This window comes from Massilia sp. Mn16-1_5, assembly GCF_004798585.1.
Classification (GTDB): domain Bacteria; phylum Pseudomonadota; class Gammaproteobacteria; order Burkholderiales; family Burkholderiaceae_D; genus Telluria.
On record NZ_PPXQ01000008.1, the window covers coordinates 1 to 115343 of the forward strand.

A 115343-nucleotide genomic window follows, 5' to 3' on the forward strand; every position below is an offset into this window, starting at 1 on the left:
GGGCTCTTCCAAGTGTTTTTCTGCGACCGCGAGGTCACCCAAATCAACCTTAGAACCAGCTAGAATCTAACCCGGCAGTGTCACCTATGTGTCTAGACACCTGTTACCTATGTGTCTGTGCTATACAAAGTGCCCACCCTACGTCACTGCGGGCTCTGCGCGGTCGCCAAGGCGGTAGGTTCGAAGGCCTCGCCCCTACTGGGGCGTGCCTCTTCGAATCGTCCATCTGCCGTCGCCGCAGGGCGAGGGCGCCGCGAGCCGAGGGCGCGCGCTGTAACACCAGCTCACACGCCTCCTTTGCTCAATCGATGAGACCGCGTGGGCACAAGTGCCCACCCTACGTCACGCCACGGCAAGCAAGCTCAGTTCAACAACCTGTTGAACCCTCTACCTATTTAATGGCAAACTGATACCTCCTAGCGCAGTCAACCAGGAGCCCCCCATGACCACCCTGACCGGCGGCAACCTCCCAGCAGCCAAATTCTCCGCCAAACGCCTGCTCCGCATCGCCCTGATCACCGCCGCCATCCTGATGGCGCCCCTCATCGCCATGCAGTTCACCCGCGAAGTCAACTGGACCTTGAGCGATTTCGTGGTCATGGGCGTCCTGCTGATGGGCACCGGCCTCCTCTTCGACCTCGCCGCGCGCAAGATCCAGACGCGCAAGGCCCGACTGATCACGATCGGCGTCATCGCCTTCGGCTTCCTCTTCATCTGGGCCGAACTGGCCGTCGGCCTGGTGGGCAGCCCCTTCGCCGGCTCCTGAACCAGGCAGGCACCATGACAAAGGCCGCTCGAGAGCGGCCTTCCTTATTGATTACAAGTCGTACTTCACCTCCGCCAGCCAGGTCCTCTGCGGATACGGATGGAAGTTCCAGTACTTGTAATTGTTCAGGTTATCGACCCCGACCGCCACGCTCCACTGCTTGTTCAGGCGGTAGGTCGCCCGCAAATCCGCCGTGAAGTACTTGCTCGCACCCTGGTAGGCAAACCCGTTCGGATCCGAGTTGTCCAGCGTCGAAAACTGATCGCCGCTGTAGCGCGCCGCCAGCGTCAGCGCCAGCCGGTCATTGAAGCGATACGTCGCCACCCCGGTCGCCCGCCACTCGGGAATGCGTGGCTGGCGCTTGCCTACACTTGCAGGGAACTTGTCATTGCGCTCGATCGTCGAATCGGTCCAGGTCAGGCTGCCATTCAGGTCGAGTCCGGGCTTGAACACGTCCGTTGCGCCATAGGCCAATTCAAACCCTTGCGTATCGATGCGCCCGACGTTCTGCACGTTGGTCACATTCGGCGTCACCAGCACATTGGTCTGCGAATACAGCGCATCCTTGGTGCGCTCGCCGAAGGCGGTCAGACGCAGCGAACCGGTCTCGAGCTTGCGTTCGGCCGTCAGCTCGCCGGTCCAGGAGCGCTCCGGCTGTAGATCGGGATCGTTGTTGATCAGGACGCCCGCGCCGTTCACGCCGCCCTGGTAGAGCTCGGAAACGGTCGGCATGCGCACCGCGCGGCCGAGCGAGGCTTTCAGCGTCCAGTCCGGCGTGGCCTGCCAGGCCAGCGCCGCTTTGGGCGAAGCAACATTCTCGCGCCGCTCGCCGTGCGCCACCGTGACGGTCGCATTCGCCGTGCGGCCATCGCTGGCTTCCCAGCGCTCCAGGCGCAGGCCGAGCACGGCTTTCCAGCTTGGCGCGAAGCGCCAAGTGTCCTGGCCATATAAGGCCTGGGTCCGGGTGCGGCCGCCGAAGGCCGCATTGCGCGCGCCCGGGGCGCCGTCGATCCAGTTAACGGTCGCGCGTTCGATGCTGGACAGTTTGTAGGCTTCGCGCTGGTAACCGAACTCGACGACGTGACCGGCGCCCGGTCGCCAGATGCCTTTGGCGGCAAAGGTGTTCCAGCCGGTGCCGCTCCCGTCGACAATACGCCCTGCCCCGCCGTTCAGGGCGCCGGGCACGGAGGTGGTACCGGCGCGCAGCTCATCCTGGTCGTAATCGTAGAGGCTGGCCGCCAGCTCCCAGTCGAACACGCCTTTCGTGTTGCTCTTCACCGACAGGCCATGCATCAGGTGGCGCAGTTCCTCGTTGGAGACGTTGAAGTCGGTCTGCCCGAGCGTATAGCTGCGGCCTCCAATCGTGACGGGGCCGCTGTAGACGGGCTGGCCCGTGCCGTTCCTCAGGTAGCTGGCGGGCCGCCCTTCCGATTCGTTCTGCCACACGCCCAGCACATAGGTCGCGCGCACGGTGGGAGAAAAATCGTAGGCCAGCTTGGCTTTCAGGTGGTCCTGCACCGTGTGGTATTGGGTGGCGGTGCCGAGGATCAGCCAGTCGCGGTAGCTGCGGTCCTGGCCCGGTACGGCGCCGGTGACACTGTCTGCAGCACTGGTGACCGTGCCGGCTGAAGGGAGCCGGGTCACAAAAGTCTGCGGCTGGCCGTCGCTGTCGTTGCGGCTGAGGTCGATGAACCAGGACCAGGCGCCCTGCCTGTTGCCGAGCGAGATGCTGCCCTGGCGGCCATTGAAATCCTCATGCGTGTTGTAGAGCCGGAAAGGCTGGTACGACAGCGAGAACTTGGCGTGCGCCTCGAAGCGGCGCGGCATGCGTGTGACGTAGTCGACGACGGCGCCGACGGAATTGCCGCCATAGGCCGCCGAGAAAGGTCCGTAGAGCACATCGACGCGCTCGATCTCGCTGGGCGTGACCATGCCCCAGCGCGGCGCGAAGGTGGCGCCATTGCCGAGGTAGTTCGAGAGCAGGATGCCGTCGGCGTAGACGGCCGAGCGCGCACTGTTGCCGGTACCCGAGGCGCGCGTGGAAAGCACGGCGTGGTTGTAGTCGCCGATGTAGCGCTTGCGCACCAGCAGGCTGGGCAGATATTTCAGTGCGTCTTCGGCATCGGTGGCGTTAATGGTGCGCGCGATCTCGGCCGCGGTGATGCCTTCGATCGTGGTCGGGATCTGGGTCGGCAGCGAGGTCGGACGGTTGCCGGTGACGACGACCGTGCCCATCTGTTTTTCGGGTGCGGTGTTTTCCTGGGCCTGGGTGGCGCCGGCGCATGCGGCAGCGATGGCCACAGCCAAGGCGGATTTCGTTGGTTTCATGTTGTTCCTGTTCGTTTCGGTCGCTGCAAGCCGGCGTCCAGCCATTGGATGCCGCGACATGGGCGTGCGTGCCCGACGGCCGCGCGAATACGGCGATCCTCAGGCAGCTCGGCGAAGAATCAGGAAAGGACGGGCGGTGCGCGCGATTGCGGCGCGGCCCAGTGAAACAGCGGCGCGGGCGCCGCGTAGAACAGGGAGGGAAGAAGCTGAGCGCCGGCATCGAACAGCACGCTCGAGGTCGTCGACAACAAGCCCGGCGTGTGATGCTGGTCCACGCAATACGGGCAATGTTTTAATGGGTCAGGCCCGAGATCGGGCAGCCCCGGCGCTTTGACCTCGACGGCATGGGCGCTACAAATCGGGAAGTCGACCGGCTGCGCCGCGCGCACGAAAGCGTGCGAGAGCGTGGGTGCGAGCGCACCGAACAGGATCGCGAAAACGGCGATCCAGCTGGTCAGCGTATGTCGAATGAGCCGCTTCATGCACCAAGTATAACGAAGGCGGCGCGCGTGCGACATGCGGGCCGCCTACAAACAACGATTACGCCGATTCCTTGAGCTGCTCCAGAATCGCCGGATTTTCCAGCGTCGACACGTCCTGGGTGATGGTCTCGCCCTTGGCCAGCACGCGCAGCAGGCGGCGCATGATCTTGCCCGAACGCGTCTTCGGCAGGTTGTCGCCGAAGCGGATTTCCTTTGGCTTGGCGATCGGACCGATCTCCTTGCCGACCCAGTTGCGCAATTCGGCAGCCAGCTTCTTGGCATCCTCGCCGGTTGGACGCGCGCCCTTGAGCACCACGAAGGCGCAGATGGCTTCGCCCGTGGTGTCGTCCGGCTTACCGACCACGGCCGCCTCGGCCACGTTCGGGTTGGCGACCAGCGCCGACTCGATCTCCATCGTGCCCATGCGGTGGCCCGAGACGTTCAGCACGTCGTCGATGCGGCCGGTGATGGTGAAGTAACCCGTGTCCTTGTTGCGGATCGCGCCGTCGCCGGCCAGGTAGTATTTGCCGCCCAGCTCTTCAGGGAAGTAGCTGGTTTTAAAACGCTCCGGATTGTTCCAGATGGTGCGGATCATCGACGGCCATGGGCGTTTGACCACCAGGATGCCGCCCTGCCCGTTCGGCACGTCGGCACCGGCTTCGTCGACGATCGCCGCCATGATGCCAGGCAGCGGCAGCGTGCAGGAACCCGGCACCATCGGCGTCGCGCCCGGCAGCGGCGTGATCATGTGGCCGCCCGTCTCCGTCTGCCAGAAGGTATCGACGATCGGGCAGCGTTCCCCGCCGACGTTCTTGTAGTACCACATCCAGGCTTCCGGATTGATCGGCTCGCCGACCGAGCCCAGCAGGCGCAGCGAGGACAGGTCGTATTTCTGCGGGTGGAATTCCGGATTCACGTCCGAGGCCTTGATCAGCGATCGGATCGCGGTCGGCGCCGTGTAGAAAATGCTGACCTTGTGCTTGGCGATGGTTTCCCAGAAGCGGCCGGCGTTCGGGAACGTAGGCACGCCTTCGAAGACGATCTCGGTGGCGCCGACGGCCAGCGGACCGTAGGCGATGTAGCTGTGGCCGGTGACCCAGCCGATGTCGGCCGTGCACCAGAACACGTCGTCAGGCTTGATGTCGAAGGTCCATTTCATCGTCAGCGCCGCCCACAGCAGGAAGCCGCCCGTCGAATGCTGGACGCCCTTCGGCGTGCCGGTCGAACCCGAGGTGTAGAGGATGAAGAGCGGATGCTCGGCATCGACCCATTCCGGTTCGCAGTCGGCGGACTGGTTGTCGACCAGTTCGTTCAGCCAGATGTCGCGGCCTTTATTCCAGGCGATGTCGCCACCGGTGCGCTTGTAGACAATCACGTCCTTGATCGTGTCGCAGCCGCCCAGCGCCAGCGCTTCGTCGACGATGGCCTTCAAAGGCAGCGACTTGCCGCCGCGCTGTTGCTCGTCGGCCGTAATGACGGCCACGGCGCCGGCGTCGATGATGCGTTCCTGCAGGGATTTCGCCGAGAAGCCGCCGAAGACGACCGAATGGGTCGCACCGATACGGGCGCAGGCTTGCATCGCGGCCACGCCTTCGATCGACATCGACATGTAGATGATGACGCGGTCACCCTTCTTGATGCCGCGGGATTTCAGGCCGTTGGCGAACTTGCAGACGCGCTGGTGCAGCTCGCGGTAGGTGACGTTGGTCACGGCGCCGTTATCGGCTTCGAAGATGATGGCCGTCTTCTCGGCGTTACCGTTCAGCAGATTGCGATCGAGGCAATTGTAGGAGGCGTTCAACTGCCCATCGTTGAACCATTGGTAGAACGGTGCGTTCGATTCGTCGAGGGTCTTGGTAAAAGGCTTTTGCCAGTCGAGGTGTTCCGTGGCCAGGCGGCCCCAGAAGCCTTCGTAGTCGCCAGCGGCTTCCGCGCACAGCTTGTCGTAGGCTTCCATGCCGGCAATGGCGGCGTTCGCGGTGAATTCCTTTGGCGGCTGGAACACGCGGTTCTCTTGCAAGCCATGGTTCTCGTCGGTGATCTCGTTCTCGGCCATGCTAGTCTCCATCATGTAGTAGTTTTGCCAGACACCTTAGGCGTGCTCGCTTACTGAGCGCTTACAGGCTCGGAAACGGCACACCTCCCTGTTCCGGTGCGATTTTACCAAGCTTGCCACAAAGCGGCGCTATTCGAGATGGTGGTCTGCAAGCGTGCGCCAGAGGTGTAAAATGATGGGCTGAATTTTGTCGGAACCCTGGAGCCGTACTCGATGTCGCAAAATCTCCCCGCAAACGAACAACGCAAGCTCACCCCGCTCAACAACCTGATTTTCGCCAGCCGCTGGCTGCAGTTGCCGCTCTACCTGGGCCTGATCCTGGCGCAGTGCGTCTACGTGTTCCATTTCTGGGTCGAACTCAAGGACCTGATCGGCGCCGCATTCGGCAATGCCGATTCGCTGCAGCACATCCTCGAAGCCGTGGGCATGACGAACGGTCCGAAGAAGCTGACGGAAACGACCATCATGCTGGTCGTGCTCGGCCTGATCGACGTGGTCATGATCTCGAATCTCCTGATCATGGTGATCGTCGGCGGCTACGAGACCTTCGTCTCGCGCATGAACCTGGAAGGCCATCCGGACCAGCCGGAGTGGCTGTCGCACGTGAACGCCTCGGTCCTGAAGACCAAGCTGGCCATGGCGATCATCGGCATCTCCTCGATCCACCTGCTGAAAACCTTCATCAACGCAGCGAACTACGAAGACAGGGTACTGATCGCCCAGACCGTGATTCACTGCGCATTCCTGCTGTCGGCCCTGGCCATTTCCTGGACCGACCGTATTACCACTCACACGCATCACCAGTCCAAGCATCACTAACACCTCTACCCTACCTCGAGAATAGTCATGACAGTCATCAAACAGGAAGACCTGATCGAATCGGTCGCCGCCGCGCTCCAGTACATCAGCTACTACCACCCGGCTGACTACATCCAGCACCTGGCGCGCGCCTACGAGGCCGAGCAAAGCCCGGCGGCGAAAGACGCCATCGCCCAGATCCTGACCAACTCGCGCATGTGCGCCGAAGGCAAGCGCCCGATCTGCCAGGACACCGGCATCGTCAACGTCTTCCTGAAGATCGGCATGGGCGTGCGCTTTGAAGGCTTCAGCGGCTCCGTCACCGACGCCGTCAACGAAGGCGTGCGCCGCGCGTACAACTTCGCCGACAACAAGCTGCGCGCCTCGATCGTCGCCGACCCGCACTTCGAGCGCAAGAACACCAAGGACAACACCCCGGCCGTCGTTCACATGGAACTGGTCGAAGGTGACACCGTCGACGTAAAGGTCGCGGCCAAGGGCGGCGGCTCGGAAAACAAGACCAAGTTCGTGATGCTGAACCCGTCCGACTCGCTGGTCGACTGGGTCCTCAAGACGGTGCCGCTGATGGGCGCCGGCTGGTGCCCGCCGGGCATGCTCGGCATCGGTATCGGCGGCTCGGCCGAGAAAGCCATGCTGATGGCGAAAGAGTCGCTGATGGAAGACATCGACATGTACGAACTGAAGCAGCGCGGCCCGCAGAACAAGCTGGAAGAACTGCGTATCGAACTGTGCGACAAGATCAACGCGCTCGGCATCGGCGCCCAGGGCCTCGGCGGCCTGACCACCGTGCTCGACGTGAAGATCAACATGTACCCGACCCACGCGGCATCGAAGCCGGTCGCCATGATCCCGAACTGCGCGGCCACCCGCCACGCCCACTTCGTGCTGGACGGCTCGGGCCCTTCGTACATCGAACCGCCTTCGCTCTCGACCTGGCCTGAAGTGCACTGGACCCCGGACACCGAGAAATCGAAGCGCGTCGACCTCGACACGCTGACGAAAGAGGAAGTCGCTTCCTGGAAGCCGGGCCAGACCCTGCTCCTGAACGGCAAGATGCTGACCGGCCGCGATGCCGCGCACAAGCGCATCCAGGACATGCTGGCCAAGGGCGAATCGCTGCCGGTGGACTTCACCAACCGCGTGATCTACTACGTCGGCCCGGTCGATCCGGTGCGTGACGAAGTCGTGGGCCCGGCCGGTCCGACCACCGCGACCCGCATGGACAAGTTCACCGACATGATGCTGGAGAAGACCGGCCTGATCTCGATGATCGGCAAGGCCGAACGCGGCCCGGCCGCGATCGAATCGATCCAGAAGCACAAGTCGGCCTACCTGATGGCGGTCGGCGGCTCGGCCTACCTGGTCTCGAAGGCGATCAAGTCGGCCAAGGTCGTCGGCTTCGAAGACCTGGGCATGGAAGCGATCTACGAGTTCGACGTCCAGGACATGCCGGTCACCGTCGCCGTCGATTCGACCGGCACCTCGGTGCACCAGACCGGTCCGAAGGAATGGGCGGCGAAGATCGAATCGCTGAAGGGCATTCCGGTCAACGCAATCTAAACGAAAGGTGGGCGGGTCTCCCGCCCACGCGTTCAACCTGCGTTTGCATACCACCATGCTCCCTACCGCCCCCGACGCCCCCATCGGCATCTTCGATTCCGGCGTCGGCGGCTTGTCCGTCCTGCGCCACATCCGCGCGCAGCTCCCGCACGAACACCTCATTTACTTCGCCGACTCCGGCTTCGCCCCCTACGGCGACAAGCCCGAACACGTCGTCACCGCACGCGTGCTGGCAATCGGCGCCTTCCTGGTCGACCAGGGCGCGAAAGCCATCGTCGTCGCCTGCAACACTGCCACCGTCGCCGCGATCGCCGCCCTGCGCGCACGCTATCCCGGCATGCCCATCGTCGGCGTCGAACCCGGCCTGAAGCCGGCCGCCGCCTCCAGCCGCAACGGTTTAGTGGGCGTGCTGGCCACCGAACGTACCCTCAGCGGCGCCAAGTTCCTGCTGCTGCGCGACCAGGTCGCCGAGAACACCGGCGCGCGCTTCCTGCTGCAGCCCTGCATCGGGCTGGCCGACCAGATCGAGTTCGGCACCCTGGAATCGAACGAGACCGACGCCCTGCTGCGCCGCTTCATCCTGCCCCTGCTGGATGAAGGCGCCGACACCCTGGTGCTCGGCTGCACCCACTATCCGCTGGTGCAAGCCTCGATCGAACGCGTGATCGCCACCTGCACGGATCGCCCGGTCACCCTGATCGACACCGGCGAGGCCGTGGCGCGCCAGCTGGCGCGGCTGCTCTCGGCGGATGGCATCGCACGCGCAGCCGGCGCTGTGCCCGCCCGCCTCGACGGCTACACCAGCGCCAGCGGCACCGCCTTGTCCGCCGCCTTCAACGGCCTGCTCGGCCTCGATCCGCCTGTGCACGAGGTCGCAGGCAGTGCTGCCGACGGCATCGTGATCGGACCGAACAATTAGATTTGCCAGTTTGCTTCGGAGTTTGTATAATCTTGTTCTGTCTCGGCAGTGCTGAGATAGAAAGCAAGACAATGGTGGCTGTAGCTCAGTTGGTAGAGTCCAGGATTGTGATTCCTGTTGTCGTGGGTTCGAGTCCCATCAGCCACCCCAAAGATTCAAGCGAAAAGCCCGGTCGATGACTGGGCTTTTTGCATTTCAGCCCCTGGGGCCTCTTCTTACACCCCAGCCGTCTGCACCCGCGCGATCGTCTCGATCAGCTCATCCGCCGCCACCGGCTTCACCAGGTGCGCGGCAAACCCCGCCTCCTCCGACATGCGCCTATCCTGCGCCTGCCCATAGCCGCTGACCGCCACCAGGGCGCTGTCGCCGCAGCACGGCAAGCCCCGCAAGGCGCGCGCCAGTTCGTGCCCGCTCATGTCGGGTAAGCCGATGTCGAGCAGGACGACGTCGAACTCGCCGTGCGACGCGGCCGCCAGCGCGCCCTGGGCCGAATGCTCGACCCGCACGCTGTGTCCCGCGGTTTCGAGCAGCATGCCGAGCGTGGCGGCGGCGTCGACATTGTCGTCGACCACCAGGATGCGCCGCCCGGCTGCCGGCATGGGAACAGTCGCGGCGCGCGCAGCCGGCGCCGCGCCGACGGCCTCCGTCAGCACCGGCAGGCGCACCGTGAACACGCTGCCCTTGCCCTGCCCTTCGCTCTGCGCTTCCACGCTGCCCTCGTGCAGCTCGACCAGCTTCTTGACCAGGGCCAGGCCCAGCCCGAGGCCGCCCTGGGCGCGGTCGGGCGTGCGCTCGGCCTGGGTGAACAGGTCGAACACGACCGGCAGCAGCTCAACCCCAATGCCGATGCCGTTGTCGCGCACCTGCAGGACCGCCTGGCCGTCCTGCTCTTGCAGCGACACCTGCAGCGCCCCGCCGTCGGGCGTGTATTTCGCCGCGTTGTTGAGGAGGTTGACCGCCACCTGGATCAGGCGCGTGCGGTCGCCGCTGACGAACAGCGGCTGCGGCGCGATCTCGAGCGCCAGGCGGTGGTGCCTGGCCTCGACCACCGGCATGATCTGCTCGACCGCTTCGCGCACGACGGCGCCGAGTTCGACCTGCGTCTTGTTGATCGTGACCAGGCCGCGCGTGACGCGCGAGACGTCCAGCAGGTCGTCGACCAGGTGGGTCATGTGGGCGACCTGGCGGCTGATCACTTCGCTGGTCTGCCTGATGCGCGGTTCGCCGGCGAACAGCACGCGCAGCAGCTGGGCGGCGCTGCTGATCGGCGCCAGCGGATTGCGCAGTTCGTGCGCGAGCATGGCGAGGAACTCGTCCTTGCGTTCGTGCTCGCGCTGCAAATCGGCCTGCTGGCGCTGCAGGTGGTCGAGCATGCGGTTAATCGATCGGGCGAGGGTGACCGTTTCGCTGCTGCCGGCCAGTTGGGCGCGGCGTTCGCTGATGCCCTCCTCGCCCAGTTTGGCGGCGAACTGTCCGAGCCTGCGCAGGTCGCGCGTCAGGTTGAGCGAGAGGCGCGAACCGAGCAGGAACACGACCAGGGCCAGCAGCGCGGCGGTGGCGATGATCAGGCTGTACTGCGACCAGGGCGTTCCCAGGTCGTCGTCGAACGCGGAGACGTCGAGGCGCAGCTTTAGGCCCAGGTGGGCGAATTCTCCCGGCACCTTCACCGGCTGCTCGAGGCTGTTCCCCTTCGGCGTCACGCGCGTCTGGCCCGCCCAGGTCAGGACCGAGGTCGGCACCGGCCGCAAGTCGCGCAGGCCGATCTTGTAGGCGAGCGCGCCCTCCGGCGTATTCGTGCGCGAATAGCGCAGCAGGCTGACACCGACCAGTTCCGCACCCTGCGGACCATCGAAGATGGCGGCGGTGTCGCGGCCACGGTCGATCTGCGCGCGCAGCCAGTCCATCTGCTGCGCGTCGAAGCGCTCCTGGCCGTTGCCGGCGATCGGCTTGCCTTCGAAATCGGTGAACAGGACCTGGACCGGGATGCCGTTAATCTGGCGCAGGCTGCCCAGGAAAGGCGTCAGGTAGGTCTCGCGCCCGGCGCTGTCGACCAGGGCAGTGGCCAGGATGGGACTGTTCGCGACGTCGGTCATGCGCGAGGCCAAGGTCGCGAGCGTGGTGCCCACCATGTTCGCGTTATAGGCCGTCTCGCGCTGCTGCAGCACGGCGAGCGCGGCCGCATGCTGGCGGTTTACCAGCCAGAACGAGGCCGCGGCCACCAGCAGCACTGCCGCCGCGGTCAGGACGGCCGCCGCGATCGCGAAGCGCCGCGTGAGGCTGCCGGGCCGCAGCGTGGACCACATGATCATCGGTCGTCGGTCGGCACCAGCGTACCGTCCGGACGATAGCGTGCGATCAGGAGTTCGCGTTCGCCCAGCGCCTCATGGCGCCGGGGAGTGAACGGCGGCGCATAGGTCTTGACCAGGCCGCGGTGCACTTTCAGCTTTTCCAGGGCGTCGCGCACCGCCTTGCGGTCGGTGCTGCCGGCCAGGTCGATTGCCTTGGCCAGAATGTGCATCAGGTCGTAGCTGTGCGCCACACCAACCGGTCCCTGGATGTCTTCAATGCGGCGGATCTTTGACACCGCCGCCAGGCTCTTCATGAAGCGCGCCAGCTGCTGCTTGTCGGCCCTGAAGAAGGAGAAGGTCTGGATCACGGAGAAGTCGACCTGCTGCAGCGCCGGGCCGGCCTGCTTGGTGAACTCGCCGCCGGTCACGCCCCAGTGGCTGAGGATGGGCAGGTGCTGCGCCTTCGGCAGTGCCGCGACTTCACGCACCAGCACGGCCGCCTCGTCGTCGTTGGCGACCAGCACGACGGCCTGGGCGCCGGCGCGGCGCAAGGATTCGTAGCGCGCGACCAGGGTCTGGTCGCGCCAGTTGTACCAGGCCGTCTGCACGATGCGCAGGTCCTTGCTGGCGGCGACGTACTCCTCGGCCGCCGCCAGATTGCTGCGTCCCCAGGAGGTATTCGTCAGCAGCAGGCCGACGCGGCGCAGGCCGCGCTTGCGCGCCGTCTCCAGCAGTTTGGGCATGGCCAGGCTGTCGCGCAGCGACAGGCGGTAGACGTAGTTCGGCTGCATGCCGTTATCGACGATCATGTCGGCCGAAGACCAGGGCGCCATGAACAGGGTCCTGGTCGCCTTCAGGGTCGGCAATTCTTCGATGACGACCGGGCTGAAGCGGCCGCCGAAGACGGCGACCAGGTCCGGCATGCGCGCGAATTCCTCGATGTTGCGGATGCCGCGCGCCGGCAGCGAGCGATGGTCCTTGGTGACCAGCTCGAGCGGCCGTCCACCCAGCACGCCGCCGGCGCGGTTGATCTCGCCGATGGCGGTGCGCAGGCCCAGTTCCACGGCCTGGGCCGAGGTGCTGTTGTCGAGACCGAATTCGGCATCGAGTCCGATGCGGACAGGTGCCGGCCCGGCCACGGCGCCCGTGCAGGACAGGACCAACAGCGTGCCCAGCGCCAGCAGGCGGACGAGGGCGGAACGGCGGCGGACGGCGGTGAAAATCGGCATAGGCGGGACAAAAGTGAAGTCCGGTATTGTAATCGCTAAGCTCGAAACCCCTACGCACGGCCCGGCGGCATGGACGGGTCAGCCGTGCGCAAATGGAAAAAGCCACCTGCGAGGGCCGCAGGTGGCTTTTCCTGTAAGGCGCCGGCTTGGCCGGCCCTGCTTGATCAGTAACGGTTCGGGTTGTTCGGACGCGCATCGGCGCGGTTCGGCACGCCGTCGTTGTCGCGGTCGCGGTCCATGCGGTTCGGGATGCCGTCACGGTCGCGGTCGCCTCGCTGCCAGCCGCCGCGCTCCATCACCCAACCGTTGTCGCGCTGGCGCCATTCAGGACGGGCATAGACGTAGCCGGCGCGGACGCGCTCGTAATGGCCTTTGGTCCAGACATAGCGGCGGCCGTTCCAGTTCCAGTAACCCGGGATCCATTCATAGCCGCGGCGTGCCGCCGGAACCGCTTCGCGACGCAGTGGCGGTGGCGCCTTCTGCACGACGATCACTTCGGTTCGTGGGTGATGCTGTGCTTGCGCCACCGGCGTGAAGGCAGCGGTACTGATCACGGCAGCTGCAACAGTGAAGAGGATTCGTTTCATGGTAGTGCTCCTTTCGGTTCGGTGTGAGATCACTATAGCCAAACGTTCTGGTACACAGTAGAACTGATGCAAGTGCTTACAATCGATACATTTGGCGGGAATCCATTAACAGACTGGAAACCTTATGCTACTCCGCCGCGGCTTTTTCCCGCGCACGGACGAGTTCGCCAACCCGCAAAATGAAACAGCCGGCGCGAGGCCGGCTGTTCGTCATGCGGAAATACGTCAGGAAATTAGTCGAGCTTCCATGCGTAGTCGACCTTGGCCCAGGTCTGGGCTGGCGCGCCATCCTTGGTGCCCGGCTTGAACTTGCAAGCCGACAGGCCTTTCTGGGCTGCCTTGTCGAGGCCTTTGAAACCGCTCGACTTGTCCAGCTTCGAATCGGCGACGCTGCCGTCGGCGTTGACCAGGAACGACATCGAGGTCGTGCCCTGCTCTTCATTCATCAGCGATGCTTTCGGGTATTCGACCTTGCACTTCGACGGATCGAAGGAAGCTGGGGTTTCAGCGGCGAAGGCCGAGCCGGCAACGGCGGCGAAAGCGATGGTGGCGATGAGGTTCAGGCTGGTTTTTTTCATGATTATCGTTCCTAAGTTGAGTTGGTCTGCCGCTGACTGCTGCGGTCTTTCAGTGTCTCCGGCGGGATGCCGTCAATTAAAAAAATTTAAAATTCTTCCCATTCGTCGCTGCCTGCGGCAACCGGGGCCTTGCTTGGCTTGGCTGCGGCCGGAGCGGGCTTCTTGAGTGCCGGGCGGGCCGGACGTGCTGCCGGGGTCCGGACAGCCGGCAGGGTCGCTGCCGGCTTGGCTGCCGGTGCCGCCTGTGCCGCGACGACCGGCTCCAGGCTGTGCTCCTCGCCTTCGACCAGCTTGAAGATGCTGACCACGCGGCTCAGTTCACCGGCCTGGTCCTGCAGGCTCTGGGCGGCTGCGGCGGCCTCTTCCACCAGGGCCGCATTCTGCTGGGTCATGCTGTCCATCTCGATGATCGACATGTTGACCTGTTCGATGCCGGCGCTCTGCTCGGCGCTGGCGTTGGCGATCTCGCCCATGATGTCGGTCACGCGCTTCACGCTCGCCACCACTTCGTCCATCGTCACGCCGGCCTGGCCGACCAGCTTGCTGCCGCGCTCGACCTTCTCGACGGAGTCGCCGATCAGGGTCTTGATCTCTTTTGCCGCCGCAGCCGAACGCTGGGCCAGGTTGCGCACTTCCGAGGCCACGACCGCGAAGCCGCGGCCCTGCTCGCCGGCACGTGCCGCTTCGACGGCCGCGTTCAGCGCCAGGATGTTGGTCTGGAAAGCGATGCCGTCGATGACGCCGATGATGTCGGCGATCTTGCTGGCCGAGCTGTTGATCTCGCCCATGGTGCCGACCACTTGCGAGACCACGTCGCCACCCTTGCGGGCAACGTCCGAGGCGCTTGCCGCCAACTGGTTGGCCTCGCGGGCATGCTCGGCGTTCTGGCGCACGGTGGTGGTCAGGGTTTCCATCGCCGAGGCGGTCTTTTCCAGCGAGCTGGCCTGCAGTTCGGTACGCGAGGACAGGTCGATGTTGCCGGCGGCGATTTCACGCGAGGCGGTGCCGATGGTTTCGGTGCCGCGGCGCACCTGGCCGACGATGTCGACGAGGCTGTTGCGCATGCCGCTCATTTCGGCCAGCAGGCTGCCCTTCTCGGCGGTACGGGTGTCGATGGCGATGGCCAGGTTGCCGTGGGCGATGCTGCCGGCAATGCGGGTGGTGTAGTCCGGCTCGCCGCCCAGCTGCTTGATCAGGCCGCGGGTGATGACCCAGGCGGCGGCCACGCCCATGGCGACGGCGGCGATCAGCATGGCGATCATGAAGTTACGGGCGTTCACGAAGGCACTGGCCGCTTGCTCCTGGCTTTCGGCGCTCTGCTTGTCTTCCAGCACAACCAGCTTGTCCAGCGCTTCGGTCCACTTCTTCTGGACCGGACGCACTTCCTTGATCATGACGCGGGTCGCGCTCATGGCGTCGTTGGCCAGATAGAGCTCGGAAGCCTTGGCGATGGCCGGCATCGCGGTCGCCTCATGGCCCTTGATCTCAGCCAGCAGCGCCTTTTCGGCATCGGTGCCTTCGGCGGCGAAGATCTTGGCGACCTTGTCCTGGGCTGCGGTGTACAGGGCGGTCTGTTCCTTGAACTTCTTGAGCTCCGGTTCCATTTCGGTGGCGTCGGTCATCAGGGTCAGGACGCGCAGCGAAGCGAGGCGGTCTTGCACGTTGTTGCGCATCTCGATGACGGCACGGCTCGACACATTATTGACGCTGACCACGTGATCGAGGCGGTCCTGGATCTGTGCCATGCGCAGGACGCCGACCACGGTCACTGCAACGAGCAGCACCAGCACCAGGGCAAAGCCCAGTCCCAGACGCATGCCGACTTTCATCTTCGATAAATTCATTTCGCTTTCCTGTCTGTTGATCAGATTTGCTTCGCTGGTGCCGTCGTGGAAGCTGCATTCCTTCTCGGCAAGTTGCCGGTAGGATAAATCAAAAGCTGTCCGCCGAGGCTCCATAAAAGTGCATTTCCACATATTTATGAATTCGGCGGATCACATCTGTTGCAAATCTTCAATCCCGTGCTCGAAATTATGGATGGGGTCTTGCCCTAGGGCAAGCAGACGTTTGACCTGTCTACACAAATCGGCGTTTCCGTGTAGTAAATTTCCTACACGCAAGCAAAAGAGAACGGGTGTTCTTGTCGAGCTCGCCACACTACATGACGTGCGGCAAGCGAAATGAATTTCAAGGCAATGATTTACTTGCAATACGACGCGCATCGGGCGTGTACAGGGGCGCGTCGATGGCGTGCAGGGAGGAATGAGGCAGCAGGCGGACGGTTTTGCGGCCGCCTGCAGAGTAGGACGAGACTTACAGGGAACGAATCTGCGCAGCCGCTTCGAGGAGGAGTTGCGGGTCGGCGCCAGCCAGTTTCTTCGGATCCGAGAGCATCTGGCGGAATGCCCGCGCGCCCGGCAGGCCAGCCGTCAGGCCCAGCATGTGGCGCGTGATGCTGTTGAGCTTCAGGCCATGGCCGCCGTATTGCGCCAGCTGGGCCGTGATATACGGCACCATCGCCGCCAGCACCTCGGCGCGCGTCTTCGGTGGCGTATCGTCGCCGTAGAAGCGGGCGTCCCAGTTCGCCATCAGGTAGGGGTTGTGATAGGCCTCGCGTCCGAGCATGACGCCGTCCACGTGCTGCAAGTGCAGCGCGATCTCGTCGTCGGTCTTGATGCCGCCGTTGATGATGATCTCCAGCTCGGGGAACTCGCGCTTGAGCTGGTAGGCCACTTCGTAGCGCAGCGGCGGAATCTCGCGGTTTTCCTTGGGCGACAGGCCCTTCAGGATGGCATTCCGGGCATGGACGATGAAGGTACGGCAGCCGGCCTCGGCGATCGTGCCGATAAAGTCGCGCACGAAGCCGTATTCCTCGTTCTTGTCGATGCCGATGCGGTGCTTGACCGTGACGTCGATCGTGACCGCGTCGCGCATCGCCTTGACGCAGTCGGCCACCAATTGCGGCTCGTTCATCAGGCAAGCCCCGAAGGCGCCGCGCTGCACGCGCTCGGACGGGCAGCCGCAGTTCAGGTTGATCTCGTCGTAGCCCCACTCCTGCCCCAGCTTCGCGCTCTTCGCCAGGTCGGCCGGCTCGCTGCCGCCCAGCTGCAGCGCGACCGGGTGCTCGATCCCGTCATAGCGCAAGTGGCGCTCGACGTCGCCGTAGACGAGCGCGCCGGTGGTCACCATCTCGGTGTAGAGCCAGGTGTGGCGGGTGATCTGGCGGTGGAAGACGCGGCAGTGGCGGTCGGTCCAGTCCATCATCGGGGCGACCGACAGACGGCGGCCCGGCACCTGCGAGGGAGTTGTTTCGAGAGTCATGTGAACAGAAGATTTCGGCGGCGCCGCACAGGGGCGCCGCGCATGCGGGACCGGTATTGTACCGCAGCGGCCGCCCGCGAGCGCGGGCGCCCTCTTCTCAGCCGCCGAACAGCCGCTGGCAGGCCAGCCCGAGCTGGTTGCGCTCCTCGTCGGCCGTCATGCCGTTACTGAAGCGCATCTGCGAGGACTCCACCGGCTTCGTGTGCAGCGCGGTGACGGCGTGCACGATGGCCTGCGGGCGCAGGTTCAGGCGGTCGACGATGATCTGGAACAGGAACTGGTCCACGCCCCAGCCGCTAATGGTCCACAGGTCCAGGCGGACCAGTTCGTCGATCACGGCGCGCGACAGGCAGGGCATCATGCCTTCGACGAAAGGAATCGGCTCGACCTCGATGCTGGTCTTTTTCAAGGTGAAAGGCAGCGAATAAAAACTGTTCAGCGACAGCGCCGGCTGGGCGATGTCGAGCGCGAACATGTCGACGTAGTCGAAGAACTTGTTGATGTCGGCGTAGCTGATGAAGATGTCGCTGTTCAGGAACTGGACCACCTCGTACTCGGGCGGGATCAGCGGGAACAGCTTGTGCAGCGACTCGCCCCACATCTCCGAGACGAAGCTGAAATGGCCCTTCCAGCCGGGCAGGCTGGTGCACAGCTCGGTCGCCTCGGAGCCGTCGAAGGAATAAGTCATCAAGTCGAAATTCGGCGCCGCGTCCTGGGACAGCAGCGAACCCCAGGCCGCGCTGGGCGAGATGACGACGAGGCGCTTGCGGCGCCAGTTGGCGCGCAGGACCGGTTTCAGAGGTTGCAGTTCGGTGTACGTGAAGTCCATGGGTGTCCTGTTTACGGTTGAACGGGCGCTGCGGAAGCGTCCTGCGTGGGAAATCCGGGCGGCGCGCTGCGGCGCAGGCCTTCCGCGAGCGGCATGCGCGGCTGCCAGCCAGGCGGCGCCGTGAAATCGGTCCAGGCCTGCATGGTCTCGCGTGGGCGATAGGGGCGCTCGCCCCAGCCGACGTTCACGCGCGCGCCGAGCGCGGCCTCGAAGGCGGCGACCAGGTCCTTGAGGCGCAGCGGCGCGCCGGAGGAGACGCCGTAGTGCAGCTGCACCGGACCGGCATCGCGCAAGAAGCGTTCGGTGGCGAGATAGGCCTCGACCACGTCGTCGATGTAGACCATGTCGAGCAGCTGCTCGCCGCCCGACATCGACAGGGCCTGGCCGCTCGCCGCCGCCTTCCACAGGGCGCTCATCAGCTTCGGGCGCGGATCGTCGGGGCCATAGGTGTCGAACAGCGCCAGCGTCGCCACCGAGAAGCCGAGCGCATTCACGTAATAAGCCAGCAGCGTCTCGAAGGCCTGCTTGGTGGCGGCGTACAGGTTCACCGGATCGTAGGCGCGGTTCTCGAAGTGCTGCCAGGCCGTGCCAGTGTTCACCAGCAGGCGCACGCCGTTGGCGGCCATCGCTTCCAGCAGCCGGGTCGGGAACAGGATGTTCGCCTCGATCAGGTTTTCGATCTCCTCTGGCTTGTGCTGGGCGAGGAAGACGGCGGCCAGGTGGAACACGGCGTCGGGCGCGGCGGCGCGGACGATTTCGGTCAGTTCGGCCGTCGCGCCGCTTGACCGGTGTAAGGTCAGCCGGTCGAGGATGGGCGCCAGCGGCGCGAGGCTGGAGCCTGCGCGCAGCAGCACGTGCACCTCCCAGCCCTCCTCCACCAGGCGGCGCGCCAGGTGCGAACCGACGAAGCCGCTGGCGCCGGTGACGAGTGCGCGGCGCTTAGTCATACGTAAATGGGCTGTCGAAATCGGCCAGCGCGGCAAAGGCGGCGTCGCGCGGCGAGACTAGCGGGTTCGCCGCCGGCCACTGGACGCCGATCGAATCCCAGCGCACGCCCTCGTCCTGCTCGGGCGCGTAGACGCTGGTGACGTTGTAGACCAGGGTCGCCAGCTCGCTGGTCGCGCAGAAGCCGTGCGCCATCCCGGCGGCGATGTAGAGCGCGTTGCCCTGGCTGGCGCTGAGCGTGAAGCTGCGCGTCTGGCCATAGGTCGGCGAGCCCCTGCGCAGGTCGAGCACGACGTCGAACACCTCGCCGTGCACGCAGTAGACCAGCTTCGCGTGCTGGGCCGGCGGCTTTTGGAAATGCATGCCGCGCACCACGCCGCGATGCGAGTGCGAATAGTACTGCTCGACGAATCCGGCCTCGAGGCCGAGCGCGCGGAAGGCGCCCTCGTGGAAGGTCTTCACGAAGCGCCCGCGCGCGTCTTCCAGCACGCGCGGCTGCAGCAGCAGGCAGCCCGGCAGGCCGGTGTCCTGCGTCTCGAACATCAGAAATTCACCCCGAAGAATTCCTCGAGCTTCTCGACCATGTAATCGATGTGCGCGTGGGTCAGGCCGGGCCAGGTGCCGAGCCAGAAGGTCTGGTTCATGACGATGTCGGTGTTCGTCAGGTCGCCGCTGACGCGGAAGTGTTGGCCGATCATGTAGGGCTGGCGCGTCAGGTTACCGGCAAACAGCAGGCGGGTGGCGATCTTGTGCTGGTCGAGGTAGTTCAGCAGGTCGACACGGGCGACGCCGCTGCCTTCCTTGAGCACCAGCGGGAAACCGAACCAGGATGGATCGGAGTTCGGGGTCGCCTGCGGCAGGTGCAGGAACTGCGCGCAGCCGGCCAGGCGTTCGCGCAGGTAGGCGAAGTTGGCCTTGCGCGCCTGGACGAAATCGTCGAGGCGGTCGAGCTGGGCCAGCGCGCAGGCCGCCTGCATGTCGGTGATCTTCAGGTTGTAGCCGAGGTGGCTGTAGGTGTACTTGTGATCGTAGCCTTCCGGCAGGTCGCCCAGCTTCCAGCAGAAGCGCTTGTTGCAGGTGTTGTCCTTGCCCGGCGGGCAGTAGCAGTCGCGGCCCCAGTCGCGGAAGGATTCGGCGATCAGCTTCAGTTCCGGATTATTCGTGAACACGGCGCCGCCCTCGCCCATCGTGATGTGGTGCGCCGGGTAGAAACTCAGGGTGGCGATGTCGCCGAAGGTGCCGACCAGCTGGCCGTTGTAGGTCGAGCCGAGCGCGTCGCAGCAATCCTCGATCAGCCACAAGTTGTACTTGCGGCACAGCGCCACCACGACCTCCAGGTTGAAGGGGTTGCCGAGCGAGTGGGCCAGCATGATGGCTTTCGTCTTCGGCGAGATCGCCGCTTCGATCTTCGATGCATCGATGTTGTGGGTGTCGAGGTCGACGTCGACGAACACGGGCACGGCGCCGAACTGCAGGATCGGATTCACCGTCGTCGGGAAGCCGGCCGCCACGCCGATGACCTCGTCGCCCTTCTTGATGGCGCGTTCGCCGAGGCGGCTCGAGGTCAGGGTTGAGAAGGCGACCAGGTTGGCGGACGAGCCCGAATTCACCGTGATCAGGTATTGGACGCCGAGATAGCGCGCCAGGCGCTGCTCGAACTCGGCGTTGAAGCGGCCGGTGGTCAGCCAGCCGTCCAGGCTCGCCTCGACCATGTTCTTCAGTTCGGCCGCGCCGAGCACCTTGCCCGACACCGGCACCGGCGTCTGGCCCGGCACGAAAGGCTGGGGCGCGAAGGCGATGGCGGCATACTCTTCCACCAGGGCGGCGATCTGGCTGCGCAGTGCGGCGGGCGACTTGTCGGCGAAATGGATCGGGGCGGTACTCATGTCAGTCCTTGTTCATATTCTGTTGCGTATAGCTTGCAATCTGCTCCAAACAGACGGCGCGCATGTCGGCGCCCTGCAGCCAGGCGCGCTGCCACTCGAGCACGCGTGCCAGGGCCTGCGCCAAATCCCAGCGCGGGCGCCAGCCGAGGCGTGCCCCGGCTTTCGAAATATCCAGTTTAAGGTAATGCGCTTCGTGGGGATGTTCGCCAGCGTCGCGCCGCCAGCTGGCGCCCTCGCCCCAGCCTTCCACCAGGCGTTCGACGATCCACTGCACGGGTTGGGCATCAAGCTCCTGCGGCCCGAAGTTCCAGCCTTCGGCCAGCGCCGCGCCGTCCTCGACCAGGCGCTGCGCCAGCACCAGGTAGCCGGCCAGCGGTTCCAGCACGTGCTGCCAGGGGCGGATCGCGGACGGGTTGCGGATCGCGACCGGCTCGCCCGCCGCGAGCGCGCGCAGGATGTCGGGTACCAGGCGATCCAGCGCCCAGTCGCCGCCACCGATGACGTTGCCGGCGCGAGCCGAGGCCAGCGCCACGCCGCCGCCTGCGAGGAAGGAGCGGCGGTAGGCGCTGGTCACCAGTTCGGCGCAACCCTTGCTGCTGCTGTAGGGATCGAAGCCGCCCATGGCTTCGTTCTCGCGGTAGCCCCAGACCCACTCGCGGTTTTCATAGCACTTGTCGGTGGTGACGTTCACGATGGCGCGCACGCCGGGCGTATGCCGTGCAGCCTCCAGCACGTGCACCGTGCCCATCACGTTGGTCGCATAGGTCGCGACCGGTTCCGCATACGAGAGGCGTACCAGCGGCTGGGCCGCCAGGTGCAGCACGATCTCGGGACGCACGGCAGCGAAGACGGCGCGCACGGCGGCTTCATCGCGGATGTCGGCGCGGGTGTCGCTGGCCATGCCGGCGGCCACGTTGGCCACGGCGTACAGCGCCGGTTCGGTCGGCGGATCGAGCGCCAGGCCGTGCACCTCGGCGCCGAGCGACTGCAGCCACAAGGCCAGCCAGCTGCCCTTGAAGCCGGTGTGGCCGGTGAGCAGGACGCGCTTGCCCTGCCAGAAGGCCGGTTCAAAGGGAGGAGCAGATGCGGCCATCATCGGGTCCACATCTTCCAGGGTGCGCGGCCGGAGCTCCACAGCTCCTCTAACATGTGCTTGTCGCGCAGGGTGTCCATCGGCTGCCAGAAGCCGTGGTGTTCCCAGGCCATCAGCTCGCCCGCCTGCGCGAGTTTCATGAGCGGCTCCTGCTCCCAGATCGTCTGGTCGCTCTCGATGGTCGACAGCACCTTCGGCGAGAGGACAAAAAAGCCGCCGTTGATCATGCCGCCGTCGCCTTTCGGCTTTTCCATGAAGTCGACCACCTGTCCGGCGCGGATGTCGAGCGCGCCGAAACGGCCGGGCGGCCAGGTCGCGGTCACCGTGGCGGCCTTGCCGTGGCTCTGGTGGAAGGCCACCAGGGCCGTGATGTCGATGTCGCCGACGCCGTCGCCGTAGGTGAAGCAGAAGGCTTCCTCTTCCTGCACGTAGTCCGCCACGCGGCGCAGGCGCCCGCCCGTCATCGAATCGTCGCCGGTATCGACCAGGGTCACCTTCCAGGGCTCGGTGCGGCGCTCGTGCACGTGCATCTTCTTTTCGCGCAGGTCGAAAGTGACGTCCGAGGTATGCAGGAAGTAGTTGGCGAAGTACTCCTTGATCACATAGCCCTTGTAGCCGCAGCAGATCACGAAGTCGTTGATGCCGTGCGCCGAGTACATCTTCATGATGTGCCACAGGATCGGCTTACCGCCCAGTTCCACCATCGGCTTCGGGCGCAGGCTCGTTTCTTCGCTGAGGCGGGTGCCGAGACCACCGGCGAGAATGACTGCTTTCATGGGTTCCTCATCCAGGTCAGGCCGCTCATGCATCCGATGCCACGAAGGCATCGGAACGGAAGCGCCGCGGCGGCAGGCCGGCCGCGCTCAGTGCCGTCTCGGCTGCGCGCACCATCGCCTCGTTGCCGCAGGCGTAGACGACGGCGCGGGCGAGATTCGGGGCTTCGGCCAGGTACACGTCCTGCACGTGGCCGCGCGCGCCCTGCCAGTCCTCGCCGGCGCGCGAGAGCACCGGCACGTAGCGCTGGCCGGCATCGACCGCGTTCACGTCCCAGTACAGGTCGGGCTGCGTGCGCCCGCCCCAGAAGACCGCGACGCTGGCCGGACGCGCGTCAAGCGCCAGCTGCGCGATTTCTTCCAGCATGGCTTTCACGGGCGCGATACCGGTGCCGGTCGCCAGGAAGACCAGGTCCATGCCGGCGACCTCGCGCAGGACGAAGGTGCCGAGCGGACCGTTCAGGCGCAGCAGGTCGTTCTGTTTCGCCGCGCCGAACCAGTAGGCGCTCAGGACGCCGTCTTCCACCTGGCGGATGTGCAGCTCGACGCGCGGGCCCTGCGCGTTCGCCAGCGAATAGCTGCGCCGCACGTTGCCGGCCGCGAGGATGTCGACGTATTGGCCGGGCCGGTAGTTGAACACGGCGTTCGGCGGCAGGCGCAGGACCACTTTCATGACGTCGGGCGCCAGCGGCGCGATGGCCTCGATCCGGCAAGGCACGATGCGCGCCGGCGCCAGGTCCAGGCCGCCCAGCACGTTGGCTTCGACCGTCAGGTCGCTGGTGGCGCTGCGCACGCAGGCCAGCACCCAGCCGTTTGCGCGCTCGCGTTCGGTGAGGCCCGTTTCCGGATGCAGCGCGCTACTGTCGCCGCTGGTGATGCGGCAGGCGCAGGTGCTGCAGCGGCCGCTGCGGCAGCTGTAGGGCAGCGTCACGCCGGCGCGCGCCGCCGCGTCGAGCAGGGTCTCGCCCGGCTCGCTGTCGAATTCCCTGCCCTCTCCCAGTGCGATACGAAACGCCATGCTCCGCTCCCTCAAAAGCCCAGCAACAGCCGGAAGGCGTCGCGGTAGATGGTCGGGATGCCGTAGTCGACATACAGCTGGTTGCAGTACAGCTGGAACATGTCGCTGCGATAGGCGATCGCGGTGCGGCCATCGTTGAAGGAGACGTACTCGCGTTTCAGCATGTCGTCCAGGATGGCGATCTCGTGCGGCGCCAGCACGTCCAGCGGGTAGCGCAGGATGAAGGGACGGATGCCGTGGGCCAGCATCTGCACCATGAAGTGGAACTCGCCGCCGTTCATGTCGGCCACCACGATGCCGGGATGGGTATCGTTGTTCAGGGCCAGCAGGCCGGCGATGTCGAGCGCATCGACGCGGTAGCCCGTCATCGCGGCCTCCACGGCGAGCCGGGTCGCGCTGTCGAAACGGGCCAGGCGCGGATGCACGCGTTCCGGCATGGTGCTGGCCAGGCTGGCCTTGGCCGCCTGCGCGCCGGCCGGCCCCAGCTTCTGCAGCTCGGGCAGGTAGAGGTGGGTGTGACCAGGATCGAGCGCGAAGGCGCAGTGGTACAGGCCGGCGCGCGCGTTGTTGCGGTAGTTCTGCTGCAGGGCGGTGAAGCGCTGCGGATCGGGTTCGATCAGCACCGCGTGCGGATCGAAGTTGACCAACAGCGCGCGCAGCGGGTCCTCGGTGACGCCGTCGCCCGCACCGAGCTGCCAGACCAGCAGGTCGGGCACTTCGGTGAGCACGAAAAATGCGACTTTCAGCAGCGCCAGCGGAACCACGTCGTCAATGCGCACGCGGCTGGCCGCGACCTTGTCCTGGGCCGCTTCCAGCAGCGCGCTGCGCTGGGCGCGCGCCGTCTCGGCCAGCGTGCGCAGCGGGCGGGTCAGGTAGCTGTCGCGTTCACCGAGGGCGTCGACGGTGGCGCGCAGGTCGCCGCGTTCGGCCAGCAGCAGCGCGCGCCGCAATTGCGCCTGTCCCGGCAGCGGCGGATTGGCCCAGGCGCGGATGCCACGCGTGTTCGAGAGGTCGCGCGTGTACAGGCTCGATACCGGTTCGTCCTGCTGGTAAGGGTAGAACGTCTGCGGCGGCAGCATGCGGTGCGGACCGTGCGCCAGCGCGCGTCCCAGCAGCCAGGGGCCGGTTTCGAGATTGGCCGGCTTGCGCTTCAGTTCCATGCCGGCCAGGGTCTCGAGCGCCCAGCCGAGCGCGGTGGCGCCCGGCGCGGCGGCGATGAAGCCCATGGAGCAGAAGTCCTGCGCCTCGACCTCGTTGCAGACCACAAGTTCTTCGTCTTCCCAGCCGGGATCGAAGGCGTGATAGGGAATGATCTCGGGATCGAGCCAGAGGCCGCCGTGCGCGTGCAGGATGGCGTAGCAGGCGATGTGGGCGCGGCGCTGCGGGTCCTCGGCGCGTTCGAGCAGCGCCGCGGCGGGCAGCGAGGCCAGGTCGGAGGCATTCCAGGTGATGAACGCCCAGTCCGGCAACTGGCGCTGCCAGGCCTGCCAGTGGCCCTCGTGCGCCGGGTTGGGCGCGGCATCGGCAAGCTGGAGGCGGTGCACGATGCGGGTGATGCGTGCTCGGTCTCGGGTATCGTTACTGGCCATGCGTCTCCTTGCGGCGGAGTGGATTCGGGCCGCGCCGGCCATGCACCCGGCCCTGTTGTTGAGCTTACTTTTCAGTGTAGGTCTTCGTCATCATCCCTGCGAACAGGACGCCCAGCAGGCGCGACTCGTCGTCGCACAGCTCGCGGTCGATCTGTTCGATCGAAGGCCAGACCTTCTTCAGGTCGCGGTCCACCCACATCAGCCTGCGGAACCCGTTCCAGATGACGTCGGCCGACACGCTCTGCTGGATCTGGGAGACGTTGGACTCGTCGCTCAGCGAGGTCACGAAGGGGAAGAACACGAGGCCCTTCAGCTTGCGCTCGTAGATCAGCCGGCGCAGCACCAGGTCGTAGGGATAATTCAGCTCTTCCTCCTGCGCCAGCAGGCCGGCCAGCTTGTCGAGCGAGCGGTGGTTGACGAGATAGGCGGTGGAGCCGGCGAACGGAAAGTCCTTGACGTCGAGCAGGCGCACCTCGCCCGAGTCGGTCAGCTCGTGCCGCAGCTTCACCAGGTCGAGCATCGTTTGCGGCAGCGGAATGCAGACGTCGGTATAGGCGATGTCCCAGTCGTAGCTGTCGCAGACGCCGAGGAAGTTGTTAATCGTGGCAGCGGTGCTTTGACCGAGCACCATGTCGTCTTCGACGATGAAGATCGGCGCGGTCGCGCCGCGGTTCATTTCGATGACGGCGCTGTGGCTGAAGAAGCAGCCCTTTTCGCCCGGCTTCAGGCTGCCGGGCACATTGGTTTCCTCGATGTAGCGCGCATCCACCGCGGGGAAGCGTTCCAGCTGCCAGTCGCTGCCGCCGTACTCCGCCCAGTTCGCTTCGAGCTGGGCGCGCCGGCCGGTGGCACGCTCCAGGTTAATGTATATGCACTTCATCGGTTTCCATGGGACTGATCATCGACACTTCCCGGCGGCGGGAAGACCAGGCAAGCCAGCTGCGGCGGCGGCCCGGCCCATTATAGGTGGCACCTTCTTCTTTAACAAGAATCGTGCCCTCCCCCTTCCGGCCCGCGTTTCAGGCCTGCGTGGCCAGCGCGCCCTCGAGCTCGGCGCGCACGCGCTCCAGCACCGGGCCCCATTCGCCCAGGCGTTCCTGGCGCACCAGGCGCGCGCTGGCATACCAGGGGCTGTCGCTGCGTTCCAGCTGCCAGCGCCAGTCGGGCAAGGCGCCGCCCGGCAGCAGGATCCAGACCGGCTTGCCCAGGGCGCCGGCCAGGTGGGCGACGCTGGTGTCGACGGTGACGACCAGGTCGACCTGGGCGATCAGGGCCGCCGTTTCTTCGAAATCGGTCAGGCGTTCGCCGGCGTGGCGCACGTTCTTGTTCATTTGCAGCAGCACGCGGTCGATCGGACGCACATCCTTTTGCAGCGAGACCAGCTCGATCCGCTCCGAGGCCAGGCCGGCGATCGCCGAGAACGGCAGGCTGCGGAAGCGGTCGAGGCGGTGGTGCGGGTTGCCGCTCCAGACCACGCCGACACGCGCACGCGTCCTCTGTCCGAGCAGCTCGCCCCAGGCCGCCACGCGCTGCGGGTCGGCCGCCAGGTAGGCGCCGGGGGTCGGGATGCTGTCGTTGCGGGTGCCGAAGGCAAGCGGAAGGCTCATCAGCGGGCAATGCAGGTCGAACGGCGGCAAGTCCGCGCCCTTCGCCAGCACCTGGTCGACGCCCGGCAGGCGTCCCAGCAGGCCGGCCAGCGCCGGCTGCACTTCCAGGATCACGCGGGCGCCGCGCGCGGCCAGCAGCGGCGCGTAGCGGCAGAACTGCAGGGTATCGCCCAGGCCCTGCTCGGCGTGCAGCAGGATGGTCTTGCCTTCGACCGGCTCTTGTCCCAGCCACAGCGGCGCGGCGAAGTCACGCTTCTCGTGGAAGACGCCGAGCTCCTCGACGCTCCAGCGCGCCTCGTAATCCGGCAGGCCGCGTTCGAAGTCGCCCAGCAGCAGGTTCAGCAGCGCGCGGTTCCAGCGCGCCGGCGCGAGCTCGGGCATCAGCTCCAGGGAATGATCGAGGCTGGCACGGGCTTCGTCGAAGCGGCCGAGGTCGCTCAGCACCATGCCGCGGTTGGCGTGCGCCGCCGGCCCTTGCGGGCGCTGCGCGAGCGCCAGCTCGAAACTGGCCAGCGCCTCGTCGTAGCGCAGCAGCGCGCGCAGCAAGGCGCCGCGCAGCAGCAGGTAATCGTAGTTGTCCGGCGCCAGCGCCAGGGCGCGCTCGATGCTGGCCAGGGCGGCGTCGATCTGGCCCAGCTCGCGCAGGGTCTGGGCGCGCAGGTGCAGGGTCTTCGGATCGTCGGCCTGCTGGGCGCCGAGCTGGTCGAGGCTGCCGAGGGCGGCGTCGTGCATGTTCAGCTGGGCCAGCAGGCGGCCGCGATGGCGCAGGATTTCCGGGTTCTCGGGCTGCAGCGCCAGCGCGCGCTCGCAGCTGGCCAGCGCTTCGCGGTAGCGCCGCAGCAGTTGCAGCGCCAAGGCGCGGTTATGCCAGGCCGCGGCCGATTCGGAGTTCAGCTGCAGCGTATTCTCGTAGCTGGACAGCGCATCTTCAGGACGGCCCAGCACGTGCAGGACGATGCCGCGGTTGTACCAGGCGTCGCCGAACTGCGGGAACAGGCTCAGGGCGGCTTCGTAGCTCGCCAAGGCTTCCTCGGCGCGGCCCAGGTCCTTCAAGACGTTGCCGCGATTGTTATGGGCGTGCGCGAACTGCGGATGCAGGGCCAGCGCACGGTCGAGGCTGGCAAGCGCCTCTTCGTTGCGGCGCAGCTCGTGCAGGACCACGGCCTGGTTGTTCAGGGCATCGACGTCGTTCGGATTGAGCGCCAGCGCGCGCCCGAAGCCGGCCAGGGCCTCATCAAAGCGGCCCAGGGCCTGCAGCGCGGTACCGCGGTTGTAATGGGTGTCGGCGTCGTCGCCCGCCAGGGCCAGCGCGCGGTCGTAGCTCGCGAGCGCTTCCTCGAAGCGGCCCAGCTCCTTCAAGGCATTGCCGAGATTGCCATGCGCCGCCCCGACGTTCGGGCTGATCGCCAGCGCCGAGCGGATGAAGGTGGCCGCAATCTGGTACTTACCGCCCTGGAAGGCGGCGATACCGGTGTGGTGCAGCGCCTCGAAGTGTTTCGGCATCAGGCGCAGCACCTGCTCGTACGCAGCCAGTGCGCGGTCGAGCTGGCCGTTCTGGTGGAAGCCCACGCCTTCAGCAAACAATGTCGCCACTTTCGCCGCGGTCGGATTGGCGGGCGTGAAGGCCGGTGCGCCTTTGCTGTGTTTTCGCATGCTGGGAAGCCTTTGGTGATGGAAGGAAGCGGGACTGCGAAAGACACACTATAGAGAGAGAGGCGCAGGCCGTGCCTCATTATAGGTGGAGGTGTTTACGTACAGCAAGAAACGCGGCAGCGGATGTCACAATCGTCGGGATTCGCGCCACACTTGGGGCCACATCCGGGGTCGAAAGAATATTTAAAAAAATTTCCGTACGGCACTTAATGGATCTACGGAAACTGTCGCCTTGTACTTGTGAGAGCAGATGAGCTGCTCCTTGAACCCCTAGATAACTGGAGCCCAACATGCTGAGCCTTCACACCAACGCCGCCTCGCTGTCGGCACAAAATTCCGTCTCGTCGACCCAGAACAAACTGTCGACCTCGATGACCCGCCTGAGCACCGGCTTCCGCATCAACTCGGCAATGGACGACGCAGCCGGCCTGCAGATCGCCACCCGCCTGAAAGCACAGACCAGCGGTATGTCGGTCGCCATGCGCAACACCCAGAATTCGATCTCGATGCTCCAGACCGCCGAAGGCGCCCTGGACGAAACCGGCAACATCCTGCTGCGCATGAAGGACCTGGCAACTCAGGCCGCCGACGGTTCGTCGTCGAAGGATGACCAGACCGCGATGCAGGCCGAGTACGACTCGCTGGCGGACGAACTGACCAACATCATGAAGAACACCAAGTTCGGCGGCACCTCGCTGCTGAACCAGAACACCGGCAAGCTGTCGACCTCGATCACCTTCCAGATCGGTGCCGACAAGGCCGAGACCATGGCTGGTAACTTCACGACCGAACTGGGCGACGTGCACACCAAGCTGGCCGCCACCAGCACCCGCTACGCCGGCGGCACCGCAGCAGCTGCAACCGCTGCCGGTACCGACGTCAGCGGCACGACCGAAGCGATCGGCGCAACCAACGCCAACACCACCATCGACGACCTGTCGCAGGCCATCAACTCGGTCAGCGCCCTGCGTTCGAAGATCGGTGCCGTGTCGAACCGTCTGGACCACGTGTACAACAACCTGTCGAACATCAGCACCAACACCCAGAACGCGACCGGCCGTATCATGGACGTCGACTTCGCGACCGAAAGCGCGAAGATGACTTCGAGCCAGATGCTGATGCAAGCGGGTACCGCGATGCTGAAGCAAACGAACCAGATGTCGTCGATGGTCATGTCGCTCCTGCAGTAATCATGATTTTCTCCGGCTGAACAGCGCCGGATTCCGAAAGGCCAGCCGCATTCCGGCTGGCCTTTTTTGTTTCGGATGCATTGTGTAAAAGACAAGAAAAAAATAATTCAAAAAATTTCCATGCGGCACTTAATGGATCTACGGAAACTGTCGCCTTGTACTTGTGAGAGCAGATGAGCTGCTCCATCAACCCACCAACTGGAGCCCAACATGCTGAGCCTTCACACCAACGCCGCCTCGCTGTCGGCACAAAATTCCGTCTCGTCGACCCAGAACAAGCTGTCGACCTCGATGACCCGCCTGAGCACCGGCTTCCGCATCAACTCGGCAATGGACGACGCAGCCGGCCTGCAGATCGCCACCCGCCTGAAAGCACAGACCAGCGGTATGTCGGTTGCCATGCGCAACACCCAGAATTCGATCTCGATGCTCCAGACCGCCGAAGGCGCCCTGGACGAAACCGGCAACATCCTGCTGCGCATGAAAGACCTGGCAACTCAGGCCGCCGACGGTTCGTCGTCGAAGGATGACCAGACCGCGATGCAGGCCGAGTACGACTCGCTGGCGGACGAACTGACCAACATCATGAAGAACACCAAGTTCGGCGGCACCTCGCTGCTGAACCAGAACACCGGCAAGCTGTCCTCGTCGATCACCTTCCAGATCGGTGCCGACAAGGCCGAGACCATGGCTGGTAACTTCACGACCGAACTGACCAGCGTGCACACCAAGCTGACCGCCACCAGCGCCCGTTACCAGGGTGGCACGGCTGCTGCCGGTACCGCAGTCGGCACCGACATCAGCGGCGCGACCGAAGCTGCCGGCGCCACCAACGCCAACACCACCATCGACGACCTGTCGCAGGCGATCGACTCGGTCAGCGCCCTGCGTTCGAAGATCGGTGCCGTGTCGAACCGTCTGGACCACGTCTACAACAACCTGTCGAACATCAGCACCAACACCCAGAACGCCACCGGCCGTATCATGGACGTCGACTTCGCGACCGAAAGCGCGAAGATGACTTCGAGCCAGATGCTGATGCAAGCGGGTACCGCGATGCTGAAGCAAACGAACCAGATGTCGTCGATGGTCATGTCGCTCCTGCAGTAATCACGGCGACCTCCGGCTGATCCCAGCCGGACGATTCATCAAGGCCAGCCGACTTCCGGCTGGCCTTTTTTATTAGGACCGCGCCATGAATCCTCTCTCGCTCTCCGCACCCCTGGTGCCCCCGACGACGCCCCCGCTGCAGGTCGGCGCCGTGCTGCCGGTCGGGTCGGTGGCCGCCGTTGCCTATGCTGTCGCCGAAGCCGAACTGCCCTTGCCGGCATCGCAGCCCCTCCCCGCCTCCCAGACCGCCCCCGGCGCCGCCGAGCATGCCGACGGCGCGGCGATGCGTCCGGACCAGGTATTCATGTCGCGCCAGATGGTGTTCGGACCGCTCGACGCCCGTACCCTGGCCGGCAACTGGCGCGCCATGGTCGGCAACTATGGCGCCAGCCTGCTCGAGCGCGCGCTGCGCGAGCGTACTGGCGCGCTGGCGCCGGCCCTGCTCCTGGCCGGCCAGGAAAGCCGGGCGCAGAACCGCGGGCCGGAGGGCCAGTTGCCGCTCGACGCCTGGCGTTTCACCGTCCACGCCGGCAGCGCCCAGGCCCAGCACCTGCAGGTGCTGCGCAAGGGTCCCGATGGCGGCAACGGCCGCCGGCGCCAGCCGCGCGCGGCCCTGCGCCTCGAACTCGAACTGCTGGACGGCACCCACGTCGTGGTGCAAGTCGAGCCGGTGCCGGGCGGCGTCGCGATCGAACTGGCGGCACCAAGCGCCGCGGCACTGGCGCGGCTGCGCGCGCTGCAGCCGCAGCTCGATGCGGCGGTGGAGCGCGCGGGGCTGGTGGTGGTGCGCTGGAGTTTCAGGACGGGTATCGTCGCGGCCGGGTCGGCGCATGCGCTGCTGGCGGCGGAGGATGTGGGGGATGTGCTGACGCTGCCGGTGTTCCGGGCGGTGGCGGAGCTGGCCTTGATGTTGCCGGCGCAGGGGTGAAATATTATTTCAGCATGACGTCTGCGCTGAAAGGATATTTCATTTTTTTTCGCTACGTTTGATGGTGATGGTATGACGCCGTAACGCGTGGAGTCGGGACTCCACCCTACGAATAGCAACGAATTGTAGGGTGGAGTCCTGACTCCACGCGTTTACACGGCATGCACCGCCGCGAAATTATCCCACCGTCCCGACGATCGACACTTCCCGGTTCTCGGGAATCTCGTTATACGACAGCACATTCAGCCCCGGCGCAAACAGCTTGGCATAACGCGCCAGCAGCGGCCGCACCTGCGGCAGCACCAGCAGCAGCGGCGGCGTGTGCTGGCCCTTCATCTGCTCGCGCGCGACCGGCATGTTGATCTGCAGTTGCGACAGCAGCTGCGGGTCGATCGGATAGTTGTCCAGCGCGACCTTGCCGCCGCCGCTCTGGCGCGCCTGGTTCAGGGAACCGAGCAGCATGTTCTCCAGTTCCGCGGACAGGTTAAAGGCCGGCATGTCCTTCTTCTTCCCGAACAGGTTCGAGACGATCTGGCGCCGCAGCGCGCAGCGAACTTCGGCTGCCAGCAGGATCGGATCCTTGGTCGTCTCCGACGCATCCAGCAGGGTCGTGCCGATGACGACGATGTCCTTCAGCGACACGCCTTCGGCCAGCAGCACCCGGAACACGCGCAGCAGCTGGGTGTGATTCAGGGCCTTGCCCAGCGCGTCGGCCAGCTTCGGCGACAGGGCCATCAGGCGTTCCATCAGCGCCGGCACGTCTTCGTGGCGGAACAGTTCGTGCAGGTGGTCGCGCACCACCTTCGAGCAGTGGGTCGCGATCACGCTGGGCACCTCGACCACCTGGTAGCCCAGGCCCAGCGCGTGGCCCTTCTGGTCCGGCGTGATCCAGGTCACGGCCATGCCGAAGGCCGGTTCCAGCCCCGGGATGCCATCGAGTTCGCCGTACACGTTGGGCGACGGGATCGCCATCAGGTGCTCGGGGTGGACCTCGCCCTCGGCCACGACCACGCCCGACAGGCTGACCGAATACTGCGCCGGGCGCAGGGCCAGGTCGTCGCGCACGCCGATCGCGGGCAGCACCACGCCCATCGATTCGGACAGGCTCTGGCGAATGCCCTTGATGCGCTTGGTGAGCTGCTCGCCCTGCGCCTTGTCGACCATGTTCACCAGCTTATAGCCGACCGCCACCGAGATCGGCTGCACCACCGGCAGCTGTTCCCAGTCGAGGTCCGGTGCGCGGTCGTCGCGCAGGGCCGCTTCGATCGCGGCCACGCCGGCATTGTCGGCCGGCTGCACGCGATTCGCCAGGCGCCAGCCGGCATAGCCGAGCGCCGCTGCGAAGATGAAGAAGACCAGTTTCGGCATGCCCGGCACCAGGGCCAGGATCACCATCACGCCGGCGGCGGCGAACAGGGTGGTCGGCTGGGCCAGCAGCTGGTTGCCGACCTGTTTATCGAGGTCCCCTGCTTCGCCGATGCGGGTCACCAGGATGGCGGCGGCGGCCGACAGCAGCAGCGCCGGGATCTGCGCGACCAGGCCGTCGCCGATGGTCAGCAGCGCGTAGACGCGGAAAGCTTCGGCCAGCGGCAGGTCGTACATCAAGGCGCCGATCGCGATACCGCCGATCAGGTTGATGATCAGGATCAGGATCGAGGCGATCGCGTCGCCGCGCACGAATTTCGAGGCGCCGTCCATCGCGCCATAGAAGTCCGCTTCGGCAGCGACGTCCTTGCGGCGCTGGGTCGCCTTTTCCTGGTTGATCAGGCCCGCGTTCAGGTCGGCGTCGATCGCCATCTGCTTGCCCGGCAGCGCGTCCAGGGTAAAGCGCGCCGACACTTCCGAGATACGTTCCGAACCCTTCGTCACGACCACGAAGTTGATGATCATCAGGATGATGAACACCACCAGGCCGACCACGAAATTCCCGCCGATGACGACGTTACCGAAACTCTCGATGACGTTACCGGCGGCGTGCGTGCCCTCGTGGCCATGCAGCAGGACCACGCGGGTCGAGGCCACGTTCAGGGCCAGCCGCATCAGCGTGGTACCGAGGATCACGGTCGGGAAGACCGAGAAGTCCAGCGGCCGCTTGGCACTGACCGCGACCAGGATCACGATCAGCGCCAGCACGATGTTGAAGGTGAACAGGACGTCGAGCAGCACCGGCGGCAGCGGCAGCATGATCATCCCCAGCAGCATCAGGAGGAAGACCGGGGCGGCGTACTTCTGGCGCCGCAGCTCGGCGACAAAGGCGTTCATCGAATTCATGAAGGTGTTACCTCGCTCAAATGGTGTGGCACGGCCACGTCATTAGGGAACCGCGGGGGCGCCTGGCGCCGGCCGTCACGGAAAGCATTCAATTGCAGCACATAGTTCAGCACCTGCGACACGGCCTGGTAAAGCTGGGCCGGGATCTGCTGCTGCACCTGGCTGGTGTTGTAGATCGCGCGCGCCAGCGGCGGCAGCGTCACGGTCTCGATCTTGTGTTTCGCGGCGACGCTCTTGATGTAGAGCGCCATCTCGTCCACGCCCTTGGCCACCACGAAGGGGGCTTCGGCGCGGTTGGTATCGTACTTCAGGGCCACCGCGTAGTGCTCGGGGTTGACGATCACCACGTCGGCGGTCGGCACCGTCTTGTTGACGTTGCGCTGGGCCAGCTGGCGTTGCAGCTGGCGGATGCGGCCCTTCACTTCCGGGCTGCCCTCGCTGGTCTTGTGCTCTTCCTTCTGGTCCTGCTTGCTCATGCGCTGGTTCTTCGCGAACTGGAAGGCCTGGATCGGCACGTCGAGCACGGCGAAGATCACGAACACCGCCACCAGCGCGAACAGCGCGTCGAACATCATCGAGCCGCCGTGCACGATGGCGTCGCCCAGCGGCAGGCGCTGCAGGTCGACGTAGCCGGAGATGCCGGAGCGGGTCACGTGCACCAGCACGAAGCCCAGCACCACGGCCTTGGCCACCGACGTCGCAAAGCCGATCAAATGCTTCTGGCTGACCAGGTTGCCCAGGTTTTTCATGGGGCTGAGGCGGTCGAACTTCGGCGCCAGGTTTTTACCGGACATGATCCAGCCGCCCGGCACCAGGCCGCCGATCACGATCGCGGCCGGCACCACCGCCAGCGGCAGCACCATCTTCACGAACAGCATGGCGGCGGCCATGAAGACCACCGACATCGCATTTTCCATCGCGCCCGTCTCGCCCAAAGGCACGAACACCAGCCGAAAAATGGCTCTGAACGACTCAAGGTAGGTCGGCAGCAGCAGCGCGAACATCTTGAGGCTGGCCAGGATGCCGATCGCGGTCGCCAGGTCGCGCGAGCGGACGACTTGCCCTTCCTCGCGCGCCTTTTTCAGCTTCTGGGCTGAGGCCTTTTCGGTTTTATCGCCGTTGTCAGCCATGGGCCGCCCTCATCTGCTGTTGCAGCATCTCGAGTACCGCGTTCGTGATCTGGATGTAGTGTTCCGGGATGAAGCGCACGAGCTGCACCAGCATCAGCAGGCCGAACACCGTCACCAGCGAAAAGCCCAGCGAGAACAGGTTCAGCGAGGGCGCCACGCGGTTCAGGAAGCCGAAACCGATCTGCACCACCATGGTCGAAAACACGATCGGGATCGCCAGCAGCATCGCCGCGGCGAACACCCAGCCCACGTTCAGGGCCACCGTCTGCAGCACGATCGATCCGAGCCCCTCCCCCACCGGCCAGGCGCGGAAGCTCTGGCCCAGGATGGTGGTCAGCACCAGGTGGCCGTCGATCGCGAAGAAGACGAAGATCGCCACCAGCGCCAGCAGGCTCGAGATCACGTCGGACTGCTGGCCGTTCACCGGGTCGTTCATCTGCGCCATCGAGAAGCCGATCTGGCTCGAGGCCAGGAAGCCGAGCATCGAGATGGCCGAGGTGGCGAACTGCAGCGCGAAGCCCATCACGCCGCCAATCACGGCCTGCTCGAACATGGCGACCACGCCGGCGAGCGAGAACGGATCGGGCATTGGCATCCCTTTGGTCATCGGCAGCATCAGGAAGGCGATCACCAGCGACAGCAGCGCGCGCACGGGAATCGGCACCATGCCGTCGCCGATCGCCGGAGCGCTCGACAGCATCGCCATGATGCGGCAGAAAGGCCACCACAGCGCGCCGATCAGCGGCAGCAGATAGCTGACGAAATCCATCGGCTAGCGTCCCGAATTGCTGGTTCGTTGAGTCATCAATATGACGAAATCGGCATGAGACAAGGAGCAAAGCGCAGCAAGGCTGGAGCCTTGCGAGCATTTGAGACGCGGTATCAGGTCGATTCTCGTCATATTGATTCAATGAACCAGCTGTTCGGGGCGCTTAACTGGCGATGGTCGCCGCGCGCTGGAACACCGACACGCAGTAATCCATCAGGTAGCCGGTCATCCAGTGGCCGGCCAGGATCAGCGCCACCAGCGTCACCAGGAGGCGCGGCAGGAAGCTCAGGGTTTGTTCGTTGATCTGGGTAGCTGCCTGCACCAGCGCCACCACCAGGCCCATGATCAGGCCCGGCACCACCAGCACCAGCACCAGCAGCATCACCACGCGCAGCGCTTCGGCGACCAGGTCGACCGCGATGTCAGGACTCATAAGCGGGACTCATTCGAGAATTCGGGGTTTAGTAACCGTGGATACTGCCCACGAGCGTGTTGACGGTCAGCGTCCAGCCGTCGACCAGCACGAACAGCAGCAGCTTGAACGGCAGCGAGATGACCAGCGGCGACAGCATCATCATGCCCATCGCCATCAGCACCGACGAGACGACCAGGTCGATAATCAGGAAGGGAATGAAGAGCATGGCGCCGATCTGGAAGGCGGTCTTCAGCTCGGACAGGACAAAGGCGGCCAGTTTCACCGTGAAGGCGCGTTCCTCCGGCTTCATCGCGGCCGGTTCGCCGGCCAGGTGGGCCACTTGCGCCAGCGCGCTCTTGCTGGTCTGGGCCAGCATGAAGCGCGACAGCGGCACCTCGGCGGTTTTCAGGGCCTGCTCCAGGCCGATCTTGTTCTGGTCGTAGGGCAGGAAAGCCTCGTTCCAGACCTGGACGCCGATCGGGCGCATCACCAACAGGGTCAGGATCAGCGCGATGCCGGTGACGACACGGCTCGGCAGGCCCTGCTGCAGGCCGAGGGCCTGGCGCAGCAGCGACAGCACGATCACGAAGCGCGTGAAGCTGGTCGTCATCATGACGAACACGGGCAGCAGCCCGAGCAGGGTCATGAGGACCAGGATCTGCGACTTGACGCTCATGCCGGTCTTGGCGCCGGGGATCACGCCGGCCATCAGGTCCTGGGCGCTTGCAGGTGCGGTAAACAATAGGAGAGCGGCGCCCGCCAGCATCAACGCTGGGGCACCGCGGCGCAGGGCTGCGCCGCTCTTGAAGAACGTCATGCCTTGATCAGGTCCAGGTTCAGGCCGTCGAGATCGATCACCTTCAGGCCGTACTGCTCGCCCGCCACCACGACTTCGGCGCGGCCGATCGGGGCGCCGTTGACCTTGATGACCAGCGGCTCGCCGGCCACCGCGTCCAGCGGCAGCACGCTGGCGGGACCGAGGTCCATCAGGTCCTGCAGCGAGATACGGGCCGAGCCGACTTCCAGCGTCAGCGTGACCGGGATGCGGCGCATCATTTGCGGCAGGCGCGGATTGCGTGCCGGCGCGCCGACTTCCACGTTCTCATCCAGGAGGACGTCGACAGACAGTTCATCGTTGAGGTTCATATCCATTTATTCAGCGTCTTCAAAAGAGGTTAAACACAGCTTGCCTTTGTGCTCGGCCACGGCCGCCGTGAACAGGCGCGCTTCGTCGAGCAGGACGTCGGCGCGGCCGACGGATACCGGAATCACATCGCCCACCTTCAGTCCGAACAGGGCTTCCAGGGTGATTTCGTGGCTGACCAGGCGTCCTTCCAGCTTGACCTTCAGGCCGGTGCCGATCGATTCGGCGTTGCGGGCCGCACGTTGCGGACGCTCGGGCTGCAGCGCCTGCAGAATCAGACCCATCATGCGTGCGTCCGGCGCGATGAAGCAGCGCGCGGTACTGCCACCCTGCGGCTCGCGCAGCGTGACGGCGAGCACCCAGGCGTTCTTGCCGGGCACCGGCGCCGGCACCGGGGCGCTGGCGCCGGAGGCCGCGGCGCGGCGTTCGACTTCCACCCCGGCGGCGCTGGCGGCGACGCGCACGCGCATCGCCAGCACTTCGAACAACTGCTGCGTCAGCGTCAGCGCCAGGCGTTCTTCAGTAGCGGTCACGCGCTCGCCGGCGGGATCGCGCAGCGGCTTGGGGGCGCCCTTGCCACTGTAGCGGGCTTCCAGCAGGCCCACCAGCAGCGCACGCTCGAAGGCGACGGCGGCGACGCCATGCGGGCCGCTCATCGACAGCCAGCGCAGTGCGCCGCTTTCCGGTGCACGCTCGAACGCGACGTCGGCCAGTTCGAAGCTGCCCCAATAGCGGCGCCAGCCCGGCGCCGACAGCATTGCCGTCAGGTCTTCGGAAAAGGCGCCGGCAAAGGTCGGCAATAAATGCACAGGCCGGCCTAATAAGGTCGGGTCGAGTACCTGATGCGGACGCGCCTGAGCGGTTGAATTGTTAAACGGCATAAATGTCGTATTAGATATATTTGGAAGGAAGTGCTTTTATTTCATTCCCCTAGGCAACAATTATACCTGCTTCGATGTTTCGGATCACTTGATATTCCTCTTTGAATTCCGCATTGCCCTACGGTAAGATCGTATCTTGATTTGCAGCGCTCCCTAGGACAACAAGCCGTCTCACGAGGGAAAACGTCAAATTCACGGGGTTATGAATCACGTTTCCATGCAAGTCTTACATGCGCAAGATTTAACATTTGACGATACGAAGACCCCGCAACAATCGTTGAATGTCGCAAAAAAGCGACTCAGCCTGTCACTCATACGCCACAACGAACGCATAGGATTTAACAAATGGGAATTGAATTAGCCGGTCAAATCAAAGCTGACCTTGCCGCACTGACAAACGAAGCGCAGCGTCTTGCAATTGCTCCATCTGTCGAATTGGCAACGCCGAGCGGTCAAACCGACTTCTCTTTCGCCCAAACGATGAAGAATGCGATCCAGAGCGTCGACGCCCAGGACCAGGCCGCCAGCGCCAAGATGGCCGATGTCGACAGCGGCAAGAGCGACGACCTGGTCGGCGCCATGCTGGCTAGCCAGGAAGCCAGCCTCTCTTTCTCGATGCTGATGCAGGTACGTAACAAGGTCATGGGCGCGGTCGACGAACTGATCAAGCTGCCGGTTTGATGCCCTTGGAATAAACGGAAACTCTCAACGTGATTTCGAAACTCAAGAATGCTTTCGGTGCCGGCAAGCTCGGCGCCCTGCCCGGCCTGCCGCCGGCGCTGCGCAACAACCTGACGCCCCTGCTGGTGCTGGCGATCGTGATTACGGCCGCCGTCATGATGTTCATGTGGCAGGACCAGGCCAACTACAAGCCGGTCTTCGGTGCGCGCGAAAAAGTCGCGGCCAGCGACATGATGACCGTGCTGGAAGCCGAACATATCCCTTACCGCATCCACCCGGACAGCGGCCAGGTGATGGTGCCGTCGAACGAACTGGGCAAGGTGCGCATGCTGCTTGCCGCCAAGGGCGTGACGGCGCAGCTGCCGGCCGGCCTGGAACTGATGGACAAGAACGACCCGCTGGGCGTGTCGCAGTTCGTGCAGGACGTGCGCTTCCGGCGCGGCCTGGAAGGCGAGCTGGCACAGAGCATCCTGACGCTGGACGCCATCGCGTCGGCGCGCGTGCACCTGGCCATCGCCAAGACCAATTCGTTTGTCGCCGGCGCCTCGGACCAGAGCTCGGCCTCGGTCGTGATCGCGACCAAGCCTGGCCGCACCCTCGGCAACGAGCAGATCGCCGCCATCGTGAACATGGTCTCGGGCAGCGTCGCCAGCTTGAGCCCGGCGCGCGTGTCGCTGGTCGACCAGAACGGTAACTACCTGTCCTCGCGCGTGGACCTGACCGAAGGCTTCGACGGCGCTGCCCAGGGCGATGCCGCCGCGCTGCGCGTGTCGAACGAAGTGCGCGCCAACGTCATGGAACTGCTTGGCCCGGTGCTGGGCGCGAACAACTTCAAGGTCAGCGTCACCGCCGACATCGACAACGACAAGATCGAGGAAACCCAGGAAAAATACGGCGAAGCCCCGAAGGTCACCAGCGAAGCGATGCGCGAAGAGCTGGAAAAGAGCCGCCTCGCGATGGGCGTGCCGGGCACCCTGTCGAACCGTCCGCCGGAGCCGGCCGCACCGGCAGCGCCGGCCGCCGATGGCACTCCGGCTGCCGACAAGCCTGCCGACAACGCCAACTCGCGCAAGAACGCGACCACCCGCCAGTATGCGTATGACCGCGCGATCACCCAGATCAAGCGTTCGCGCGGCCGCCTGCGCAAGCTGTCCGTTGCCGTGGTGCTGAACAACGCCAGCGCGGCCAACGCCAAGGCCGGCTTCACCCCGGCGGAACTGGCGAACATCGACAAGATCCTGCGCGGCGGCCTCGGTATCGACCAGGCGCGCGGCGACGTCCTCGCCGTCTCCGCCCTGAGCTTCCCGGCAGCGGCGCCGGTCGAGCCGTGGTACCAGGAGCGCGACACCATCGTCGACGCCACGCGCTACGGCCTGTGGATCATCGGCGCCCTGCTCGGCTACCTGCTGCTGGCGCGTCCGATGCTGCGCACGATCACCGCCCGCATGGCTCCGGCCCTGCCGGCACCAAGCACTGCCGGTGCAGCGGCCGGCGCGGCTGCCGCCCTGCCGAATGCAGCCGCCGCGCCTGCGCTGGCGAATGCCGCCGCCGACGTCGCCGTCCCTGCCGGTGCAGGCGTGGCCGCCGTCGTGCCGCTGCTGGAAAACTATGATCTGCCGCCTGCGGGTTCCGCCGTGGATGTGATGGTCGATCACCTCAAAGTGCTTGCCGGTAAAGAGCCGGAGCGCGTTGCCGAAGTCGTCAAACAATGGGTGCAGAAGAAACATGGCCGAACTGAACAATAACGCCGAGGGCGTCGTCCTGACCCCGGTGGAGCAAGCTGCGATCGTCCTGCTGTCGATCGGCGAAGAGCCGGCGGCCGCCGTGCTGCGCTGCCTCGAGCGCGACGAACTGATCGAACTGACGCAAGTCATGTCGCGCATGAGCGGCATCAAGGTCGATTCCGTGAAATACGCGGTCCAGAACTTCTTCGACGACTACCGCGAGCAAAGTGGCCTGCACGGCGCCTCGCGTACCTACCTGAAGCGCTCGCTCGACCTGGCGCTCGGCAGCGACATCGCCAACAGCGTGCTGAACACGATCTACGGCGACGCGATCCGCCCGATGATGGCGCGCCTGCAGTACGCCTCGCCGAAGTGGCTGGCCGAGTTCATCTCGCACGAGCACGTGCAGATGCAGGCCGTGTTTCTCGCCTTCCTGGCCCCGGCGCTGGCCGGCCAGATCATCGAAGGCCTGCCGGAACAGAGCCGCGACCTGGTGCTGCTGAACCTGGCGCGCCTGGACGAGATCGACCGCGACCTGCTGCAGGAACTCGAAGACCTGGTCACGCGCTGCCTGTCCGCGCTCGACACCCAGAGTGCGAGCGTCGAAGGCGTGCGCCAGGTCGCCGAGATCCTGAACCGCCTGCCGAACAACCGCGCCGGCATGGTCGAACTGCTGCGCGCCCATGATCCGGAAGTGGTGTCGCAGATCGAGATGTCGATGTACGACTTCTTCATCCTGTCGCGCCAGACCGAACAGGTCATCACGCGCCTGCTCGACGACATCCCGCTGGAGCAGTGGGCGATCGCCCTGAAGGGCGCCGAGCCGGCCCTGCGCGACGCCATCCTGTCGGCGATGCCGAAGCGCCAGGCGCAATCCTTCGAAGACCTGATGCGCCGTTCGGGTCCGGTGCCGATGTCGCGCATCGAGCAGACGCGCAAGGACATCATGGTCGCCGTGAAGGCGCTGGCCGACGCCGGCGAGATCGACGTGCAGCTGTTCGCCGAGGCTACTGCCGAATGAAGCAGTTCCGCCCCTTTCACTTCCCGCCACTGCACCAGGTTCGCGCTGCCAGCGGCACCCTGCCCGCCAGCGGCGAGGGCGCGCCCTCGCAGGAAGACTGGGACAGCGCGCTGGCCGCCGGCTACCGCCAGGGCCAGCAGGACGGCTATGACGCCGGCTATGAAGCCGCGCAGGCCGAAGGCTTTGCGCGCGGCCACGCCGAGGGACTCGAACGCGGCCTCGAAGAAGGCCGCGCCCAGGCGCTCGCCCATCTGGAGCAGATCGGCAAACCGGTCGACAACGCACTGAAAGCCCTGAAAAAGCTCAAAAGCGATTTCAAGGCCGCCCAGCGCAAGGAAGTCGTGGACCTGGTCGGCAAGATCGCGCGCCAGGTGATCCGCGCCGAACTGGCCCTGCAGCCGACCCAGCTGCTGGCCCTGGTCGACGAAGCCCTGGCCGCCATGCCGCCTGCACGCGACACGGTCGAAGTGCTGATGAATCCCGAAGAACTCAAGCGCGTCTCGGAACTCGATCCGAAGCGCGCCAAGAAATGGAACCTGCTGGCCGATCCGTCGCTGGAAGCAGGCGAGATCCGCGTCAAGGCGGGCGACCATGAAGTCGACGCCGGCTGCCAGGGCCGCCTGTCCGCCTGCATGGACCAGGTGCGCGATGCGGTCGAAGCGACCGAAGGGAGCAAGGAATGACGGCCCTGCTCGATACCCTGCGCTCGCTCGACATCGACGCGGTGCCGGTCGCCACGCCGACCGGCCGCCTGGTCGGTGCCCAGGGCCTGCTGCTGGAAAGCGTCGGCTGCAAGCTGCACACGGGCCAGCGCTGCCGCGTCGAACTGAACGACGGCGGCTGGCTCGACGCCCAGGTCGTGGGCTTCCGCGACAAGGTGTCCTACCTGATGCCGTTCAAGAAGGCCAATGGCCTGGCGACCGGCGCACGCGTGCTGCCGGAGAAGAATGCCGCGAGCCTGATGGTCGGCCCGTCCTGGCTGGGCCGCATGGTCAACGGCCTGGGCGAAGAAATCGACGGCCTCGGGAAACTGGGCGGCGACCAGCCCCTGAATTTCACGCCGCCGAAGGTCAACCCGCTGAGGAAGACCCCGGTGGACGAGCCGCTCGACGTCGGCGTGCGCGCCATTAACTCGATGCTGACGCTGGGTAAAGGCCAGCGCGTCGGCCTGATGGCAGGTTCCGGCGTCGGTAAATCGGTGCTGCTCGGCCTGATCACGCGCCAGACCGTGGCCGACGTGATCGTGGTCGGCCTGATCGGCGAGCGTAACCGCGAGGTGCGCGAATTCGTCGAAAAGTCGCTGGGGCCAGAAGGCCTGAAGCGCGCGGTGCTGGTCGTGGCCCCGGCCGACGAGTCGCCGATGATGCGCGTGATGGCCACTGAACTGTGCCACTCGGTCGCGGCCCACTTCCGCGACCGCGGCCAGAACGTGCTGCTGCTGTGCGACTCGCTGACCCGCTACGCGATGGCGCTGCGCGAAGTCGCGCTGTCGCTGGGCGAACCGCCGGCCACGCGCGGCTATCCGCCGTCGGTGTTCTCGAACCTGCCGCAGCTGGTCGAATCGGCCGGCAACGGCGAGAACCCGAACGGCAGCATGAGCGCGATCTATACCGTGCTGGCAGAAGGCGACGACCAGCAGGACCCGGTGGTCGACACGGCGCGCGCGATCCTGGACGGCCACATCGTGCTGACGCGCGAGCTGGCCGAACGCGGCCACTATCCGGCGATCGACGTCGCCCAGTCGATCAGCCGTTGCATGGCGCAGGTGGTCACGCCCGAACACGCGAACGCGGCGCGCAAGCTCAAGGCAACCATGGCCAAGCATGCGCGCGTGCGCGACCTGATTCCGCTGGGCGCCTACACGCCGGGCGCGGATCCGGAAACCGACCGCGCGGTGAAGCTGCATCCGCATATCGAAAACTTCCTGTGCCAGGGCACGCGCGAAGGCGCGCCGCTCGACACCTGCGTGACGCAGCTGCAGGGGATGATGCAATGAACCGGCGCGACCAGATCAACAGCCTGGGCACGCTGGTCCAGTTGCGCAGCACGGAAGTCGACAAGCTGCAGACGGAACTGGCGCGCCAGGAAGCGACGCGCGCCCGCTACGCGGCCAACCTCGAACGCCTGCATTCGCTGGCCGAAGGCAGCGGCGCGTCGGGCCACCTGCCGCCGGCCCTGGCGCTGAACTGCGGCCAGTACAAGCAGGCCGTGTTCGCGCTGGCCGACACCCACCGCACCGACCTCCAGCTGCACGAGGCGAACATGGCGGTCTCGCAACGCAATCTGGCGCAGGCATGGACGCGCCGCGAACTGCTCGGCAAGGTGCTCGAGCAGCAGCAGGACGCGCTGGCCCGCGAGCAGGATCGTGCCGCCCGCAAGCGCGAAGATGAAATCGCCACCCAGTCGTGGCTGGCCGGCCGGGCATAAGCCCGGTCCTCAAGGAGAATAATATGGCAGGCATTACCAACACCTATGATCCGACGACCACCGCGCAAGCCCTGGCCGAAGCCTTCACGTCCGGCCGCCAGACCATCCTGACGCGCCAGACCACGCAGGCGTCGGCCACCGAAAAAGGCTTGTCCACGCTGGGCACCGCGCTGAGCACCTTCCAGAGCGCCCTCGCCTCGCTGACGGGCCTGAACAAGACGATTTCCGCCAACAGCGCGGTCTTCAGCGATACGGGCATCGCCAGCGCCACCGCGACGGCGACCGCCGCGGCCGGCACCTACAGCTTCTTCGTCGAGCAGGTGGCCAGCGCGCACAAGGTCTCGTACGGCGGCATGACCGACTTTGCCGGCGGCGGTTCGCTGACCCTGGGCGCAGGCACGAACTCGTTCAGCATCGACCTCAGTACCAAGGCTACCTGGACCGTGCGCGACCTCGCGGCGGCCATCAACGGCGCCAGCACCAACACCAGCGTCTCGGCGGCGGTCGTCACCACCGGTTCCACGTCGGAACTGGTGCTGACTTCGAAAGCCACCGGGGTGGCCAACAAGATCACGCTCAGCACCACCGGCGCGGACGCCGGCCTGACGGCCAAGCTGGGCGCGGCGCCGACCGAACTGGCGCAGGCGCTCGACGCCGTCGTGCGCGTCGGTTCCAGTACCGGCACGGCCATCACCCAGCCGAGCAACACCTTCAACGTGATCGACGGCGTCACCATGACGGTGTCGAAAGCGCAGACCGCAGGCAGCGCCCCGGTCACGCTGACGGTGGCGTCGGATGCCTCGAAGACGACGGCCAACGCCCAGGCTTTCGTGGATGCCTACAACAAGCTGAAGTCGGCGATCGATGGCCTGGTCAGCCCGGGCGATCCGGAAAGCGGCGGCGCGGCCGGCGCCTTTGCCGGCGACAGCGGCGTGCGCGCCCTGCGCGACCGCCTGGTCAACCTGCTGCGCAACACCGGCACCACCACCCTGGCCAACTTCGGCATCACCGCCAACCGCCAGGGCACGCTGAGCCTGGACAGCACGCGCCTGACCAAAGCGTTGGCGGCCGATCCGACCGGCCTCGACACCCTGATCGGCAGCAGCGCCGCGACCGCGCCGAGCGGCATCGCCGGCCAGCTCGACAGCTACCTGAAACTCTGGACCAACAGCACCAACGGCCAGATCGGCACCCGCAAGGATGCGGTCAGCAAGCTGCAGGACGAGTTGGCGGATCGGCAAACCGCGCTCGACAAACAGTACGACGGCGCCTATGCGCGCTACCTGAAGCAGTTCACCCAACTGCAGTCCGTTCAAAGCAATATGTCCTATAACACCTCGCTGTTCGACGCTTTGTTCAGCAGCTCTAAAGACTAAACTCATAGCCATGTCCTATCAAGAAGCCTACGGCAATTATCATGCCGTCAACCTCGATTCGCAGACCTCGCGCGCGACCCCGGTCGAGCTGGTCCTGCTGCTGACCGACGGCCTGCTCGACGAGCTGGCCCGCGTGCGCGGCCACATCATCGGCAAGCGTTACGAACAAAAGGCGGCCGGCATCGACAAATGCTGCGAAATCATCAACGGTCTGTCGAGCTCGCTCGACTTCGAGCAGGGCGGCGAAGTCGTCGCCAACCTGGCCAACCTGTATGACTTCTGCTCGTCGCGCCTGCAAGGCGCCGGCATCAAGATGGACCCGGCCATGGTCGACGAAGTGGTCGGCGTGCTGACCACGATCCGCCAGGGCTGGCAAGGCGTGCAGGAACGTAATGCCTAGGAGCGCGGCGATCGGCAAGCTGGCCGCCGGCATCAAGGATGCGGCCTTCGCGCGCGACTGGGAACGCCTCGGCGCCCTCGCCCGCTCGCTGGCGCCGCAGTTATCGAGCCTGCGCGAGCGCGGTGCCTGGACCAGCAGCGAACTGGCTGCGCTGGCGCAGCTGCGCGCGGTCCACGACGGCGCCGCGGCCGCCTGCGGCGAAGCGCTCGACACGCTCGCCCTGCGGCTTGCCGACATGCGTAACAACAAGGATGGCTGGATGGCGTATGCGCTCGCCAGCGACACGGAACCTGCCGGACACCAAGAATGAATCTGACCCTGACTCAACTGAACCAGCCTGCAGCGTCGGCCAAGAGCGCCGCGCCTGCCGCCGCCAACGACACTGCAACTCCGGCCGCTTCCGCAGCGGCAGGCGCGGCGCCGGCGCCCGTGGCGGACGCCGCCCAGCCGGCGGCAAGCCAGCCGGCACGCGGCTTCGCCCAGTGGCTCGGGCTGGACCCGGTGGCGGCCCCGATCGCCGACGCGCCTGTCGCCACGACCGAGGCCGCGCCGCTCGACACCGAGACCCCGGCCGACGAGCAGGCTGCCGCCGACACGCCCCTGCTGGGCGCGATGGCCATGGCCATGCCATTGATGCCGGTCGCACAGGCCACGCTGGCGGCCGTCGTCGCCGCGCTGCCGGGCGTGCCCGCCCCTAAAGAATCGGCAGCCGCTGCCGATACCGGAACTTCGCAGCCGGCCGCCCAGGCGGGTCAGGGCCGCGAAGGCCGCATCGAACTGGCCGCGCTGCCGACCGCCCTGCCGCTGGCGCGCGCGTCCGCCGAAACGGCACCGGCAGCCTCGGCACAGCCGGCAGCCGCCGCGCTGCCGGCCGAAGCGCTGGCCGCCAACGCCGACGCAGGGCCGGAGCAAGCCGCTCCCGCACTCGACCGCACTGCGGCGAACAGCTTCGGCGTGGCCGCACCGGCGCCGGGCGCGGCCCAGCGCGGCGGCGATACGGTCACGCTGTCGGGGCCGCCGACCGCATGGCGCCAGACCCTGCAGGAAGCGCTCGGCGAGCGTCTCCAGCTACAGGTCGGCAAGAACGCCGAGCAGGCCGTGATCCGCCTCGAGCCGCCGATGCTGGGCCGTGTCGAGATCGCGATCCGCCATAGCGCCGGTTCGCTCGAGGTGCACATCTCGGCGACCCACGGCGAAGTGCTGCGCCAGCTGCAGACCGTCAGCGAAGGCCTGCGCAACGACCTGGCCCAGCGCCAGTTCAGCGACGTGTCGGTCAATATCGCGCCGGCGCCGCGCGGCGCGGCGGGCGCCAACAACACGCCGATGTTCGCCGGCGGCGATGGCCGTGGCCGCCAGCAGGATGGACGCCAGCAGGAACAAGGTCCGGGCGAAGCCCTGGCCGAAGCGAATACCGGATCTTCCCCGTTCTCGCTGAACGGACGCGGCCAAGGCCGCGCGTAAACCTTTACAACGAACGATGAACAGCAAGCTCAAAATCATTCTCGGCGTTTTCGCCGTCGTGCTCGTCGCTGCGGGTGCCGCCGGCGGCGCCATGATGTACATGAAGTCGCAGGAAGCCGCGCCTGGCGCGGAAAAAGTCGCGCACGCCGAACCGAAGAAGGAAAAGTCGGACAAGCCGGTCAAGTACGTCACGCTCGACAAGGTGATCGTGATGCTCAAGCGCAGCCCGAACGAAACCGTCAACCACTACCTGTCGACCGACCTGGTGCTGGCTACCGACGAAAAGGGCGAGAAGGAAACCAAGGAACACCTGCCGCTGCTGCGCGCCGTCGCCGTGCGCGCTTTGTCGGCCCACACGCTGGCCGAAGCCTCGACCATGACCGTCGAGCAGTACGCCGCCCAGTTGAACAAGACCTTCGATGCCAGTTATGCCAGCGACGATCGGGAAAAGCCGTTCGGCGAAGTCATGATCGGCAAGCTGATCGTCGAATAAGGCTCGGGGACCGAATGGCCTATTCAGCCGACTATCTCGACGCTTCCTGCGGCAGCGAATACCAGGAGGCAGCCGCCGGCGCCGGCATGAGCCCGCGCGAAGAGCAGCAGCACCTGGTGGCCTACACGCCGCTGGTGAAGCGCATCGTGCGCCAGTTGAATTCGCAGGTGGGCGCGATGTCGCGCGAGGACATGGAGCAGATCGGCCTGATGGGCCTGTTGGAGGCGCTGCGCCGCTACGGCACGCCCGACACCGGCTTCGGCAGCTTCGCCTCGCTGCGCATCCGCGGCGCCATCCTCGATGAGCTGCGGCGCCAGGACTGGCGCCCGCGCGCCGTGCGCCAGGATGCGCACCGCGTGCGCGACGGCCTGCGCGCCCTCACCCGCACGCTCGGCCGCGAGCCGAGCCCGCAGGAAGCGGCCGACGCGCTCGGCATCACCCAGGAAGCGTATTGGCAGCACCTGCTGGACGACGGCGCCGAAGAGATGCTGAGCTTCGACGAAGTACTGCAGGAAGCGACCGAGCAGGCGCACAGTGCCCCGGGTCCGGAAGATTCCTTCATGCTGCGGCGCAGCCTGGAACAGGCGCTTTCCAGCCTGTCCGAGCGCGAGCAGCGTGTGATCCAGATGATTTACGAGTTCGAGCTCAGCTACAAGGAAATCGCCGCCGTGCTCGACCTGTCCGACGCCCGCGTCTGCCAGCTCAACAAGAGCGCGCTGGCGAAGATGAAAGCCGCCATCGGCGCGCGTTAAGAAAAAAACGAGAAACAACCATGATCCTCATCCAGAAAGGCCTGTCATGCAGCAATTCCTAGGTATCTTCATCGTGCTCGGCTGCGTGTTCGGCGGTTTTGCGCTGATGGGCGGCACGGCCACCGCCATCTGGCACCCGGTCGAGATCCTGATCATCGTCGGCGCCGCCTTTGGCGCACTGGTGATCGGCAACGAGAAGCACGTGCTGTCCGAAATGGCGCACCAGCTCAAGAAAATCGCGTCGCGTAAGAAACACGACTCGGAATTCCAGCGCCAGCTGCTGCTGCTGATGTATGAACTGCTGCAACTGGCCGCCGGCGGCCTGAAGGCGCTCGACGCCCACGTCGAGGCGCCGAAAGACAGTGCGATCTTCCAGCGCTATCCGCGTATCCTGGACGAGCCGAAACTGCTGGCTTTCATCGTCGACAACTTCCGCCTGATGGCGATGGGCAAGATCAACGCCCACGAGCTGGAAGGCGTGCTCGAGCAGGAACTGGACGCGATCCACGAAGAGCTGACCCAGCCTTCGAAGTCGCTGCACAAGATCGCCGAAGGCATGCCGGGCTTCGGCATCCTGGCCGCCGTTCTCGGCATCGTGATGGCGATGTATTCGGTGGCCGAAGGCGCGGATTCGGGCGCGATCGCGGAAAAGGTCGGCGCGGCGATGGTCGGTACCTTCATCGGCATCTTCTTCTGCTACGGCCTGCTCGACCCGCTGTCGAACATGATGAAGCAGCTGGTCAACGGCGAAGCCTCGACCATGGAAACCGTGAAGGTCGTGCTGTGCACCCACGTGGCCGGCAAGCCCGCCCTGCTGGCGATCGACGCCGGCCGGCGCCTGATCCAGCTGAACACGAAGCCGAGCTTCGCCCAGCTGGAACAATGGATCAACGCGATGGGCGGCGACGACGAATCGCAGAACAAGCGGCGCCGCTCGAGCGACCGCATGACGGGGTAAGCTGTGTCCAAGCTGAACGACAAGCATCACGAGCAGACCATCATCAAGCGTGGTGGCGGCAAGCACGACCACGACGAGCATGGCGGCGCCTGGAAAGTCGCGTTCGCGGACTTCTGCCTGGCCCTGCTGTCGCTGTTCCTGGTGCTGTGGCTGATGGCCGCGCGCGAAAAGGAAGCGGTCCAGAACATGACCAAGGACGCCGCCGCCGGCCAGCTCGAAGGTCCCGGCAAGCGTCCGGAAATCGCCAACGCGCCCAGCGGCAGCCTGATCGAGCGCTTCCCGACCATGCGCGACGGCACGGGCCCCGCCCAAAGCAATGGTGCGACTGCGGATGCGCGCGTGTCCTATGATTCCCCTGCGGACCTCAAAGCCTTGTCGAAGAAGCTGGAAAAGATGAGCGAAGACGCCGGCCTGGCTGCCAACCTGCAGTCGGAAGTGACGCCCTACGGCCTGCGCGTGATGCTGCACGATACCGACCGCCAGGGCATGTTCATGCGCGGCAGCGCCCTGCCGACCGGCCGCTTCGCGCGCCTGCTGCAGAAAATGGGCCCGCTGTTCGCGCAGATGGAAAACCAGATGCTGATCGTGGGTCACACCGACTCGGTGCAGTACCAGTTCGCCGAGAAGACCGGCATGTCGAACTGGGCGCTGTCCTCGAACCGCGCGATGGCCGCGCGCGCCCAGCTGCTCCAGGGCGGCATGCGCACCGACAGCGTGCTGCAGGTGGTCGGCATGGCCGACCGCGCGCCGCTCGACGCGAAGCAGACCGACGCCGGCATCAACCGCCGCATCGAACTGATGATCCTGACGCGCGCCCAATCGCGCTCGGTCGCTGCGATGTTCGGCGCACCCGGCGCCACCGAAACCCTGCTCGACGGCGTGTCGGTGAGCGCACCCGCAAAAGCCGGCGACAAGAACGACGACACTGCGTCGCTGCGCGGCCAATTGGCGAAGTAAGCATGACTATTCAATCCAAATCCCGAGGTAACCGCATGAAAATCACTGGAACCGGCGCGCCGTCCATGGCGCCTGCAATCGGCGGCGCCGCCAACGCGCCTGCTCCGGCGGCTGCGGCCCCGGCCCCGGCGGCGGAAACCGGCGCTGTCCTGCAATCGGAAGTCCTCAAGCCGGCCGCCAAGGCCCTCGCCGCCCTGCCCGATTTCGATGCGGCGCGCGTGGCCGAACTGCGCGACGCGCTGGCCAAGGGCGAGCTGCCTTTCGACGCCTCGCGCCTGGCGGGCCTGATCCAGCGCTTCCACGGGGGGCGTTGATGAGCAAGATGACGCGCCAGCAGGCCGTCGCCGCCCTGGTCGAGGGCGTCGAACAGGACCTGCAGGCCACGCAAGCCATCCACGCGCTGCTGGAACGCCAGTTCCAGGCCGCGCTGCGCCACCGGGGCGCGGAGCTTGGCGCGCTGGCCGAAGAGCTGACGCCGGCCCTGGATGCCATGGATGCGCGCCGCAAGCAGCGCGTGGCCCTGGTGCGCGCCCTGCACGGCCCTGAAGGCACGATGAGCGGCTTCATCGCCGCCCAGCCGGAACCGGGCCGCGCCAAGCTGGCCGCCGCCTGGAGCGAGCTGGAACGCCTGGTGGTCGCCTGCAAGAGCGCGACCACGCGCAACGGCAACCTGCTGGCCGAGCAGTTCACGACCATGCAGCGCGTGCTGCACAATTCGGACGGCACCTATGCGCCACGCTGAGTTCTCGACCACGTCGATCGCGGCCACGCTGCCGACCGCCCCGACCCGTCCGGCCGAAGCGCTCGGCGGCGGCGGCGGCTTCGGCAAGGCCTTCGCCGCCGTGCAGGGCGAAGTCGCGGATTTCATCCAGAACGGCGGCGGCACCTCGGCGCCGGAACTGACGCCCGAAGGCAGCCTGTGGCGCAACCGCAGCGCGGCGTCGGTGCTGGCGGCCCCGGAAACCGATGAGAGCTCGACCAGCGAAGACCAGCAGGCCTTCCTGGACAGCATCGCACCCTGGGCGAAGGAAGCGGCGGATAAACTCGGCGTCGCGCCGGAACTGGTGCAGGCCCACGCCGCCCTCGAATCGGGCTGGGGCAAGCGCCCCATCATGAACACCGGCAGCGGCGACGGCGCCAGCAGCCACAACCTGTTCGGCATCAAGGCCAGCGGCAAGTGGGATGGCGCGGTGGCCGAATCGGCCACCACCGAGTACGTCGGCGGCGCCGCCGTGAAGACGAAGGAGCGTTTCCGCTCGTATCCGGACGGCGCCAGCGCCTTCCGCGACTACGCCAGGATGCTGCTCGATAACCCGCGCTACAAGGGCGCGATCGGCGCCGGCAACGACGCCCATGCCTTTGCCCAGGGCCTGGCGAAAGGCGGCTACGCCACCGATCCGGCTTACGCGTCCAAGCTGGCGCGCCTGGCCGGCAAGCTGCAGGGAATTAACGGTTGATCGCTTGGCAAAGCCGTTTCACCGGCTGACGCGGGGCATGTCGACCGGTTCGACGGTTCCCGCGCCGGTCACCCGCATGCGCACGGTCTGCCCGCTGGTGCTGTTGCGCACCCGGACCGTCGCGCCGCGCGCCCCGGCATCGAGCGCCTCTCCGGCCGTGCTGACTTCGATCCCTTCGATCCGCGCAACCATCACAACCGCGTCGCCGCGTTTGACCAAAACAGGTGCCGATAGCGAATTGTTACGCAGAACGTCGCCGGCGCGCAACATTCTGCGGCTGGTTTGGCCAACTGCGTCATTTGGATCAATCACCGGGTCCGGAATGCTGGTAATCTCCCGTTGCTCTACGGTAACATGTGTATCCGTGAGAATTTCATTTGCAGCGACCGGCGCGGCCAGTACCACGACCGATGCCGAAATGCGGGCCCGCACGATGTATTCGAGACGGCTGGCGCCAGCCCCCGGGCAGCGCACCGCGAAACGCATCCGGGTCGGCTGCCGGGTATCGACGGTTTCGACCTCGACCGGGCCGCTGCAGGTGGCGGCCACGCGCGGCGGCACCACGGTCAGCTCGAAGCGGGCGTCGCGCAGGTTGGAAGCGGCGGCCTGTTTTTCCAGCTGGGCGCGGGCGGCTTCCTCGACCTGGGAAGCAACCGTAGGTGCAGCGAAGACCGGCGCGGCAGCCAGCGCAAGGGGCAAGACGAGAAGACAAGCAGCACGAAGAATCATTGCAACAACCCCGGCAATCAAAGATTTAACCATTCTAACGAAACACACTGCAGTTCACCGACGAAGGATCGACCATGACGATTAATTTTAAGGACGCACTGGGATTACACGCCGACGCGCTGCACGTGCGCGCCGAACGTACCAAGGTGCTGGCCGCGAACATCGCCAACGAAAGCACGCCCGGCTACACGGCGCGCGATGTCGATTTCGGCGCGGTGATGCAGGAGCGCGCCGCAGAGGAAGCCGGCGAGCTGTCGCTGGGCGACGGCGCCGAAGCGCTGTACCGCGTGCCCTTCCACCCTAGCGCCGACGGCAACACGGTCGAAATCGGCGTCGAACAGGCGGCGTTCTCGCAGAACGCCTCGGACTTCCAGACCAGCCTCACCTTCATCAACATGAAGCTGCGCGGTCTGCAAAAAGCCATCAACGGTCAATAAACATGGGTTTTAAAGACATCTCCACTATCGCCGGTTCGGCCATGGCTGCCCAGTCGGTACGCCTGAACACGATCGCATCGAACCTGGCCAACGCCGACACCGCTGCCCCTTCGGAAGCCGAAGCCTACCGCGCCCGCAAACCCGTCTTCGCCGCCGTCATGGAAAACGACGCAGGCGGCCGCGTGCAGGTGCTCGACGTGGTGCAGAGCGCCGACCCGGTGCGCAAGGTCTATGAGCCGGGCAACCCGCTGGCCGACGCCGAAGGCATGGTCGTCTACTCGAACGTCAACTCGGTCGCCGAAATGGCCGACATGATGTCCGCCTCGCGCGCCTTCGAGACCAATGTCGAAGTGCTGGGCCGGATCAAGAACATGCAGCAGTCGCTGCTGAAACTGGGCGAAGGCTGAGGTTAAGACAATGAGCATGCTGACCAATAACTCCCTCGCGGCCTCGAACAACACGGCCGCCACTGGCACCGACGCCATCGCGACCAGTGCCGACGTCTCCGCCAACAAGGATATGTTCACCAAGCTGCTGGTGGCCCAGATCCGCAACCAGGATCCGCTGGCGCCGTCGGACCCGAGCCAGTTCGTCAACCAGCTGTCGCAGCTGTCGCAAACCGAAGCCCTGCAAAACCTGAGCAAGACCACCAGCGCCAGCGCCAGTGTCCTGCAAAGCCTGCAAGTGCTGGCGATGGGCGGCCAGGTCGGCTCGCAAGTGTCGGTCGCCACCGACCGCGTGCGCGTCGACGGTTCCGCCATCAACGGCACCATTAGCCTTCCTTCGGCTTCCGGCGCCACCAACCTGGTGCTGACCGGCGTCGACGGCCAGCCGCACACCATGACGCTGCCCTTCCATTCGGCCGGCAGCCAGGCATTCACGATCGACCCGAGCGCCCTGGGCCTCGCACCGGGCAGCTACTCGATCGCCGCCCAGACCGCCGACGGCGCATCCGTGCCCGTCGAAATCGCCGGCACCGTAAACAGCGTGCGCCTGTCTGGCACCGGCTCCGTCGTATTGCAGGTGGCTGGCGTCGGCGACGTCGACCCGTCCGCCATTACTGGTTTCAACGGCAAGGCCTCGCAGGTCGCCGCTAACTAATATCCAAGGATCTAGCCATGAGCTTCAACATCGCCCTCTCCGGTATCCAGGCCATCAACGAACAGCTGGAAGCCGTCTCGAACAACATCGCCAACTCGAGCACCTACGGTTTTAAAAGCAGCCGCGCCAACTTCTCCGCCATGTACGCGGGCGAGCAGGCGAACGGCGTCTCGGTCGGCTCGCTGACCCAGAACATCGGCACCAACGGCTCCGTCGAATCGACCGGCCGCTCGCTCGACGCCGCCATCGAAGGCCGCGGCTTCTTCGTCACCCGCGATTCGCAGGGCACCATGTCGTACAGCCGCGTCGGCATCTTCGCGGCCGACAATGCCGGCAACCTGGTCGACGCCGCCGGCCGCAAGGTGCAGGGCTACGGCCCGGCCGTTAACGGCACCCTGGGCGTGATGGGCGACATCAAGATCCCGACCGGCCAGATCGCGGCCAAGGCCTCGACCGGCGTCAAGTACGTCGGCAACATGTCGGCCGACTGGCAAGTCCCGACCAACACGACCTTCGACGCCACCAAGCCTGACAGCTACAACATGGTCAAGCAATCGGTCCTGTACGATTCGCTCGGCATGCAGCACACCGTGTCGCAGTACTTCGTCAAGACCGGCAGCAATGCCGTCACCGTGCACTACGGCTTCGACGGCGCCGCTCCGAGCGCCACCAAAGCCCTCGCCTTCGACGCGCAAGGCCAGCTCCCGGCGGCGACCAACAGCGGCAACCTGACCCTGACCCCGACCAACGGCGCCGCCCCGATCACCTTCTCGATCGACTACACCGGCACCACCCAGTTCGCCGGCGAAGCGACCAGCACCACCAACAGCACCGACGGCTACGCCTCGGGCAACTACGTCGGCGTCGAGCTGGCGGCCGACGGTTCGGTCGTGGCGCGCTACAGCAACGAGCAGAAGCAGACCGTGGGCACCATCGCCCTGGCCACCTTCGGCAACGAAGGCGCCCTGACCGCCACGAGCGACACCAGCTGGCAAGCCAACGCCGCCTCGGGCCTGGCCCTGTACGGCACCCCGGGCGCAGGCCTGGCCGGCAAGCTGAACACCGGCTCGCTGGAAGGCTCGAACGTCGACATCACCTCGGAACTGGTCGGCCTGATGACCTCGCAGCGCAACTACCAGGCGAACTCGAAGGTCATCACGACCGAGAACCAGATGATGCAAGCCCTGATGCAAGCCCTCTAATAAAGGGATTACCGCTCCATGGATAAACTGATCTTCACCGCCGTCTCCGGCGCCGAGCACACGCTGCGCGCCCAGCAGGTCCACGCCAACAACCTGGCCAACATGGACACGCCGGGCTTTCGCGCCAACCTGGAACTGGTGACCAGCCAGCAGCTGGGCGCGGGTGTGAACTATGGGTACGACGACGTGCACATGGCGCGCACCCAGGCCGACGCCATCTCGACCCGGCCGGGCACCGTGCGCGAAACCGGGCGTCCGCTCGACGTCGCCATCAACGGCAACGGCTACTTCGCGGTCGAATTCGGCGGCAACGAAGCCTATACCCGCGCCGGCGCGATCGACATCGGCGCTGATGGTGCGCTGTCGGTGGCCGGCCGTCCGCTGCTGGGCGAAGGCGGCCCGATCGTGCTGCCGCCGCATTCGGCGGTGGAGATCGGCACCGACGGCACCATTTCCGTGCTGGCCGAAGGCGCGACCACGATGCAGGTGATCGACAAGCTGCGCCTGGTGACGGCCGAAGGTCCGGAGCTGACCAAGAACGAAGCGGGCCTGATCGTGTCGCGCAGCGGCGACCCGCTGCCGGCGGACGCCAACATCAGCGTGCGCTCGCGCGCCCTGGAAGGCAGCAACGTGTCGGCCGTCGAAGAGATGGTCGCGACCATGGCCCTGAACCGCAGCTTCGAAATGCAGATGAAGCTGTTCCAGGCGAGCGACAAGATGAACGAGGCGGGCAACCGCCTGCTCGGCGCCTGAGCGGCTCCGTCAACGAATTAGGAGAATTTCATGAATCCAGCAATGTGGATCAGCAAGACCGGCGTGCAGGCGCAAGACGCCAAGCTGCAGGCGATCGCCAACAACCTGGCCAACGTCAACACCGTCGGCTTCAAGCGCGACCGCGTCGTGTTCGAAGACCTGCACTACCAGGTCGACGCCCAGCCGGGCGCGCAAAGCGCCGACAACACCGTCTCGAACGGTGTCCAGCTCGGCAACGGTACGCGCCTGGTCGGCACCCAGAAAGTGTTCACCAACGGCTCGATCCAGACCACCAGCCAGCAGCTCGACGTCGCCATCTCCGGCAACGGCTTCCTGCAGGTGCGCCGCCCGAACGGCGACGCCGCCTTCACCCGCGCCGGCCAGCTGCAGGTCGACGCCAACGGCACCCTGGTGAATGCCCAGGGCCTGCCGCTGGTGCCGCAGATCACCGTGCCGAACAACGCCACCGCAATCACCATCGCCGAAAACGGCACCGTTTCCGTCACCGTGCCGGGCCAGTCGGCACCGACCGAAATCGGCGCCCTCACCCTCACCGGATTCGTCAATCCGGCCGGCCTGCTGGCCCTGGGCGAGAACCTGTTCTCCGAGACGGCCGCCAGCGGCGCGCCGAACGAAGGCCGTCCGGGCGACGGCGCACTGGGCAAGCTGAAGCAAGGCGCTTTGGAAGGTTCGAACGTGCAGGTCGTCGAAGAAATGGTCGACATGATCGCCGCACAACGGACTTATGAGATGAATACCAAAGTGTTGTCGGCTGCCGACAATATGCTGCAATACCTCGCGCAGGCGGCCCGATAATGATCCGTTCTAGCTTTGCGGCAACTATCATTACGATGTTGCTGGTCGGCTGCGCTTCCAAGGCGCCGATCGCCCAAGTAAGCGACGAAGCGCCGATTCCGGTCACGCGTGCAGCCGCACGTGGCGTCTCCGGCGGCGTCTTCAGCAGCGACGCGCTGTCGCTGACCTCGGATGCCCGCGCCTACCGCGTCGGCGACGTGGTCACCGTGATCCTCCAGGAAACGACGCAGGCGAGCAAGCGCGCCGGCACCAGTTTCAACAAGGGTTCGTCGGTCGGTATCGCCCCGCTGGGCGCACTCGGCAAGACCTTCGGCAAGACCGGCTTCGACGCCAGCGCCGACCGCAGTTTCAAGGGCGACTCGACCAGCACCCAGCAGAACGCCCTGTCCGGCGCGCTGACCGTGATCGTGCAGGAAGTGATGCCGAACGGCCTGCTGCGCGTGGCGGGCGAGAAGAACATGACCCTGAACCAGGGCGAGGAATTCCTGCGCCTGAAGGGTTATATCCGCGCTGCCGACGTCGACGCCGACAACCAGGTGTCCTCGCTGCGCGTGGCCAATGCCCGCATCGCCTACTCGGCGAAAGGAGTGCTGGCCGATGCCAACTCCGCAGGCTGGTTGACGCGTTTCTTCACCGGACCGCTGATGCCCTTTTAACTTAGGACCGACATGATTCAGTTTCGCCGCTTTGCCCTCGTAAACCGTATCATTTTTGCCGCCGCGCTCGCCCTTGGCGCGGTTGTGCCCGCGCAGGCCGCCCAGGCGCTGCGCAATCTGGTCAGTATCGAGGGCGTGCGCGAAAACCCGCTGGTCGGCTACGGTCTCGTGGTCGGCCTGAACGGCTCCGGCGACTCGACCCAGGTCAAGTTCGCCAGCCAGTCGGTGTTGAACATGCTCAAGCAATTCGGCGTCAAGCTGCCTGAAGGCCAGGACGCCAAGAACAAGAACGTCGCCGCCGTCATGGTCTCGGCCGTGTTCCCGCCGGGCTATCGCCGCGGCCAGGCGATCGACGTCACCGTCTCGTCGCTGGGCGACGCGAAAAGCCTGCGCGGCGGCACCCTGCTGCTGACCCAGATGCGCGCGGCCGACAACGAAACCTACGCGCTGGCCCAGGGCAACCTGGTGGTCGGCGGCCTGAACGCCTCCGGCAAGAGCGGCTCCTCGGTGACCGTGAATACCCCGACCACCGGCCGCATCCCGAACGGCGCCATGATCGAGCGCGAAATCGCAACCGACTTCGCCACCCGCCCGCAAGTGCTGCTGCGCCTGCGCCACCCGCATTTCGAGACCGCGACCAATGTCGTGGAAGCGATCAACCGCCGCTTCGGCCCGGTCGCGACCACCGCCGACGGCACCAGCGTCGAAGTGATCGCCCCGAGCAATCCGACCGAGCGCGTCGCCTTTGTCGCCAAGCTGAACGCCCTGAACGTCGAAGCCGGCGTCGAAGTGCCGAAAGTCGTCTTCAACTCGCGCACCGGCACCGTCGTCATCGCCGAAGGCCTGCGCGTGAAATCGGCCGCCGTCACCCATGGCTCGCTGAAGGTCGTGATTTCCGAAAGTTCCAATGTCAGCCAGCCCGGCCCGCTGTCGCGCGGCCAGACGGCGGTGACGCCGCAGTCGCAGCTGTCGGTCGACCAGGGCGGCGGCCGCCAGATGTTCAAGTGGCCGGCCGGCGCCAAGCTGCAGACCATCATCGACGTGGTCAACAGCCTGGGCGCGTCCCCCGACGACATCATGGCGATCCTGCAGGCGCTCGACCAGGCCGGCGCCATCGAAGGCGAACTGGTGGTGATCTGATGATGGACCGCACCACGCCCCTGAATCCGTTGCAGCCGCAGGCCAACGGCGCCAAGACCGATGCCGTGGCGCCCGCGGCCGAAGACGCCGCCTACCTTGCCAAGGCCACCCGCGCCGCCGTCGAGTTCGAAAGCTTCTTCATCTCGCAGATGCTGAAGGACATGCGCTCCACCACGCGCGAGATGGCCGACGAGGACAGCGTCTTCAAGGACAAGGTCAACCAGGACATGCAGGACATGGCCGACGGCATCCTTTCGAAGCAGATGGCCGGCCAGCGCGCCTTCGGCGTGGCCGACGCGATCCTGCGCCAGCTCGTGCCGACAAAAATTACTCCCGGCAACACTTAATATTTCCCGGCAACTGGTCGCCTATCTACGGTAGGCCCCTGTTTCTTCAGAAAGACCTCCATGACCATCATGACCAACGCCCTGTCGGGCGCGCTCGCATCGCAGATGGCGCTGTCGGCATCCAGCCAGAACATCGCCAACCTGCAAACCAAGGGCTATACGCGCCAGGCGGCGCTGTTGACGGCCGTCGGTGCGGACATGAGCGGCAAGTCCGTCGGCAATGGCGTGCAGGTCAGCTCGCTGCTGCGCTTCTCGGACGGCTATAAAAGCCAGCAGATGTGGCGCGCGGCGGCCGAGACCGGCCAGTATTCGCAGACCCAGCCCTACCTCACCCAGCTCGAGCGCGTGATGGGCGACGATACGGCCAGCCTGTCGGTCGCGGTCGACCAGTTCTTCGCCGCGCTCAACGCGGTCGCCGGCGACAACGCCACCTCGACCCCGCTGCGCCAGCAGGTGCTCACGGCAGGCGGCCTGCTGGCCCAGCGCTTCAACAGCCTGAACAACGTCTACAACGCCCAGCAGCAGTCGGTCAGCCAGCAGCGCAGCGCGATCGTCGACGCGGCCAACGCCAACATCAGCAAGATCGCCGCCCTGAACGCGCGCATCACCCAGGCGAACGCGGTCGGCGCACCGGCATCAAGCCTGATCGACGCGCGCGACCTCGCGATCGACGAGCTGGCCGGCCAGATGGCACTGGAAGTGTCGGACCAGCCGGGCGGCGTGCGCGACGTCTCGCTGAAGACCGGCCAGGCACTGGTGATCGGCAATGTCGCCGGCGAGCTGAAGGCCGTCGGCGGCGTCGGCGCCCAGACTTTCAAGCTCGAATTCGCCTCGACCACCTTCGGCCTCGATGCGGCCAAGCTCGGCGGCCAGCTGGGCGGCCTGACCGTCTATGAACAGGAAACGCTGCGCCCGATGCAGCAGGGCGTGGCCGACATCGCGCGCCAACTGTCGGACAAGATCAACACCCAGCTGACGGCCGGCTACGCCATGGACGGCACCCCGGGCAAGCCGATGTTCGTCTACACGGCGGGCGCGACCAATATGCTCACCATTGCCCCGGGCATGGAACCGACCGGCCTGGCCTTCTCCAGCGACGGTACCCAGGGCGACACCGGCAACCTGCTGAAACTGGTGAACATCAACAGCCAGACCGTCACCGTCACCGGCCTGGGCACCGTGCTGCTGAGCGACGCCGACACCCAGCTGGTCGGCAAGCTCGGCGTGCTGAGCCAGCAGAACCAGGCGGCGCTCGCCACCGCCGAGACCATGCGTACCCACGCGGTCGACGACTGGCAGGCCACGAGCGGCGTCAACCAGGACGAGGAAGCCGTCAACCTCGTCGAATACCAGAACATGTACCAGGCCAACATGAAAGTCATGTCGGTCGCCAATTCCCTGTTCGACGCCACGCTGGCGATGATGGGTTAAGGATCAATCATGCGCATCGCCACCGCCCAATACCAATCGAACATGAACAAGTCGCTCCAGCTGAACCAGGAGCGCATGAGCGACCTGACCCAGAAGATGGCGACCGGGAAGCGCATCTCGGTGCCGTCGGACGATCCGGTCGACAGCGTGCGCCTGTCGCGCCTGCAGCGCGAGGAAGCTGCCATCACCCAGTACCGCGACAACATCGCCTCGATCAAGATCCGCCTGTCGAAGAACGAGGGTTATCTCGGCAGCATGGTCAACGACATCTCGGCAGGCCGCGACCAGATCGTCTGGGCGCTCGACGGCAGCAACACGCCGGACGACCTGCGCGCCATGGTCAAGCCGCTCGAAGCCTTGCGCGACGGCCTGCTCTTCAGCGCCAACTCGGTCGACCAGGAAGGCCGCTACGTGTTCTCGGGCACGAACACGGCGACGGCGCCGATCGCCTACAACGCCGCCGCGGCCGCGGGTTCGCGTTACAGCTTCGCCGGCAACACCAACGAACAGCGCGTCGTGGTCGGCAATGGCCTGACCCAGGTCGCGAACGACAACGTGAAGGGCATCGAGAAGCTGCTGAACCGCCTGGATGCGACCATCGCCACCCTCAACGGCGCCAGCCTGAACGTCAACGATCCGGCCACCCGCGCCGTGCTGGAAGACAACTTGACCGGCTTCGACGAGGCGCTCGACCTGGTGTCGGGCAAGATCGCTGTCCTCGGCGGCAAGCAGAACATCCTCGACACGCTCGACGCCAACCATGGTAACGTCAGCCTGTCGAACCAGATGGCCATCACCGACATCGGCCAGCTCGACATGGGCGTCGCCGCAACCGAGCTGAACGGTTACTCGACCGCCCTGCAGGCTACCTACAAGGCGTATGGCCGGATTGGTACGCTGTCCCTGTTCTCTGCCCTGTAATCGATGGACACCACGCTTCGCACCGCATCCACCACGCTTCCAGTCACTACCTCGGTCAACCCGGGTAACGGCGTCGGCCCGGCCAAGACCGTGCCGGCGCCGCTGCGCACCCAGCCGCTACCGGGCACAACCTCGGACGACGCGCCCGATACCCGCGTCGCCGTTCGTCCTGCCGTGCAGGCGCCGCAGCGCCGCAGCCACGCCAACTGGGACAATCGCCTGCAAAGCGACGTCGCCAGCGCCCAGCAGGCGCGCGAATACCTCGACCGCGTCGCGGCCCAGCTCGAATCGGTGAAGGCCGCGCTGAGCGCGAAGATCGCCGGCATGAAGAGCGGCGCGCGCGACCTCGAAGCACGCGCCCGCCAGCTCGGCGCCAGCATCGCCGCCCGTAGCGCGCAAGCCGGCGGCTCGGTCGATGCCCAGCTCGCGTTCTCGGACGGCGAACCGGCGCAGCAGCGCTTCCGCATCCAGGGCCTGGACGTGGCCACGCTGCAGTCGTCCGCGCCCCTCTCGCTCGCCTTTTCGGTCGGCGGCGCCGGCGGTCCGCAGCTGGCGGCCAGCCTGGAACCGGGCATGACGGCGGAAGAGATTTCCACGCGCCTGGACCGCACCCTCGCGCCCTTGGGCGTGCGCGCCGGCCTGGACAAGCAGAACCGCATCGAATTCAGGACGGCCGAAGCCAACTGGCCTGGCGTGCGCGACAGCATCGCCATTTCCGGCCGCGGCCGCGTCGCCACCGAAGCCGTGTCGCCCGACCTCAAATTGCAGGACATCGGCACCGGCAACGCCGAAGCGCTGCGCCAGAGCCTGCGCGAAGTGGTGCAGGCCCTGGAGCGCGTGCGCCGCTCGCAGGATGCCGCCAGCGCCGCGCTGAGCGCCGCCACCCTGCGCGCCGCCCAGTCCGAACTGAGCGCCGACGACCTCGCCATTTCGGCCCAGGACTTCGCCACCACCGCCGCCAGCCACGACTACGAGTCGCTGCTGGCGATCACGTCGGCGCTGGTCGGCGTCAGCCGCGAACGCGTGCTGGCCCTGCTCGGCCTGCGCTGAGCGCCCTTCCTCCGCGCCTTTCCTTCTCTATCGCGGCCCGCGCGGCGTCACTGTAATCGTGGTGCCGCGCAGGTCGATGTCGTGCAGCGCGATGCTGCCGAAACTCGGTCCGCTCGTGGCCTGGCCGACGCGGATATTCCTGAACTTGATCTCGCCGATCGTCGTCGGCAGGCGCAGCGTCACCGAGCCGTCCTTGTTGACGACGGCGCTGGACTGCTCCGGATCGTAGGCCACGTCGCTGACCGAGGTCTCGGCGTTCAGCAGCCCGGCCAGTGGATTGAACAGCTTCGCCAGTTCGCGCGGCAGGGAAGGCGCAGCATCGGGTGCGTGCGCAGGCAGGTTCGCCGCCGTCAGCGCCGCCATCTGCAGCTGGGCGCGCAGGGCCTGTTCGCGCAGGCGTTCGCTCAGGTTCCGGTCATCACGGCCCTGCCCCGCCACTTCTCCCAACTCCTCGTCGCTCAGTTCACGCTGGGTGCGTGCGCTCGCCACCGCCACGGGCGCCGCGGCCAGCGCCGCATAGGCCTGCAGCGGCGCCAGCAGCGAGGTGGCCAGCGCGGCCGCCAGGCGCAGGTTGCGCTGGCGCCGCATCGCGCGCCCGATCTGCGCTTGCGTGATCAGCTGCATCGCCGCCAGCACCTCGCCGAGGCGCTGGCCGGTGCGGTCCTGCTCGCGGATCGCCTGGTCGAGCTGTTCCTGCGAAATCAGGCGCCGGGCGAGCAGGATCTGCCCGAGGCGCGAGTGCTGGCGCTTGGTCCATTCCATGCCGTGCTCCCTCGATTACTGCGCGGCCGCGGCGCGAAGGCGCAGCCCGATCCTGGTCTGCAGCTCGGTCAGTTTCGGATTGACGCGCGGGCCGTTCGCCCTGGCCACGGCTTCGCCCAGCGCCTTCTGGATGTCCGGCGCCAGCGCCTCGAACTTGGCGCGCACCGGCGACTCCAGGATCGCCGCCAGCTGTTTGAGCTCGTCCTCGCTGAAGCGCTCGGCCAGCAGCGGCGCCACCGTCGTCTTCACCGTCTCGGCGGTGCTGGCTTTCACCGCGGGCGCCTCGGCTTCGTAGAACTTCGCGACTTCCGTGCCGATGTCCTTCAGCGCCGCTTCCTGCTTGTCGGGTGCGACCCGGCCCTCCAGCACGACGCGCGCCTGGCGCAGCGATTCGGCGACCGGCCGCTGCAGCATCTGCAGGCCGACCTGCTCGAGCGGCATCTTCGCCAGCACCCGGTCGACCAGCACCTGCTTGGCAGGAGGAACCGCGGCCGGTGCCGCCAGGGCCAGGTTCGAGCTCAGGGCCAGCAGGCCGATTGCGATTCGATACATCGTGACACTCCTTCAGGTTAGTAGGGCTTGGTCCAGGACAGGCCGGCATAGCGCACCTTCAGGTCGCCGGCGATGCTGGTGGCCGCATACGGGTTGTAGATGATGTTGAAGAAGCCGTCGCAGTTCAGGTTGCAGTTGCTGCGCGCCGGGATGTTGTAGCTGCCCTTCATGTAGCTGGCCGCGAGATTCAATTCGCTGCCGTTGTCGAACTTGTAGCGCAGGCCGACGCTGCGCAGCACCGTGTCCGGCAGCGGCGCCAATAAGCTCATCTTGTCGCCCGGGATCGAACTCTTGCGCGGCTCGTAGCCGGCCCTCAGCGACAGTTTCTTCGTCACGTTGAGCTGGGCGCCGAAGCTGTAGTGGACGATGCTTTTGAAACCCATCGGGAAGGTGGCCTGGTTCGAGTTCGGATGGCCGAACAGGCGCGCCATCTCGAGCAGCTTGATGCTCTCGTCGAACTTGAAGGTCAGCTCGTTCCATTGCGCCCAGTCGGCATACGAGACGTCGGCATTCAGTTGCAGGTAATCGGTGAGCATCAGCTTGGTACCGATCTGCACCCGCCACGGGAAGGGAATCTGGGCCGTCATGTTGCCGACCTGGAGTTCGGGAATATCGGTCGGCAGCGCGGTGATCCCGCCCACGATCGGCCCCAGCAGGGAGCTGTTCAGGCCGCGCACGAACTGGCGCAGCATCGGGTCGGCCTGGAATGCATACTGGCCCGAATAAGTGGTCCTGGTCCCGCCCTGGAACACGGCGCCCAGCGCGAACCATTTTTTCGGCTCCCACAGGACACCGATGTTGATGGTCGGATCAAACGACGAGTGCATGTCGAAGTCGATGTTCGCCGCCTTCTTGAACGGATTGACCATGCCCTCTTCCCCGCCGCCGCACAGGCCGAAGGTCAGCGTGTCGATCAGGTTCGGATTGCCCTCCGGGCAGACGCCGCGCTGCAGGCTGCCGACCGTGCCGAGCAGTTTATTCGGCGCGCGGAAATCGGTATTGATGGCGAAATTGGCGTAGGCGATCGGCACCGAGACCCCGACCCGCAGCGTGTCGCTGATCTTGTAGCCCATCGCCGGCGACAGGTACACCAGGCGCTGCAGCTGCACCAGGCGGCCGTCGAAGCGGGCAGGATCGTCCGGATCCTCGGTACGGTCCACGCTCATCGCCTGCGACAGGTAGACCATGGTGCCGAAGGTGAAGCGCGAATCCTTCGGGTTCCAGGCGATGCCCAGGCCCGGCACCACCACCGCAGGCAGGCGCGCCTTCGGAATGCCGATGAAAGGCAGCGCCATCGCCTGGCGCACCGGACCGCTGCTCTTGCCGTTGATCGGATCGTCCTTGAAGCCGCCGATGTCGATGTCGGGTGCGCTGGTGAAGGTATTGCGGTTGCGGATCGAGGCGCCGAACAGGGTGTCGATGTGGTTGATGCCGTTCAGGCGCGCCAGTCCCGCCGGGTTGAAGTGGATCGATTCGATGCCGGGCGGGTCGGCCGTCACCGCGTTCCCGAGCGACATCGCGACCGGGCTGGTGACCAGGTTCTCGGTCACGCCGCCCAAAGCTGCAGGCGCGGCGCCGGCCAAGGCAAGCAGCAGCGGCAGGGACGAGCGGCGCATGATCAGAAGGCCAGCGGCAGGCCGAGGCTGACCACCATGTTGGGCGCCGATGCCGTCAGGCCGGCACCCACGGTCAGGTTGACGGTGGTCTTGGGCGAGACGCGGTAGCCGGCGCCGATCGAGAGCACACCGGCCGTCTGGGTTGCGGTGCGCACGCTGCGCCCGCCATCGAAGGTGAGCTTCGAGCGCGCCGAGATCGACTCCTGGAACGAGAACGAGGTCGTGATCTTGTACGACAGCGCGAACGCGAAGCCCATGCCGAAGCCGATACTGGCGCCTGGATCGACCTGGCGCAGCAGCGCGCCGTTGATGTTCTGGGTCAGGTGCTTGGCCGGCAGGCTGTAGCCGGCGTTGAAGGAGGCGAACAGCGCCACCGGATCGGCGATCTTGGTCGCGTTCAAACCGAGGTTGATGCTGTTCACGCCCGAGCCGGTGGCCAGGCCCTTGGCCGCATCGACCTTGTACGGGCTCTTGCCGCTGGCGATGCGCGCCCCGCCGGTGAAGGTGACGGTGGCGTCGTCGCGGCGCGTCTCGAAAGGCTGCCAACGCACGCCCAGGCCGATGTCGCCGATGGTGTGCGAGGTGCCGGAATAGCCGCCCGAATCGGACCAGCGGCTCACCAGGGGCAGGGTAAGGCTGGCGGTGAGATTGTTGCGCAGGCCGTAGTCGGCGAGGAAGGTGTTCGTGATCGTGTGCGAGCTGGTGTTCTCGATCGAGAACAGGGTCGCGGTGCCCGAAGACAGGTCGGCGTTGATCTTTTCCTGGCCGATGTAGGTGTAGCTCAGGTCGTAGTTGACCTGGAATTTCCCCTTGCGCAGCAGCGAATACTGCTTGTCGACCGCGGTCAGCGTGTCCTTCAGCAGCGTGGCCTGGTCGGCATCGCCCTCCTTCTTTGCGAGCGCATCGCGCACGGCGGCGTCGGAGGCGTTCTGCGGCGTGGTGGATGCCGGCGAGGGCTGCTGCTGGGCCAGGACGGAGGTACTCGCGAACAGTGCAAGGGAAGCCGAGGCGGCGAGCAAACGGACGATCTTCATGAGGTTCCTTGTTTCGTGAATCGGTTCGGGATTACTGCCTGTGGATGGAGACGCCGCCCACGCCGTTGAACAGGCGCTCCATCTGCAGCTGGCTGTCGAGGGGGCGCAGCAAGGCGCGGTCGCGGATGCGGTCCATGTCGGTCACGCCCAGCTCGTGGTCCGACAGGGCCAGCTTGTCGAGCGCCGGCTGGTCCTTGCGCGGATAGGCCATGAACAGGGTGTTGCGGTCCCACAGGGTGGCGAATTCCGCAACCGGGAAAGTGATGTTGCCGGCCGAGGGATCGGCCAGGAACACGAGCCCGTCGCGCACGCCGCGCAGCACCACGAAGTGCTTGAAGCCGGCGTAGTCGATCGGCACGATGGCCGGGTGCTCGAGGGTCAGCAAATCGCTCATCTCGGCATGAAAGCCCGCGCTCTGCACGCCGAGCGAAGCCAGGTAACGCTTCATGTCGAGCAGCGAAAAGCCGCGGCGCTCGATGATCTTGTCCTTCTCGCCGTGGGCCATCATCCCTTCCATCGACTGCTGCTCGGTGACGTCGATGCCGAGGTAAAAGTTCAGGATCGTGACCAGCGCGGCCGAACCGCAGCTGTAGTCGTAGGCCTGGCGCACGATGTGGCGGTACTTGAGTTCGGAGAAGGGTTCCATGCGCAGCGCCTGGGGGCCGGCACCGGGCACGCCGAGCGTGGCCGGCATGTCGAACTGGTCGGCCGGACGGTCGCTGGCGGGATGCTTCGAGACGACGCCGGCGCCGCCCAGGAGGGCTGCCAGCACGCCCAGCAGAATGATGAACATCGTGTCTCCCCGGGGGACGGATCATGCCGCCCCTCCCTTTTTTACGCCTGCCGCCGGCCTATTGCAGGGCTGCGGCGCCACGCTTTCAAGTCGAAGTCAACGTGGCATTTTTGCTACGTTTCTTGCAAACATTTTTATATTTTGGGTGCATGGAGGCAATTGCGGTGTTATAAAACGCTATCGTTTTTATAAAAAAGCGCTCATTCGCGCGGAGACGGAAGATGGAGACATGGGACAGGGTCAGCAGTGCGCTGGGCGTGCGGCCGGTCGTCAGCGCCGAGCTGGCCGGCGTGCCGCTGCGGGCTGAACGCTACATCTTCCAGCTCAGCCAGTGCGAAGTGCCGCCGCTCGATTCGATGGTGCTGGCCTGCCACCTGGGCGGTTCGCGCGCCACGGTCGGCCGCACCCGCGCGCGTTCCTTCGACTTCATACCCAGCTCCACCGCCGTGTTCCAGCCCGGCTTCGCCAGCCACTGGGTGTTCGCCGGCGCCATCGACATGGCGATGTTCCACTTCCTCGACGCCGGTCACGAGATGGTGCGCAAACTCCAGCGGCTGCTGGCCGAACGCGGCAAGTCGGCCCTGTTCGCCGACCCGCTGGTGAATGCCAGCGCGGCCCAGCTGCTGGGCGAAGTGGCGCGCAGCCCTTCTCCCGACCGCGGCTTTCTCGACCGGGTCGGCGCCCTGATGATCGAGCAGGCCTGCCGCGTGCTGGAGGGCACGGCCGGGCGCCACGCCCCGCCCGACGCCCTGCAGCTGGGGCGCATGCATGCCGTGCTGGACTGGATTGCGGACAACCTCTCGAACGAACTCTCGAACGCCGAGCTGGCCGAACGGGCCGGCGTCTCGGAATCGCATTTCCGCCGCGTGTTCCTGGAAGCGATGGGCATGACGCCGCACCGCTACGTGCTGCGTCTGCGCCTCGAACGGGTGCACGAACTGCTCACCCGCACCAGTTTTTCGATCGCCCGTATTGCAGCGCAATGCGGCTTCAACAGCCAGAGCCACATGACCAGCTGCTTTGCCGCGGCCTACGGCATCACCCCAGCGCGCGCCCGCCAGCAAGCCCGCCTATAAGCACACGGCATGGTCCGATGCCTCTCGGACATGACTGATTCCGCCCGAAAATGATCGTTTTTTGATAAAGACGAGAGCATTTTCCAAAGCCGCCGCCTTCACCCCCGACACATAATAAAAAACCAGCATCTGGCGTTCGACCAGACCCTTCACCGGAGACAAGCGATGAGTATGGACAAGCAGGCGCGCGGCCGGCCGCGCAGGCAGGCGTGAACTACCTTTCCACGGCCGACGTGGTGCAGCGCATCAAGGCCTGCCTCGCCGCCGACGGCTTCGACGTGTCGACCCTGTTCGCGCGCGCCGGCCTGGCCCACCTGGAAAGCGGCAGCGCACGCGCCAGCGACCTGCTGGCCCTGTCCGACCAGTTCAGCCTCCTGTGGGAAGCCCTCGCTATCGTTACGGGCGACCCGCTGCTGGGCTTCCGGGTCTGCGCCACCGATCCGTTGAGCTGGCTCGGCGTGCTCGGCCACCTGATGCTGGCTTCGCCCACGCTGAAAGGCGCGGCCGGCAACCTGATGCGCTACATGCCGCTGGTGACGCCGATCGTCCATGCCACCATCGAACCGGTCCAGGGCCGCACCAGGCTCGGCCTGCACCTGGTCGGCGGCGCGCGCTTGGTGCCGCCGCAGCGTTACGACTTCACCTGGAACCTGCTGCTCGCCACCGTGCGCTTCGTTGCCGGCCGCCCCGACCTGCGCCCGGTCGCCGTCGACTATGCCTTCCCGCCGCCGCCCTCCACCGCCCCGTATGCCGAACGCTTCGGCTGCCCGGTGCGCTTCGGCGCGCCCGCCAACGCGCTCGAATTCGACGACGCCGACATCGCCGCGCCGATCCCGACGGCCAATCCGCTGGCCGCCGAAGGCCTGTTCCGCCTGCTCGACGAACGCCTCGCCCAGGCCGAACGCAGCAGCGTCGCCGGGCGCGTGCGCGACCTGCTGCCGGGCATGATCGAGCGCGGCGGCGCCCTGCGCGAAGCGGTCGCGCGCCGCCTCCTGATCAGCGAGCGCACCCTGCAGCGCCGCCTGGCCGACGAAGGCACCGACTTCTCGGCCCTGGTCGACGAAGTGCGGCGCGACATCGCGCGCCAGTACCTCGGCAGCGAAGGCATCAGCCTGAAAAGCCTCAGCTACAAGCTGGGCTTTTCCGACCACAGCGCCTTCCACCGCGCCTGCCTGCGCTGGTTCGGCAAGGCGCCCGGCGAATTCCAGCAAAGCGGCAAGCTCAGTGTGACCACAGGCGCAGTTGCCCCGTCATCCTCATCTCGCCGTCCAGGCTGAAGCGCCCCAGGCTGTTCGTTACCGGCGCCTGCGGATCGGCCTGCACGCTGAGCGACTCGAATCCGAAGCCGGTAAAGCGCGTCATTGCCGGCAGGCCGATCGCCATGTATTCCTGGCCGCCCGCGCTGGTCTTCGCCGACAGGCTCAGGCCCACCATCTGCACCACGCCACTGACATTCTTGAAAACGGTATAGGTCGTTTTTCCCTGCACTTCATGCGCGATGTAGAGGCGGCTGTCGAGCGCCACGCCGTCCGCACCCGGCTGGTTCAGTTCGAGGCGCATGGCGAAGCTGATCCCGTCTGCGCCGCGCACCTGCGCCAGGTCGCCATCTTCGAGCAGCACCGGACGCGCCTTGGCGCAAGCGCAGCAAGCCCACAGCAGCATGGACAGGGCGCGCGCCTTCATGGACGGAAGCGCACGTCGAGGTAGTTCAACTGGATGGTCCCGATGCGCGAGGCACCCAGGTCGACGTTACCTGTGGGGCTACGGAACGCGATGTTCTCGATCTGCAGCGTGCCCTGGGGCGCGCCCTCGGGTCCGGCCCAGCCGATGCCCACGTGCAGGCTGGCCTGGCCTTCTGCATCGGTACGCGCCTGGAACAGGCCCGGCTGATTCGTGACGTCGGCCAGGCGCCACGGTCCCGCCGGCGCGCCATCGGCGCCGCGCGCGCCGATGTGCACGCCGCTCAGGATCATGCTGCTTTCCCCCTGGCGCAGCGCCAGGCTGCCGATGCTGCTGCGCAGGCCAATGCCGAAGGCCAGGCCCTGGTCCACCTGCGGCGTGCTCCATTCGAAGCCGCCGCCGTAGTACACGAGATCCTTCAGCTCCACCGTGCCGACATTGACGTCGCGGCCATCGGCCTGCACGCCGAGCACGAAGCTGGCTTGCCAGGCTTCGTGGCCGGCGGCGTTCTCCGGCATCGACAGGCGCATGATGTCCGCGCGGCCCGCGCTGCCCTTGACGATGTCGAAGCGGTAGGGATCGGCGAAACCGTCCGGATTGTCCGAGCGCGAGGCCGTCAGATCGCCGAAGCTGAAGCTGCCGCTGCCATCGCCCGTGTGATAGCGCAGCGTGGCGCTGCCCTTCAGCGAGAAGTCGGATAAATTAAAACTCATGCCGTCGCGCCCGGCGACCTGCGCCAGCGCGCTGTCGTTCATCGGCTCGACGGCGGCCGCGGCCAGCGGCGCGCACAGCAGCATGGCCATCGCCCGCTTCAACGGCCGCTCCCGACGTTCGGCGGCATCAAGGCCTCCAGGTTCAGGGCCTGCAGGCGGTCGCGCCAGTTCATCCAGATCCCGACCTGGGCCGGCGTGAGCGCCGGCATGCCTTCAGCGGTCGGGAATTGCACCGGGGTTTTCAGAATCGAGATCCAGAAGTCGCGGCTCGGACCGTTCGCATCGCCCGCCTTGATGGCGCCGATCTGCGCCAGCTGGGCCGCGCAGCCGGCGCAGCTGCCGTCCCAGCGCTTGCCGCCGCCCGGGTCGTTGTTGCTGTCGATGACGCCGGCCGCGCCGGCATCCACGCGCAGCGATCCGGAGAGCGAGGCGATGCGGGTGCCGATCTCGCCCGAGATGCCGTCGAAACCCAGGCGCATGCCGACCGCTTCGCGCTGGCCGTTCACCTCCTGGAACACGAATTCGAAATAGGGATTGGTGACCTGCACCAGGCGCCGGGCGTCGCCCGCATCGCTGCGGCCGAATTGCAGGGCGTGGATATCGATGTCGGCGCCGGTGCCGTTGCGCGCGGCGTAGGCGTATTCGCCCAGGCGCAGCTTGTACAGGTTGGCGTTGAGGGTGACGTCCGCATCCAGGCTGATGCGGGTGAAATCGAAGCCGTTCAGGCTGGTGTTGGCGACCGTGAACAGGCCTTGTCCGCTGACGCTTGCGAGTTCGGTTTCCGACAGCGGGCGCAGTTGCGCCGACGCGCTGCCGAACCAGCACAGGGCAAACAACAGTAACAGGCGGCGCAGGACCGCATGCATGGGATGGTTCATCGGCTTGGCACCCGCGATGACGAAGGAAAGACGGACGGCGCGTCCCCGGAGGACACGCCGCCTTGGACTACCCGGAAATTAGTGCGCCCAGATGTAGACCGTGGTGCCTTGCAGGCGGATGTCGTTCATTGCCATCTTGCCGTAGGAAGCCGAGGAGCCGCCCATCGAGATCGCGTCGACCGACATGTTCAGCTTGTGGCCGGCGCCGACTTCGATTTTCGGGATGGCGATCTTGACGACGTCGCCGCCGCCGTAGAAGGCGGCCAGGGCGGCGCCCTGGGCTGCGGCTTCAGGCGTCTGGCCCATGGCCTGTGGCGCGGTCACGCCCAGCACGCTGCCGAACACGTCGGCCTTGAAGCTGGCTTCGTTGATCACGTCCAGCGTGGCGGCGATGGTGCCGGTGAAGGCGATGTTCTTGAAGCTGACCGAAGCGTTTTCGGTGGTGTTGGTGTAGGTGAAGTCACCGATGTGGATGTTCAGGTCGGCAGCGATCGACACGCCGTCCTGGCCGGACACGCGCGACAGGTCGGCGTCGGCGATCGGCTTCATGGCCGATGCGTAGGTGGCGACGGAGGACAGAGCGGCGACGATGGCCAGTTTTTTCAGCAGTTTCATTGAGATCTCCATAATTTTTATACTGAGTCGAAGGAAGACTTTGCGTTCCCGACACGATCCGCCCTCGCCCGCGCCTGGCTTGTGGCCGACCGGTGCTGACCTCGGGAGCACATTTCTCTTAATCAGGAATTAATTAAGAGTAATCATCGTACAACTCTGCTAATAAAAACTGCATCGTTTTGTCTTGGCTCAAGAAGCCAAATCGATGGCTTCATGAGCCATCCGCAGGAGATGGATTGGCGCCCTCGTCAAAGGGCGCCGGGCGCTCGCCGATCTGCTGGCGCCACATGGCGTAATACAGGCCGCGCGCCTCCAGCAGCTGCGCATGCGTGCCGCTCTCGACGATATGCCCCTTCTCCAGCACGAAGATCGTATCGGCGTGCATCACGGTCGAGAGCCGGTGCGCGATCAGGATCGTCATCTGCGCCGCGCGGCTGGAAATGGCGCGCACTGTATTCGTGATCTGCTCCTCGGTGATCGAATCGAGCGCCGAGGTCGCCTCATCGAAAATCAGCAGCGCCGGCTGGCGCACCAGGGCGCGCGCGATCGACAATCTCTGCTTCTCGCCGCCCGAGAGCTTCATGCCGCGCTCGCCGATCACCGTGTCGAGTCCTTCAGGCGAGCGTTCCAGCAAATAGGCGCAGGAAGCCTGCTGCATGGCCGCCACGATTTCCTCGTCGGTCGCGTCGGTCTTCACGAAGCGGATGTTGTCGCGGATGGTGCCCGCGAACAGATAGGTCTCTTGCGTAACAAAGCCGATCTGGCGGCGCACCCGGTTGTAGCGCAGGTCGGTGGTGCGCACGCCGTTATACGAGACCTCTCCCTGGTGCGGCGTGTACAGCCCGACCAGGAGTTTCACCAGGGTCGACTTGCCCGAGCCCGAAGGGCCGACAAAGGCCACCGTCTGCCCCAGTGTCGCCGCGAACGAGACCCCGGCCAGCGCATCCTCGGGCGCGCCCTTGTGGCGGAAGCGCACGTCGTCGAAACGCAGCTCGGTGAGCGGGCCGATCTCGACCGGATCGGGCGGCCGGCGTTCGACCGGCTTGTCCATCAGGTTCTTAAAATTCAGCAGCGAGGCCTCGGCCTCGCGGTGGGCCAGGATGATGTTGCCCAGCTCCTGCAGCGGCGCAAAGATCGACACCGAGATGAATTGCATCGCGATCAGCTCGCCGGTGGAGAGCACGTCGCGGAAAATCAGCCACAGCAGCGCGAACAGGATCGCCAGTTTTAAAAGGCTCAGGGTCGATCCTTGCAGGAAGGAGAGCAGCCGAATGCGCTTCACCTTCTCCATTTCCAGCGCGAAGATCGCATCGGTCTGGCTGCGTAATCGCCGGATCTCGGGAAAGGTCAGCCCCAGGCTTTTGATGAGCTCGATATTCCGGAGCGACTCGGTGATGAAACCGGAGTTGCGGTTGGTCTCGCGCACGATCGAGCGCTGCTGGGTCTTGATCTCGCGGGACAATAAGCCGGTCAAGCCGCCCAGCACCAGCACCCCGACCAGGAACACCGGCACCAGCAGCCAATGCTTCGTCACCGCATACCAGGCGAGAAAACTGACGCCGACCAGGGCCGCAAAGGCCGTGTTAATAAACGTGTTGATCAGGCGCTCGCTGTCCGCCCTCACCTTCTGCAGCAAGGAGAGCATCTCGCCGCTGCGCAAGTCCTCGAATTCCTGGAATTTCAGGCGCATCAGGTGGCGCAGGCCGTCGTTGAATATCGCCACGCCCAGCTTCTGCACGACCAGGCGCGTGACGTATTCCTGCAAGGCCTTTGCCAGGCGCGACAGCACGGCTACCAGCACAGCGAGGCCGAGCAGGCGCATCACGTACGGCATGGGATCGGCGTCGCCCGCGTGGCGCAGCGTCACGTGGTCGATGATGCGCCCAAAAATGATCGGGTCGACCAGCGCCAGTACCTGGGCGATGCCGGCAAAGACCAAGGCCAGCAGGGCCAGGCGCCAGTGGGGTCGCAGGTAAGTCCAGAGGATGCGCATGAGGGCATCTTAGCAATCCGGGCGGATCTTCCGCACACGGATGAGCCTGGGAACCGGGACGTAAAAAACCGCTGCCCGCATTCGCATGCGGTGACAGCGGTTTTTCAAGAAAGCGGAGTTGAACTCCGCATTTTCATTACGCTTCGCGCGAGGCCTTCTTGCGCTCGTGCTCTTTCAGGTAGCGCTTGCGCAGGCGGATCGACTTCGGCGTGATCTCGACCAGTTCGTCGTCCTCGATGAACTCGACGGCGTATTCGAGCGACATCTGGATCGGCGGCACCAGGCGCACGGCTTCGTCGGTACCCGACGAACGCACGTTGGTCAGCTGCTTGCCCTTGATCGGGTTGACGACCAGGTCGTTGTCGCGCGAGTGGATGCCGATGATCATGCCTTCGTACACCGGGGTGTTGTGCTCGACGAACATACGGCCGCGGTCCTGCAGTTTCCAGATCGCGTACGCAACGGCGGCGCCGTCGTCCTGCGAGATCAGCACGCCGTTACGGCGGCCGGCGAGTTCGCCCTTGCTGTTGTCGACCGGTGCGTATTCGTGGAACACGTGGCTCATCAGGCCGGTGCCGCGGGTCAGGGTCATGAATTCGCCCTGGAAGCCGATCAGGCCGCGTGCCGGGATCAGGTATTCCAGACGGACACGGCCCTTGCCGTCCGATTCCATGTTCTGCAGGTCGCCACGGCGGCGGCCCAGTTCTTCCATCACGCCGCCCTGGTTGGCTTCTTCGACGTCGACGGTCAGGTTTTCGTACGGCTCGTGGCGCACGCCATCGACCATCTTGTACACGACGCGTGGACGCGACACGGCCAGCTCGAAGCCTTCACGGCGCATGTTTTCCAGCAGAATCGTCAGGTGCAGTTCGCCGCGGCCCGAGACTTCGAAGGTGGTGTCGTCGTCGGTCGGCGACACGCGCAGAGCGACGTTGGCCTTCAGTTCGCGCTCGAGACGCTCGCGCAGCTGGCGGCTGGTGACGAACTTGCCTTCGCGGCCGGCCAGTGGCGAGTTGTTGACCATGAAGTTCATGGTCAGGGTCGGCTCGTCGACGGTCAGCATCGGCAGCGCTTCCGGCACGTCCGCTGCGCAGACGGTCGAACCGATGCCGATTTCTTCGATACCGTTGATCAGGCAGATGTCGCCGGCAACGGCTTCATCGACCAGCACGCGCTCCAGGCCCTTGAAGTTCAGCACCTGGTTGATGCGGCCCTTGATCGGGGTCGAATCAGGACCGTTCATCACGACAACGTCCTGGCCGGTCTTGACGCGGCCACGGTTGACGCGGCCGATGCCGATCTTGCCGACGTAGGACGAGTAGTCCAGCGAGGTGATCTGCATCTGCAGCGGGCCGTCCGGATTGTCGTCACGCACAGGCACGTACTTCAGGATGGCGTCGAACAGCGGCTTCATGTCGCCGCTGCGCACGTCTTCGGTCAGGCCGGCGTAGCCGTTCAGGCCCGAGGCGTAGACGATCGGGAAGTCCAGCTGCTCGTCGTTCGCGCCCAGCTTGTCGAACAGTTCAAAGGTCTGGTTGATGGCCCAGTCGGCGCGCGCGCCCGGACGGTCGACCTTGTTGACGACGACGATGGGTTTGAGGCCCAGGGCCAGCGCCTTGCGGGTCACGAAGCGGGTCTGCGGCATCGGGCCTTCCTGCGCATCGACCAGCAGCAGCACCGAGTCGACCATCGACAGCACGCGCTCGACCTCACCGCCGAAGTCGGCGTGGCCCGGGGTGTCGACGATGTTGATGTGGGTGCCTTCGTACTCGACCGCGCAATTCTTCGACAGAATCGTAATGCCGCGTTCTTTTTCGAGGTCGTTCGAGTCCATCACGCGGGTGTCCACCGCCTGGTTTTCACGGAAGGTGCCGGACTGACGGAGCAGCTGGTCGACCAGGGTGGTCTTGCCGTGGTCAACGTGGGCGATGATTGCAATATTACGAATTGCGCGTTTGGTATTTGACATGTATTTTCAGCGTGATTTGCGTGATGGTACGGATGTGTCCGATGCAGCCGATTTCGGAAACCGACTAGTATAGCAGGTTAATGCGAGCTTTCCGTGAAAAGGCCCGCATTTTCAACGAGTTGCTGAGTTTTTAAGGGTTTCGGGCCGGTTTTGGCCGTTTTTTTGCAGAGGATGTAGGGTGGGCGGGTCTCCCGCCCACGCGTTCAACCAGCGGATGAAAGGCCGATGTGGCTGAGCTTGCTGGGCCTGAACGCGTGGGCGGCAAAGCCGCCCACCTTACAGGTCTGATCTGATATGCCGGCAGGCTTACTGCTGCGCCGCGATCAGCCGTTCCGGCGCCAGGATCGCGTATTCCTGCAGATTCGCGGTGCCGAGCAGTTTGCCCTCGTGGTACACGCGCACCCTGCCCAGCTCGCTCGGCACCATGACCGATTCCTTGCCCAGCGCCAGACGCTGGCCGTTCAGGAAGCGCTTCGCCAGTTCCGGGGTCAGCTCGACCGACGGGAAGCTCGACAGCAGCGCGTCGACCGGCGCCAGCAGCGACAACGGCTCGGCGTGCGCCTGCAGGTCTTCCAGCGTGATCATCGTCGCCGAGGTCAGCGCGCCGACCTGGATGCGGCGCAGCGCGTTCAGGTGGGCGCCGCAGCCGAGCGCGGCGCCGATGTCTTCGCCCAGCACGCGCACATAGGTGCCCTTGCTACAGGTGACGCGGATCTTCAGCATCGGCGCGTCGTACGCAATCAGTTCCAGCCCGTGAATGGTCACCGGCCGCGCTTCGCGCTCGAGCACGATGCCTTCGCGTGCGTATTCGTACAGCGCCTTGCCGTCGCGCTTCAGGGCCGAATACATCGGCGGCACCTGCAGGATCGGGCCGCGGAAACGCGCCAGCGCCGCCTCGATCTGCTCGAGCGTGACGTCGACCTCGCGCGTCTCGATAGCCTCGCCCTCGGTGTCGCCGGTGTTGGTCATGATGCCGAGGTGAACGGTCGCCTCATAGGTCTTGTCGGCTTCCAGCAAATCTTGCGAGAACTTGGTCGCCTCGCCGAAACACAGCGGCAGCAGGCCCGTGGCGAAAGGATCGAGGGTGCCGGTGTGGCCGGCCTTCTTCGCGTTCATCACGCGTTTCGCCTTGATCAATGCGTCGTTCGAAGACAGGCCGACCGGCTTGTCGAGCAGGAGGACGCCGTCGACCAGGTCACGCGGCTTTTTTTGCGGACGTGCGTTCACTGGGCGTCTTTATCGCTAGATTCGCTGTCCTGGCCGAAGTCGGCGGCGCGCACGGCGTTGGCCTGGTCGATCAGGGCCGACATCTGCAGGCCGCGCGAGGTCGAGGTGTCGTGCATGAAGTGCAGCTGCGGCAGCGTGTGGATGTGCAGGCGCTTGCCCAGCATGTTGCGCAGGTAGCCTGCCGCCTTGTTCAGGCCCTCGAGCGTCTGCTTCACTTCTTCCTTGCTGTCCTTCAGCACGGTGAAGTAGATCTTGGCGTGGGCGTAGTCGGGCGTGAGCTGCACTTCGGTCAGCGTGATCATGCCGACGCGCGGGTCCTTCAGCTCGAAGGCGATCAGTTCCGACAGGTCTTTCTGGATCTGGTCGGCGACGCGCAGGCCGCGCTGGGGGATGGTTTTGCTGTGTTTTGCCATGGTGTTTATTGAAGATTTTTCTGACGATGGTACATCGATAGGGAGATTGCAGGCGTACGAGCGGGGAATCGGTGTCGCCGATGATCACAGGGTGATACCGCGTGGGCGGAGCCCACCCTACAACACCCGAAAAAAAGCGCCATCGGCTGGGCACAGGGCCCGGCGGATGGCGCTTCTTGAGCCGCGCTGGATTACAGCGTACGGGCGACTTCGGTCACTTCGAACACTTCCAGCACGTCGCCGACCTGGATTTCGTTCATGTTCTTCAGCGACAGGCCGCACTCGAGGCCGGCGCGCACTTCCTTCGCATCGTCCTTGAAGCGCTTGAGCGAGTCGATCTCGCCGGTCCAGACGACGATATTGTTGCGCAGCAGGCGGACCGAGGAGGTACGCTTGACCACGCCATCGGTGACCAGACAGCCCGCGATCGCGCCGACTTTCGAGACCAGGATGACCTGGCGAATCTCGACCTGGCCGGTGATGGTCTCGCGCTTTTCCGGAGCCAGCATGCCCGACAGTGCCGTCTTGATCTCGTCGATCGCATCGTAAATGATGCTGTAGTAACGGATGTCGACGCCATTGGCTTCGGCCAGCTTGCGTGCTTGCGCATCGGCACGGGCGTTGAAGCCGATGATGACCGCCTTCGAGGCGACCGCCAGGTTGACGTCCGACTCGGTGATGCCGCCGACCGCCGCATGGACGACCTGCACGCGCACTTCCGAGGTCGACAGCTTCTGCAGCGAACCGACCAGTGCTTCCTGCGAACCCTGCACGTCCGTCTTGATGATCAGCGGCAGGTTCTTCACCTCGCCCTCGGCCATCTGGTCGAACATGTTTTCCAGCTTCGCCGCCTGCTGCTTGGCCAGCTTCACGTCGCGGAACTTACCTTGACGGAACAGACCGATTTCACGCGCCTTGCGCTCGTCGGCCATGACCATGACTTCTTCGCCGGCAGCCGGCACTTCGGTCAGGCCCTGGATCTCGACCGGGATCGACGGACCGGCTTCGGCGATCGCCTTGCCGTTCTCGTCCAGCATCGCACGGACACGGCCGTAAGCCGAACCGGCCAGCACCACGTCGCCGCGGCGCAGGGTACCCGATTGCACCAGGATCGTCGCGACCGGGCCGCGGCCCTTGTCCAGACGGGATTCGACCACCAGGCCACGGGCTGGCGAACCGACCGGCGCCTTCAGTTCCAGCACTTCGGCCTGCAGCAGCACTTGCTCGAGCAGGTCGTCGATACCGGTACCGACTTTTGCCGACACCGGCACGAACGGCGAATCGCCGCCGTATTCTTCCGGCACCACGCCTTCGGCCACCAGTTCCTGGGTGACGCGGTCGGTGTTGGCGCCCGGCTTGTCGATCTTGTTGATCGCCACGACCAGGGGCACGCCGGCAGCTTTTGCGTGAGCGATTGCTTCCTTCGTCTGCGGCATCACGCCGTCGTCCGCCGCCACCACCAGGATGACGATGTCGGTTGCCTTGGCACCACGGGCACGCATGGCGGTGAACGCCTCGTGACCCGGGGTATCCAGGAAGGTGATCATGCCGCGCGGGGTGTCCACGTGGTATGCACCGATGTGCTGGGTAATGCCGCCGGCTTCGCCAGCCGCCACTTTCGCACGGCGGATGTAGTCCAGCAGCGAGGTCTTGCCGTGGTCGACGTGGCCCATGACGGTCACGACCGGCGCACGCGGGGTCGCTTCGAACTCGGCATGCTCGCCCTGGTCGGCCAGGATCGCTTCCGGATCGTCCTCGGCGGCAGCGAAGGCTTTATGGCCCATCTCTTCCACCACGATCATCGCGGTTTCCTGGTCCAGCACCTGGTTGATGGTGCACATCTGGCCCAGCTTCATCAGCTGCTTGATGACCTCGGACGCCTTCACCGACATCTTGTGGGCGAGTTCGGCCACGGTGATCGTTTCAGGGACATGGACGTCCTTGACGATCGCCTCGGTCGGCGCCTGGAAGTTCGATTCGCGCTCGTCGTTGTGCGAGTTGCGGCGGCCACCGCTGCGGCCACCCGCACGCCAGCCATCGCGGCCGCTCGGCGCGCTCGGGGCGCCACGGCCCTTCGCACCGCCTGGGGCGCCACGCTTCTTGGCGTCGTCCGACCAGGTCGAGGAGACGTTCGCCGACTTGATCGACTTCTTGTCGCCCGGCTTCTTGTCGCCTGGACGGGCGGCGGTGCCTTCCGCAGGCTTCTTGTCGGCAGGCTTGTGCAGTGTGCCGGCCGGTGCGGCCGGTTTCGCGGCGACCGGGGCCGGTGCCGGTTCCGGCGCCTTGATGACGCGGCGCGGCTGGGCCATCATGGCCTTGATTTGCGCCACTTCGTCGGCCACGGCCTTGCGTGCGCGCTCGGTGGCGGCAGCGCGTTCGGCGGCTTCCTTGGCGGCTTCGTCCGACTTGCGCTTGGCTTCCTCGGCAGCGGCCTGCTTGGCCTGCTCGCTGGCGGCCGAGTTGGCGGCGGCAGCGGCTGCGGCGTCGCGCTTGGCGGCTTCCGCGGCGTCGCGCTTGGCCTGCTCTTCGTCGGCACGGGCCTGTTCGGCGCGTTCCGCTTCGAGCTTGGCCAGGCGTTCCTGCTTTTCGCGCAGGTCCGCTTCCTGGCGGGCGACGAGCTCGGCGTGGCGGCGTGCCTCTTCCTCGCGGCGAGCGATTTCGGCGGCGTCGATGACCGGTTCGGCCGGCGCCGCGGGTGCGGCTGGTGCCGGGTCGTCACGCTGGACGAAGGTGCGCTTCTTGCGCACTTCGACCTGGATCGTGCGCGACTTGCCCGACGCGTCAGCCTGCTTGATCTCGCTGGTTTCCTTGCGGGTGACCGTGATCTTCTTCTTCTCGGTCGATTCGCCCGCGCCGTGGGTACGGCGCAGGTGGTTCAGCAGCTTGTCCTTATCATCCTTTGACAAGGGATCTGACGTCGAACTTTTTTCGACGCCGGCGGAACGCAGCTGCGTCAGCAGCAAGTCTGCAGGCATCTTCAGTTCGGTGGCAAATTGGGCTACGTTGTTACTCGCCATTCAGTCCTCTTTTCTATGTGTCGCGGAGATGATAAAGATTTGCAAATTACGCCTTGGCCGTTTCTGCCAGGCTCCAGGCTTTCGCCTGCAGCGCTTTGGCGCGGTCATCATATTTGCTGTCGACCAGCTTCATCTCATCGTCGGTCACATCATTAAATTCACTCTTGATCAGTTCACGGGCGCGGTCCGACGACAGGGCCAGGATGGCGCCGAATTCGTCGTAGGCCAGGCCGGCGAAGGCTTCCACCGTCTTGATGCCTGCAAGACCCAGCTTGCCGGCAGTCGTGCGGTCCATGCCTTCGAGGTTGACCAGTTCTTCTTCCATACCCTCGAGACCTTCTTCCGAGGCGATCGCCTCGGTCACCAGGGCGTCACGGGCACGGGTGCGCAGCTCGTTCACGGTCTCTTCGTCGAAGGATTCGATTTCCAGCATTTCCGAAATCGGCACGTAGGCGATTTCTTCCAGGCTCGAGAAACCTTCCTCGACGAGGATGTCGGCGACTTCCTGGTCGACGTCCAGCTTTTCCATGAACAGCGAACGGATTGCCGCGGTTTCCTGGGCCACCTTGTTGGCCGATTCCTCGGCCGTCATGATGTTGATCTTCCAGCCGGTCAGTTCCGAGGCCAGGCGCACGTTCTGGCCCGAACGGCCGATGGCGATCGCCAGGTTCTCTTCGTCGACCACGACGTCCATCGCGTGCTTTTCTTCGTCGACCATGATCGACGAGACGTTGGCCGGTGCCAGGGCGCCGATCACGAACTGGGCCGGATCGTCCGACCACAGCACGATGTCGACGCGCTCGCCGCCCAGTTCGCCGGTGACGGCCTGGACGCGCGAACCGCGCATGCCGACGCAGGTGCCGATCGGGTCGATGCGCTTGTCGCTGGTGTAGACCGCGATCTTGGCGCGCACGCCGGCGTCACGGGCAGCCGATTTGATTTCCAGCAGGCCCTGCTCGATCTCCGGCACTTCCAGCTCGAACAGCTTCATGATGAATTCCGGCGCGGTGCGCGACAGGATCACTTGCGGGCCGCGCATATTGCGGTCCACGCGCAAGATGTAGGCACGGACGCGGTCGCCGATGCGCAGGTTTTCCTTCGGGATCATCTGGTCGCGCGGCAGGCGGGCTTCGATCTTGCCCGATTCCACGATCGCGTCGCCGCGTTCCATGCGCTTGATGGTGCCGGTGACCAGCGAATCGCCGCGCTCGAGGAAGTCTTGCAGGATCTGCTCGCGCTCGGCGTCGCGCACGCGCTGCAGGACGACTTGTTTCGTGTCCTGGGCGAAGCGGCGGCCGAACTCGACCGATTCCACCGGCTCTTCGATGTATTCGTCGACTTCGATGTCGGCGATCTGTTCTTTTGCTTCGAAATGCAGGATTTCCTGGTCCGGCAGCTGCAGGCCGGCTTCATCCGGCACGACGTGCCAGCGGCGGAAGGTTTCGAATTCGCCCGTGTCGCGGTCGATGCTCACGCGAATGTCGACTTCGCCTTCATAGCGTTTCTTCGTGGCCTGGGCCAGGGCGAATTCGAGCGCCCCGAACACCACTTCCTTATCGACGTTTTTTTCGCGCGCAAGCGCATCAACCAGTAACAAAATTTCGCGACTCATGCTTTGCGACTCCTAAAATCCACCTGCGGCACCAAGCGTGCCTTATCCAATTCGGCCAGCGTAAATTCCAACAACGCCGGCCCATCTTTACCTTCAAATTCCAGACCGATCTTGTCGCCTTCCGGCGCGACCAGGATGCCCGTATAGGTCTTCCGGTTCGCGGTACCCGGCATGGCGACGCGCAGCTTCACCGTGCATTCATGGCCGGCGAAGCGCTCGAAATCGGCCAGGGTGCGCACCGGGCGGTCCAGCCCGGGCGACGAAATCTCGAGACGCTCGTAATCGACGTTCTCCACCGTCAATACGTGCGACAACTGGTGACTCACCGTTGCGCAGTCCTCGACGGTAATAGGACCCTTTTCATCGGCGACGGCAGCCGGAAAATCGATAAACACGCGCAGGATCCCGCGCTCGCCTCGCTCGACATCAACGAGTTCGTAGCCCAGGCCAGCGACTGTCTTGGCGATCAAATCAAACTGCTGCACGACACTTCTCCAAGGGCGTTAAAACGTTTTACCAAAAAAAAAATGGGCATCTGCCCATCTTTTTGTATTCACAACCCAACCAGATGTAAGCACTTGCACCAAATTAATACTCGGGAAGGACTTCGATTAGGCTGCAAATTATAACGTATTCGAGGGCGTGCTGCAATCGACATACCATTTTATGAGCAAGCAAACAACGGCCGCGCACGTTATCAAAGCGAAAATGGGGTGTGACAGGAACATAACAGGCCACGGAGGGCGTTTTCGCTACGAACCGTTGCGTAACGTAGGGCGGGCATGCCCGCGTGACGGACGGTTGAGCAGACTCGGCGATACGCCCGGACACCCCACATGAGGACACGCGACCAATAATCAAGCGCTAGACGCGGGCATGCCCAGTAAAACCGTCATCGAGGCCATTGGCCTCGATGACCCCGTACGGTGCGCTGCCGCCCCGGACTCCGAAGCGGCAGCCAATCGCTTTCACCCCCGGCGACCGCGGCGCGGCAGGCCGTGCTCGGAACCGCGCGGACCCTGGCCGCCGCGGCGGCCCCCGCCGCCCGTACCGGCAAAACCGAACGTGGTCTGCAGCGGATCCGGCTGCTTCGGACGGCTGCTGCCGCCATTGCCCGGACGCCCGGAGCCGCCGCCGAAGCCGCCATTGCCGCCGCGGCCCTTGCCGCCGGCAGGACGACCCATCGGCGCCGCAACACCGCCGCGCGGCGCCACGCCGGCGCGCGCCACCGGCGGGCCGAACGGGTCGACGTTGCGGTTGGCGTCGGCGCGGTCGATGCGGTTGCCGTCGGAGCGGCGCGGATCGGGCTGCTGACCGCCCTTGCCTTTACCCTTGCTGTCACCGCCGCCGCCCTTCTTCTCGATGCCGAAGGCAGCCATGAAGTTGCGCACGTCGTTTTCTTCCAGCTCTTCCCAGCGGCCGCGCTTCAGGCCCGAGGGCAGCGTCATGGCGCCGTAGCGGGTACGGATCAGGCGCGAGACGGTCAGGCCGACGGCCTCGAACATGCGGCGCACCTCGCGGTTGCGGCCTTCGCCGATCACCACGCGGTACCACTTGTTGATACCTTCGCCGCCGCCATCGGCTATTTTTGTAAAGTTCGCCAGGCCGTCTTCCAGCTCGACGCCGGCCAGCAGCTTCTGGCGCATGCCCTCTTCCAGCTCGCCCAGCGTACGCACGGCGTATTCGCGGTCGATGTTATAGCGCGGGTGCATCAGGCGGTTGGCCAGGTCACCGGAGGTCGTGAACAGCAGCAGGCCTTCGGTATTGAAGTCGAGGCGGCCGACGGCCAGCCACTTGCCGGTCTTCATGGTCGGCAGGCGATCGAACACCGATGGACGGCCTTCCGGATCGTCGTGGCTGACAATCTCTCCGGCCGGCTTGTGGTACACCAGCACGCGCGGCGGCTTGTTGTTGTTCACCTTACGCTGGATGAGCTTACCGTTGATGCGCACGGCGTCGGTCGGCAGGATGCGCTGGCCGATGTGGGCCGGCTCGCCGTTGACCGACACGCGGCCGGCGACGATCAGCTCTTCCATGTCGCGGCGCGAGCCGAGACCGGCTTCGGCCAGCACCTTGTGCAGCTTCGGCGCGTCGTCGTCCGCCGTCAGGTCACGGCGTGCCGGCTTCGACTTCTGCTGGCCCTGGCCGCCTTCGTTGGCGTCGAACGCGTCCGAGGTGACGAAGGAGAACACGGCGTCGGCGTCGTTTGGCTTGCCGCCCTTGCCCCTGGCATTCTTGCCGCCCTGCTGACGGCCCTGCTGGCCGCCTTGCTGGCCATTTTGCGCGTTGCGCTGGCCGGTCTTGCCATTCTTGTTCTTGCCCTTGCCCTGGCGCTGCTCGCGGCGGGCTTCGCCGCCCTGCTCGCCTTGGGCCTGGACCTGGCCCGGCTGCGCGTCGGCTGCCTGAGCCTGGACGGCGGCGGCCGGCTGGCGCGCTTCGCGGCCGGCACGCTGCTCGCGCATCTGGCGCGGGCCGCGCGGCTTGCGCTGGCCATCGCCCTTCGGCTCGCTCTTGCCCTGCGCCTGGCTCGCCGCATCGGCGGCGGCCATGTTGTCCATGGCCGGGCTTGAAGCCTGCGTGGCGGACGGCTGCGGCCAGGTTTCCGTTGCCGGCGCTGGCGCCGCGGCCTCGGCCGGCTTGGCCTTGGTGGCGCGCGGCTTGCGGGCCGGCTTCGAAGCGGCAGCAGGCGCGGCAGCAGGCGCAGCGGCTTCGGCGGCTACCGGTGCGGCGGCCTCGGCTGCGGTTGCAGCCTTGGTGCGGCGCTTCGGCTTCTCGGCGGCGGGCGCAGCGTCGCCGGCAGGCGCGGCATCGGCAGCAGGCGCAGCCTTCGGTGCGGCGGCTTTGGTGCGGCGCTTCGGCTTGGCCGCCTCGTCCTGGCCAGGTGCGCCAGGCGTGGTATCGGTGTCAGTAGGATTCATCGTTCGTATCAATGTTGTTGACCCTGTCCACGCCGTAGGCCGGTTGCGGGTCGTGTATCGGGACTTCAACGGGTGAAGTAGCTTGTTCTTCGTCGACGTCCGCCGGCGCGTCCGTCTTGTCAAAATTCTGTTGCAGGGCCGCTTCCAGCGCCTCCAGGCTGCGCCCGTCCTGGGCGTCGGCAATACTCTCGAGCGGAGGCAATTGCCCCAGCGATGCCAGGCCGAGATCGTCCAGGAACTGCTTCGTCGTGCCCAGCAGGGCCGGCCGTCCGACCACTTCACGGTGACCGACGACGTCGATCCAGCCGCGGTCTTCGAGCATCTTGATCGTCTGCGAGTTCACCGCGACGCCGCGGATCTCCTCGATGTCGCCGCGCGTGACCGGCTGGCGGTAGGCGATGATCGCCAGCGTTTCCAGCGTGGCCCGCGAATACTTCGGCGGCTTTTCCGGCGTAATGCGGTCGAGATATTGCTTCATCTCGGGGCGGCTCTGGAAGCGCCAGCCCGAGGCCAGGCTGACGATCTCGATGCCGCGGTCCTGCCAGTCGTGGCGCAATTCCTCGAGCAGCAACTTGATCGTATCGAGCCCGACCGGCGTACCGAGCACGCGTCCGTTGGCGTCGACGTCGGCAAACAGCTTCTTCATGCCGTGTAGGGACATCGGCTCGCGCGCGCATAGCAAGGCGGTCTCGAGGACCCGCTTGGCCTCATCAGTCTTCATTCTCGATGTCGTCAGGCCCGGGGCCAGGAAACGTTCAAACAAATACGCGATCGGCGGGCATCGGCTGGCCGGAGTCGGCGCAGCGCAGGCCTTCACGCCAACGCGGTTCGCGGTGCTGCTCGTTGATACAGGAATCAAATGGCCCGCGCTTGGACGCGGCGGGCGACATTACGGTAGCGGGACAGGACCCGGCCACAGCGTTCTCCGCGTGCCAGACGGAAAACCTACAGGTGATTATTCAGCGAAACGCGGACGTGTCACGCGGCTTCGAGGTGCGCGTACCATGACAGCAATCGACGTCGTTTCTTCCAACTGCGGGCCATTGTAACCGATAAAACATCAGAACGACCACTTGCGCAAGGGGTGCGCGCCCGGCATTCGCCTTAAGCCGACAGTTTTTCGGCCAAAACGGCGGACACGCCAAGGAAAGCAGGATATTCGGCAGTGATCACGTAGGTGGGCACCTGGGCCAGGTAGGAAGCGAAGCGGCCCTTCTGTTCGAAGCGGCTGCGGAAAGGCGATTGCGCGAAGCGTTCGCCCAGGCGCGGCACGATGCCGCCGCCGATGTACACCCCACCCTGCGCGCCGAGGGTGACGGCCAGGTTGCCGGCGACGGTGCCGAGCATGCCGCAGAAGACCTCGAGCACCTGGCTCGAGACGGCGCATTCCCCCGCCAGCGCGCGGCGCGAGATTTCCGGCGCAGTCAAAGGATCAAGCGCCAGGCCCTGCACATGCGCCAGCGCGCGGTAGATCAGTTCGACGCCGGCGCCGGACAGGAAACGCTCGGCCGAGACGTGTTCGAACTCGCGCCAGGCGTATTGCAGGACCGCCACTTCGAGTTCGTTGGCCGGCGAAAAGCTGACGTGCCCGCCTTCGCTGTTGAGTGCGGTCCAGCCGGCGCCGGCCGGGATCAGGCCCGACACGCCCAGGCCGGTGCCCGCGCCCAGCAGGCCGAGCGGCGCGCCGGCACGCGGCGCACCGCCGCCGACCTGCACTTTATCGCCCTCGCCCAGGTGCGGCAGCGAACGCGCCAGCGCATAGAAATCGTTGACAACCAGCAGCGTCTGCAAGCCCACTTCCTGGCGCACGGCTTCGATCGAAAACTGCCAGTGGTGGTTCGTCATGCGGATCTGGTCGCCATCGACGGGATTGGCGATCGCCACCGCCGCGTGCGCTACCTTGCCGAAAGCCGCCACCTCGGGCGAGGCCAGGTAGGCGCGCATCGCGTCGGCAAAGCTCACATGGTCGCCGCAGGCAAGGACCTGCACCGCCCCGAAGCTGCCGGGCGCCAGCTCGAGCGCGAAGCGCGCATTCGTGCCGCCGACGTCGGCCAGCAGGCGTGGGCTATCGAAGGAGGCGGCGTGGGAAGCGAGGTGGTCAGGCAGAGAAGCAGTCATCGCAGGACATAAGGCTGGGGATGTCCAAGCTTACTGGATTTCTTTGCTGACTTACAAGAAGATTTTGTAGTTTAGGTACAGAGACTCCGGACTATCGTGCCGATTTGCCGCAGCGAGGAAAGTAGTACGACTACGTCACTCCTCAACAGGGCGCCGGTTGGGCACCCTCCGGCCGGGCATGGTGGGCATGCCAGGCATCCAGTCCGCCATGCAATGGGCGCGCGCGATGGAAGCCGTTGGCGAGGAATTCCTTGGCTACCTGCGCCGCCGTGACGTCGTTCGGACAGCTGCAATAGACGACGATATGGCGATCCTTGTCGAGGCTGGCCATCAACTGGCCCGGCTCGCAGCTGTTGTACAGCAGCGCACCCGGAATGGCGTGTTCGAGCGCCTGGGCGGTAACGCTGCGCGCATCGATAATCAGGGGATCGTGCCCGCCCTCCATCAGCGCTTTCAGTTCGGCGATGGCGATACGCGGCACGGCGAGCGTGGCGCGGTGGCGCCGGCGCTCGACATACTTATAGACGACGAACAGCGCCAGCAGCGCGGCCAGCACCATCAGCGCGGCGCTGCCCATGGTGTCGAGCATGGCGAGGATGCCGTCGACGCTGTCGTGGAAGATGGCGCCCAGCGCGATGCCGGTACCGCCCCAGAGCAGCGCGCCACTGGCTGAAAAGCCGAGGAAGGCGCGCGTGCGCGTGCCCAGCGCGCCGGACATCGGCGCGGCGATGGTATTGAAGCCTGGGACGAATTTCGAGACCAGCAGGGATTTCGGGCCGTAGCGGCGGAAGCGGTCTTCGGTCTGATTGACGCAGGAATCGGGCGACAGCGAAATCCGGCACAGCAGGCGCAGCACGCGCTTGCCGTAGTAGCGCCCGGCGCTGAACCAGAAATAGTCGCAGATCAGGCAAGCCAGCAGCACGGCAAGCAGGCACAGCTGCCAGCTGGCGCCGCCGTCGACCGCCATCGCCCCGGCCAGGATCAGCACGGGAAAGGCGGGAATCGGCAAGCCGAACTGCTCCAGCAGAACCGTACCGAAGACGAGGATGACGCCGTATTGCTGGATCAGGAGAGTGAGCTGGGACATCCGTTCATGGTAGCCCAAATCCCTGTATCAAGCTGGCGACCGCGGGGTTTTCGCAACGCTTTGGCGAGCTTCCCTATCTTCAGGCCAGGCGCGGAATGGCCGCCAGCAGCGAGCGGGTATAAGGATGCTGCGGATTGCGGTACAGCTCGTCCGAATCGGCCATCTCGACCACGCTCCCATGGTGCATCACCATCACCCGGTCGGCGATGTAGCGCACTACGGATAAGTCGTGGGAAATGAAGATGTAGCTCAGCTTGTACTCGTCCTGCAGGTCCTGCAGCAGGTTCAGCACCTGCGCCTGCACCGACACGTCGAGCGCCGAGACCGACTCGTCGCAGACCAGGATGTCCGGCTTCATGGTCAGGCAGCGCGCGATCGCGATGCGCTGGCGCTGGCCGCCGGAAAATTCGTGCGGATAACGATGAAAAGCCTGGGCAGGCAGGCCGACCCGCTCCAACAAATTTTGCACTGTTTTGGTGCGTTCGTGCTCGCCGGCGCCAATGCCATGGATGCGCATCGGTTCCAGCAGGATCTGACCAACCGTAAAGCGTGGGTTCAGCGACGCATACGGATTCTGGAAGATGATCTGGATGCGCCGTTTATAGGCCGCGTACTCGCGGTCCGACAACGCGAACAGGTCGCGGCCATCGAAGCGCGCGCTGCCGCCGGTCGCGCGGTGCAGGCGCAGCAGGGTCAGGCCGACCGTGGTCTTGCCCGAACCGGATTCGCCGACCACGCCCAGGGTTTTCCCGCGCGGCAGCGTGAACGACACATCCTTCACCGCGTGGAACACGCGCTTGCCGAACAGGCCCTCGCGCAAGGTAAAACTCTTGGCCAGGTTCTCGACGACCAGCACGTTCTCGTCGTCCGCCGCATAACCACGCGCGCGCTGCGGCAAGACCGCCAGCGGGTCGCTGCGGCCGCTCAGGTAATCGTCGATCACCGGCAGCCGCACCGGCCGCGAGTCCAGGGTCGGCCGGCAATGCAGCAATGCGCGCGTGTAGGCGTCGCGCGGCGCGCCGAACACCTGCTGCGCACTGCCCTCTTCGCGCACTTCGCCATGGCGCATCACGATCACGCGGTCGGCGATTTCTCCGACCAGCCCGAGGTCGTGGGTAATGAACAGGACCGACATGCGGTGCTTTTTCTGCAGCGCCGCGATCAGTTCCATGATCTGCTTCTGGATGGTGACGTCGAGCGCCGTGGTCGGTTCGTCGGCGATCAGGAGCTTGGGTTCGCAGGCGATCGCCATCGCGATCATCACGCGCTGCTGCTGCCCGCCCGACATCTGGCCGGGATAGGCGTCGATCTTGTTGGCAGGGTCGGGAATGCCGACCTCTTCCAGCAGCGCCAGGGTACGCGTGCGCGCTTCGCGCTTGCTCATGCCCATGTGCCGCTGCAGCACCTCACCGATCTGGAAGCCGACCGTGAACACGGGATTGAGCGAGGACATCGGCTCCTGGAAAATCATCGCGATGTCCTTGCCGCACAGCTTGCGACGCTCAGCCGGCGGCAGCTGCAACAGCTCGCGCCCGTCGAACAGCACCTGCGAGCCCGGCTCGATGATGGTCGTCTCGGGTGGCAGCAAGCCCATCACGGCGAGCGAGCTGACCGACTTGCCGCTGCCCGATTCGCCGACCAGGGCGACGGTGGCATTCTTCGGCACGTCGAAGGAAATGCCCTTGATCGCCTCCACCGTATTTTTCTTGTCGACGCGGAAGGCGATGCGCAAGTCACGCACCTGGAGCAGGATGTCGGTATCGTCAGTCATTTGATTTTCGGATCGAGCGCGTCACGTAGCGCATCGGTGAACAGGCTGAAGGCCGTCACCAGCAGCGCCATCGCACCGGCCGCGGCCGCCAGCTGCCACCATTTACCCAGGATCAGTTCGTTCTGCGCTTCGTTCAGCATGCTGCCCCAGGACACGGTCCCGACCGGCACGCCAAAGCCGAGGAAGGACAGGATGACTTCGGCCTTGATGAAGCCGACGACGAGGATCGACAGCTGCACCAGGGCCACGTGCGAGACGTTCGGGAAAATATGCGAGAACATCTTGCGCCAGCTCGAGGCCCCGATCGCGTCGGCCGCCATCACGTATTCGCGCGCCTTGTGCTTGATGTACTCGGCGCGAATCAGGCGATAAGGCCCCGTCCAGCCGGTCAGGCCGAGGATCAGCACGATCGTCATCACGCCCTTCTGCTGCAGCACGGCGGCCACCGTCAGGATCATCAGGATCGAGGGGATGGACGTAAAAATGCTGTAGAACCAGTTGAACAGGTCGTCGACCACGCCGCCGAAAAAGCCCGACAGCGCGCCGAACAGGGTCCCCAGGGCGACCGCGACGAAGGCCGCCACCAGGCCGACCACGATCGAGGTCTCGCCGCCCTTGATGGTTTTCTTCAGCACGTCGTGGCCCCACTTGTCGGCGCCGAACGGTAACGTGAGCGCCTTCTCACGCGGCGGATGCGACGCCCGCACCTCGGCCTTCAGGCTTTCCAGCTCCTGCGCCAGCGGATCGAAGGCATTCGGCGGCACCGGCGCCGGCAAGCGCGCCAGCGCGGCGCTGGCGGCGTCAGGCCCGACGAAGGATGGCGGCGCATAATTCACTGCCACCTCGTCTTCCCAGTCGGCGGCGACCAGTCCGCTGGAAGACAGAAGCAGCAAGAGGATAAACGCGCCGACGACGGCCAGCGCCGCCATCGCGATGCGGTCGGCGCGCAGGCGGCGCCAGGCGAGCGTCCAGAGGCCGGGTGAATGCAATTCGTTCGTCATCATTTCAATTGCACGCGTGGATCGACCGCGCCATACAGCAGGTCGGCCAGCAGGTTGAACACCATGGTCGCGGCGGCGACGTACACGGTAATCGCCTTGATGACCGGGAAATCGCTGCGCTCCACGGCGAGGATCACTTCGCGCCCGATGCCGGGAATGCCGAAGAAACGTTCGAGCAGGAAAGCGCCGATCAAGAGCGCCGGCAAGTTCGCCATCACGTGGGTGATGATCGGGATCGCGGCATTCCGGAGCACGTGGACCCAGACGATGCGGCGCTCCGATAAACCCTTGGCGCGGGCCGTGCGCACATAGTCCTGGTGTACTTCGTCGAGCACGAAGCTGCGGTAGAGGCGCAGGGTCGGCGCGATCGACACGGCCAGGCCGATGATGATCGGTAGCAGCGCGTAGCGCAGCAGGTTCTCGCCCAGGCTCTCGCCCCAGCCCTGCACCGGGAACAGGCCGAGTTTATAAGCGAAGAAGTACTGGAACACGATGATGTAGACCAGGATCGAGATCGACATGCCGACCGTGCAGGCCACCATCACGGCGCGGTCGGTGAGCGAGCCGCGCACGAACGCGATGGCCAGCGCCAGCGCGATGCCGAACAGGGTTTCCAGGATGGTCAGGGGCACCAGCACCGTCAGCGAAGGCCCGAGCCGGCTGGCGATGATGTGCGACACCGGTTCGCCTGTGCTCCACGCATTGCCGAAATCAAAGCTCGCGATCTGCTTCAGGAAAATGCCGAGCTGAACATAATACGGCTGGTCGATGCCGAGCTGGGCGCGGATATTCGCGATTGCCGCCTCGTCGGCCATCTTGCCCGCCAGCAGATAGGACGGATCGCCGCCCACCCAGTTGAAGAGCACGAAGACGAGCACGATGACGCCCGCCATTGTCGGCAGCATCTGCCACAGGCGCCTGAGTATGTAAGCCAGCATGGGACTTCCCGCCGCCGCGCCTTGCCTGGCTCGGCCGTTTTAAAAACGCTCACGATAACGCAATTCGCGGCGGGCGGGCCATCAAGTTCTGTTGTTGACCTATAACCTGGGAGGCGTTTCGGCTGCGCGCGAGCCGGCTGGATGCGTGGGCGGCGCACGCGTTAGCGGTATGCATGCACCCGGGTGTAGCCGACCACCCTACATCCCTATGGCGTAGGGTGGTCGGCTCCACCCGGACCTCTGCGCCGACGCGACGCCTGCGCCGCCCACGCGTTCAACCGGCGGATGAGCAGCCGCAAGGTCCGTCCCTTATGCGTCCTCGCGCAGGCGGCGCTGGCGCACGGCCGCCGCCAGCCCTTCCAGCACCTGCACGCTGGTCTCCCAGTCGATGCAGCCGTCGGTCACCGACTGGCCATAGGTCAGCTCCTTGCCCGGCACCAAGTCCTGGCGCCCGGCCAGCAGGTGCGATTCGACCATCACGCCGACGATGCGCTCGTCGCCTGCGGCAACCTGGCGCGCGATGTCGGCGCAGACCGGCACCTGGTTTTCCGGCTTCTTCGAGCTGTTCGCGTGCGAGGCGTCGATCATCAGGCGCGAGGCCAGGCCGAGGGCGGCGATCTGGCGGCTGGCGTCCTCGACGCTGGCGGCATCGTAGTTCGGCGCCTTGCCGCCGCGCAGGATGATGTGGCAATCCTCGTTACCGGCGGTCGAGACGATGGCCGAATGGCCGCCCTTGGTCACCGACAGGAAGTGGTGCGGCGTCGAGGCCGCCTTGATCGCTTCCACCGCAATCTTGATGTTGCCGTCGGTCCCGTTCTTGAAGCCGACCGGGCACGACAGCCCGGAGGCCAGCTCGCGGTGCACCTGCGATTCGGTGGTGCGCGCCCCGATCGCGCCCCAGCTGATCAGGTCGGCGATGTACTGCGGGCTGATCACGTCGAGGAATTCGGTCCCGGCCGGCAAGCCCATCTCGTTGACGTCGCGCAGCAGCTCGCGCGCCATGCGCAGGCCGTCGTTGATGCGGAAGCTGTTGTCCATGTAGGGGTCGTTGATCATCCCCTTCCAGCCGACCGTCGTGCGCGGCTTCTCGAAATACACCCGCATCACGATCTCGAGCTCGCCGATGAAGCGGCGGCGCTGCTCGACCAGGCGGCGCGCGTATTCCATCGCGGCCTTCGGGTCGTGGATCGAGCACGGGCCGATCACCACCATCAGGCGGTCGTCCTGGCCATGCAGGATGCGGTGCAGCGCGATGCGCGCCGCGCTTGCCGTTTCCTCGGCCGCAGGCGTCACCGGAAACTCGCGGATCAGGTGCGAGGGCGGTGTCAGTTCCTTCATTTCGCGGATGCGTAGATCGTCGGTACGAGGCATGCGGTACTCCGTTTCGTTTATCTGGGCTGCAAATGAAAAAACCGCCATCTCTGGCGGTTTCTGGTCGTTCGGTCTGTTCTCTTGCTGCGTGAACCTGCCGCTACTCCACCGCCTGAAGGCTGGAATGGCTAAACCAAAAATAGGTAAAGAAGGCAGCGTTGCGCATAGGGAATCCGAAAATGGTTGAAACGACTATAACCCTTGGCTATGAAGCTTGGCAAGCGTTTTGTCGCACTGCGTCATTTGCTGCATGAAGTCGAAATGACAGGCAAGCGGTTGCGACAAACCGACAGCCTATTAAACGCAAGGCTCATGTTTGAGGGATATCAGACATGGCCTTGTCACTAATGCAAAAGTCGGGAGACGCCCCCGTTCAGCTGCGTTTTCTTTGTGCTGGATCAGTTTGCTTCGTTCCAGACCATGAGGCTAATCAAGCTGCGGCGCCTGGATGGGAATGTGAACCCTCACTACCCTTGGAGTCCGGACATGAACGAAACCTTGTTATCCCGATCCGTGCGCCGCCTGTTCGCAGGAAGCGGCGCGATTGGCCTGGCCTTGTTGGCGCAGCCCCAGGCAGCCGCGCAGGACGCAGCCGAACAGCCGGTTGCACGCGTCGTCGTTACCGGCAGTAACATCCGCCGCGCCGAAGCCGAAACCGCCTCCTCCGTGCTGACCGTCAACCGCGCCGACATCGAACGCTCCGGCAAGACCACCGTGTCCGAACTGCTGCAAACCCTGGCGGTCGACAACCAGGGCTCGGTGCCGGCGGGCTTCGGCAACGGTTTCGCGGCCGGCGCCACGGGCATTTCGCTGCGCGGCCTCGGCGCCGCTTCGACGCTGGTGCTGCTCAACGGACGGCGCATGGCGCCCTACGGCCTGGCCGACGACGGCCAGAAAGTGTTTGCCGACCTCAACGTGATCCCGACCGATGCCGTCGACCGCGTCGAGATCCTGAAGGACGGCGCGTCGGCCATCTACGGCTCCGACGCCATTGCCGGCGTCGTCAACATCATCCTGCGCCGCGACTTCAAGGGCACCGCCGTGCGCGCCTCGCTCGGCATCACGGAAGAATGGGATGGCGAGAAGCAGAACTTCGCCATTACCCACGGCTTCGGCAACCTGGACAGCGACGGCTACAGCGGGCTGCTCAATTTCGAATTCAAACGCAGCAACAACATCTGGCTGCGCGAGCGCACCGACCGCCGCCAGGTCGGCCGTATCGACCTGCGCCCCTGGGGCTTTTCGGCACAGGAAGCACTGGGCGGCACCGGCGCCATCACCGGCAACAACGCCTCCGGCAATGCGATCAACGGCAACGTGCGCAATCCGGCCACGAACGACTACTTCAACCGCGGCAACCTGTCCCCGGCAACCGGCTTCACCCGGCGGTTCCCGGGCGCGGCCTGTTCGAATTTCACCAGCCACCCGCAGGGCGATCCCGGCGGCGGCTGCCTGATCGACTCGACCCAGGCCTACAACCAGGTCCAGCCGCAACAGGAGAACTACAGCCTGTACGGACGCGGCACCTGGCGCCTGACACCGGAGATCGAAGGCTACAGCGAGCTGAACCTGTACTCCAGCAAGACTGCAACCTCGACCACGCCCAGCTCGATCAGCGCCAATGCCGGCTTTCCGGGCGGCCCGGTCAGCAACGCCGGCGTGCGGCTCGGCGCTGCCCATCCCGACAACCCGTATTTCGGCACTGCGGCGCGCCTGCGCTATTTGCCGGCCGACGTCGGCCCGCGCGCGTCGAAATTCGACTCCTTCTTCGTGCGCGCGATAGCCGGCGTGCGCGGCACCCTGGCCGGCTGGGAATACGACAGCGCCCTGCTGTTTTCGCGCAGCACGGTGCAGAACAGGCGCACCGGCTACCTGCAACGCGACGTCACCTTCGCCCTGCTCGATCCGAGCCCTGCCAACATCGCAGCCGCTCTGGTAAACAGCCCGGCCTATGCCGCGCTGCCTATCGGCACTGTCTGGCGCATTGCCGAGAACGCCGGCCTGAACGACCCAGCCGTGTACGCGGCACTCTCGCCGACGATCGGGGCCGACGCCCACGCCAAGATCATCCAGGGCGACTTCAAGCTCACGCGCGAATTCGGCAAGCTGGCCGGCGGCGCGATCGGCGTGGCGGCCGGTGCCGAATGGCGGCGCGAGGAGTCCGAGCTGAAACCCGTCACCGGGACCGAACGCGGCAACATCATCGGCCTCGGCTATTCGGCATTCAGCGGCGCGCACAACGTGTTCGCCTTGTATGGGGAGGCGCTCGCTCCCGTACTGCCCGGGCTGGAAGTAACCGGCGCACTGCGCTGGGACCATTTCACGGATGTGGGCAATTCGTACACCCCGAAGGTCGGCGTCAAGTGGCAGCCCTCGCGCCAGCTGGCGCTGCGTGGCACCTTCTCCCGGGGTTTCCGCGCCCCGAGCCCGGCCGAGAACGGCGTCGGCGGGCTGGCGGCATTCTCCACCGCCGCCGACCCGCTGCGCTGCAGCCTGGGCGTGGAAGCCGCTTGCGATCCGGCCGCGATCGCGCTCGTCACCTCGCCCAACCCGGACCTGTCGCCGGAGCGTTCGAAGAACTACAACATCGGCATCGTCTGGGATCCGCTGCCGCGCACCAGTATCTCGGTCGACTTCTGGCGCATCAAGCGCAAGAATGAAATCAACCAGGAGCTGGTCGATGTCGCCATCGCCAACGGCAGCGTGGCGCGCGACCCGTCCACGGCGGAGGCCGGCATTCCCGGCGACCCGGGCGCCATCACCGCAGTGCTCGCGAACTACGTCAATTCGGCCCAGTCCGAGGTGCGCGGCATCGACCTCGACGTCCGCTACACGCACCGCCTGCCCAATGGCTGGGGCAATCTCCTGCTCGACGGCAAGTGGACGTATATCGACAAGTGGAAGCGCACCGAGCGTGACGGCAGCTCGCGCGACTTTGCCGGCACCCATGGCAACTGCGACGTCACCAACTGTATCGGCACTCCGGACCACCGCGTCAATCTGCGTGCCGCCTGGGACTGGACCGACTGGCGCGTGGCGCTGAACGCGAACTACCGCGCGCCGATCGAGAACGTGCGCTTCAAGGGCGCCCCGTGCGCCAGCCACTTCGCCAATGGCGACGACGCACCTGCCGGTTGCGAAATCGCCTCGTTCACGGTCTTCGACCTGGTGCTGCGCTGGAAGGCGGCGCCCAACCTGGAGGTGTTCGGATCGATCGAGAACCTGTTCGACAAGATCGCGCCGCTCGACCCCTTGACCTTTGGCGCCCAGTCCTTCAACCCGCTCGATTACCAGGGCGCGGTGGGACGGAGCTACAACATTGGAGCGCGCTATACCTTCTGAGGGCAGGCTACGATCCGCGTTACACGGCCCCGCTCGGCAGGACGGTGTACGCGCGGCTGGCCTACAAGTTTTGACTGTAGGGTGGACGGCTTCGCCGTCCATGCGTTCAATGTACAAATACATTGCCGTCAGCTGCATTTGTAGGGTGGGCGCCCCGTGCCCACCAGCAGCAAGCGCCGCGTTAGCGCATCGTTTCGGTGGGCACAGGGCGCCCACCCTACGCCTTCCTCTGTAGAGTATTAGCGAAAAAAATGCCCGGCAGCGCCGGGCATTTCTTCATCGCAGCAGCGAGACTTACGCCGTACCGCCGACCGTCACCCCATCGATGCGCAAGGTCGGCTGCCCCACGCCGACCGGCACGCTTTGCCCCTCCTTGCCGCACACGCCCACGCCCGAGTCGAGCGACATGTCGTTGCCGATCATCGAGATGCGGTTCATGACGTCCGGGCCGTTGCCGATCAGGGTCGCGCCCTTCACCGGATAGGTCACCTTGCCGTCTTCGATCATGTAGGCCTCGCTGGCCGAGAACACGAACTTGCCGTTGGTGATGTCGACCTGGCCGCCGCCGAAGTTGACCGCGTACAGGCCGTTCTTGACCGAGGCCAGGATCTCGGCCGGGTCCTTGTCGCCCGCCAGCATGTAGGTGTTGGTCATGCGCGGCATCGGCAGGTGGGCGAAGGATTCGCGGCGCGCGTTGCCGGTGATCGGCATCTTCATCAGGCGCGCGTTCATCGTGTCCTGGATATAGCCCTTCAGGATGCCGTCCTCGATCAGCGTCGTGCACTGGGTCGGGTTGCCTTCGTCGTCCATGTTGAGCGAGCCGCGGCGGTCCTTCAGCGTGCCGTCGTCGACCACGGTGACGCCCTTGGCCGCCACGCGCTGGCCGATCATGCCGGCATACGAGGACGAACCCTTGCGGTTGAAGTCGCCTTCCAGGCCGTGGCCGACCGCTTCGTGCAGCAGCACGCCGGGCCAGCCCGGGCCGAGCACGATCGTCATCGGGCCCGCCGGCGCCGGACGCGCCTCCAGGTTCACCAGCGCCGACTTGACTGCCTCGGTGGCGTAACGGTCGAGAATCTCGTCGTCGAAATAGCCATAATCGAAACGGCCGCCGCCGCCCGAGGAACCGGTCTCGCGCCGGCCGTTCTGCTCGGCGATCACGGTGACGGACACGCGCACCAGCGGGCGGATGTCGGCCGCCAGCACGCCATCGCTGCGCACCACCAGCACCACGTCGTATTCGCCGGCCAGGCCCGCCATCACCTGCACCACGCGCGGATCCTTGGCGCGCGCCATCTTCTCGACACGCTCGAGCAGCTTGACCTTGGCGGTGGCGTCGAGCGAGGCCAGCGGGTCGCGCGGCAGGTAGAGCGAACGGCCGCCGGTCGGCGTGGTGCTACTTGCCACCTTCACGCGGCCGGCACCGGCGCGCGCGATGGTGCGCGTCGCGGCTGCGGCGTCCAGCAGCGCGGATTCGGAAATTTCGTCGGAGTAGGCAAAGGCCGTCTTCTCGCCCGAGATGGCGCGCACGCCCACGCCCTGGTCGATCGAGAAGCTGCCGGTCTTGACGATGCCCTCTTCCAGGCTCCAGCCTTCGCTCTTGGTGAACTGGAAATACAGGTCGGCGTAATCGACCTTATGGGTGAACATCGTGCCCAGCGTGCGCAGCAACTTGCCTTCGTCGAGGCCAAACGGCGTCAGCAGTACATCGCGCGCGACTGCCAGGGAGGAAAGATTCGGTTCGAATGGAGTCATTTTGCGTCTTGTCTCGGTCTCGGTTGGATTCGGGCATTGTGCCATATCCGCCCCGATCGTACCGATGCGGACGCGGGTGTCGTCACCGCCGGGCTTCTGTTGCAAGCCTTACATCTTGCGGTGCTTTAGCGCCGGCAGGCTCTCGCGCACCGAAGCCAGGAAAGCCGGATCGAGCTCGCCCGACACCACGCCCTCTCCCTCGCGCAGCACGTCCTTCACTTCGCCCCAGGGATCGACCAGCATGCTGTGCCCGAAGGTGCGGCGTCCGTTGGCATGCTTGCCGCCCTGGGCCGAGGCCAGCACATAGCACTGGTTCTCGATGGCGCGGGCGCGCAGCAGGACCTCCCAGTGCGCCATGCCGGTGGTGTGGGTGAAGGCGGCAGGCACCACGATCAGCGCGCACTCGCCCATCGCACGGTAGAGCTCGGGGAAGCGCAGGTCGTAGCAGACCGACAGGCCGACGCGCCCGAACGGGGCGTCGAAGCTGCCCACGGCCGCGCCCGGCACGATGGTGCGCGCCTCGTCATAGGATTCGCTGCCCTTGTTGAAGCCGAACAGGTGGATCTTGTCGTAGCGGCTCACTGGCGCTCCGCTCGGGTCGTACACGAGGGTCGTGTTGAGCACCTTGCCGTCTTCAGGAGAAACGAGCGGCAGGGTGCCGCCGATCAGCCAGATGCCGTGCTCGCGCGCCAGCGACGCCATGCAATCCTGGATCGGGCCGGTGCCCGCGCTTTCCGCGTGAAAGACCTTGTCGGCGTCCGTCATGCCCATGATCGGCCAGTATTCGGGCAGGGTCACGAGCGTGGCGCCGCCGGCGGCGGCCTCCCCCACCAGGCGGCGTGCGGTGGCAAGGTTCTGTTCGACGTCGGGGGTGGACACCATCTGGACTGCGGCGACACGGGTCATGTCTCATTCCTTCGCTTTGGCGGCCGCGGCGGGCGGCGGGTTCTCGATCTTGACAATGGTAGGCGATTTCCACGGTCCGGTAACCCGCATGTGATAAGTCAGCGCCTTCATCACCGGCGCGCGCAGGAAGAGTTGCGCCAGGTAGGAGCCGAGGCCGATCACGGGATTGACCGCCAGGCCGTACACCAGCGGCCCGGTGCCGAGGTTAAATTCGGGAATCACGACCACGTGCAGGTCGGTCGATTCGTTGGCGATGTCGGCCGTGCCTTCCATCAGCACCGTGGCGGCCACGCCATGCATCTTGAGGTTGTCGGTTTTTACGACGCCGCGGGTGATCATCGCATTCGCGCTGATGCCATCGAAGGCCAGGCCTTCCGAGAACACGTCGTGGAAATCGAGTTTCAAGAGGCGCGGCAAGGCCTGCAGGCTGAGCACGCCGAGCAGCTTGGCGGCGCCCGGGTCCTGCTTCAGGAACTGGCCGCCGGTCACGTTCATCTCGATCTGTCCCGACAGGGAGGGAATGTCCAGCGCGTAGGGCAAGCCGGCCCAGGACAGGTCGCCCGAGAGTTTGCCCTTGCCACGACGCAGGGTTTCCGGGAAGCCGAGGCGGTCGAGCAGGCGCCCGGCATCGAGGATGTCGAGCGTGAAATTCATGCCGGTATTGCTCTTGCCGTCCTTGGTCAGCCAGCGGCCTGTCGCCTTGAGCTGGCCGTCCGGATTGGTCAGCGACAGGCGGTCGATGCGCCATTCCTTGCCCGCCAGGGCCTGGACATTGCTCGCCTGAAGGTCGAGGCGCCCGAACTGTTTATTGAAGAGCTCGAAACGCTCGGCCACGATGTCGAGCGCGGGAATGGTGGCGCTGGCGCCGCGGTTCGATTCGAGCAAGTCCTTCACGTCGGCCGCCTGCGATTCCGGGATCACGAGCGAAGCCAGGCGCGCCGTGACCTTGCCCACGCCCTGGCCCTGCCCTTCGCTCCAGGTAAGGTAGCCGGTGGCCTGGCGCGAGTGGATGTTGGCCTGCCAGGCCGTGCCCCGGTGGGTGGCGCCGACCACGACGTCGGCCATGCGCCGTTCGCCGATGAACAGTTCCGAGGCGCGCGCGGCGATGGTGGTCGGCAGCACATACTGGGAGAAATTCGGACCCGTCGCGCCCGCACCCGCCGTTCCCGTGTCCTCGCCCGCGATCGCCCGTCCCGCGGCCAGCCAGGCGTCGACGTTGACCGACTTCATGTCGACGTTGATCATCATGCCGTCGTCCGGCTCGGGCGCCGGCAGGTTGACGCCGATGCCACCGCGCTCGACGATCCAGGCGCCGCGCGGCGCGCGCGTACGCACGTAGCGCGCGGCCACCGCATTGCCCAGCGACAGGCGCAGTTCGTCGCGTCCGACACCCTCCGGCGTGGTGGGTGCGCCGTTCAGCACGAAGCGTAGCGGCAGCGCATCGGCTTCGGGTTTATTCAGCGGCGCCGGCAATTCGATGCCGAGGCCGGCGAGGTTCGAATCGAGCGTCACGCCGAGCTGGTGGTCGCGGAAGGCCACCAGGCCGTTGTAACGGGTGCTGCCCGACAGGCGCTGCCCCAGGCGCGCCATGGCCGGCGCCGGCGCGGTGCGGCGCATGCCTTCGGCCGACAGGGTGCCGGCCAGGCGGATCGCGATCGAGCCGTCGCGCTGGGTACCGCCGGAAAGCGCCAGCGGCCCGCCCAGGAAATTCGCGCCGACGCCGTTCAGGTTGACGCCGTGCTCGGTGAACTCGACCTTGCCGACGGCCGCCTGCAGCGGCGGCAGGTCCGGGAACAGGCGCACCTCGTTTTCCAGCAATTGCAGCGCGCCTTGCACCTTGGTTTCGTGCAGGTCCGCCAGCGGCATCTGCAGTTTCAGGCCGAGGCGGGCATTGCCGGTGCCGAGCGTGTCCTCCGTAAAATGGCCGATCCAGCCCAGCACCGGGCTGGCCGCGACGTAGCGCAGGAAGTCCTGCAGCGCACCGGCGGCATTGCCGTCGATGTCGAGCTGCGACGCGTGCGAGCCGAGGTTCGGGATCACCGCGCGCACATTGCTCAGGTTCAGGCCCTGGGTGCGCAGGGTCTCGCCGACGATTTCCATGCGCGCGCGGTCGAACACGATGCTGCCGTTGATCGCTTCCGCCAGCGGCCAGGCGGGCTTGTTGTCCGGCGTGCGGTGGCCCGGCGCATATTCGAGCACGGCGTTGTGCAGGCGTCCGGCGACGCGGAACTCGCCCTTGGCGCGCGCTTGCGCGTTGTCGGCGCGGAAGGGGAAGTCGGCGAGGTCGCCGCGCAAACGCAGGCGCACGTCGTTCAGCGTGCCGCCCTGCAGCGCCGCACTCAGCCAGTCGCGCAGGTGCTCGGGCGTGGCCAGCGGCAGGAAGCGGCCGACCTGGGCGATCTGGAAGCCGTCGAGCGAGCCTTCGATGTCGGCCACGCCCGGACCGTGGTGCGGGCCGAGCGGCAACAGGTGGCGGCCCGACAGGCTGCCGTGCAGCGCTCCTTGCGCGAACTCGAGTTTGTCCACCTCAACCAGCAATTGCTCCTGCGACTGGTAGGTCCAGCGCGCGCCCAGCGCCAGCCGGTCGAGGGGCATGGCCGGGTCGGCGAACCAGGCCGGCATGCGTAGCGCCAGGTCGCTCGAATCGAGCGTGATGCTGCCGCCCTTGTCGGTGGCGTCGATGGACCCGCTCAGGTTGTCGAAGCCGGGCAAGGCCGGCATGGCAGGCTGCGCCGACTCGGCCGGGGCGCCAGGCGCCGCCGGCACGGCCTCGCGCGCCGCCTGCGGGCGCAGGCTGAGTCCCGCCACCTGGCCCTTGATGCGGTAGCCGGCAAGATGCGGATACTGGCCCTCCCACGACGCCGAGAAGTCCAGCAGGCGCCCGCGCGGTGCGAAGTCGGCCAGCGCCTGCCTCTGGAAGGATGACAGCGGCAGCTGGGCCGCCAGTTCGCTGAGTGCCGCCAGGTCCACCTGGCGCGCCTGGACCGACACCTGCTGCGGCTTGCCGTTTTTAGCCGGGACGAAGGTTTCGGTCAGGGTGGCGGGCGGCAGGCTGCGGCCGTCCTGGGTCGCCACCAGAAAATTGTCGAGGCTGACCGTGTGGCCGTTCGCGCCGAAGGTCGGCTTGCCGTCCTCCTTGCCGGGCAACAGGGTTTCCTGGGCCGACAGCCGGCCCGACACGCGCGCCAGCTGGAGCGGCGGCAGGTCGGGCTTGATGCGCGCGGAGACGCCGGCCAGCGCGAGGTCGGCGGTAAAGCCGGCCAGGCGGGCTTTGTCGAGCGTCATCCAGGCGCGCAACGAGCCGCGGCCCTGGCTGAGGGCGAAGGGATAGTCGAGGTAGCGCTTCCAGGCCGCCAGGTCGGCTTCGCGCAGGTCGGCGTAGAGTTCGCCTTTCCAGAGTGCGATATCGGAGGCGCGGCCGCCGAAGCGCGGATGGGCGAAGCGCGCGCGCACGTCGAGCGGCTGGGCCAGCTCGGCCGGGGGCGTGGCTTTCAGGGCGAAACGGTGCGTGGTCCAATGGTTTTGCAGCACCAGGCCGACCTCGCGCAGGCTCAGCGTCGGGGTGCCGCGCTGGGCGTCGGTCCAGTCGACCCGGCCTTCGCGGATCAGGATCTCGCGCTGGCGGAACACCCAGTCGCCGCCCTCGCCGCCCTTCTCGTCCTTCGGGTCGATGCGCATGCCGGCGACCTGGATCACGCCATCAGGCCCGCGCCGCACGTCCAGCTGGGGCCGGATCAGTTCGAGCGATTCGAAGCGTGGTTCGGCCGCCAGTACGCTCCACCAGGAAAAGGTGGCCGACACCGAGGGCAGCGCCAGCACCTGGCGCCCGGCCGCATCCCTGAGCGAGACGTCGCCCAGGAACAGCGAGGGGTTCAGTCCGCTCCAGGTGGCGTAGATGCGCGCGATGCTGACCTGGTTGCCGAGCGCGCGGCTGGCGGCGCGCTCGATGTCGCCTTTATAGAGGTCGATGTTCGGGAGGATGGCGTAACGCAGCGCGAGGAACAGCAGGCCGAGGCCGAAGTACACGAGCAGCGCCAGCTTGACGGTGAAGCCGAGCACATGATGCGAAGCCAGGTTGGCATACCGGTAGGCGGCACGCAACCGCCGCCAGCGTTCCGCCAGCGGCACGGGCGCCGCCGGGGGCGCCTGCGGTTCCGGATTTTGCATCAGGGTGCTAATTTTTTAAGGCTCGCCGTAAAAATGTTCTAAAAGAAGAGCGCTTGCTTGAATTGCGGCGTCTACCTTACCATCGTGCTGACCGGGGCGGCACGGCGGGCAATTCTACCGCAAGCTGCTTGTCGGAACGTTTTTCCTCTCGTGCCGGACCACCCGATGACCCTTGCTTCCCCCGCCAACACCTCCCGCTTCTACCAACGCTGGATCGCCGGCGCCCCCGGACGTGAAGAACGCGTCGCCGAGCTGGCCCAATTATCGCTGGCCTGCCCGGATTTCGGCGCCTTATTGAAGCACGAGCTGGAAGCCGGGATACCCCTGCCGCGCGCCATGCGGCGCCTGCGCAACCTCTTGCTGGCGACCCTGATCCGGCGCGAGCTGGAAGGCTTGTCCGACATGGACGAGGTCGTCAGCGCGATGACCGGCCTGGCCGACTTCGCGATCCGTACCCACCTGGCCGACCTGATGGCGGAGATGGTGGCCGCGCACGGCATGCCGATCGGCGCCGAGTCCGGCCGCCCCCAGGAAATGATGGTGCTCTCGATGGGCAAGGGAGGCGGCGGCGAGCTGAACGTCTCCTCCGACATCGACCTGATCTTCGTCTATCCGGAAGACGGCGAGACGGCGGCCGGCCCGAACCAGCGCGAACTGTCGAACCACGAATTTTTTGTCCGGCTGGGGCGGCGCCTGATCGGCGCGCTGTCGGAGGTGATCGAGGACGGTTTCACCTTCCGCGTCGACATGGCGCTGCGTCCGAACGGCAACTCGGGGCCGCTGGCCGCCAGCCTGAACATGGTCGAGGAATACCTGATCGTGCAGGGCCGCGAATGGGAACGCTATGCCTGGGTCAAGGCGCGCGCCGTGACCGGCACGACTGAAGACATCGCGGCGCTGGACGCGATCGTGCGCCCCTTCGTGTTCCGGCGCTACCTCGATTTCGGCGTGATCGACGCGATCCGCAACATGCATGCCCAGATCCGCGCCGAGGTGAAACGCCAGGAACGCCTGCACCCGGACCGCAGCAACAACGTCAAGCTGGGGCGCGGCGGCATCCGCGAGATCGAGTTCCTGGCCCAGGTGTTCCAGCTGATCCGCGGCGGACGCGACCCGGCCCTGCGCGAGCGCTCCACGCGCCTGACCCTGCGCCTGCTGGCCGAGCGCGAGCTGATGGCGCCGGATACCGTCGAACGCCTGCTGGAGGCCTACACCTTCTTGCGCAACCTCGAGCACCGGCTGCAATACCTGGACGACGCCCAGACCCATACCTTGCCCGCCAATGAGGCCGACCGCGAGACGGTAGCAAGCATGATGGGCTTGCCGGACGCGGCCACCCTGCTCGCCCGGCTCGAGGAAACCCGCAGCTTCGTCGCCGCCCAGTTCGACGACATGTTCGCCGACAAGAGCGCCCCCGCCGGCGAAGAACGGGCCGAACTGGACGCCATCGCCGCCGACCCGGAAGCCCTGGCCGCGATCGAGGCCCACATGCAGGCCCTCGGCTACGGCGACGCGGCCGCAAGCGCCCGGCGCCTGGCCGCGACCTGGTCCGCGCCGCGCCTGCAAAACCTGCCCGACGCCAGCCGCGCGCGCCTGCTCGCCCTGGTCAACCTGGCGCTGCCGCAGGTGGCGACCGTGGTGCGCGAAGCGGGAGTGGGCAGCCACGGCGCCACCCTCGGCCGCCTGCTCGACTTCCTGGAAGCGATCGCCCGGCGCTCGGCCTACCTGTCGCTGCTGACGGAGTACCCGCACACCCTGGAACGCGTGATCCGCATGATGCACGCCAGCGGCTGGGCCGCGACCTTTTTGACCCTGCACCCGATCCTGCTCGACGAACTGCTGGACGACCGCGGCGGCATCGACGAACCGGCCCACCTCGCCGCCAGCCTCGACGCCAAGCTGGCCGAAGCCGCGGGCGATACCGAACGCCAGCTCGACATCCTGCGCGACACCCATCACGCCCAGCTGTTCCGGCTGCTGGCGCTGGACCTGGCGGGCGAACTGTCGGTCGAGCGCCTGGCCGACCATTTGTCCGCACTGGCCGACGTGGTCGTGGCCGCCACCATTCGCTGGGCCTGGCGGACGGTGGCAACGCGCCACCGCGAGGAGCCGCGCTTCGCCGTCATCGCCTACGGCAAGCTGGGCGGGAAGGAGCTGGGCTATGTCTCGGACCTGGACGTCATCTTCCTGTTCGACGACGAGGACGACATGGCGCCCTCGAACTACGCGAAACTCGGCCAGCGCTTCATTACCTGGATGACGGCGCACACGCCGGCCGGCATCCTGTTCGACATCGATACGGCGCTGCGCCCGGACGGCGCCAGCGGCATGCTGGTCAGCTCGCTGTCCGCCTTCGAGCGCTACCAGCACAATGCGGCCTGGGTCTGGGAACACCAGGCGCTCACGCGCGCCCGTTTCTGCGCGGGCGACGCCGCCATCGGCGCACGTTTCGAGGAAATCCGCGAAGCCGTGCTGCGGCGCGACCGCAGCGCCCAGGCGGAGGAATTGAAAGCCGAGGTACTGAAGATGCGCCAGCGCATGCACGAGGCGATGCCGAACCGTAGCTCCCTGTTCGACCTGAAACAGGACACGGGCGGGATGATCGACATCGAGTTCATCGTCCAGTACCTGGTGCTGCGCTACGCTTTCCAGCATCCCCAACTCACGGCAAATGCCGGCAATATTGCCCTTCTACACCGAAGTGGCGAACTCGGCCTGATCGATCCGCTGCTCGCCGCCGGCGCCGCCGACGCTTACCGCGCAATGCGCAAGCTGCAGCACCAGTTGCGCCTGCAGGGTCAGGAAGCGCGGGTCGAACCTGCTCTCGTGAAGCGCCACGCGGCCGGGGTGACCCGGCTCTGGCAGGCGCTGTTCGATCCTGCATCCAGCGCGGGCTGAGCGGCGGTCTTTGACGCGTATGCACGCCGTATGCACAAAATAGCGCGCAATTAAGCGTCTTTACAACACTGTGCTTTTTTATTAAGCGTGCGCGTTGACAGCGCTATGTCCCAATGTTTCTATGCAATCGTGAAAAGAAGGCATTTCTTCTCACGTCGAGAAGCAGCACCCACGTTTGCCAGGCTTCCACAGGATCGTCTGGCATTCCCATGCATACAAAATAGGGACAACCATGTTTAAAGAAAAGGTTTTGGCGCAATCCTTGCGCCTGATGTTTTCCGGCGGCGTTGCCTTCAGCCTGGGCGTCGCCAGCCTGCCTGCATTCGCGCAAGCGCAAGCGGCACAGCAAACGGAACAGCAAGCAGAACAGCCGGTGATGCAGCGCGTGGAGGTGACCGGTTCCTCGATCAAACGTATCGCCGCCGAAGGCGCATTGCCGGTCACGACCGTGACTGCCGAAGCCATTCGCGCATCGGGCGTCACCTCGATGGCCGACCTGGTGCAGCGGATGTCGACGGTGCAGGGATCGACCGGCGAATCGGCTTCGGTCGGCGGCCAGACTTTCGGCTTCTCGGGCATCTCGATCCACAACGTCGGTGAAACCCGTACCCTGGTCCTGCTCAACGGCAAGCGCCTGGCGCAGTTCGGCGGCCAGACCCTGACCGGCTTCGCCGCAGGTTTCGACCTGAACTCGATTCCGCTCTCCGCCATCGACCGCGTCGAACTGCTGACCGACGGCGCCTCCGCGCTGTACGGTGCCGACGCGATCGCCGGCGTCGTCAACTTCATCACCAAGCGCGACCGCACCGATGCCGACATCACGATCGGCTACTCGCACCCGGAAGACGGCGCCCGCGAGCGCCGCTTCAGCCTGACCAAGGGTTTCGGCTCGCTCGACGACGACGGCTGGAACGTGATGCTGACCTTCGGCCACGACGAGCGTACCAAGCTGAGCTCGGACAGCCGCTCGTTCGCCAACACCGGCGAGCGCCGCTTTTCGGCAAACGGCAAGCAGTACCGGATCCAGCAATTCTCGGCCAGCCCGATCCCGGCCAACGTGCTGAACGACCGCGGCGAGCTGATCAGCCCGGCCCTGCGCACCGCGGGCGCCTGCCCGACCAAGACTTTCCGCGTCACCCAGCCTTATACCATCGACGGCGAGGACTTCGTCGACGACTACTGCGGCTACGACTTCGTGAAGGACCTGGAAATTTTCCCGGAACGCAAGCGCGACAACTTCATGCTATCGGCAACGGCCAAGGCCTTCGGCCAGGAGCTGTACACCGACGTGCTGCTCTCGGAAACCAAGCAGAACTCGCGCATCGCGCCGGTGCCGGGACAAGTTTCGATCGACGCCGGTTCGGCCCTGCACAACCAGTACCTGGCGCCGCTCGGCATCACCGGCGACACGGTCGCCTTCTACCGCCTGTTCGACCTGGGCCAGCGCACCTCGAAGGACGTCGCCCTGTTTGCCAGCGCCGTGTTCGGTTCGCGCGGCAGCGTCGCCGGCTGGGATTACGATGCGTCGTATAACTTTTCGAAGAGTAAGGTGAAGGGCTTTATCTCCGGTTATCCGGGCGCCCTCGCCGTCAGCAACCTGACCAGCAGCGGCCTGCTCGACCCCTTCGTCGGGGCGGGCCAGCAAAGCCCCGCCGCACAGGAAGCGATCCGCGCGATCGCCTACGACGGCTACTGGGATGGCGGCGTGTCCGAACTGAATTCGGTCGCCGTGACCGGCTCGCGCTCGCTGATGCAGCTGGCGGGCGGCGCCATGATGCTGGGTGTCGGCGTCAATTTCAACCGCGAGGAATTCTCTTCGAAGCCTAGCCTGTTCGCTCAGGGCGCACTGGCCGATCCGGTTGCCGGCACCCTGTGCGGCCCGTCGACCGGCCTGGAATGCGACCAGCGTTTCGGCGACGCCGCCAGCTCGCTGCCCTACACGGCGAAACGCAATTCGAAAGGTGTGTTCGCCGAATTAGTGATGCCGGTCATCAAGAACGTGGAGCTGGGCGCCGCGGCGCGTTACGACCATTACTCCGACTTCGGCAGCGCCTGGACCGGCAAGGCCAGCTTCAAGTGGTCGCCGACGACAAGCTTCCTGGTGCGCGGTTCGATCGGGAATGGCTTCCATGCGCCGACGGTCCCGCAGGTGAATGCTGCACTCCAGAGCTTTGGCGTGACCAGCGAGAACTACACCTGCACGCCCGAACTGCAACAGGTGGCAACGGCCAATGGCGCGCTCTGCCGTCCCGGCAGCGCCCAGTACGACCAGCTGGCTGGCGGTAACCAAGGGCTGAAGCCGGAAAAATCGCGCCAGGCCACCCTGGGATTCCGCTTCGAACCCTTCCGCGCGCTGAGCCTCGGTGCCGACATCTGGACCGTTGCGATCCGCGATACCTTCGGCCAGTTGAGCGAACAGGTCGTGTTTGCCAATCCGCTGCAATTCCCCAACTCGTGGGGTTCCCAGATCGACATCGCTACCGGGCGCAACTATCTGGCCTTCAAGGCGGATAACCAGAACCTGGGCAAGTACTACGCCACCGGTATCGACTGGGACATCACGGGCCGCTACCGTACGCCTTGGGGCGCCCTGACGTCGCAGCTGAACATCTCGCAGATGCTGCGCGAGAAGAGTCAGCTGGAAGAAGACGGCGAGTACTTCTCGGCGATCGGCAACTTCGACGAACTGGGTACAGTGACCTTCCGTAACCGCGGCACCTGGCGCAACACCCTGAAGACGGGCGACTTCTCGACCACCCTGAGCGCGAATTTCAAGTCGGGCTACACCGACCAGGAAACCCTGGTCGACGTGCTCGACGCCGGCGGCAATGTCACCGGCCAGGAAGACGTGCGCGTCAAGGTCGGTTCCTTCGTCACTTTCGACCTGCAGACCGTCTGGACCCCGAACCCCACCTGGTCGGTCACTGCCGGTATCCTGAACCTGACCGACAAGGACCCACCTTTCGTTCCTTCGACCTCGGGTGCGAACCGCGGCCAGCAGTTCGGCTACGACGACCGCTACTACGACGCGCGCGGCCGTACCGCGTACGTCAACGCGTCCTACAGGTTCTGACGCGACGCACGCATCGTGGCAGCTGCCACGGTGCGGTAACGCAGCAATCCGCCGGTCTCCCCGGCGGATTTTTTTTGCGCGCGCACTGGAGCGCAGGCTGGCGCAAAAGCACGGTGATAGCAGCCTCGACGGCACTAGCCTTTACAAAGTGCACCGTCAAGGTGCGCACGGTTGGAACTTTGTAATTACACAATTTTGCAACATTTCTAAATTTTAAATTTCTGTCTAGTTGACAAGCTTGCATCCGGAATGATTCCATTGTTCGGTTGTATTTGCGCAAACCATTGTTTGAGAAAAATCAATGGTCGGTAACAAAAGATGTAGCCGGTGGCTTGCTCACGGGTTTGACTGATTTTTTATTGAGGAGTGTTGCAAATGATGGAAACAATTTTGTCCCGGTCGATCCGCGTGATCTGCCTGAGCGGCCTGGCCGTGGGCATGGGCACCGCGTACGCGCAAGAGATGCAGACGCAAGGGGGGCAAAACCAGAGCGGTGCTGCCCAGCAGCAGGCCGCCGCCGCGACTGAGGCCCAGCAGCCGATGCAGCGCATCGAAGTGACCGGTTCGCGTATCGCTTCGCCGAATGCCGACTCGCCGTCGCCGCTGCAGGTGCTGTCGGCCGCCGACATCGCCGCATCGGGCGCCGCCAACCTGCAACAGGTGCTGCTGGATAACCCGACCATGGGCTCGCCGGCGATCAGCCGCACCAACTCGGCTTTCCAGACCGCCAGCGTGGGCGTGGCCACCGTCGACCTGCGTAACCTGGGCACCTCGCGTACCCTGGTGCTGGTCAACGGCCGCCGCTTCGTCTCGGGTATCCCGGGCGAATCCGCAGTCGACCTGAACTCCATCCCGACCGACTTCATCGAACGCGTCGAACTCCTGACCGGCGGCGCCTCGGCAGCCTACGGCTCCGACGCAGTGGCCGGCGTGGTCAACATCATCACCAAGCGCAGCTTCAACGGCATCATGCTGGACGCCCAGATGGGCGAGAGCTCGAAGAACGACGACCAGAAGCGTAAGTTCTCGGCGACCTTCGGCACCAGCAACGACGATGGCTTCCTGATGGGTCACCTGGGCTATTCGCGCCAGGGCCACGTGTGGTCGCGCGACCGTGAGCGTTCCTCCGTCGACCAGCAGTCCCGCGCCGCCAGCACCGGCAACAGCGCAGACCTGTTCACCATCGACCGTCCCTTCTACTCCAGCTTTGCGCCGCAAGGCCGCTTCTATCCTGATAGCGGCAACTTCACCTACGACCGCGCAGGCAACGTCATTCCGTTTAACACGAACGGCACGAATGGCGGTGTCGCCACGGGCTTCAACCGTAACGAATTCCGTTCGATCGCCGTGCCGGTCGAGCGCTATTTGTTCGCCACCAACGGCGAGCTGAAGATCAACGAGAAGACCCGTGCCTTCATGGAAGGCACCTATGCCTCGTCGCACGTCTCGACCAGCATCGAACCATTCGCACTGGGCGCCGAAGACATCTTCCCGTCGACCGGCGGCCAGGTGCCGGCCGGCTCCATGGTCAACGGTGCTCTGGTCCTGAATCCGCTGGTGCCGCAGTACCTGCAAGACCGCATCAGCGACAACGATGGCGACGGCATCCCTGACTACTACTTCACCCGCCGCCTGGCGGAAGTCGGTAGCCGCGGCAGCACCGCGGAACGCGACACCTTCCGCTTCGTGACCGGCGTCAAGGGCGAATTCGATGCCTGGAAGACCTGGAACTATGAAGTCTACGGCGGCTATGGCCAGACCAAGGAAGCCCAGCAGTCGACCGGCCAGGTCAATGTCCTGAACTTCGCCCAGGCGCTGCAAGCCATCCCGGGCGAAAACGGCGGTGCGCCGGTTTGCGCCAGCGCCGATGCACGCGCACAGGGTTGCGTGCCGATCAACGTGTTCGGCTACAACACCATCTCGCCGGAAGCACTGAAATACGTGACCGCACCGGGCTCGCTGCTGACCCGCACCACCCAGAAACTGGTGGGCGGCCAGATCAATGGCGAAGTCTGGGATCTGCCGGCCGGCCCGCTGGGCGTGGCGGCAGGCTTCGAATGGCGCAAGGAGTTCTCGAGCGCCGTGCCGGACGCCCTGACCCAGGCTGGCCTGAACGCCGGCAACGCAACGCCGCCGACCGCCGGTGAGTTCAGCGTCAAGGAAATCTTCCTCGAAACCCGCGTGCCGCTGCTGAAGGACATGGCCTTCGTCAAGGAACTGAGCTTCCTGGGCGCCTTCCGCCACGGCGATTACTCGTCGGTGGGCAGCACCAACAGCTGGAACGCCGGTGTCGAGTGGACCGTGGTTGACGACGTCAAGCTGCGCGGCACCCGTTCGCTGTCGACCCGCGCGCCGAACATCAACGAGCTGTACCAGGCACCAAGCCAGGACTTCCCGTCCGGCCTGAACGATCCTTGCCTGGGCGTGACCGCAACCTCGAACGGCCAGTACGACGTGCTGTGCCGTGCCAACCCGGGCGTGGCAGCGAACATCGCCGCCAACGGCGCGTTCACCCTGACCCAGCCTGACATCCAGGGCGTCAGCGGCTTCAACCGCGGCAACCCGAACCTGCAGGCGGAAAAAGGCCGTTCGACCACTGCCGGCGTCGTCTGGACCCCGCGTTCGATCGATGTCCTGAAGCGCTTCACCTTCACGGCTGACTACTTCAACATCAAGATCGCCGACGCCATCCTGTCCACCGGCCGTCAGTACGCGCTGCAGAGCTGCTACAACGGTTCGAACCCGGCAATGTGCTCGTTCATCACCCGCCGTCCGACCGCAACCGGCAACAACAGCGCCGGCTCGCTGGACCTGGTCGACACCGCCGTGTCGAACACCGGCGGCTTCACGACTGAAGGTATCGACTTGACCGCCGCCTGGAACGACCGCGTCGGCCCGGGCCGCCTGTCGACCAAGCTGGCCTACACCTACGTGAAGAAAGGCTGGATCAAGGAGACCCCGGACGCCGAACAAGATCCGTTCGCAGGTGAAATCGGCGCGCCGAAGAACAAGGCGCTGTTCGACATCGGCTACAAGTGGAACGACCTGAGCGTCAGCGCGACCATGACCTACATCGGCCGCTCGGCGCTCGACGACCAGTTCCTGGCCGCCCTGACCCCGGCCCTGCCGGCGAACTCGGTCAAGTTCGGTTCGCGTACCTACACCGATCTGCAGGCTTCCTACCAGATCATGAAAGGTACCGAGCTGTACTTCGGTCTGAACAACGCGTTCGACACCAAGCCGCCGGCAATCGTCTCGGGCATGCCGGGTAGCGACACCGGTGTCGAAACCGCTGCCGGTACCTACGATCCGATCGGCCGCCGCTGGTATGCTGGCGTGCGCGTGAAGCTCTGATCCTTCCCTTCCGGGAACTGAAGACGCCGGGTTCGCCCGGCGTTTTTTTATTCCCGGTTATCATAGGGGGCATGCTGGCGCAAAGGTCCGGCGATCACACTCTTATTTATGGCAATCAAACTCAAGAACGACAAGGACATCGCGAAGATGCGCGTGGCCGGCCGTCTGGCCGCCGAGGTCCTGGAAATGATCAAGGAACACGTCGTCCCCGGCGTCTCCACCGAAGAACTCGACCGCCGCTGCAACGAATACATCCGCAAGGTGCAGAAGGCGACGCCGGCAAATGTCGGCTACCACGGCTTCCCGAAGACCCTGTGCACCTCGGTCAACGGCGTGGTCTGCCACGGCATCCCGAGCGAAAAGGAAATCCTCAAGGACGGCGACATCGTCAACATCGACGTCACCGTGATCAAGGACGGCTGGCACGGCGACACCAGCCGCATGTACTACGCGGGCACGCCGAGCCCCGAGGCCAAGCGCCTGGTCGACACCACCTATGACTGCATGATGGCCGGTATTCGCACCGTGCGTCCGGGCTCGCGCCTGGGCGACATCGGCCACGCGATCCAGAAGATCGCGGAAGCGGCCGGCTATTCGGTGGTGCGCGACTACTGCGGCCACGGCATCGGGCGCGTCTACCACGAAGATCCGCAGGTGCTGCACTACGGCCGCCCGAACACGGGCTTGCTGCTGAAGGAAGGCATGACCTTTACCGTCGAGCCGATGATCAATGCCGGCGACGACGAAGTGGCGCAGCTGGACGACGGCTGGACCGTGGTCACCCGCGACGGCTCGCTGTCGGCGCAATGGGAGCACATGATCGCGGTGACGAACAACGGCTTCGAGATCCTGACGCCCTGGCCGAAGGGCTGAGTGTTTCGATTGATGACCGTACAGGTCAAAAAAAAACCCGCCGGCCGGCGGGTTCTTTTTTGCTGCTATGCGAATTACTTCGCGTTCATCAGCGCAACGGTGGTGTCCAGCATGCGGTTCGAGAAGCCCCACTCGTTGTCGTACCACGACGAGACCTTCACCAGGCGGCCCGAGACTTTGGTCAGGGTGGCGTCGAAGTTCGACGATGCCGGGTTGTGGTTGAAGTCGACCGAGACCAGCGGGTCGGTGTTGTAGGTCAGGATGCCTTTCAGGGCGCCTTCCGAAGCCGACTTCATGATCTGGTTGACTTCGTCCACGGTGGTGTCGCGCTTGGCGATGAAGGACAGGTCGACGATCGAGACGTTGATGGTCGGCACGCGGATCGCGAAGCCGTCCAGCTTGCCGTTCAGCTCAGGCAGCACCAGGCCAACCGCTGCGGCGGCGCCGGTCTTGGTCGGGATCATCGACTGCGTGGCCGAACGGGCGCGGCGCAGGTCTTCGTGCATCACGTCGGTCAGCACCTGGTCGTTGGTGTAGGCGTGCACGGTGGTCATCAGGCCGGTTTCCAGGCCAATGGCGTCGTGCAGCGGCTTGACCAGCGGGGCCAGGCAGTTGGTGGTGCAGGATGCGTTCGAGATGACGGTGTCGCTCGCCTTCAGCACGTCCTGGTTGACGCCATAGACGATGGTCGCGTCGACATCCTTGCCGCCCGGGGCCGAGATGATGACTTTCTTGGCGCCGCCCTTCAGGTGGGCCGACGCCTTTTCCTTGGTGGTGAAGAAGCCGGTGCACTCGAGCACCACGTCCACGCCCAGTTCGCCCCATGGGATTTCAGCCGGGTTACGCTGCGCGAACACGCGGATCTTGTCGCCGTTGACGATCATGTTGTCGCCTTCGACCGTGACGGTGCCCGGGAACTTGCCATGGGCGGTGTCGTAGCGGGTCAGGTGGGCGTTCGATTCGGCGTTGCCGAGGTCGTTGATCGCCACGATCTGGATGTCTTGCTTTTTGCCGCCTTCGTAGAAGGCACGCAGGATGTTGCGGCCGATGCGGCCATAACCGTTGATTGCAACTTTGATCGTCATTGCTTTGCTCCTGATTAGAAAAAAACTTTTTTCGGACCTCGAATACAAAACGGGCCGCCCGCAGGCAGCCCGTGAAAAACATTACGCAGCGATCACGCCTTTGGCCTTGGCCACGACGTTCTCGACGGTGAAGCCGAAGTGCTTGAACAACACCGGTGCCGGAGCGGATTCGCCGAAGGTGTCGATACCGACGACGGCGCCTTCCAGGCCGACATACTTGTACCAGAAGTCGGTGACGCCGGCTTCGATCGCGACACGCGGCACGCCACGGGTCAGGACGCT

General features: G+C 65.5%; 100 protein-coding genes and 1 tRNA gene (1 of these 101 running past the window's edge). 44 read left to right on the plus strand and 57 right to left on the minus strand.

Annotation, left to right across the window (positions count from 1 at the left end; genetic code table 11):
• Positions 1 to 442 precede the first annotated feature (442 nt).
• Positions 443 to 766, plus strand: a complete 324-nt coding sequence (locus C2862_RS10895; protein ID WP_136220151.1) for a hypothetical protein — start codon at positions 443 to 445, stop codon at positions 764 to 766.
• Between the two features lie 51 nt (positions 767 to 817).
• On the opposite strand, the gene C2862_RS10900 is transcribed toward C2862_RS10895, so the two are convergent.
• The 3 genes from C2862_RS10900 to acs all read right to left on the minus strand — a co-directional run bounded on the left by C2862_RS10900 (position 818) and on the right by acs (position 5632).
• Positions 818 to 3094: a TonB-dependent receptor gene (locus C2862_RS10900; protein ID WP_136220152.1), complete on the minus strand. Its 2277-nt coding sequence runs from the start codon at positions 3092 to 3094 to the stop codon at positions 818 to 820.
• Positions 3095 to 3213: 119 nt separating this feature from the next.
• The gene (locus C2862_RS10905; protein ID WP_136220153.1) at positions 3214 to 3612 is read right to left on the minus strand and encodes a DUF2946 domain-containing protein; all 399 of its coding nucleotides are present in this window, start codon (positions 3610 to 3612) and stop codon (positions 3214 to 3216) included.
• A 22-nt stretch (positions 3613 to 3634) separates the two neighbouring features.
• Positions 3635 to 5632 carry an acetate--CoA ligase gene (gene acs / locus C2862_RS10910; RefSeq protein WP_136220154.1) on the minus strand — a complete coding sequence of 666 codons (1998 nt, stop codon included), beginning with the start codon at positions 5630 to 5632 and terminating at the stop codon, positions 3635 to 3637.
• Between the two features lie 213 nt (positions 5633 to 5845).
• Here acs and C2862_RS10915 point away from each other — a divergent pair, with 213 nt between their 5' ends.
• The 4 genes from C2862_RS10915 (at position 5846) to C2862_RS10930 (ending at position 9080) form a co-directional block, all read left to right on the plus strand.
• The gene (locus tag C2862_RS10915) at positions 5846 to 6451 is read left to right on the plus strand and encodes a TIGR00645 family protein (RefSeq protein WP_136220155.1); all 606 of its coding nucleotides are present in this window, start codon (positions 5846 to 5848) and stop codon (positions 6449 to 6451) included.
• A 27-nt stretch (positions 6452 to 6478) separates the two neighbouring features.
• Entirely contained in the window at positions 6479 to 8011 is a 1533-nt protein-coding gene (locus tag C2862_RS10920) for a fumarate hydratase (RefSeq protein WP_136220156.1), read from the plus strand.
• A 55-nt stretch (positions 8012 to 8066) separates the two neighbouring features.
• The gene (murI, locus tag C2862_RS10925) at positions 8067 to 8930 is read left to right on the plus strand and encodes a glutamate racemase (RefSeq protein WP_136220157.1); all 864 of its coding nucleotides are present in this window, start codon (positions 8067 to 8069) and stop codon (positions 8928 to 8930) included.
• A 74-nt stretch (positions 8931 to 9004) separates the two neighbouring features.
• Positions 9005 to 9080 (plus strand) — tRNA-His (locus C2862_RS10930).
• A 65-nt stretch (positions 9081 to 9145) separates the two neighbouring features.
• On the opposite strand, the gene C2862_RS25500 is transcribed toward C2862_RS10930, so the two are convergent.
• From C2862_RS25500 to C2862_RS11010, 16 genes are all read right to left on the minus strand, one after another.
• Entirely contained in the window at positions 9146 to 11233 is a 2088-nt protein-coding gene (locus C2862_RS25500) for an ATP-binding protein (protein WP_229467382.1), read from the minus strand.
• A gap of 2 nt (positions 11234 to 11235) precedes the next feature.
• Positions 11236 to 12447, minus strand: coding sequence for an ABC transporter substrate-binding protein (locus C2862_RS10940; RefSeq protein ID WP_136220158.1), 1212 nt, complete (start codon positions 12445 to 12447; stop codon positions 11236 to 11238).
• A gap of 164 nt (positions 12448 to 12611) precedes the next feature.
• Positions 12612 to 13034, minus strand: a complete 423-nt coding sequence (locus tag C2862_RS10945; protein WP_136220159.1) for a YXWGXW repeat-containing protein — start codon at positions 13032 to 13034, stop codon at positions 12612 to 12614.
• 233 nt (positions 13035 to 13267) lie between these two features.
• Complete coding sequence (locus C2862_RS10950; RefSeq protein WP_210735957.1) at positions 13268 to 13612, minus strand: energy transducer TonB; 345 nt, start codon at positions 13610 to 13612, stop codon at positions 13268 to 13270.
• A gap of 86 nt (positions 13613 to 13698) precedes the next feature.
• A complete protein-coding gene (locus C2862_RS10955; RefSeq protein WP_229467383.1) occupies positions 13699 to 15456 on the minus strand; it encodes a methyl-accepting chemotaxis protein in 1758 nt (585 codons plus the stop codon).
• A gap of 469 nt (positions 15457 to 15925) precedes the next feature.
• On the minus strand, positions 15926 to 16933 hold the full coding sequence (gene dusA / locus C2862_RS10960) for a tRNA dihydrouridine(20/20a) synthase DusA (protein WP_136220160.1): 1008 nt from the start codon (positions 16931 to 16933) through the stop codon (positions 15926 to 15928).
• A gap of 97 nt (positions 16934 to 17030) precedes the next feature.
• On the minus strand, positions 17031 to 17762 hold the full coding sequence (locus C2862_RS10965) for a hypothetical protein (protein WP_136220161.1): 732 nt from the start codon (positions 17760 to 17762) through the stop codon (positions 17031 to 17033).
• Between the two features lie 11 nt (positions 17763 to 17773).
• Positions 17774 to 18709, minus strand: coding sequence for an NAD(P)-dependent oxidoreductase (locus C2862_RS10970; protein ID WP_136220162.1), 936 nt, complete (start codon positions 18707 to 18709; stop codon positions 17774 to 17776).
• Positions 18702 to 19250, minus strand: coding sequence for a dTDP-4-dehydrorhamnose 3,5-epimerase (gene rfbC / locus C2862_RS10975; RefSeq protein ID WP_136220163.1), 549 nt, complete (start codon positions 19248 to 19250; stop codon positions 18702 to 18704). The genes C2862_RS10970 and rfbC overlap by 8 nt, the downstream gene beginning before the upstream one ends.
• A complete protein-coding gene (gene rfbH, locus C2862_RS10980) occupies positions 19250 to 20593 on the minus strand; it encodes a lipopolysaccharide biosynthesis protein RfbH (protein WP_136220164.1) in 1344 nt (447 codons plus the stop codon). The genes rfbC and rfbH overlap by 1 nt, the downstream gene beginning before the upstream one ends.
• A gap of 1 nt (position 20594) precedes the next feature.
• Complete coding sequence (gene rfbG, locus C2862_RS10985; RefSeq protein WP_136220349.1) at positions 20595 to 21686, minus strand: CDP-glucose 4,6-dehydratase; 1092 nt, start codon at positions 21684 to 21686, stop codon at positions 20595 to 20597.
• Entirely contained in the window at positions 21686 to 22462 is a 777-nt protein-coding gene (gene rfbF, locus C2862_RS10990) for a glucose-1-phosphate cytidylyltransferase (RefSeq protein WP_136220165.1), read from the minus strand. Before rfbF ends, rfbG begins: the two co-directional genes overlap by 1 nt.
• A 25-nt stretch (positions 22463 to 22487) precedes the next feature.
• Positions 22488 to 23477, minus strand: coding sequence for a 2Fe-2S iron-sulfur cluster-binding protein (locus tag C2862_RS10995; RefSeq protein WP_136220166.1), 990 nt, complete (start codon positions 23475 to 23477; stop codon positions 22488 to 22490).
• 11 nt (positions 23478 to 23488) lie between these two features.
• Complete coding sequence (locus tag C2862_RS11000; RefSeq protein WP_136220167.1) at positions 23489 to 25066, minus strand: hypothetical protein; 1578 nt, start codon at positions 25064 to 25066, stop codon at positions 23489 to 23491.
• Positions 25067 to 25130: 64 nt separating this feature from the next.
• Entirely contained in the window at positions 25131 to 25946 is an 816-nt protein-coding gene (locus C2862_RS11005) for a glycosyltransferase family 25 protein (RefSeq protein WP_136220168.1), read from the minus strand.
• 139 nt (positions 25947 to 26085) lie between these two features.
• Complete coding sequence (locus C2862_RS11010; protein ID WP_136220169.1) at positions 26086 to 28326, minus strand: tetratricopeptide repeat protein; 2241 nt, start codon at positions 28324 to 28326, stop codon at positions 26086 to 26088.
• 290 nt (positions 28327 to 28616) lie between these two features.
• Between C2862_RS11010 and C2862_RS11015 the strand changes: the two genes are divergently transcribed.
• On the plus strand, positions 28617 to 29516 hold the full coding sequence (locus tag C2862_RS11015; protein WP_136220170.1) for a flagellin: 900 nt from the start codon (positions 28617 to 28619) through the stop codon (positions 29514 to 29516).
• Here C2862_RS11015 and C2862_RS11020 read toward each other — a convergent pair.
• Positions 29497 to 29703: a hypothetical protein gene (locus tag C2862_RS11020; RefSeq protein WP_136220171.1), complete on the minus strand. Its 207-nt coding sequence runs from the start codon at positions 29701 to 29703 to the stop codon at positions 29497 to 29499. The two genes, C2862_RS11015 and C2862_RS11020, sit on opposite strands and share 20 nt — an antisense overlap.
• A 23-nt stretch (positions 29704 to 29726) precedes the next feature.
• On the opposite strand from C2862_RS11020, the gene C2862_RS11025 reads away from it, so the two are divergent.
• Both C2862_RS11025 and C2862_RS11030 read left to right on the plus strand, forming a co-directional pair.
• Positions 29727 to 30626 carry a flagellin gene (locus C2862_RS11025; RefSeq protein ID WP_136220172.1) on the plus strand — a complete coding sequence of 300 codons (900 nt, stop codon included), beginning with the start codon at positions 29727 to 29729 and terminating at the stop codon, positions 30624 to 30626.
• An 85-nt stretch (positions 30627 to 30711) separates the two neighbouring features.
• Positions 30712 to 31554 carry a hypothetical protein gene (locus C2862_RS11030; protein ID WP_136220173.1) on the plus strand — a complete coding sequence of 281 codons (843 nt, stop codon included), beginning with the start codon at positions 30712 to 30714 and terminating at the stop codon, positions 31552 to 31554.
• A gap of 177 nt (positions 31555 to 31731) precedes the next feature.
• On the opposite strand, the gene C2862_RS11035 is transcribed toward C2862_RS11030, so the two are convergent.
• The 7 genes from C2862_RS11035 to C2862_RS11065 all read right to left on the minus strand — a co-directional run bounded on the left by C2862_RS11035 (position 31732) and on the right by C2862_RS11065 (position 38092).
• The gene (locus tag C2862_RS11035) at positions 31732 to 33825 is read right to left on the minus strand and encodes a flagellar biosynthesis protein FlhA (RefSeq protein WP_136220174.1); all 2094 of its coding nucleotides are present in this window, start codon (positions 33823 to 33825) and stop codon (positions 31732 to 31734) included.
• Positions 33822 to 34955, minus strand: coding sequence for a flagellar type III secretion system protein FlhB (flhB, locus tag C2862_RS11040; RefSeq protein WP_136220175.1), 1134 nt, complete (start codon positions 34953 to 34955; stop codon positions 33822 to 33824). Before flhB ends, C2862_RS11035 begins: the two co-directional genes overlap by 4 nt.
• Positions 34948 to 35724 (minus strand): flagellar biosynthetic protein FliR, encoded by a 777-nt coding sequence (gene fliR, locus C2862_RS11045; RefSeq protein WP_136220176.1) that lies wholly within the window; start codon positions 35722 to 35724, stop codon positions 34948 to 34950. Before fliR ends, flhB begins: the two co-directional genes overlap by 8 nt.
• Positions 35725 to 35887: 163 nt before the next feature.
• Complete coding sequence (gene fliQ / locus C2862_RS11050; RefSeq protein ID WP_136220177.1) at positions 35888 to 36157, minus strand: flagellar biosynthesis protein FliQ; 270 nt, start codon at positions 36155 to 36157, stop codon at positions 35888 to 35890.
• Between the two features lie 28 nt (positions 36158 to 36185).
• Positions 36186 to 36956, minus strand: coding sequence for a flagellar type III secretion system pore protein FliP (gene fliP, locus C2862_RS11055; RefSeq protein WP_136220178.1), 771 nt, complete (start codon positions 36954 to 36956; stop codon positions 36186 to 36188).
• Positions 36953 to 37291, minus strand: coding sequence for a FliM/FliN family flagellar motor switch protein (locus C2862_RS11060; RefSeq protein ID WP_210735959.1), 339 nt, complete (start codon positions 37289 to 37291; stop codon positions 36953 to 36955). The genes fliP and C2862_RS11060 overlap by 4 nt, the downstream gene beginning before the upstream one ends.
• The gene (locus tag C2862_RS11065; RefSeq protein WP_229467384.1) at positions 37292 to 38092 is read right to left on the minus strand and encodes a FliM/FliN family flagellar motor switch protein; all 801 of its coding nucleotides are present in this window, start codon (positions 38090 to 38092) and stop codon (positions 37292 to 37294) included.
• Between the two features lie 417 nt (positions 38093 to 38509).
• Here C2862_RS11065 and C2862_RS11070 point away from each other — a divergent pair, with 417 nt between their 5' ends.
• From C2862_RS11070 to C2862_RS11150, 17 genes are read left to right on the plus strand one after another with little or no spacing between them, the layout of a single operon-like run.
• Positions 38510 to 38845, plus strand: coding sequence for a flagellar hook-basal body complex protein FliE (locus C2862_RS11070; protein WP_136220181.1), 336 nt, complete (start codon positions 38510 to 38512; stop codon positions 38843 to 38845).
• A gap of 29 nt (positions 38846 to 38874) precedes the next feature.
• Entirely contained in the window at positions 38875 to 40590 is a 1716-nt protein-coding gene (fliF, locus tag C2862_RS11075; RefSeq protein ID WP_136220182.1) for a flagellar basal-body MS-ring/collar protein FliF, read from the plus strand.
• Positions 40571 to 41590: a FliG C-terminal domain-containing protein gene (locus C2862_RS11080; RefSeq protein WP_136220183.1), complete on the plus strand. Its 1020-nt coding sequence runs from the start codon at positions 40571 to 40573 to the stop codon at positions 41588 to 41590. The genes fliF and C2862_RS11080 overlap by 20 nt, the downstream gene beginning before the upstream one ends.
• A complete protein-coding gene (gene fliH, locus C2862_RS11085) occupies positions 41587 to 42273 on the plus strand; it encodes a flagellar assembly protein FliH (protein ID WP_136220184.1) in 687 nt (228 codons plus the stop codon). Before C2862_RS11080 ends, fliH begins: the two co-directional genes overlap by 4 nt.
• Positions 42270 to 43586 carry a flagellar protein export ATPase FliI gene (gene fliI / locus C2862_RS11090; protein WP_136220185.1) on the plus strand — a complete coding sequence of 439 codons (1317 nt, stop codon included), beginning with the start codon at positions 42270 to 42272 and terminating at the stop codon, positions 43584 to 43586. The genes fliH and fliI overlap by 4 nt, the downstream gene beginning before the upstream one ends.
• On the plus strand, positions 43583 to 44017 hold the full coding sequence (locus C2862_RS11095; protein ID WP_136220186.1) for a flagellar FliJ family protein: 435 nt from the start codon (positions 43583 to 43585) through the stop codon (positions 44015 to 44017). The genes fliI and C2862_RS11095 overlap by 4 nt, the downstream gene beginning before the upstream one ends.
• A 23-nt stretch (positions 44018 to 44040) precedes the next feature.
• The gene (gene fliD, locus C2862_RS11100; protein ID WP_136220187.1) at positions 44041 to 45393 is read left to right on the plus strand and encodes a flagellar filament capping protein FliD; all 1353 of its coding nucleotides are present in this window, start codon (positions 44041 to 44043) and stop codon (positions 45391 to 45393) included.
• A gap of 10 nt (positions 45394 to 45403) precedes the next feature.
• On the plus strand, positions 45404 to 45793 hold the full coding sequence (fliS, locus tag C2862_RS11105) for a flagellar export chaperone FliS (protein WP_136220188.1): 390 nt from the start codon (positions 45404 to 45406) through the stop codon (positions 45791 to 45793).
• Positions 45786 to 46103, plus strand: coding sequence for a hypothetical protein (locus C2862_RS11110; protein ID WP_136220189.1), 318 nt, complete (start codon positions 45786 to 45788; stop codon positions 46101 to 46103). Before fliS ends, C2862_RS11110 begins: the two co-directional genes overlap by 8 nt.
• Complete coding sequence (locus C2862_RS11115) at positions 46100 to 47254, plus strand: flagellar hook-length control protein FliK (RefSeq protein WP_168710045.1); 1155 nt, start codon at positions 46100 to 46102, stop codon at positions 47252 to 47254. The genes C2862_RS11110 and C2862_RS11115 overlap by 4 nt, the downstream gene beginning before the upstream one ends.
• Positions 47255 to 47270: 16 nt before the next feature.
• The gene (locus tag C2862_RS11120) at positions 47271 to 47747 is read left to right on the plus strand and encodes a flagellar basal body-associated FliL family protein (RefSeq protein ID WP_136220191.1); all 477 of its coding nucleotides are present in this window, start codon (positions 47271 to 47273) and stop codon (positions 47745 to 47747) included.
• Between the two features lie 14 nt (positions 47748 to 47761).
• Positions 47762 to 48499 carry a FliA/WhiG family RNA polymerase sigma factor gene (locus tag C2862_RS11125; protein WP_136220192.1) on the plus strand — a complete coding sequence of 246 codons (738 nt, stop codon included), beginning with the start codon at positions 47762 to 47764 and terminating at the stop codon, positions 48497 to 48499.
• A gap of 46 nt (positions 48500 to 48545) precedes the next feature.
• The gene (gene motA, locus C2862_RS11130) at positions 48546 to 49457 is read left to right on the plus strand and encodes a flagellar motor stator protein MotA (RefSeq protein WP_136220193.1); all 912 of its coding nucleotides are present in this window, start codon (positions 48546 to 48548) and stop codon (positions 49455 to 49457) included.
• A 3-nt stretch (positions 49458 to 49460) separates the two neighbouring features.
• Positions 49461 to 50414 carry a flagellar motor protein MotB gene (locus tag C2862_RS11135; protein ID WP_136220194.1) on the plus strand — a complete coding sequence of 318 codons (954 nt, stop codon included), beginning with the start codon at positions 49461 to 49463 and terminating at the stop codon, positions 50412 to 50414.
• A 35-nt stretch (positions 50415 to 50449) separates the two neighbouring features.
• Positions 50450 to 50728 carry a flagellar biosynthesis anti-sigma factor FlgM gene (flgM, locus tag C2862_RS11140; RefSeq protein WP_136220195.1) on the plus strand — a complete coding sequence of 93 codons (279 nt, stop codon included), beginning with the start codon at positions 50450 to 50452 and terminating at the stop codon, positions 50726 to 50728.
• The gene (flgN, locus tag C2862_RS11145; RefSeq protein ID WP_136220196.1) at positions 50728 to 51156 is read left to right on the plus strand and encodes a flagellar export chaperone FlgN; all 429 of its coding nucleotides are present in this window, start codon (positions 50728 to 50730) and stop codon (positions 51154 to 51156) included. The genes flgM and flgN overlap by 1 nt, the downstream gene beginning before the upstream one ends.
• Positions 51143 to 51871 carry a glycoside hydrolase family 73 protein gene (locus tag C2862_RS11150; RefSeq protein ID WP_136220197.1) on the plus strand — a complete coding sequence of 243 codons (729 nt, stop codon included), beginning with the start codon at positions 51143 to 51145 and terminating at the stop codon, positions 51869 to 51871. Before flgN ends, C2862_RS11150 begins: the two co-directional genes overlap by 14 nt.
• Positions 51872 to 51889: 18 nt before the next feature.
• Here C2862_RS11150 and flgA read toward each other — a convergent pair whose 3' ends face one another.
• Positions 51890 to 52600 carry a flagellar basal body P-ring formation chaperone FlgA gene (flgA, locus tag C2862_RS11155; RefSeq protein WP_136220198.1) on the minus strand — a complete coding sequence of 237 codons (711 nt, stop codon included), beginning with the start codon at positions 52598 to 52600 and terminating at the stop codon, positions 51890 to 51892.
• Between the two features lie 74 nt (positions 52601 to 52674).
• Here flgA and flgB point away from each other — a divergent pair, with 74 nt between their 5' ends.
• Genes flgB through C2862_RS11215 form a run of 12 tightly spaced genes read left to right on the plus strand, consistent with a single transcriptional unit; the run spans position 52675 to position 62454 of the window.
• Positions 52675 to 53037: a flagellar basal body rod protein FlgB gene (flgB, locus tag C2862_RS11160; RefSeq protein WP_136220199.1), complete on the plus strand. Its 363-nt coding sequence runs from the start codon at positions 52675 to 52677 to the stop codon at positions 53035 to 53037.
• A 2-nt stretch (positions 53038 to 53039) separates the two neighbouring features.
• A complete protein-coding gene (gene flgC, locus C2862_RS11165) occupies positions 53040 to 53444 on the plus strand; it encodes a flagellar basal body rod protein FlgC (protein ID WP_136220200.1) in 405 nt (134 codons plus the stop codon).
• Between the two features lie 16 nt (positions 53445 to 53460).
• A complete protein-coding gene (locus C2862_RS11170) occupies positions 53461 to 54138 on the plus strand; it encodes a flagellar hook capping FlgD N-terminal domain-containing protein (RefSeq protein ID WP_229467385.1) in 678 nt (225 codons plus the stop codon).
• Between the two features lie 17 nt (positions 54139 to 54155).
• Positions 54156 to 55340, plus strand: coding sequence for a flagellar hook protein FlgE (locus C2862_RS11175; RefSeq protein WP_136220202.1), 1185 nt, complete (start codon positions 54156 to 54158; stop codon positions 55338 to 55340).
• 18 nt (positions 55341 to 55358) lie between these two features.
• Positions 55359 to 56093, plus strand: coding sequence for a flagellar basal body rod protein FlgF (locus tag C2862_RS11180; protein WP_136220203.1), 735 nt, complete (start codon positions 55359 to 55361; stop codon positions 56091 to 56093).
• Positions 56094 to 56123: 30 nt separating this feature from the next.
• On the plus strand, positions 56124 to 56909 hold the full coding sequence (flgG, locus tag C2862_RS11185; protein WP_168710046.1) for a flagellar basal-body rod protein FlgG: 786 nt from the start codon (positions 56124 to 56126) through the stop codon (positions 56907 to 56909).
• Positions 56909 to 57565 (plus strand): flagellar basal body L-ring protein FlgH, encoded by a 657-nt coding sequence (gene flgH, locus C2862_RS11190; RefSeq protein WP_136220204.1) that lies wholly within the window; start codon positions 56909 to 56911, stop codon positions 57563 to 57565. Before flgG ends, flgH begins: the two co-directional genes overlap by 1 nt.
• A gap of 12 nt (positions 57566 to 57577) precedes the next feature.
• A complete protein-coding gene (locus C2862_RS11195; protein ID WP_136220205.1) occupies positions 57578 to 58705 on the plus strand; it encodes a flagellar basal body P-ring protein FlgI in 1128 nt (375 codons plus the stop codon).
• Positions 58705 to 59052: a rod-binding protein gene (locus tag C2862_RS11200; RefSeq protein WP_229467386.1), complete on the plus strand. Its 348-nt coding sequence runs from the start codon at positions 58705 to 58707 to the stop codon at positions 59050 to 59052. Before C2862_RS11195 ends, C2862_RS11200 begins: the two co-directional genes overlap by 1 nt.
• Positions 59053 to 59112: 60 nt before the next feature.
• Positions 59113 to 60483 (plus strand): flagellar hook-associated protein FlgK, encoded by a 1371-nt coding sequence (gene flgK, locus C2862_RS11205; protein WP_136220206.1) that lies wholly within the window; start codon positions 59113 to 59115, stop codon positions 60481 to 60483.
• A gap of 9 nt (positions 60484 to 60492) precedes the next feature.
• Positions 60493 to 61404 carry a flagellar hook-associated protein FlgL gene (gene flgL / locus C2862_RS11210; RefSeq protein WP_136220207.1) on the plus strand — a complete coding sequence of 304 codons (912 nt, stop codon included), beginning with the start codon at positions 60493 to 60495 and terminating at the stop codon, positions 61402 to 61404.
• 3 nt (positions 61405 to 61407) lie between these two features.
• Positions 61408 to 62454 carry a hypothetical protein gene (locus C2862_RS11215; RefSeq protein WP_136220208.1) on the plus strand — a complete coding sequence of 349 codons (1047 nt, stop codon included), beginning with the start codon at positions 61408 to 61410 and terminating at the stop codon, positions 62452 to 62454.
• A gap of 27 nt (positions 62455 to 62481) precedes the next feature.
• On the opposite strand, the gene C2862_RS11220 is transcribed toward C2862_RS11215, so the two are convergent.
• The 5 genes from C2862_RS11220 to C2862_RS11240 are packed head-to-tail and all read right to left on the minus strand — an operon-like array spanning position 62482 to position 67211.
• The gene (locus tag C2862_RS11220) at positions 62482 to 63216 is read right to left on the minus strand and encodes a hypothetical protein (protein ID WP_136220209.1); all 735 of its coding nucleotides are present in this window, start codon (positions 63214 to 63216) and stop codon (positions 62482 to 62484) included.
• A 15-nt stretch (positions 63217 to 63231) separates the two neighbouring features.
• Complete coding sequence (locus tag C2862_RS11225) at positions 63232 to 63768, minus strand: DUF2059 domain-containing protein (RefSeq protein WP_136220210.1); 537 nt, start codon at positions 63766 to 63768, stop codon at positions 63232 to 63234.
• Positions 63769 to 63785: 17 nt separating this feature from the next.
• Positions 63786 to 65384 (minus strand): OmpP1/FadL family transporter, encoded by a 1599-nt coding sequence (locus C2862_RS11230; RefSeq protein ID WP_136220211.1) that lies wholly within the window; start codon positions 65382 to 65384, stop codon positions 63786 to 63788.
• Between the two features lie 2 nt (positions 65385 to 65386).
• Positions 65387 to 66418 (minus strand): transporter, encoded by a 1032-nt coding sequence (locus C2862_RS11235; protein WP_136220212.1) that lies wholly within the window; start codon positions 66416 to 66418, stop codon positions 65387 to 65389.
• 31 nt (positions 66419 to 66449) lie between these two features.
• The gene (locus tag C2862_RS11240; RefSeq protein WP_136220213.1) at positions 66450 to 67211 is read right to left on the minus strand and encodes a C39 family peptidase; all 762 of its coding nucleotides are present in this window, start codon (positions 67209 to 67211) and stop codon (positions 66450 to 66452) included.
• Positions 67212 to 67432: 221 nt separating this feature from the next.
• Between C2862_RS11240 and C2862_RS11245 the strand changes: the two genes are divergently transcribed.
• Together C2862_RS11245 and C2862_RS11250 are read left to right on the plus strand one after the other, a co-directional pair.
• Entirely contained in the window at positions 67433 to 68287 is an 855-nt protein-coding gene (locus C2862_RS11245) for a helix-turn-helix domain-containing protein (protein WP_136220214.1), read from the plus strand.
• A gap of 209 nt (positions 68288 to 68496) precedes the next feature.
• A complete protein-coding gene (locus C2862_RS11250) occupies positions 68497 to 69564 on the plus strand; it encodes an AraC family transcriptional regulator (RefSeq protein WP_136220215.1) in 1068 nt (355 codons plus the stop codon).
• On the opposite strand, the gene C2862_RS11255 is transcribed toward C2862_RS11250, so the two are convergent.
• The 19 genes from C2862_RS11255 to aroG form a co-directional block, all read right to left on the minus strand.
• Positions 69509 to 69970 (minus strand): hypothetical protein, encoded by a 462-nt coding sequence (locus tag C2862_RS11255; protein ID WP_229467387.1) that lies wholly within the window; start codon positions 69968 to 69970, stop codon positions 69509 to 69511. The genes C2862_RS11250 and C2862_RS11255 overlap by 56 nt on opposite strands.
• Positions 69967 to 70782 (minus strand): hypothetical protein, encoded by an 816-nt coding sequence (locus tag C2862_RS11260; protein ID WP_136220216.1) that lies wholly within the window; start codon positions 70780 to 70782, stop codon positions 69967 to 69969. Before C2862_RS11260 ends, C2862_RS11255 begins: the two co-directional genes overlap by 4 nt.
• Positions 70779 to 71558 (minus strand): hypothetical protein, encoded by a 780-nt coding sequence (locus tag C2862_RS11265; RefSeq protein WP_136220217.1) that lies wholly within the window; start codon positions 71556 to 71558, stop codon positions 70779 to 70781. The genes C2862_RS11260 and C2862_RS11265 overlap by 4 nt, the downstream gene beginning before the upstream one ends.
• A 78-nt stretch (positions 71559 to 71636) precedes the next feature.
• Complete coding sequence (locus C2862_RS11270; RefSeq protein ID WP_136220218.1) at positions 71637 to 72173, minus strand: DUF6160 family protein; 537 nt, start codon at positions 72171 to 72173, stop codon at positions 71637 to 71639.
• Positions 72174 to 72384: 211 nt separating this feature from the next.
• On the minus strand, positions 72385 to 74166 hold the full coding sequence (locus C2862_RS11275) for an ABC transporter ATP-binding protein (RefSeq protein ID WP_136220219.1): 1782 nt from the start codon (positions 74164 to 74166) through the stop codon (positions 72385 to 72387).
• A gap of 136 nt (positions 74167 to 74302) precedes the next feature.
• Positions 74303 to 76135, minus strand: coding sequence for a translational GTPase TypA (gene typA, locus C2862_RS11280; RefSeq protein ID WP_136220220.1), 1833 nt, complete (start codon positions 76133 to 76135; stop codon positions 74303 to 74305).
• Between the two features lie 306 nt (positions 76136 to 76441).
• Entirely contained in the window at positions 76442 to 77362 is a 921-nt protein-coding gene (gene truB, locus C2862_RS11285; RefSeq protein ID WP_136220221.1) for a tRNA pseudouridine(55) synthase TruB, read from the minus strand.
• Positions 77359 to 77775 carry a 30S ribosome-binding factor RbfA gene (rbfA, locus tag C2862_RS11290; protein ID WP_136220222.1) on the minus strand — a complete coding sequence of 139 codons (417 nt, stop codon included), beginning with the start codon at positions 77773 to 77775 and terminating at the stop codon, positions 77359 to 77361. Before rbfA ends, truB begins: the two co-directional genes overlap by 4 nt.
• A gap of 191 nt (positions 77776 to 77966) precedes the next feature.
• Positions 77967 to 80792 carry a translation initiation factor IF-2 gene (gene infB, locus C2862_RS11295; RefSeq protein ID WP_136220223.1) on the minus strand — a complete coding sequence of 942 codons (2826 nt, stop codon included), beginning with the start codon at positions 80790 to 80792 and terminating at the stop codon, positions 77967 to 77969.
• A gap of 46 nt (positions 80793 to 80838) precedes the next feature.
• The gene (gene nusA / locus C2862_RS11300) at positions 80839 to 82404 is read right to left on the minus strand and encodes a transcription termination factor NusA (protein WP_136220224.1); all 1566 of its coding nucleotides are present in this window, start codon (positions 82402 to 82404) and stop codon (positions 80839 to 80841) included.
• Positions 82401 to 82889 carry a ribosome maturation factor RimP gene (rimP, locus tag C2862_RS11305; protein WP_136220225.1) on the minus strand — a complete coding sequence of 163 codons (489 nt, stop codon included), beginning with the start codon at positions 82887 to 82889 and terminating at the stop codon, positions 82401 to 82403. The genes nusA and rimP overlap by 4 nt, the downstream gene beginning before the upstream one ends.
• Before the next feature lie 483 nt (positions 82890 to 83372).
• The gene (gene rluB / locus C2862_RS11310; RefSeq protein ID WP_136220226.1) at positions 83373 to 85322 is read right to left on the minus strand and encodes a 23S rRNA pseudouridine(2605) synthase RluB; all 1950 of its coding nucleotides are present in this window, start codon (positions 85320 to 85322) and stop codon (positions 83373 to 83375) included.
• Entirely contained in the window at positions 85309 to 86043 is a 735-nt protein-coding gene (gene scpB, locus C2862_RS11315) for an SMC-Scp complex subunit ScpB (protein WP_136220227.1), read from the minus strand. Before scpB ends, rluB begins: the two co-directional genes overlap by 14 nt.
• Before the next feature lie 383 nt (positions 86044 to 86426).
• Positions 86427 to 87440 (minus strand): glucokinase, encoded by a 1014-nt coding sequence (locus tag C2862_RS11320; protein WP_136220228.1) that lies wholly within the window; start codon positions 87438 to 87440, stop codon positions 86427 to 86429.
• Between the two features lie 142 nt (positions 87441 to 87582).
• Positions 87583 to 88527 (minus strand): DedA family protein/thiosulfate sulfurtransferase GlpE, encoded by a 945-nt coding sequence (locus C2862_RS11325; RefSeq protein ID WP_136220229.1) that lies wholly within the window; start codon positions 88525 to 88527, stop codon positions 87583 to 87585.
• 79 nt (positions 88528 to 88606) lie between these two features.
• Positions 88607 to 90298, minus strand: a complete 1692-nt coding sequence (locus tag C2862_RS11330) for an ABC transporter ATP-binding protein (RefSeq protein ID WP_136220230.1) — start codon at positions 90296 to 90298, stop codon at positions 88607 to 88609.
• On the minus strand, positions 90295 to 91302 hold the full coding sequence (locus C2862_RS11335; RefSeq protein ID WP_373888253.1) for an ABC transporter permease: 1008 nt from the start codon (positions 91300 to 91302) through the stop codon (positions 90295 to 90297). Before C2862_RS11335 ends, C2862_RS11330 begins: the two co-directional genes overlap by 4 nt.
• The gene (locus C2862_RS11340; RefSeq protein ID WP_136220231.1) at positions 91299 to 92237 is read right to left on the minus strand and encodes an ABC transporter permease; all 939 of its coding nucleotides are present in this window, start codon (positions 92235 to 92237) and stop codon (positions 91299 to 91301) included. The genes C2862_RS11335 and C2862_RS11340 overlap by 4 nt, the downstream gene beginning before the upstream one ends.
• A gap of 309 nt (positions 92238 to 92546) precedes the next feature.
• On the minus strand, positions 92547 to 93608 hold the full coding sequence (gene aroG, locus C2862_RS11345) for a 3-deoxy-7-phosphoheptulonate synthase AroG (RefSeq protein WP_136220232.1): 1062 nt from the start codon (positions 93606 to 93608) through the stop codon (positions 92547 to 92549).
• A 486-nt stretch (positions 93609 to 94094) separates the two neighbouring features.
• Here aroG and C2862_RS11350 point away from each other — a divergent pair, with 486 nt between their 5' ends.
• Positions 94095 to 96950, plus strand: coding sequence for a TonB-dependent receptor (locus C2862_RS11350; protein ID WP_136220233.1), 2856 nt, complete (start codon positions 94095 to 94097; stop codon positions 96948 to 96950).
• A gap of 294 nt (positions 96951 to 97244) precedes the next feature.
• On the opposite strand, the gene tldD is transcribed toward C2862_RS11350, so the two are convergent.
• The 3 genes from tldD to C2862_RS11365 form a co-directional block, all read right to left on the minus strand.
• Complete coding sequence (gene tldD / locus C2862_RS11355; protein WP_136220234.1) at positions 97245 to 98705, minus strand: metalloprotease TldD; 1461 nt, start codon at positions 98703 to 98705, stop codon at positions 97245 to 97247.
• Positions 98706 to 98813: 108 nt separating this feature from the next.
• Positions 98814 to 99611, minus strand: coding sequence for a carbon-nitrogen hydrolase family protein (locus C2862_RS11360; RefSeq protein ID WP_136220235.1), 798 nt, complete (start codon positions 99609 to 99611; stop codon positions 98814 to 98816).
• A 3-nt stretch (positions 99612 to 99614) separates the two neighbouring features.
• Complete coding sequence (locus C2862_RS11365) at positions 99615 to 103778, minus strand: YhdP family protein (RefSeq protein ID WP_136220236.1); 4164 nt, start codon at positions 103776 to 103778, stop codon at positions 99615 to 99617.
• A gap of 165 nt (positions 103779 to 103943) precedes the next feature.
• Between C2862_RS11365 and glnE the strand changes: the two genes are divergently transcribed.
• The 4 genes from glnE (at position 103944) to map (ending at position 113976) form a co-directional block, all read left to right on the plus strand.
• A complete protein-coding gene (gene glnE / locus C2862_RS11370) occupies positions 103944 to 106676 on the plus strand; it encodes a bifunctional [glutamate--ammonia ligase]-adenylyl-L-tyrosine phosphorylase/[glutamate--ammonia-ligase] adenylyltransferase (protein WP_136220237.1) in 2733 nt (910 codons plus the stop codon).
• 232 nt (positions 106677 to 106908) lie between these two features.
• Complete coding sequence (locus tag C2862_RS11375; protein ID WP_229467388.1) at positions 106909 to 109749, plus strand: TonB-dependent receptor domain-containing protein; 2841 nt, start codon at positions 106909 to 106911, stop codon at positions 109747 to 109749.
• Positions 109750 to 110139: 390 nt separating this feature from the next.
• A complete protein-coding gene (locus C2862_RS11380) occupies positions 110140 to 113103 on the plus strand; it encodes a TonB-dependent receptor domain-containing protein (RefSeq protein ID WP_229467389.1) in 2964 nt (987 codons plus the stop codon).
• Positions 113104 to 113211: 108 nt separating this feature from the next.
• The gene (map, locus tag C2862_RS11385; RefSeq protein ID WP_136220239.1) at positions 113212 to 113976 is read left to right on the plus strand and encodes a type I methionyl aminopeptidase; all 765 of its coding nucleotides are present in this window, start codon (positions 113212 to 113214) and stop codon (positions 113974 to 113976) included.
• 74 nt (positions 113977 to 114050) lie between these two features.
• On the opposite strand, the gene gap is transcribed toward map, so the two are convergent.
• Both gap and tkt read right to left on the minus strand, forming a co-directional pair.
• Positions 114051 to 115061, minus strand: a complete 1011-nt coding sequence (gap, locus tag C2862_RS11390) for a type I glyceraldehyde-3-phosphate dehydrogenase (protein ID WP_136220240.1) — start codon at positions 115059 to 115061, stop codon at positions 114051 to 114053.
• 81 nt (positions 115062 to 115142) lie between these two features.
• On the minus strand, positions 115143 to 115343 hold the end of the coding sequence (tkt, locus tag C2862_RS11395; protein ID WP_136220241.1) for a transketolase. The gene runs 1797 nt beyond the window's last position; only the last 201 of its 1998 coding nucleotides appear in the window; the start codon falls outside the window, past its right edge; its stop codon occupies positions 115143 to 115145.

Excerpts from the sequence above, each read along its gene's own strand:
- C2862_RS11030 (WP_136220173.1), top strand. The coding sequence starts at position 30,712 with ATGAATCCTCTCTCGCTCTCCGCACCCCTGGTGCCCCCGACGACGCCC.
- C2862_RS11340 (WP_136220231.1), bottom strand. The coding sequence starts at position 92,237 with ATGCTGGCTTACATACTCAGGCGCCTGTGGCAGATGCTGCCGACAATG.
- C2862_RS11180 (WP_136220203.1), top strand. The coding sequence starts at position 55,359 with ATGGATAAACTGATCTTCACCGCCGTCTCCGGCGCCGAGCACACGCTG.
- C2862_RS11215 (WP_136220208.1), top strand. The coding sequence starts at position 61,408 with ATGGACACCACGCTTCGCACCGCATCCACCACGCTTCCAGTCACTACC.
- C2862_RS11220 (WP_136220209.1), bottom strand. The coding sequence starts at position 63,216 with ATGGAATGGACCAAGCGCCAGCACTCGCGCCTCGGGCAGATCCTGCTC.
- aroG (WP_136220232.1), bottom strand. The coding sequence starts at position 93,608 with ATGCCTCGTACCGACGATCTACGCATCCGCGAAATGAAGGAACTGACA.
- C2862_RS11240 (WP_136220213.1), bottom strand. The coding sequence starts at position 67,211 with ATGTTCATCATTCTGCTGGGCGTGCTGGCAGCCCTCCTGGGCGGCGCC.
- flgB (WP_136220199.1), top strand. The coding sequence starts at position 52,675 with ATGACGATTAATTTTAAGGACGCACTGGGATTACACGCCGACGCGCTG.
- C2862_RS10940 (WP_136220158.1), bottom strand. The coding sequence starts at position 12,447 with ATGCCGATTTTCACCGCCGTCCGCCGCCGTTCCGCCCTCGTCCGCCTG.
- C2862_RS10895 (WP_136220151.1), top strand. The coding sequence starts at position 443 with ATGACCACCCTGACCGGCGGCAACCTCCCAGCAGCCAAATTCTCCGCC.
- C2862_RS10915 (WP_136220155.1), top strand. The coding sequence starts at position 5,846 with ATGTCGCAAAATCTCCCCGCAAACGAACAACGCAAGCTCACCCCGCTC.
- flgC (WP_136220200.1), top strand. The coding sequence starts at position 53,040 with ATGGGTTTTAAAGACATCTCCACTATCGCCGGTTCGGCCATGGCTGCC.
- C2862_RS11095 (WP_136220186.1), top strand. The coding sequence starts at position 43,583 with ATGAACCGGCGCGACCAGATCAACAGCCTGGGCACGCTGGTCCAGTTG.
- C2862_RS10945 (WP_136220159.1), bottom strand. The coding sequence starts at position 13,034 with ATGAAACGAATCCTCTTCACTGTTGCAGCTGCCGTGATCAGTACCGCT.
- C2862_RS11255 (WP_229467387.1), bottom strand. The coding sequence starts at position 69,970 with ATGAAGGCGCGCGCCCTGTCCATGCTGCTGTGGGCTTGCTGCGCTTGC.
- C2862_RS11115 (WP_168710045.1), top strand. The coding sequence starts at position 46,100 with ATGAATCTGACCCTGACTCAACTGAACCAGCCTGCAGCGTCGGCCAAG.
- flgM (WP_136220195.1), top strand. The coding sequence starts at position 50,450 with ATGAAAATCACTGGAACCGGCGCGCCGTCCATGGCGCCTGCAATCGGC.
- C2862_RS11325 (WP_136220229.1), bottom strand. The coding sequence starts at position 88,527 with ATGTCCCAGCTCACTCTCCTGATCCAGCAATACGGCGTCATCCTCGTC.
- C2862_RS11175 (WP_136220202.1), top strand. The coding sequence starts at position 54,156 with ATGAGCTTCAACATCGCCCTCTCCGGTATCCAGGCCATCAACGAACAG.
- C2862_RS11010 (WP_136220169.1), bottom strand. The coding sequence starts at position 28,326 with ATGCGAAAACACAGCAAAGGCGCACCGGCCTTCACGCCCGCCAATCCG.
- scpB (WP_136220227.1), bottom strand. The coding sequence starts at position 86,043 with ATGAAGACTGATGAGGCCAAGCGGGTCCTCGAGACCGCCTTGCTATGC.
- C2862_RS11125 (WP_136220192.1), top strand. The coding sequence starts at position 47,762 with ATGGCCTATTCAGCCGACTATCTCGACGCTTCCTGCGGCAGCGAATAC.
- fliI (WP_136220185.1), top strand. The coding sequence starts at position 42,270 with ATGACGGCCCTGCTCGATACCCTGCGCTCGCTCGACATCGACGCGGTG.
- C2862_RS11225 (WP_136220210.1), bottom strand. The coding sequence starts at position 63,768 with ATGTATCGAATCGCAATCGGCCTGCTGGCCCTGAGCTCGAACCTGGCC.
- C2862_RS11150 (WP_136220197.1), top strand. The coding sequence starts at position 51,143 with ATGCGCCACGCTGAGTTCTCGACCACGTCGATCGCGGCCACGCTGCCG.
- C2862_RS11060 (WP_210735959.1), bottom strand. The coding sequence starts at position 37,291 with ATGGATATGAACCTCAACGATGAACTGTCTGTCGACGTCCTCCTGGAT.
- fliH (WP_136220184.1), top strand. The coding sequence starts at position 41,587 with ATGAAGCAGTTCCGCCCCTTTCACTTCCCGCCACTGCACCAGGTTCGC.
- map (WP_136220239.1), top strand. The coding sequence starts at position 113,212 with ATGGCAATCAAACTCAAGAACGACAAGGACATCGCGAAGATGCGCGTG.
- C2862_RS11200 (WP_229467386.1), top strand. The coding sequence starts at position 58,705 with ATGATGGACCGCACCACGCCCCTGAATCCGTTGCAGCCGCAGGCCAAC.
- flgN (WP_136220196.1), top strand. The coding sequence starts at position 50,728 with ATGAGCAAGATGACGCGCCAGCAGGCCGTCGCCGCCCTGGTCGAGGGC.
- glnE (WP_136220237.1), top strand. The coding sequence starts at position 103,944 with ATGACCCTTGCTTCCCCCGCCAACACCTCCCGCTTCTACCAACGCTGG.
- C2862_RS11070 (WP_136220181.1), top strand. The coding sequence starts at position 38,510 with ATGGGAATTGAATTAGCCGGTCAAATCAAAGCTGACCTTGCCGCACTG.
- C2862_RS10955 (WP_229467383.1), bottom strand. The coding sequence starts at position 15,456 with ATGAATTTATCGAAGATGAAAGTCGGCATGCGTCTGGGACTGGGCTTT.
- C2862_RS11015 (WP_136220170.1), top strand. The coding sequence starts at position 28,617 with ATGCTGAGCCTTCACACCAACGCCGCCTCGCTGTCGGCACAAAATTCC.
- C2862_RS11080 (WP_136220183.1), top strand. The coding sequence starts at position 40,571 with ATGGCCGAACTGAACAATAACGCCGAGGGCGTCGTCCTGACCCCGGTG.
- rluB (WP_136220226.1), bottom strand. The coding sequence starts at position 85,322 with ATGAATCCTACTGACACCGATACCACGCCTGGCGCACCTGGCCAGGAC.
- infB (WP_136220223.1), bottom strand. The coding sequence starts at position 80,792 with ATGGCGAGTAACAACGTAGCCCAATTTGCCACCGAACTGAAGATGCCT.
- C2862_RS25500 (WP_229467382.1), bottom strand. The coding sequence starts at position 11,233 with ATGTGGTCCACGCTGCGGCCCGGCAGCCTCACGCGGCGCTTCGCGATC.
- C2862_RS11375 (WP_229467388.1), top strand. The coding sequence starts at position 106,909 with ATGTTTAAAGAAAAGGTTTTGGCGCAATCCTTGCGCCTGATGTTTTCC.
- C2862_RS11335 (WP_373888253.1), bottom strand. The coding sequence starts at position 91,302 with ATGATGACGAACGAATTGCATTCACCCGGCCTCTGGACGCTCGCCTGG.
- C2862_RS11320 (WP_136220228.1), bottom strand. The coding sequence starts at position 87,440 with ATGACTGCTTCTCTGCCTGACCACCTCGCTTCCCACGCCGCCTCCTTC.
- flhB (WP_136220175.1), bottom strand. The coding sequence starts at position 34,955 with ATGGCTGACAACGGCGATAAAACCGAAAAGGCCTCAGCCCAGAAGCTG.
- C2862_RS11035 (WP_136220174.1), bottom strand. The coding sequence starts at position 33,825 with ATGAATTCGATGAACGCCTTTGTCGCCGAGCTGCGGCGCCAGAAGTAC.
- C2862_RS11360 (WP_136220235.1), bottom strand. The coding sequence starts at position 99,611 with ATGACCCGTGTCGCCGCAGTCCAGATGGTGTCCACCCCCGACGTCGAA.
- tldD (WP_136220234.1), bottom strand. The coding sequence starts at position 98,705 with ATGACTCCATTCGAACCGAATCTTTCCTCCCTGGCAGTCGCGCGCGAT.
- fliQ (WP_136220177.1), bottom strand. The coding sequence starts at position 36,157 with ATGAGTCCTGACATCGCGGTCGACCTGGTCGCCGAAGCGCTGCGCGTG.
- C2862_RS11265 (WP_136220217.1), bottom strand. The coding sequence starts at position 71,558 with ATGAACCATCCCATGCATGCGGTCCTGCGCCGCCTGTTACTGTTGTTT.
- dusA (WP_136220160.1), bottom strand. The coding sequence starts at position 16,933 with ATGACTCTCGAAACAACTCCCTCGCAGGTGCCGGGCCGCCGTCTGTCG.
- C2862_RS11330 (WP_136220230.1), bottom strand. The coding sequence starts at position 90,298 with ATGACTGACGATACCGACATCCTGCTCCAGGTGCGTGACTTGCGCATC.
- rfbG (WP_136220349.1), bottom strand. The coding sequence starts at position 21,686 with ATGGCCGCATCTGCTCCTCCCTTTGAACCGGCCTTCTGGCAGGGCAAG.
- C2862_RS11120 (WP_136220191.1), top strand. The coding sequence starts at position 47,271 with ATGAACAGCAAGCTCAAAATCATTCTCGGCGTTTTCGCCGTCGTGCTC.
- fliS (WP_136220188.1), top strand. The coding sequence starts at position 45,404 with ATGTCCTATCAAGAAGCCTACGGCAATTATCATGCCGTCAACCTCGAT.
- C2862_RS11245 (WP_136220214.1), top strand. The coding sequence starts at position 67,433 with ATGGAGACATGGGACAGGGTCAGCAGTGCGCTGGGCGTGCGGCCGGTC.
- C2862_RS11230 (WP_136220211.1), bottom strand. The coding sequence starts at position 65,384 with ATGCGCCGCTCGTCCCTGCCGCTGCTGCTTGCCTTGGCCGGCGCCGCG.
- flgG (WP_168710046.1), top strand. The coding sequence starts at position 56,124 with ATGAATCCAGCAATGTGGATCAGCAAGACCGGCGTGCAGGCGCAAGAC.
- rbfA (WP_136220222.1), bottom strand. The coding sequence starts at position 77,775 with ATGGCAAAACACAGCAAAACCATCCCCCAGCGCGGCCTGCGCGTCGCC.
- rfbH (WP_136220164.1), bottom strand. The coding sequence starts at position 20,593 with ATGAGTACCGCCCCGATCCATTTCGCCGACAAGTCGCCCGCCGCACTG.
- C2862_RS11020 (WP_136220171.1), bottom strand. The coding sequence starts at position 29,703 with ATGGAGCAGCTCATCTGCTCTCACAAGTACAAGGCGACAGTTTCCGTA.
- murI (WP_136220157.1), top strand. The coding sequence starts at position 8,067 with ATGCTCCCTACCGCCCCCGACGCCCCCATCGGCATCTTCGATTCCGGC.
- C2862_RS11365 (WP_136220236.1), bottom strand. The coding sequence starts at position 103,778 with ATGCAAAATCCGGAACCGCAGGCGCCCCCGGCGGCGCCCGTGCCGCTG.
- flgA (WP_136220198.1), bottom strand. The coding sequence starts at position 52,600 with ATGATTCTTCGTGCTGCTTGTCTTCTCGTCTTGCCCCTTGCGCTGGCT.
- C2862_RS11195 (WP_136220205.1), top strand. The coding sequence starts at position 57,578 with ATGATTCAGTTTCGCCGCTTTGCCCTCGTAAACCGTATCATTTTTGCC.
- flgK (WP_136220206.1), top strand. The coding sequence starts at position 59,113 with ATGACCATCATGACCAACGCCCTGTCGGGCGCGCTCGCATCGCAGATG.
- motA (WP_136220193.1), top strand. The coding sequence starts at position 48,546 with ATGCAGCAATTCCTAGGTATCTTCATCGTGCTCGGCTGCGTGTTCGGC.
- C2862_RS10920 (WP_136220156.1), top strand. The coding sequence starts at position 6,479 with ATGACAGTCATCAAACAGGAAGACCTGATCGAATCGGTCGCCGCCGCG.
- C2862_RS11110 (WP_136220189.1), top strand. The coding sequence starts at position 45,786 with ATGCCTAGGAGCGCGGCGATCGGCAAGCTGGCCGCCGGCATCAAGGAT.
- C2862_RS11270 (WP_136220218.1), bottom strand. The coding sequence starts at position 72,173 with ATGAAACTGCTGAAAAAACTGGCCATCGTCGCCGCTCTGTCCTCCGTC.
- C2862_RS11235 (WP_136220212.1), bottom strand. The coding sequence starts at position 66,418 with ATGAAGATCGTCCGTTTGCTCGCCGCCTCGGCTTCCCTTGCACTGTTC.
- C2862_RS10905 (WP_136220153.1), bottom strand. The coding sequence starts at position 3,612 with ATGTCGCACGCGCGCCGCCTTCGTTATACTTGGTGCATGAAGCGGCTC.
- rfbC (WP_136220163.1), bottom strand. The coding sequence starts at position 19,250 with ATGTTCGAGACGCAGGACACCGGCCTGCCGGGCTGCCTGCTGCTGCAG.
- C2862_RS11170 (WP_229467385.1), top strand. The coding sequence starts at position 53,461 with ATGCTGACCAATAACTCCCTCGCGGCCTCGAACAACACGGCCGCCACT.
- C2862_RS10995 (WP_136220166.1), bottom strand. The coding sequence starts at position 23,477 with ATGGCGTTTCGTATCGCACTGGGAGAGGGCAGGGAATTCGACAGCGAG.
- rfbF (WP_136220165.1), bottom strand. The coding sequence starts at position 22,462 with ATGAAAGCAGTCATTCTCGCCGGTGGTCTCGGCACCCGCCTCAGCGAA.
- C2862_RS10900 (WP_136220152.1), bottom strand. The coding sequence starts at position 3,094 with ATGAAACCAACGAAATCCGCCTTGGCTGTGGCCATCGCTGCCGCATGC.
- acs (WP_136220154.1), bottom strand. The coding sequence starts at position 5,632 with ATGGCCGAGAACGAGATCACCGACGAGAACCATGGCTTGCAAGAGAAC.
- C2862_RS11275 (WP_136220219.1), bottom strand. The coding sequence starts at position 74,166 with ATGCGCATCCTCTGGACTTACCTGCGACCCCACTGGCGCCTGGCCCTG.
- nusA (WP_136220224.1), bottom strand. The coding sequence starts at position 82,404 with ATGAGTCGCGAAATTTTGTTACTGGTTGATGCGCTTGCGCGCGAAAAA.
- flgH (WP_136220204.1), top strand. The coding sequence starts at position 56,909 with ATGATCCGTTCTAGCTTTGCGGCAACTATCATTACGATGTTGCTGGTC.
- fliR (WP_136220176.1), bottom strand. The coding sequence starts at position 35,724 with ATGGATTTCGTCAGCTATCTGCTGCCGCTGATCGGCGCGCTGTGGTGG.
- typA (WP_136220220.1), bottom strand. The coding sequence starts at position 76,135 with ATGTCAAATACCAAACGCGCAATTCGTAATATTGCAATCATCGCCCAC.
- gap (WP_136220240.1), bottom strand. The coding sequence starts at position 115,061 with ATGACGATCAAAGTTGCAATCAACGGTTATGGCCGCATCGGCCGCAAC.
- C2862_RS10965 (WP_136220161.1), bottom strand. The coding sequence starts at position 17,762 with ATGGACTTCACGTACACCGAACTGCAACCTCTGAAACCGGTCCTGCGC.
- C2862_RS11000 (WP_136220167.1), bottom strand. The coding sequence starts at position 25,066 with ATGGCCAGTAACGATACCCGAGACCGAGCACGCATCACCCGCATCGTG.
- fliD (WP_136220187.1), top strand. The coding sequence starts at position 44,041 with ATGGCAGGCATTACCAACACCTATGATCCGACGACCACCGCGCAAGCC.
- C2862_RS11005 (WP_136220168.1), bottom strand. The coding sequence starts at position 25,946 with ATGAAGTGCATATACATTAACCTGGAGCGTGCCACCGGCCGGCGCGCC.
- C2862_RS11025 (WP_136220172.1), top strand. The coding sequence starts at position 29,727 with ATGCTGAGCCTTCACACCAACGCCGCCTCGCTGTCGGCACAAAATTCC.
- C2862_RS10970 (WP_136220162.1), bottom strand. The coding sequence starts at position 18,709 with ATGACTAAGCGCCGCGCACTCGTCACCGGCGCCAGCGGCTTCGTCGGT.
- fliP (WP_136220178.1), bottom strand. The coding sequence starts at position 36,956 with ATGACGTTCTTCAAGAGCGGCGCAGCCCTGCGCCGCGGTGCCCCAGCG.
- C2862_RS10950 (WP_210735957.1), bottom strand. The coding sequence starts at position 13,612 with ATGAAAAAAACCAGCCTGAACCTCATCGCCACCATCGCTTTCGCCGCC.
- flgL (WP_136220207.1), top strand. The coding sequence starts at position 60,493 with ATGCGCATCGCCACCGCCCAATACCAATCGAACATGAACAAGTCGCTC.
- C2862_RS11350 (WP_136220233.1), top strand. The coding sequence starts at position 94,095 with ATGAACGAAACCTTGTTATCCCGATCCGTGCGCCGCCTGTTCGCAGGA.